The organism is Paraburkholderia phenoliruptrix (assembly GCF_047325075.1).
GTDB lineage: Bacteria > Pseudomonadota > Gammaproteobacteria > Burkholderiales > Burkholderiaceae > Paraburkholderia > Paraburkholderia phenoliruptrix.
The window spans coordinates 1,822,357-1,937,699 of the sequence record NZ_CP168531.1 but is presented as its reverse complement, the minus strand read 5'-3'; the positions used below and the strand labels follow the sequence as shown (position 1 = coordinate 1,937,699).

General features: G+C 64.4%; 94 protein-coding genes and 6 tRNA genes (2 of these 100 only partly in view). 39 read left to right on the top strand and 61 right to left on the bottom strand.

From position 1 onward, the window contains the following. The 9 genes from bamA to rpsB all read right to left on the bottom strand — a co-directional run. Positions 1–888 carry the 5' end (the start) of an outer membrane protein assembly factor BamA gene (gene bamA, locus ACEN8U_RS20845; RefSeq protein ID WP_013588791.1) on the bottom strand. Its footprint begins 1,425 nt before the window's first position, so only the first 888 of its 2,313 coding nucleotides appear in the window; it begins with the start codon at positions 886–888; its stop codon lies off the left edge, out of view. A gap of 66 nt (positions 889–954) precedes the next feature. Then, positions 955–2,412 carry an RIP metalloprotease RseP gene (gene rseP, locus ACEN8U_RS20840; protein WP_413658621.1) on the bottom strand — a complete coding sequence of 486 codons (1,458 nt, stop codon included), beginning with the start codon at positions 2,410–2,412 and terminating at the stop codon, positions 955–957. 7 nt (positions 2,413–2,419) lie between these two features. After that, a complete protein-coding gene (locus ACEN8U_RS20835; RefSeq protein ID WP_015003079.1) occupies positions 2,420–3,625 on the bottom strand; it encodes a 1-deoxy-D-xylulose-5-phosphate reductoisomerase in 1,206 nt (401 codons plus the stop codon). A 10-nt stretch (positions 3,626–3,635) separates the two neighbouring features. Beyond that, positions 3,636–4,457 carry a phosphatidate cytidylyltransferase gene (locus tag ACEN8U_RS20830; RefSeq protein WP_041745513.1) on the bottom strand — a complete coding sequence of 274 codons (822 nt, stop codon included), beginning with the start codon at positions 4,455–4,457 and terminating at the stop codon, positions 3,636–3,638. Beyond that, on the bottom strand, positions 4,451–5,233 hold the full coding sequence (uppS, locus tag ACEN8U_RS20825) for a polyprenyl diphosphate synthase (RefSeq protein ID WP_013588795.1): 783 nt from the start codon (positions 5,231–5,233) through the stop codon (positions 4,451–4,453). The genes ACEN8U_RS20830 and uppS overlap by 7 nt, the downstream gene beginning before the upstream one ends. Positions 5,234–5,386: 153 nt before the next feature. Next, entirely contained in the window at positions 5,387–5,947 is a 561-nt protein-coding gene (frr, locus tag ACEN8U_RS20820) for a ribosome recycling factor (protein ID WP_013588796.1), read from the bottom strand. Between the two features lie 97 nt (positions 5,948–6,044). Then, the gene (pyrH, locus tag ACEN8U_RS20815) at positions 6,045–6,758 is read right to left on the bottom strand and encodes a UMP kinase (protein WP_006048674.1); all 714 of its coding nucleotides are present in this window, start codon (positions 6,756–6,758) and stop codon (positions 6,045–6,047) included. A 216-nt stretch (positions 6,759–6,974) separates the two neighbouring features. Continuing rightward, positions 6,975–7,856, bottom strand: coding sequence for a translation elongation factor Ts (gene tsf / locus ACEN8U_RS20810; RefSeq protein WP_013588797.1), 882 nt, complete (start codon positions 7,854–7,856; stop codon positions 6,975–6,977). A gap of 213 nt (positions 7,857–8,069) precedes the next feature. Then, the gene (rpsB, locus tag ACEN8U_RS20805; protein WP_041745515.1) at positions 8,070–8,822 is read right to left on the bottom strand and encodes a 30S ribosomal protein S2; all 753 of its coding nucleotides are present in this window, start codon (positions 8,820–8,822) and stop codon (positions 8,070–8,072) included. Between the two features lie 544 nt (positions 8,823–9,366). On the opposite strand from rpsB, the gene map reads away from it, so the two are divergent. Genes map through ACEN8U_RS20790 form a run of 3 tightly spaced genes read left to right on the top strand, consistent with a single transcriptional unit; the run spans position 9,367 to position 14,595 of the window. Further along, positions 9,367–10,176, top strand: a complete 810-nt coding sequence (gene map, locus ACEN8U_RS20800; RefSeq protein WP_015003085.1) for a type I methionyl aminopeptidase — start codon at positions 9,367–9,369, stop codon at positions 10,174–10,176. Positions 10,177–10,206: 30 nt separating this feature from the next. Next, entirely contained in the window at positions 10,207–12,786 is a 2,580-nt protein-coding gene (locus tag ACEN8U_RS20795; RefSeq protein WP_041745517.1) for a [protein-PII] uridylyltransferase, read from the top strand. A gap of 6 nt (positions 12,787–12,792) precedes the next feature. Continuing rightward, a complete protein-coding gene (locus tag ACEN8U_RS20790; RefSeq protein ID WP_081588220.1) occupies positions 12,793–14,595 on the top strand; it encodes a pseudouridine synthase in 1,803 nt (600 codons plus the stop codon). A gap of 133 nt (positions 14,596–14,728) precedes the next feature. Here the strand turns inward: ACEN8U_RS20790 and def are convergent, their stop codons facing one another. The 5 genes from def to ACEN8U_RS20765 all read right to left on the bottom strand — a co-directional run bounded on the left by def (position 14,729) and on the right by ACEN8U_RS20765 (position 23,629). Then, positions 14,729–15,262, bottom strand: a complete 534-nt coding sequence (def, locus tag ACEN8U_RS20785; protein ID WP_015003089.1) for a peptide deformylase — start codon at positions 15,260–15,262, stop codon at positions 14,729–14,731. After that, positions 15,259–17,325 (bottom strand): NAD-dependent DNA ligase LigA, encoded by a 2,067-nt coding sequence (gene ligA / locus ACEN8U_RS20780; RefSeq protein WP_015003090.1) that lies wholly within the window; start codon positions 17,323–17,325, stop codon positions 15,259–15,261. Before ligA ends, def begins: the two co-directional genes overlap by 4 nt. Before the next feature lie 186 nt (positions 17,326–17,511). Then, positions 17,512–18,822, bottom strand: a complete 1,311-nt coding sequence (locus ACEN8U_RS20775) for a cell division protein ZipA C-terminal FtsZ-binding domain-containing protein (RefSeq protein ID WP_015003091.1) — start codon at positions 18,820–18,822, stop codon at positions 17,512–17,514. A 116-nt stretch (positions 18,823–18,938) separates the two neighbouring features. Continuing rightward, a complete protein-coding gene (gene smc, locus ACEN8U_RS20770) occupies positions 18,939–22,457 on the bottom strand; it encodes a chromosome segregation protein SMC (protein WP_015003092.1) in 3,519 nt (1,172 codons plus the stop codon). 158 nt (positions 22,458–22,615) lie between these two features. Further along, entirely contained in the window at positions 22,616–23,629 is a 1,014-nt protein-coding gene (locus ACEN8U_RS20765) for a DMT family transporter (protein WP_015003093.1), read from the bottom strand. Positions 23,630–24,095: 466 nt separating this feature from the next. Here ACEN8U_RS20765 and dapC point away from each other — a divergent pair, with 466 nt between their 5' ends. The 6 genes from dapC to ACEN8U_RS20735 all read left to right on the top strand — a co-directional run bounded on the left by dapC (position 24,096) and on the right by ACEN8U_RS20735 (position 30,531). Beyond that, complete coding sequence (gene dapC / locus ACEN8U_RS20760; protein ID WP_015003095.1) at positions 24,096–25,313, top strand: succinyldiaminopimelate transaminase; 1,218 nt, start codon at positions 24,096–24,098, stop codon at positions 25,311–25,313. Between the two features lie 80 nt (positions 25,314–25,393). Then, entirely contained in the window at positions 25,394–26,221 is an 828-nt protein-coding gene (gene dapD, locus ACEN8U_RS20755) for a 2,3,4,5-tetrahydropyridine-2,6-dicarboxylate N-succinyltransferase (protein WP_013588810.1), read from the top strand. Beyond that, the gene (locus ACEN8U_RS20750) at positions 26,221–26,586 is read left to right on the top strand and encodes an ArsC family reductase (RefSeq protein WP_013588811.1); all 366 of its coding nucleotides are present in this window, start codon (positions 26,221–26,223) and stop codon (positions 26,584–26,586) included. Before dapD ends, ACEN8U_RS20750 begins: the two co-directional genes overlap by 1 nt. 125 nt (positions 26,587–26,711) lie before the next feature. Next, positions 26,712–27,851, top strand: coding sequence for a succinyl-diaminopimelate desuccinylase (gene dapE / locus ACEN8U_RS20745; RefSeq protein WP_015003096.1), 1,140 nt, complete (start codon positions 26,712–26,714; stop codon positions 27,849–27,851). Positions 27,852–27,877: 26 nt separating this feature from the next. Next, positions 27,878–28,762, top strand: coding sequence for a 50S ribosomal protein L3 N(5)-glutamine methyltransferase (prmB, locus tag ACEN8U_RS20740; RefSeq protein WP_015003097.1), 885 nt, complete (start codon positions 27,878–27,880; stop codon positions 28,760–28,762). A 236-nt stretch (positions 28,763–28,998) separates the two neighbouring features. Beyond that, positions 28,999–30,531 (top strand): cardiolipin synthase, encoded by a 1,533-nt coding sequence (locus ACEN8U_RS20735; protein ID WP_015003098.1) that lies wholly within the window; start codon positions 28,999–29,001, stop codon positions 30,529–30,531. Between the two features lie 38 nt (positions 30,532–30,569). Here ACEN8U_RS20735 and ACEN8U_RS20730 read toward each other — a convergent pair whose 3' ends face one another. Further along, positions 30,570–31,049, bottom strand: coding sequence for a glutathione peroxidase (locus tag ACEN8U_RS20730; RefSeq protein ID WP_013588815.1), 480 nt, complete (start codon positions 31,047–31,049; stop codon positions 30,570–30,572). Between the two features lie 136 nt (positions 31,050–31,185). On the opposite strand from ACEN8U_RS20730, the gene ACEN8U_RS20725 reads away from it, so the two are divergent. Both ACEN8U_RS20725 and ACEN8U_RS20720 read left to right on the top strand, forming a co-directional pair. After that, positions 31,186–33,144 (top strand): ATP-binding cassette domain-containing protein, encoded by a 1,959-nt coding sequence (locus ACEN8U_RS20725; RefSeq protein WP_015003099.1) that lies wholly within the window; start codon positions 31,186–31,188, stop codon positions 33,142–33,144. 123 nt (positions 33,145–33,267) lie between these two features. Beyond that, complete coding sequence (locus tag ACEN8U_RS20720) at positions 33,268–34,410, top strand: CaiB/BaiF CoA transferase family protein (protein WP_238558562.1); 1,143 nt, start codon at positions 33,268–33,270, stop codon at positions 34,408–34,410. Positions 34,411–34,426: 16 nt separating this feature from the next. Here ACEN8U_RS20720 and ACEN8U_RS20715 read toward each other — a convergent pair whose 3' ends face one another. From ACEN8U_RS20715 to alr, 3 genes are all read right to left on the bottom strand, one after another. Further along, positions 34,427–34,705 (bottom strand): DUF2866 domain-containing protein, encoded by a 279-nt coding sequence (locus ACEN8U_RS20715; RefSeq protein WP_015003101.1) that lies wholly within the window; start codon positions 34,703–34,705, stop codon positions 34,427–34,429. 153 nt (positions 34,706–34,858) lie between these two features. After that, positions 34,859–36,235 (bottom strand): DNA repair protein RadA, encoded by a 1,377-nt coding sequence (gene radA, locus ACEN8U_RS20710; protein ID WP_015003102.1) that lies wholly within the window; start codon positions 36,233–36,235, stop codon positions 34,859–34,861. Between the two features lie 40 nt (positions 36,236–36,275). Next, positions 36,276–37,346 carry an alanine racemase gene (alr, locus tag ACEN8U_RS20705; RefSeq protein ID WP_015003103.1) on the bottom strand — a complete coding sequence of 357 codons (1,071 nt, stop codon included), beginning with the start codon at positions 37,344–37,346 and terminating at the stop codon, positions 36,276–36,278. Positions 37,347–37,564: 218 nt separating this feature from the next. On the opposite strand from alr, the gene lplT (ACEN8U_RS20700) reads away from it, so the two are divergent. After that, the gene (gene lplT, locus ACEN8U_RS20700) at positions 37,565–38,872 is read left to right on the top strand and encodes a lysophospholipid transporter LplT (protein ID WP_015003104.1); all 1,308 of its coding nucleotides are present in this window, start codon (positions 37,565–37,567) and stop codon (positions 38,870–38,872) included. 64 nt (positions 38,873–38,936) lie between these two features. Beyond that, on the top strand, positions 38,937–39,746 hold the full coding sequence (thiD, locus tag ACEN8U_RS20695) for a bifunctional hydroxymethylpyrimidine kinase/phosphomethylpyrimidine kinase (protein WP_015003105.1): 810 nt from the start codon (positions 38,937–38,939) through the stop codon (positions 39,744–39,746). Positions 39,747–39,755: 9 nt separating this feature from the next. On the opposite strand, the gene ACEN8U_RS20690 is transcribed toward thiD, so the two are convergent. From ACEN8U_RS20690 to tsaB, 4 genes are read right to left on the bottom strand one after another with little or no spacing between them, the layout of a single operon-like run. Next, positions 39,756–40,766 carry a DUF1853 family protein gene (locus ACEN8U_RS20690; protein ID WP_015003106.1) on the bottom strand — a complete coding sequence of 337 codons (1,011 nt, stop codon included), beginning with the start codon at positions 40,764–40,766 and terminating at the stop codon, positions 39,756–39,758. Further along, positions 40,763–41,899 carry a uracil-DNA glycosylase gene (locus ACEN8U_RS20685; RefSeq protein WP_015003107.1) on the bottom strand — a complete coding sequence of 379 codons (1,137 nt, stop codon included), beginning with the start codon at positions 41,897–41,899 and terminating at the stop codon, positions 40,763–40,765. Before ACEN8U_RS20685 ends, ACEN8U_RS20690 begins: the two co-directional genes overlap by 4 nt. Further along, positions 41,886–42,380: a ribosomal protein S18-alanine N-acetyltransferase gene (gene rimI / locus ACEN8U_RS20680; RefSeq protein WP_013588825.1), complete on the bottom strand. Its 495-nt coding sequence runs from the start codon at positions 42,378–42,380 to the stop codon at positions 41,886–41,888. The genes ACEN8U_RS20685 and rimI overlap by 14 nt, the downstream gene beginning before the upstream one ends. Then, on the bottom strand, positions 42,377–43,186 hold the full coding sequence (tsaB, locus tag ACEN8U_RS20675; RefSeq protein WP_041745521.1) for a tRNA (adenosine(37)-N6)-threonylcarbamoyltransferase complex dimerization subunit type 1 TsaB: 810 nt from the start codon (positions 43,184–43,186) through the stop codon (positions 42,377–42,379). The genes rimI and tsaB overlap by 4 nt, the downstream gene beginning before the upstream one ends. Before the next feature lie 145 nt (positions 43,187–43,331). Here tsaB and ACEN8U_RS20670 point away from each other — a divergent pair, with 145 nt between their 5' ends. The 3 genes from ACEN8U_RS20670 to aceA all read left to right on the top strand — a co-directional run bounded on the left by ACEN8U_RS20670 (position 43,332) and on the right by aceA (position 47,480). Further along, positions 43,332–43,601 (top strand): acyl-CoA-binding protein, encoded by a 270-nt coding sequence (locus ACEN8U_RS20670; protein ID WP_013588827.1) that lies wholly within the window; start codon positions 43,332–43,334, stop codon positions 43,599–43,601. A gap of 418 nt (positions 43,602–44,019) precedes the next feature. Then, positions 44,020–45,630 carry a DEAD/DEAH box helicase gene (locus ACEN8U_RS20665; RefSeq protein ID WP_041745523.1) on the top strand — a complete coding sequence of 537 codons (1,611 nt, stop codon included), beginning with the start codon at positions 44,020–44,022 and terminating at the stop codon, positions 45,628–45,630. Between the two features lie 542 nt (positions 45,631–46,172). Next, positions 46,173–47,480 (top strand): isocitrate lyase, encoded by a 1,308-nt coding sequence (gene aceA, locus ACEN8U_RS20660; protein ID WP_015003110.1) that lies wholly within the window; start codon positions 46,173–46,175, stop codon positions 47,478–47,480. Between the two features lie 295 nt (positions 47,481–47,775). On the opposite strand, the gene ACEN8U_RS20655 is transcribed toward aceA, so the two are convergent. Both ACEN8U_RS20655 and ACEN8U_RS20650 read right to left on the bottom strand, forming a co-directional pair. Continuing rightward, positions 47,776–48,210 carry a universal stress protein gene (locus ACEN8U_RS20655; RefSeq protein ID WP_013588830.1) on the bottom strand — a complete coding sequence of 145 codons (435 nt, stop codon included), beginning with the start codon at positions 48,208–48,210 and terminating at the stop codon, positions 47,776–47,778. A gap of 137 nt (positions 48,211–48,347) precedes the next feature. Beyond that, positions 48,348–49,250 carry a LysR family transcriptional regulator gene (locus tag ACEN8U_RS20650; RefSeq protein WP_015003111.1) on the bottom strand — a complete coding sequence of 301 codons (903 nt, stop codon included), beginning with the start codon at positions 49,248–49,250 and terminating at the stop codon, positions 48,348–48,350. Between the two features lie 148 nt (positions 49,251–49,398). Between ACEN8U_RS20650 and ACEN8U_RS20645 the strand changes: the two genes are divergently transcribed. After that, the gene (locus ACEN8U_RS20645; RefSeq protein ID WP_041745526.1) at positions 49,399–50,265 is read left to right on the top strand and encodes a (S)-2-haloacid dehalogenase; all 867 of its coding nucleotides are present in this window, start codon (positions 49,399–49,401) and stop codon (positions 50,263–50,265) included. A 94-nt stretch (positions 50,266–50,359) separates the two neighbouring features. Further along, the gene (aceB, locus tag ACEN8U_RS20640; protein WP_013588833.1) at positions 50,360–51,961 is read left to right on the top strand and encodes a malate synthase A; all 1,602 of its coding nucleotides are present in this window, start codon (positions 50,360–50,362) and stop codon (positions 51,959–51,961) included. Between the two features lie 139 nt (positions 51,962–52,100). On the opposite strand, the gene ACEN8U_RS20635 is transcribed toward aceB, so the two are convergent. Beyond that, on the bottom strand, positions 52,101–52,502 hold the full coding sequence (locus ACEN8U_RS20635) for a gamma-glutamylcyclotransferase (protein ID WP_015003114.1): 402 nt from the start codon (positions 52,500–52,502) through the stop codon (positions 52,101–52,103). A 180-nt stretch (positions 52,503–52,682) separates the two neighbouring features. Between ACEN8U_RS20635 and ACEN8U_RS20630 the strand changes: the two genes are divergently transcribed. Further along, on the top strand, positions 52,683–53,597 hold the full coding sequence (locus tag ACEN8U_RS20630; RefSeq protein WP_041745528.1) for an AraC family transcriptional regulator: 915 nt from the start codon (positions 52,683–52,685) through the stop codon (positions 53,595–53,597). A 15-nt stretch (positions 53,598–53,612) separates the two neighbouring features. Here the strand turns inward: ACEN8U_RS20630 and ACEN8U_RS20625 are convergent, their stop codons facing one another. The 7 genes from ACEN8U_RS20625 to gltX form a co-directional block, all read right to left on the bottom strand. Beyond that, complete coding sequence (locus ACEN8U_RS20625; protein WP_013588836.1) at positions 53,613–54,077, bottom strand: GNAT family N-acetyltransferase; 465 nt, start codon at positions 54,075–54,077, stop codon at positions 53,613–53,615. 142 nt (positions 54,078–54,219) lie between these two features. After that, a tRNA-Asp gene (locus tag ACEN8U_RS20620) sits at positions 54,220–54,296 on the bottom strand. A gap of 50 nt (positions 54,297–54,346) precedes the next feature. Beyond that, positions 54,347–54,422 (bottom strand) — tRNA-Glu (locus ACEN8U_RS20615). 61 nt (positions 54,423–54,483) lie between these two features. Further along, a tRNA-Asp gene (locus ACEN8U_RS20610) sits at positions 54,484–54,560 on the bottom strand. An 81-nt stretch (positions 54,561–54,641) separates the two neighbouring features. Then, positions 54,642–54,717: transfer RNA gene (locus tag ACEN8U_RS20605), tRNA-Glu, on the bottom strand. A gap of 179 nt (positions 54,718–54,896) precedes the next feature. Beyond that, a tRNA-Ala gene (locus ACEN8U_RS20600) sits at positions 54,897–54,972 on the bottom strand. Positions 54,973–55,117: 145 nt separating this feature from the next. After that, positions 55,118–56,527 carry a glutamate--tRNA ligase gene (gene gltX, locus ACEN8U_RS20595; RefSeq protein WP_015003116.1) on the bottom strand — a complete coding sequence of 470 codons (1,410 nt, stop codon included), beginning with the start codon at positions 56,525–56,527 and terminating at the stop codon, positions 55,118–55,120. Between the two features lie 438 nt (positions 56,528–56,965). Between gltX and ACEN8U_RS20590 the strand changes: the two genes are divergently transcribed. Beyond that, positions 56,966–57,922 (top strand): patatin-like phospholipase family protein, encoded by a 957-nt coding sequence (locus ACEN8U_RS20590; RefSeq protein WP_013588838.1) that lies wholly within the window; start codon positions 56,966–56,968, stop codon positions 57,920–57,922. Positions 57,923–58,072: 150 nt separating this feature from the next. Here the strand turns inward: ACEN8U_RS20590 and ACEN8U_RS20585 are convergent, their stop codons facing one another. The 6 genes from ACEN8U_RS20585 to ACEN8U_RS20560 all read right to left on the bottom strand — a co-directional run bounded on the left by ACEN8U_RS20585 (position 58,073) and on the right by ACEN8U_RS20560 (position 65,193). Then, positions 58,073–58,738, bottom strand: a complete 666-nt coding sequence (locus tag ACEN8U_RS20585; RefSeq protein ID WP_015003119.1) for a C40 family peptidase — start codon at positions 58,736–58,738, stop codon at positions 58,073–58,075. 137 nt (positions 58,739–58,875) lie between these two features. Further along, positions 58,876–60,522, bottom strand: coding sequence for an ABC transporter ATP-binding protein (locus ACEN8U_RS20580; RefSeq protein ID WP_015003120.1), 1,647 nt, complete (start codon positions 60,520–60,522; stop codon positions 58,876–58,878). A 2-nt stretch (positions 60,523–60,524) separates the two neighbouring features. Beyond that, a complete protein-coding gene (locus ACEN8U_RS20575) occupies positions 60,525–61,631 on the bottom strand; it encodes an ABC transporter permease (protein ID WP_015003121.1) in 1,107 nt (368 codons plus the stop codon). Further along, positions 61,631–62,668 carry a microcin C ABC transporter permease YejB gene (locus ACEN8U_RS20570; protein WP_015003122.1) on the bottom strand — a complete coding sequence of 346 codons (1,038 nt, stop codon included), beginning with the start codon at positions 62,666–62,668 and terminating at the stop codon, positions 61,631–61,633. Before ACEN8U_RS20570 ends, ACEN8U_RS20575 begins: the two co-directional genes overlap by 1 nt. 64 nt (positions 62,669–62,732) lie before the next feature. Further along, positions 62,733–64,604 (bottom strand): extracellular solute-binding protein, encoded by a 1,872-nt coding sequence (locus tag ACEN8U_RS20565; protein ID WP_015003123.1) that lies wholly within the window; start codon positions 64,602–64,604, stop codon positions 62,733–62,735. A gap of 241 nt (positions 64,605–64,845) precedes the next feature. Continuing rightward, positions 64,846–65,193, bottom strand: a complete 348-nt coding sequence (locus ACEN8U_RS20560; protein WP_015003124.1) for a hypothetical protein — start codon at positions 65,191–65,193, stop codon at positions 64,846–64,848. 565 nt (positions 65,194–65,758) lie between these two features. Here ACEN8U_RS20560 and ACEN8U_RS20555 point away from each other — a divergent pair. From ACEN8U_RS20555 to ACEN8U_RS20520, 8 genes are all read left to right on the top strand, one after another. Then, the gene (locus ACEN8U_RS20555) at positions 65,759–67,045 is read left to right on the top strand and encodes an MFS transporter (RefSeq protein ID WP_015003125.1); all 1,287 of its coding nucleotides are present in this window, start codon (positions 65,759–65,761) and stop codon (positions 67,043–67,045) included. 18 nt (positions 67,046–67,063) lie between these two features. Further along, positions 67,064–69,487 (top strand): TIM-barrel domain-containing protein, encoded by a 2,424-nt coding sequence (locus tag ACEN8U_RS20550; protein WP_015003126.1) that lies wholly within the window; start codon positions 67,064–67,066, stop codon positions 69,485–69,487. A gap of 59 nt (positions 69,488–69,546) precedes the next feature. Next, a complete protein-coding gene (locus tag ACEN8U_RS20545; RefSeq protein ID WP_015003127.1) occupies positions 69,547–70,734 on the top strand; it encodes a porin in 1,188 nt (395 codons plus the stop codon). A gap of 171 nt (positions 70,735–70,905) precedes the next feature. Then, complete coding sequence (locus ACEN8U_RS20540; RefSeq protein ID WP_015003128.1) at positions 70,906–71,715, top strand: GntR family transcriptional regulator; 810 nt, start codon at positions 70,906–70,908, stop codon at positions 71,713–71,715. Beyond that, positions 71,712–73,451: a fumarate reductase/succinate dehydrogenase flavoprotein subunit gene (locus tag ACEN8U_RS20535; protein WP_015003129.1), complete on the top strand. Its 1,740-nt coding sequence runs from the start codon at positions 71,712–71,714 to the stop codon at positions 73,449–73,451. The genes ACEN8U_RS20540 and ACEN8U_RS20535 overlap by 4 nt, the downstream gene beginning before the upstream one ends. 12 nt (positions 73,452–73,463) lie before the next feature. After that, positions 73,464–73,730, top strand: a complete 267-nt coding sequence (locus ACEN8U_RS20530; RefSeq protein WP_015003130.1) for a ferredoxin family protein — start codon at positions 73,464–73,466, stop codon at positions 73,728–73,730. 39 nt (positions 73,731–73,769) lie between these two features. Next, positions 73,770–74,774, top strand: a complete 1,005-nt coding sequence (locus ACEN8U_RS20525) for a HEAT repeat domain-containing protein (protein WP_015003131.1) — start codon at positions 73,770–73,772, stop codon at positions 74,772–74,774. Further along, complete coding sequence (locus tag ACEN8U_RS20520) at positions 74,771–75,064, top strand: DUF971 domain-containing protein (protein WP_015003132.1); 294 nt, start codon at positions 74,771–74,773, stop codon at positions 75,062–75,064. The genes ACEN8U_RS20525 and ACEN8U_RS20520 overlap by 4 nt, the downstream gene beginning before the upstream one ends. A gap of 109 nt (positions 75,065–75,173) precedes the next feature. Here the strand turns inward: ACEN8U_RS20520 and ACEN8U_RS20515 are convergent, their stop codons facing one another. The 7 genes from ACEN8U_RS20515 to cysS all read right to left on the bottom strand — a co-directional run bounded on the left by ACEN8U_RS20515 (position 75,174) and on the right by cysS (position 83,270). Next, on the bottom strand, positions 75,174–75,809 hold the full coding sequence (locus ACEN8U_RS20515; RefSeq protein WP_015003133.1) for a class I SAM-dependent methyltransferase: 636 nt from the start codon (positions 75,807–75,809) through the stop codon (positions 75,174–75,176). A gap of 358 nt (positions 75,810–76,167) precedes the next feature. Beyond that, positions 76,168–76,261: transfer RNA gene (locus ACEN8U_RS20510), tRNA-Ser, on the bottom strand. A 188-nt stretch (positions 76,262–76,449) separates the two neighbouring features. Beyond that, entirely contained in the window at positions 76,450–77,700 is a 1,251-nt protein-coding gene (locus tag ACEN8U_RS20505) for an aspartate kinase (RefSeq protein ID WP_013588854.1), read from the bottom strand. A gap of 395 nt (positions 77,701–78,095) precedes the next feature. Further along, on the bottom strand, positions 78,096–79,577 hold the full coding sequence (tilS, locus tag ACEN8U_RS20500) for a tRNA lysidine(34) synthetase TilS (RefSeq protein WP_015003134.1): 1,482 nt from the start codon (positions 79,575–79,577) through the stop codon (positions 78,096–78,098). Positions 79,578–79,635: 58 nt separating this feature from the next. Continuing rightward, positions 79,636–80,607 (bottom strand): acetyl-CoA carboxylase carboxyltransferase subunit alpha, encoded by a 972-nt coding sequence (locus ACEN8U_RS20495; protein ID WP_015003135.1) that lies wholly within the window; start codon positions 80,605–80,607, stop codon positions 79,636–79,638. Between the two features lie 123 nt (positions 80,608–80,730). Continuing rightward, entirely contained in the window at positions 80,731–81,825 is a 1,095-nt protein-coding gene (locus ACEN8U_RS20490; protein ID WP_015003136.1) for a DNA-3-methyladenine glycosylase family protein, read from the bottom strand. A gap of 47 nt (positions 81,826–81,872) precedes the next feature. Then, entirely contained in the window at positions 81,873–83,270 is a 1,398-nt protein-coding gene (cysS, locus tag ACEN8U_RS20485; protein ID WP_015003137.1) for a cysteine--tRNA ligase, read from the bottom strand. 284 nt (positions 83,271–83,554) lie between these two features. Between cysS and ACEN8U_RS20480 the strand changes: the two genes are divergently transcribed. The 4 genes from ACEN8U_RS20480 to ACEN8U_RS20465 all read left to right on the top strand — a co-directional run bounded on the left by ACEN8U_RS20480 (position 83,555) and on the right by ACEN8U_RS20465 (position 86,623). Beyond that, positions 83,555–84,463: a tetratricopeptide repeat protein gene (locus ACEN8U_RS20480; protein ID WP_041745531.1), complete on the top strand. Its 909-nt coding sequence runs from the start codon at positions 83,555–83,557 to the stop codon at positions 84,461–84,463. Between the two features lie 48 nt (positions 84,464–84,511). Then, on the top strand, positions 84,512–85,096 hold the full coding sequence (locus tag ACEN8U_RS20475; protein ID WP_015003139.1) for a peptidylprolyl isomerase: 585 nt from the start codon (positions 84,512–84,514) through the stop codon (positions 85,094–85,096). Between the two features lie 188 nt (positions 85,097–85,284). After that, the gene (locus ACEN8U_RS20470) at positions 85,285–85,779 is read left to right on the top strand and encodes a peptidylprolyl isomerase (RefSeq protein ID WP_013588861.1); all 495 of its coding nucleotides are present in this window, start codon (positions 85,285–85,287) and stop codon (positions 85,777–85,779) included. 46 nt (positions 85,780–85,825) lie between these two features. After that, a complete protein-coding gene (locus tag ACEN8U_RS20465) occupies positions 85,826–86,623 on the top strand; it encodes a UDP-2,3-diacylglucosamine diphosphatase (protein WP_015003140.1) in 798 nt (265 codons plus the stop codon). A 162-nt stretch (positions 86,624–86,785) separates the two neighbouring features. On the opposite strand, the gene cysE is transcribed toward ACEN8U_RS20465, so the two are convergent. Both cysE and ACEN8U_RS20455 read right to left on the bottom strand, forming a co-directional pair. After that, positions 86,786–87,688 (bottom strand): serine O-acetyltransferase, encoded by a 903-nt coding sequence (cysE, locus tag ACEN8U_RS20460; protein WP_015003141.1) that lies wholly within the window; start codon positions 87,686–87,688, stop codon positions 86,786–86,788. 240 nt (positions 87,689–87,928) lie between these two features. Next, positions 87,929–88,771 (bottom strand): RNA methyltransferase, encoded by an 843-nt coding sequence (locus ACEN8U_RS20455; RefSeq protein ID WP_028363391.1) that lies wholly within the window; start codon positions 88,769–88,771, stop codon positions 87,929–87,931. Positions 88,772–89,214: 443 nt separating this feature from the next. On the opposite strand from ACEN8U_RS20455, the gene ACEN8U_RS20450 reads away from it, so the two are divergent. From ACEN8U_RS20450 to ACEN8U_RS20435, 4 genes are all read left to right on the top strand, one after another. Further along, entirely contained in the window at positions 89,215–90,018 is an 804-nt protein-coding gene (locus ACEN8U_RS20450) for an inositol monophosphatase family protein (protein WP_013588865.1), read from the top strand. Positions 90,019–90,291: 273 nt separating this feature from the next. After that, positions 90,292–91,590, top strand: coding sequence for a lysophospholipid transporter LplT (gene lplT / locus ACEN8U_RS20445; protein ID WP_041746296.1), 1,299 nt, complete (start codon positions 90,292–90,294; stop codon positions 91,588–91,590). Positions 91,591–91,762: 172 nt separating this feature from the next. Continuing rightward, on the top strand, positions 91,763–94,438 hold the full coding sequence (mutS, locus tag ACEN8U_RS20440; RefSeq protein ID WP_041745534.1) for a DNA mismatch repair protein MutS: 2,676 nt from the start codon (positions 91,763–91,765) through the stop codon (positions 94,436–94,438). Further along, on the top strand, positions 94,425–95,831 hold the full coding sequence (locus tag ACEN8U_RS20435) for a hypothetical protein (RefSeq protein ID WP_015003145.1): 1,407 nt from the start codon (positions 94,425–94,427) through the stop codon (positions 95,829–95,831). The genes mutS and ACEN8U_RS20435 overlap by 14 nt, the downstream gene beginning before the upstream one ends. On the opposite strand, the gene ACEN8U_RS20430 is transcribed toward ACEN8U_RS20435, so the two are convergent. After that, a complete protein-coding gene (locus ACEN8U_RS20430) occupies positions 95,811–96,356 on the bottom strand; it encodes an FKBP-type peptidyl-prolyl cis-trans isomerase (protein ID WP_013588869.1) in 546 nt (181 codons plus the stop codon). The two genes, ACEN8U_RS20435 and ACEN8U_RS20430, sit on opposite strands and share 21 nt — an antisense overlap. A gap of 32 nt (positions 96,357–96,388) precedes the next feature. Here ACEN8U_RS20430 and ACEN8U_RS20425 point away from each other — a divergent pair, with 32 nt between their 5' ends. Continuing rightward, on the top strand, positions 96,389–97,663 hold the full coding sequence (locus tag ACEN8U_RS20425) for a cupin domain-containing protein (protein ID WP_015003146.1): 1,275 nt from the start codon (positions 96,389–96,391) through the stop codon (positions 97,661–97,663). A gap of 233 nt (positions 97,664–97,896) precedes the next feature. After that, positions 97,897–98,157 (top strand): hypothetical protein, encoded by a 261-nt coding sequence (locus tag ACEN8U_RS20420; RefSeq protein ID WP_081588221.1) that lies wholly within the window; start codon positions 97,897–97,899, stop codon positions 98,155–98,157. A 154-nt stretch (positions 98,158–98,311) separates the two neighbouring features. Here ACEN8U_RS20420 and ACEN8U_RS20415 read toward each other — a convergent pair whose 3' ends face one another. From ACEN8U_RS20415 to ACEN8U_RS20405, 3 genes are all read right to left on the bottom strand, one after another. Further along, positions 98,312–100,570, bottom strand: coding sequence for an ATP-dependent DNA helicase (locus ACEN8U_RS20415; protein WP_041746298.1), 2,259 nt, complete (start codon positions 100,568–100,570; stop codon positions 98,312–98,314). Between the two features lie 64 nt (positions 100,571–100,634). After that, a complete protein-coding gene (locus ACEN8U_RS20410) occupies positions 100,635–100,853 on the bottom strand; it encodes a DUF465 domain-containing protein (protein WP_013588872.1) in 219 nt (72 codons plus the stop codon). Between the two features lie 233 nt (positions 100,854–101,086). Beyond that, a complete protein-coding gene (locus ACEN8U_RS20405) occupies positions 101,087–102,175 on the bottom strand; it encodes a hypothetical protein (protein WP_015003149.1) in 1,089 nt (362 codons plus the stop codon). Between the two features lie 163 nt (positions 102,176–102,338). Here ACEN8U_RS20405 and ACEN8U_RS20400 point away from each other — a divergent pair, with 163 nt between their 5' ends. Then, on the top strand, positions 102,339–104,681 hold the full coding sequence (locus ACEN8U_RS20400) for a Tex family protein (protein WP_015003150.1): 2,343 nt from the start codon (positions 102,339–102,341) through the stop codon (positions 104,679–104,681). A 176-nt stretch (positions 104,682–104,857) separates the two neighbouring features. On the opposite strand, the gene ACEN8U_RS20395 is transcribed toward ACEN8U_RS20400, so the two are convergent. The 10 genes from ACEN8U_RS20395 to der form a co-directional block, all read right to left on the bottom strand. Continuing rightward, positions 104,858–106,744, bottom strand: a complete 1,887-nt coding sequence (locus ACEN8U_RS20395; protein ID WP_015003151.1) for a potassium transporter Kup — start codon at positions 106,742–106,744, stop codon at positions 104,858–104,860. A gap of 254 nt (positions 106,745–106,998) precedes the next feature. After that, entirely contained in the window at positions 106,999–107,589 is a 591-nt protein-coding gene (locus tag ACEN8U_RS20390; protein ID WP_013588876.1) for a phosphoribosyltransferase, read from the bottom strand. A 3-nt stretch (positions 107,590–107,592) separates the two neighbouring features. Continuing rightward, positions 107,593–108,939 (bottom strand): adenylosuccinate synthase, encoded by a 1,347-nt coding sequence (locus ACEN8U_RS20385; RefSeq protein ID WP_041745537.1) that lies wholly within the window; start codon positions 108,937–108,939, stop codon positions 107,593–107,595. Positions 108,940–109,165: 226 nt separating this feature from the next. Beyond that, positions 109,166–110,317: an ATP phosphoribosyltransferase regulatory subunit gene (locus ACEN8U_RS20380; protein ID WP_013588878.1), complete on the bottom strand. Its 1,152-nt coding sequence runs from the start codon at positions 110,315–110,317 to the stop codon at positions 109,166–109,168. A gap of 225 nt (positions 110,318–110,542) precedes the next feature. Further along, the gene (locus tag ACEN8U_RS20375; protein ID WP_013588879.1) at positions 110,543–110,734 is read right to left on the bottom strand and encodes a DUF2065 domain-containing protein; all 192 of its coding nucleotides are present in this window, start codon (positions 110,732–110,734) and stop codon (positions 110,543–110,545) included. Positions 110,735–110,779: 45 nt separating this feature from the next. Then, positions 110,780–111,682 (bottom strand): protease modulator HflC, encoded by a 903-nt coding sequence (gene hflC / locus ACEN8U_RS20370; protein WP_015003154.1) that lies wholly within the window; start codon positions 111,680–111,682, stop codon positions 110,780–110,782. Positions 111,683–111,694: 12 nt separating this feature from the next. Next, complete coding sequence (hflK, locus tag ACEN8U_RS20365; protein ID WP_015003155.1) at positions 111,695–113,071, bottom strand: FtsH protease activity modulator HflK; 1,377 nt, start codon at positions 113,069–113,071, stop codon at positions 111,695–111,697. Positions 113,072–113,130: 59 nt separating this feature from the next. Then, positions 113,131–114,318, bottom strand: coding sequence for a GTPase HflX (gene hflX / locus ACEN8U_RS20360; protein WP_175126356.1), 1,188 nt, complete (start codon positions 114,316–114,318; stop codon positions 113,131–113,133). Positions 114,319–114,373: 55 nt separating this feature from the next. Next, on the bottom strand, positions 114,374–114,610 hold the full coding sequence (hfq, locus tag ACEN8U_RS20355) for an RNA chaperone Hfq (protein WP_006051315.1): 237 nt from the start codon (positions 114,608–114,610) through the stop codon (positions 114,374–114,376). Between the two features lie 143 nt (positions 114,611–114,753). After that, positions 114,754–115,343, bottom strand: the end of a protein-coding gene (gene der / locus ACEN8U_RS20350; protein ID WP_013588883.1) for a ribosome biogenesis GTPase Der. 748 nt of this gene lie beyond the right edge of the window; 590 of the gene's 1,338 nt are visible here — the last part of the coding sequence; its start codon lies beyond the right edge, outside the window — the gene reads right to left on this strand; it ends in the stop codon at positions 114,754–114,756.

Genomic DNA, 115,343 nt, shown 5'->3' with positions numbered 1-115,343 from the left:
GATCTTGATGAGCTTGGCAAGCTCGGGCTCGCGGTCGAGCAGATTGCCGGCCAGCTTGATGCTCGAGATGGTGTACGGCTCGCCTTCATGCAGCGTGACCGTCAGATACATGTCCTTCTTGTCCGGCGTGATGGACACCTGGGTCGACTCGATATTGAATTCGAGGTAGCCGCGGTTCAGATAGTAGGAGCGAATATTTTCGAGGTCGCCGGTGAGCTTGTCTTTCGCGTACAGGTCGTTCTTCGTGTACCACGAGAACCAGTTCGGCGTGGACAGCTGCATTTCGTCGCGCAGCGTGCCCGTGCTGAACGCCTTGTTGCCGATAAAGTTGATCTGGCGAATCTTGGCGCTCGGGCCCTCCGCCACCGAGAACAGCACCGAGACGCGATTGCGGTCGATCGGCGTGATCGTGGTGGTGACTTCGGCCGCATAGTAGCCGCGCGTCAGGTACTGGCGCTTGAGTTCCTGCTCCGCCTTGTCGACGAGCGCCTTGTCGTAGTAACGGCCTTGCGACAAACCGACTGCGCGCAGCGCCTTGGTCAGGTTTTCCTTGTCGAACTCGTGAATGCCCGCGAAGTCGATCGTGCCGATGGCCGGACGCTCCAGCACCTGCACGATCACCACATTGCCTTCAGTGGCGATCTTGACGTCGTTGAAGAAGCCCGTTGCGTACAGCGCGCGAATGGCTTCGGACGCCTTGTCGTCGGTAAACGTATCGCCCTGCTTGATGGGCAGATAGGCGAACACGGTACCAGGTTCGACGCGTTGCAACCCCTCGATCCGGATGTCCTGCACCACGAACGGCGTCGTTGCGTGAGCAACCAGCCCATGCGCGGCGAGTGCCGCGGTTATAACCGTCTTCGGAACAAAGCGATGAGGTTTAAACAACGTGCTTCCCCAGTGTGTATAGCTGCATCAGGCCGGACGGCCGCCATGTGAGCGCCGCCGGACACTTTAAAAGTGGATTAAACGAGCGAGATCGTTAAACAGTGCAATCGCCGACAAAGCGACGATGCAGGCGAGACCCGCCCTCTGAAAAACGAGTTGCCAGCGATCGGAGACAACTTTACCGGTCACAGCTTCAACCAAATAATATAACAGATGCCCCCCGTCCAATACCGGAATTGGTAGCAGGTTCAGTACACCGAGGCTAATACTGACGAGGGCAAGAAACGACAAAAATGCAGAAGGACCCAGACGTGCGCTCTTTCCTGCGTAATCCGCGATGGTTACCGGACCCGACAGATTCTTGAGCGATGCGTCGCCTACAATCATGCGGCCGAACATGCGCACCGAGTACGCCGCGAGATCCCACGTACGACGCGCGCCCAGCCGAAGGCTTTCGACAGGTCCATAACGCACGTTGATGGACGGGACCTGGGTTGCGAGTTCGGCGCCGATGCGGCCGACCTGCTCTCCGGTTGCCGGGTCGCGCTGCGCCTGCGGCACGATGCGGATGTCTTCGAGCTTGCCCGGTGCCTGGCTCTGCGCTTGTCCCTGTGCTTGTCCCTGTGCTTGTCCCTGTGCTTGTCCCTGCGTTTGCGTCCGCCCAGCGTCCGCCCGCTCCACCTGCAGGGTCAGCGGCTGGCCGGCGTGCGATTTTACATACGCGATGAAGGCCGTGGCATTGTCAGTCGCGATACCGTTGATCGCGCGCAAACGGTCGCCCGGACGAAGCCCCGCCTTTTGCGCCGCACTGCCCGGCTGCACGCCCGCGACCGTCAGCTTGCCGCCGCCCGGCTCGAAACCGAGGCGCGACATGAAGTCGTCGTCGACGTCTTTTTCAGTGAGACCGCGCAGGTCCAGCTGGAAGTCCGACGTGCCGTCCGCGCCTTTTGCGCTCAGCACGACGCGCTTGTGATCGAACGCCGCGCCGAGCAGTTTCCAGCGCAAGTCGGACCAGGAGCGCACCGGCTCGGATTCGGCGGCATTCTCCGCGCGCACGGCCACCACCGTTTCGCCGCCTTCGAAACCGGCCACCGCAGCGGCCGTGTTGGGCGCTGGCGTGGCGAGGATCGCCGCCGGCTCGGTCACGCCAGTGGCGAACACGAGGCTGAACAGCACGATGGCCAGCAGGAAATTGGCGACCGGGCCGGCTGCGACGATCGCAATGCGGCGCCACACCGACTGCCGGTTGAACGCATGCGGCAACGCTTCGGCGGGAATCGGCGCCTGGCCGGTCTCGCGCTCGTCGAGCATCTTCACATAGCCGCCGAGCGGCAGCACGGCGATGGTCCATTCCGTGCCGCTTTTCGGGCTGACCCACTGGAAAAGCGGCTTGCCGAAGCCGATCGAAAAGCGCAGCACCTTGACGCCGCACAGCCGCGCCACGCTGTAATGCCCATATTCGTGGACGACCACCAGCACGCCAATCGCGACCGCGAAGGCGAGCACTTCGATCAGCAGATTCATAGTCGCCTCACTGGACGGCGCGTTCCGTGCGGCGGGCGGCGTCGGGCAGACGCGCGATGAATTCGGCAGCGGCGCGGCGCGCGGCGGCGTCCGCTTCGATCACGTCTTCGAGCGCGTGCGCGCTGCGATTCGGCAACGCGTTGAGCACCGAGTCGACCACCTGCGCGATGGCCATGAAGCCGATCTGGCGCGACAGGAACGCTTCAACAGCAATTTCGTTAGCGGCGTTCAGCGCCGCGCTGGCGACGCCGCCTTCGGCGAGCGCCTTCATGGCCAATGCGAGGCAAGGGAATCGCGCGTAATCCGGTTTTTCAAACGACAGCGACGCGATTTCCGCGAGGTCCAGCTGCGCGACCCCGGAATCCACGCGATCCGGGAACGCGAGCGCATGGGCGATCGGCGTGCGCATGTCCGGATTGCCGAGTTGCGCAAGCACCGAGCCATCGGCATAGGACACGAGCGAATGGATCACGCTTTGCGGATGAATCAGGACGTCGATTCGTTCGCCCGGCAGACCGAACAGCCAATGCGCCTCGATCACTTCGAGGCCCTTGTTCATCATGGTGGCGGAATCGACCGAAATCTTGCGGCCCATGACCCAGTTCGGATGCTTGCAGGCCTCTTCCGGCGTCACGTCGACGAGCGTGGCCGGTTCGCGCGTGCGAAACGGGCCGCCCGACGCGGTCAGAATGATCTTGGAGACGCCGCCATGCAGCGCGGCTTCGCGCGGCAGGCACTGGAAAATGGCGTTGTGTTCGCTGTCGACCGGCAGCAGAACCGCGCCGTTGTCGTGGACCGCGTCCATGAAGATCGCGCCCGACATGACGAGCGCTTCCTTGTTCGCGAGCAGGATGCGCTTGCCGGCGCGCGCGGCGGCGAGGCTCGGCGCGAGGCCGGCGGCGCCGACGATTGCCGCGACCACGGTGTCGCAGCCGTCGCTCTTCGAGACCTGAACGAGCGCCTCGGCGCCATGCGTCACCTCCGTCTTGCAGCCCGCGTCGCGCAGCTTTGCCGCGACCCGCGCGGCCGTGTCGGCGTCGCCGACCACCGCGACTTCGGGCCGGAAGCGCAGGCATTGCTCGACGAGCTTGTCGCCGTTGCGGTGCGCGGTGAGCGCATACACCGAAAAGCGCTCCGGATGACGCGCGACGACGTCGAGCGTGCTGTCTCCAATCGAGCCCGTGGAACCGAGCAATGTCAGACGTTTGTGCATATCTCTTTCTCTAGCCGAGGAGCAGCATGGCGAGCGGCAGCACCGGCAACAGTGCGTCGATGCGGTCGAGCACGCCGCCGTGCCCCGGCAACAGGCCGCTCGAATCCTTCACGCCGGCCTGGCGTTTCATCATCGATTCAAAAAGGTCGCCCACCACGCTGAACGCCACCAGCAGGGTCAGCGCAAGCAGCGCGCGCGGGGCGCCCCAGTGCGCCCACAACGCAGAATACAGGGTTGGCTCGAACGCATGCAGAAGGACGGCCGCGAGCGCGACGATAATGACCGCCGCCCAGCCGCCGATCGCGCCCTCCCATGTCTTGCCCGGGCTGATGGCGGGCGCGAGCTTGTGCTTGCCGAACGCCTTACCCGAGAAGTATGCGCCGATATCGGCGAGCCATACCAACAGCAGCAGCGACAGCACGAAAGGCACGCCCTGCAGGCGCGCGGCGACGAGAGCATGCCAGCACGCGACGAATATCACAATCCCGGCAAGAAACAGAAAGCTGCGCCACGCGCCTTGTGCGAGCGTAGGCTTGCGCAGCAGCACGAACGGGCCGGCGATCACCCAGAAAATGGCCGCCGCCTTGTAAAAGGGCCGCGCGTCGTCCACGCCGATGCCAAGCCGGGTGCTGGCGACGAGCGCAACCGCCGCCACGAGCGCATAGACCACCGGGCCGGCGCCGCCCAGCTTCAGCAGACGGGCCCACTCCCACGCGGCGAACACGACGACGAAAGCGATTAACGCGCCAAACGCGCCGACCGGTGCGAACAACGTGACGGGCAAAAACACCGCCAGGAGGACAACCGCCGTGATGACACGGGTTTTTAGCATGGAAGCGAATCGACGTTTTGCGATTGCGGCTCGAGCTGAGCACTGGTGCGGCCGAAACGGCGCTCACGCTCGCCATACGAAGCAATGGCGCGACCGAGCGCGTCGGCGTCGAAATCGGGCCAGAAGGTGTCGGTGAAATAGAACTCGGTGTAGGCGAGCTGCCAGAGCAGGAAATTGCTCACACGCCGCTCGCCGCCCGTGCGGATAAACAGGTCCGGTTCGGGTGCGTAGGCCATGGACAGATGCTCGGCGAACGATTCCTCGTTCACCTCGACCGCTTCGCCCGTCTGCGCCGCCTGTTCGACGAGCTTGCGGGTGGCCTGCATGATGTCCCAGCGGCCGCCGTAATTGGCCGCGATGGTCAGCGTAAGACGAGTATTGCGCGCGGTCTTGGTTTCCGCGCGCCTGATCAGGTCGCGGATGCGGGTGTCGAAACGTTCGAGATCGCCGACCACGCGCAAACGGATACCGTTGGCATGCAGCTTGCCGATTTCGCGCTCCAGCGCGGTGACGAACAGGCGCATCAGGAACGACACTTCGTCGTTTGGGCGGCGCCAGTTTTCGGAACTGAAAGCAAACAGCGTCAGATATTCGACGCCCTGCCGGGCGCAGGCCTCGACGGTCGCGCGCACCGCGTCGACGCCGCGCGTATGACCGGCCACGCGCGGCAAGCGGCGCTGGGTGGCCCAACGGCCGTTGCCGTCCATGATGATCGCGATATGTCGCGGCACCGCGGCGACATCAGGCACGCGCACGGTTGAGCTGGTATAGGTCATGGCCGTCGGGACAATAACTGCAAAAGAAGAAGAAAAAATCCTGAAAGTGGTGAGTGCTCCCAGACCTGGCGCTTCACGACTTGGACTTCAGGCGCGCCCCGGCTAAACAGTAACGCCGGAATACGCCGGCGTTCTGTTCGGAGCCTCGCAGCCTTATACCGTCATGATCTCTGCTTCTTTGGTCGCGACGAGTTTGTCGATTTCCGCGACGAACTTGTCCGTCAGCTTCTGCACGTCGTCGCCTGCACGGCGCTCGTCGTCTTCCGAAATTTCCTTGTCTTTCACGAGCTTCTTCAGTTGCTCGTTCGCGTCGCGGCGCAGGTTGCGCACGGCGACCTTGGCCGTTTCGGCTTCGCTCTTGACCACTTTCGTCAGTTCGCGGCGGCGCTCTTCGGTCAGCGCGGGCATCGGCACACGGATCACGTCGCCCTGCGTGGCGGGGTTCAGGCCGAGGTCCGACTCGCGAATCGCCTTTTCGACGACCTGCACCATTTTCTTTTCCCACGGCTGCACGCCGATCGTGCGTGCGTCGATCAGCGTGAGGTTGGCGACCTGGGAAATAGGCACCGGCGAGCCGTAGTAGTCGCACTGGATATGATCGAGCAGGCCCGTGTGCGCACGGCCCGTACGGATTTTCGACAGATCGTTCTTGAACGCGTCGATGGAACGCTGCATTTTTTGCTCAGCGCCCTTCCTGATATCAGCCACAGACATTTTCAAACCTCCGAACCTTCAAAACGGGCGAGCCAGCCGGCACGCGAGGTATGCGGCGGCCGGGCTCGCACAAAGCCCACGTTATGTGAACGAGAGTTTACACGTGGACGAGGGTGCCCTCGTCCTCGCCGAGCACGATACGCTTGAGCGCACCCGGCTTGACGATCGAAAACACGCGGATCGGCAGCTTCTGGTCGCGGCACAGCGCGAACGCGGTGGCGTCCATGACCTGCAGGTTGCGGCCGATTGCCTCGTCGAAGCTGATCGTGGTGTAGCGCGTCGCGCTCGGATCTTTCTTCGGGTCGGCGGAATAGACGCCGTCCACCTTGGTGGCTTTCAGCACGACTTCGGCGCCGATTTCGGAGCCGCGCAGCGCAGCGGCCGTGTCGGTCGTGAAGAACGGGTTGCCGGTGCCGGCCGCGAAAATCACGACTTTGCCTTCTTCGAGCTGGCGAATCGCGCGCGGGCGGATATACGGCTCGACCACCTGGTCCATGCGCAGCGCCGACTGCACGCGCGCCTCGATACCCGCATGGCGCATGGCGTCCTGCAGCGCCAGCGCGTTCATCATGGTGGCCAGCATGCCCATGTAGTCGGCCGTGGCGCGGTCCATGCCGGCCGCGCCGCCTGCCACGCCGCGAAAGATATTGCCGCCGCCGATCACCACGGCCAACTGCGTTCCGAGACGGACCACTTCGGCCACGTCCGCCACCATTCGTTCGATGGTCGCGCGATTGATGCCGAAGGCATCGTCGCCCATCAGAGCTTCACCGGAGAGTTTGAGCAGGACGCGTTTGTAGGCAGTGGGCATAGAGGTATCCAGATCGCGCAGAGGGCAACAACAAGGGACTAATGTAGGGGTGAAACGCTGATTCGGGCAAGCGCCGCCAAATTCCCGGACCCCGGAGGTCCGCCAACGGCGGCTGCACTGCGAGGATCGACCCGCGTGCAGCCTTGCGGCGCTGCCGACCGCGGCACAGTCTTGCCGTGCCGCGGGTACAACGGTACAGATTGAGACCGGCGATACTTATTGTTGCTTTGCAGCAGCCACTTGAGCGGCCACTTCAGCGGCGAAGTCGTCCTGCTTCTTCTCGATGCCTTCGCCCACCACGAACAGCGCGAACTTCTGGACGCTCGCATTGCCGGCCTTCAGCATCTGCTCGATGGTCTGCTTGTCGTTCTTAACGAACGGCTGGTTCAGCAGCGACACTTCCTTCAGGTACTTCTGCACGCTGCCGTCGACCATCTTGGCGACGATTTCAGCCGGCTTGCCCGATTCGGCCGCCTTCTGTTCGGCGATGCTGCGCTCTTTGGCGATCAGATCCGCCGGCACGTCTTCCGACGACAGCGAAACCGGCTTCATTGCGGCGATGTGCATGGCCACGTCCTTGCCGACCTGCTCGTCGGCGCCCGTGTATTCGACCAGCACGCCGATGCGCGTGCCGTGCAGGTACGCCGCCAGCTTGTTCGACGTTTCGAAGCGCACGAAACGGCGGATGGACAGGTTTTCGCCGATCTTGCCGACGAGCGCGAGACGCACTGCGTCGACGGTCTCGCCGTCGAGCGGCAGAGCCGACAGCGCCGCGACGTCAGCCGGATTCTGCTTCGCCACCAGCTCGGCGATCTTCTTCGAGAAAGCCAGGAAGTCGTCGTTCTTCGAAACGAAGTCGGTTTCGCAGTTCAGTTCGACGAGCGAACCTGCATTGCCGTCGATGAACGACGCGACCACGCCTTCAGCCGTGACGCGCGATGCCGCCTTGCTCGCCTTGTTGCCCAGCTTCACGCGCAGCAGCTCTTCGGCGCGCGCCATGTCGCCGTCGGCTTCCGTCAGCGCCTTCTTGCATTCCATCATGGGCGCGTCGGTCTTTGCGCGCAGTTCTGCAACCATGCTTGCGGTAATTGCCGCCATCATTTGCTCCTTGAGTTCCGTCTGTGTTCCGTCTGTCACACGCCGCCCGCACTTCGATGCCGGCGGCAAGAATTCGTTTCAACGTTACGCGAATTTTTTACGGATAACGCTGAGGGCACCGCTCCAGCCTTGGCCGGCGCCCCGCTACAACGTCGCGGCTTAAAAAAAGGGGGCCTGTAGAAAGCCCCCTTTTTTGCCGGACACGGGGCAGCTTTACGCCTCCGAGTTGACCTCGACGAACTCGTCGCCGTCGTCACCACGGGCAGCCTGCACCACTTCGTTGACCGCGTTCGCACGGCCTTCGAGGATGGCGTCGGCAACGCCAGCCGCGTACAGGGCGACAGCCTTGCTTGCGTCGTCGTTACCCGGGATCACGTAATCAATGCCTTCCGGCGAGTGGTTCGTGTCCACCACGGCGATAACCGGCACGCCGAGCTTGTTCGCTTCGGTCACGGCAATCTTGTGGTAGCCGACGTCGACCACGAAAATCGCGTCAGGAATACCGCCCATCTCCTTCACGCCGCCGATCGACTTTTGCAGCTTGAGCATTTCGCGTTCGAACAGCAGCGCTTCCTTCTTGCTCATGCGCTCGGTTTCGCCAGCTTCCAGCGCTGCTTCCATGTCCTTCAGGCGCTTGATCGACACCTTCAGCGTCTTGAAGTTGGTCAGCATGCCGCCGAGCCAGCGTGCGTTCACGTAAGGCATACCGGCGCGCTGCGCTTCCTGGGCGATCGTGTCGCGCGACTGGCGCTTCGTGCCGACGAACAGGATGGTGCCGCGATTCGCCGCCAGTTGACGCGCATACTTCAGCGCGTCGTTGTACATCGGCAGCGTCTTTTCGAGGTTGATGATGTGAATCTTGTTGCGATGACCGAAAATGAAGGGGGCCATCTTCGGGTTCCAGAAGCGCGTTTGGTGACCGAAGTGGACACCGGCTTCCAGCATCTGACGCATGGTAACTGCCATGAAAATCTCCGCGAGGGTTGGGTCCTAAGCCGGCTGCCGTATCCGAGGCGCTGCCCTGCACGTCTTGCGCGGTAAGGCTGAGCGCCGCGAACACCCTGGGTGCGCCGGCTTGCGAGTTTGCTGCCTGAATACTGCCGCCTGAATACTCCATTCGACCCGCGGCTCAGGCGACAGCGCCACGGGAAGCCTCGAACCGCCCCTGCCCTGACTGATGGTTGGACAACTCACCACAGCAAAGGCCAAAAGAGGGATCGACTTAGCCAAACATTATAGCATGGGACTATCGGTCGACTCAACCCGCCCGGTAGCTCCCATTGCGGGCCGCGGGTTGCACCCGGCGGTTCCAGGCGCAATTGAAGGCCTCGTCCACGGGCGGGCGCAGGCAAAGCAGGCCTTATCCGCGAAGGTCTCGCAAACTGGGGACAAACCGCGAGCAAGCGATCCGAAAAGCGCATCGCCACGGCACCCGAAACCGGGCAAAAGACTGCGGCACGGGGAATATGGTGCGATAATCCCGCAATAAATCGCATTTCAGGCCCGACTCATGGCTATCACGCTCAAAAACGAACACGATATCGCGCAGATGCGCGTCGCCTGCAGACTCGCGAGCGAAGTGCTCGACTACATCACCCCGTTCGTCACCGCCGGCGTCACGACCGGCGAACTCGACCGCCTGTGCCACGAATACATGCTGAAGGAACAGGGCACCGTGCCCGCGCCGCTGAACTATCAGCCGCCCGGCTACCCGCCCTACCCCAAGGCCACCTGCATCTCCGTGAACGACGTGATCTGCCACGGCATTCCGGGCGAGAAAACGCTCAAGAACGGCGACGCGCTCAATATCGACATCACCGTCATCAAGGACGGCTATTTCGGCGACACGAGCCGGATGTTCATTGTCGGCGAGGGCTCGATCCTTGCAAAACGCCTCGTGCAGACTACGTTCGAATGCATGTGGCTCGGCATCGACCAGGTGCGCCCGGGCGCGCATCTCGGCGACATCGGCCATGCCATCCAGAAACACGCTGAGGCGCAAGGCTACAGCGTGGTGCGCGAGTATTGCGGCCATGGCATCGGCACGGTGTTTCACGAAGACCCGCAGATTTTGCACTACGGCCGTCCCGGCACCGGCCTCGAACTGCAGGCGGGCATGATCTTCACCGTCGAGCCGATGATCAACGCCGGCCGCCGCGACATCCGCACCATGCCGGACCAGTGGACCGTCAAGACGAAAGACCGCAGCCTCTCCGCGCAATGGGAACACACGGTGCTCGTGACGGAAACCGGCTATGACGTGCTGACCGTCTCCGCCGGCACGCCCGCGCGCCCGCCGGTCGTCGCCGCCACGGCCTGAACGCATTCGTCTCTTTACCGCCCGCCGCTCATGAGTAGTGTTCCAGCCGTCGCCCCATCGCATGCCACGTCGCTCAAGGCGGCTTACAAAGTGGCCAAAGCCCAGTTGCTGGAACGCTTCAGGACCGCCACCAACGTCGAGGCGTTGATGGCGGCGCTTGCCCGCACCACCGACGACTCGCTGCGCGCCGCCTGGAACACCTGCGAACTTCCGGCCGACCTCGCGCTGCTCGCGGTCGGCGGCTATGGGCGCGGCGAACTGGCGCCGCATTCGGACATCGACATTCTGGTGCTGCTGCCGGACGCGCCGCTCGAGCATCTCGAAGCGCGCATCGAGCGGTTCATCAGCCTCGCGTGGGATCTTGGGCTCGAACTGGGCAGCAGCGTGCGCAGCGTCTCCCAGTGTCTCGAGGAAGCCGCCAACGACGTGACCGTGCGCACGTCGCTGCTCGAGGCGCGGCGCATTACGGGCAGCGCCGCCCTGTTCGACGACTTCGCGAGACGCTACCGCGAGGCGCTCGACCCGAAAGCGTTCTTCCAGGCGAAAGTGCTGGAAATGCGCCAGCGCCACGCCAAATTCCAGGACACGCCCTACGCGCTCGAGCCGAACATCAAGGAAAGCCCGGGCGGCTTGCGCGATCTGCAACTCATTCTCTGGGTCACGCAGGCTGCGGGTTTCGGCAGCAGCTGGCGCGAACTCGAAGCGCGCGGACTCATCACCGAGCGCGAAGCGCAGGAGCTGCGGCGCAACGAAGGCTTTCTGAAGTCGCTCCGCGCGCGCGTGCACGTCACTGCCGGCCGTCGGCAGGACATTCTGGTATTCGACCTGCAAACGCCGGTGGCCGAGAGCTTCGGCTACCAGCCGACCGCCACCAAGCGCGCCAGCGAACAGCTGATGCGCCGTTATTACTGGGCGGCGAAGGCCGTCACGCAGCTCGCGACGATCCTGATCCAGAACATCGAGGCGCAGCTCTTTCCCAACACGAGCGGCATCACGCGGGTGCTGTCGGACCGTTTCGTCGAAAAACAGGGCATGCTCGAAATTGCCAGCGACGACCTGTTCCAGCGCGAGCCGAACGCCATTCTCGAAGCCTTTCTGCTCTACGAGCAGACGCCCGGCGTGAAGGGTTTGTCGGCGCGCACGCTGCGCGCGATCTACAACGCCCGCGACGTGATGGACCAGCATTGGCGGCGCGATCCGGAAAACCGGCGCCTTTTCATGGACATCCTGAAGCAGCCGGCCGGCATCACGCACGCGCTGCGCCTCATGAACCAGACGAGCGTGCTCGGACGTTATCTGCTGAACTTCCGGCGCATTGTCGGCCAGATGCAGCACGACCTGTATCACGTCTACACGGTCGATCAGCACATTCTGATGGTGCTGCGCAATCTGCGGCGCTTCGCGGTCGCGGAACACGCGCACGAATATCCGTTCTGCAGCCAGTTGATCGTCGGCTTCGACCGGCCATGGGTGCTCTACGTCGCGGCGCTCTTCCACGATATCGCCAAGGGCCGCGGCGGCGACCACTCGACGCTCGGCATGGCCGACGCACGGCGCTTCTGCCGCAATCACGGCATCGAAGGCGAAGACGGCGAACTCGTGGTCTGGCTGGTGCAACAACATCTGACCATGAGCCAGGTTGCGCAAAAACAGGACACGAGCGATCCGGAGGTTATCAAGCGTTTCGCGGAACTGGTCGGCAGCGAGCGCCGCCTGACGGCGCTGTATCTGCTGACGGTGGCCGACATCCGCGGGACGAGCCCCAAAGTCTGGAACACGTGGAAAGGCAAGCTGCTGGAAGACCTGTACCGCGCGACGCTCGCCGTGCTCGGCGGCGCGCGGCCGGATGCGCACTCGGAACTCGAGTCGCGGCAGGAAGAAGCGCTCGCGCTGCTGCGCCTCGAAACCGTGCCGGAAGGCGCGCAGAAGGCGCTGTGGGACAAGCTCGACGTCGGCTATTTTCTGCGCCACGACGCCGCGGACATTGCGTGGCAGACGCGCGTGCTGTACCGCTATGTCGAAACGCCCGTGCCGATCGTGCGGGCCCGCCCCTCGCCTATCGGCGAGGCGCTTCAGGTGCTCGTGTATGTGAAAGATCAGCCGGATCTGTTTGCCGGCATTTGCGCGTACTTCGACCGCAACGGGTTGTCGGTGCTCGATGCACGCGTCAGCACCACGCGTCACGGCTATGCGCTGGACAACTTCCTCGTCGCGCATACCGAAGAGGACGTGCATTACCGCGACATCGCCAATCTCGTCGAACAGGAACTGACTGCACGCCTCACCGGCGACGGCACCTGGTTGCCGGGGCCGTCGAAGGGCCGCCTGTCGCGCCTCTCGCGCACCTTCCCCGTTACGCCGCGCGTCGATCTTCGGGCCGACGAGCGCGGCCAATACTACATCCTGTCCGTGTCGGCCAACGACCGGCCGGGCCTTCTTTATTCGATCGCGCGCGTGCTCGCCGAACACCGTGTCGGCGTCGCGTCGGCGCGGATCAACACGTTGGGGGAACGCGTCGAGGACGTGTTCCTGCTGGACGGGCACGGGCTGTCGGACAACCGCCTGCAAATTCAGGTCGAGACGGAACTGCTGCGCGCGATCGCAGTGTGAGATTTCATGCGAGTCAAATTAACAGCCAAGCATCCGCGGCCGGCTTCGTCCGAACGCGCCCCCGTCCGTAGCGGCAGCGCATCGGCACGCAAGCCGACACGGCCGGCGGGACCTCAACCGTCGACGTCCGGCCCCGCCAGGACGCGCGAAGGCGCGGGAGCATCGTCGGCCGGCGGCAAGCGCCCGGCGGGCGCGCGAGGAACCACGGAGCGTCGCAACGAAGGTACTTTTGCGCGTGGCGGCGATGCAGGCGCGGCACGGCGGGCGGCGTCGGATCGGCCGCCGCGCCGCGAAAGCACGAGCGGCGCGCCTCAACGCCGCCCGGAGGCGAGCAGTGAACGTGGGACGCGTCGGGACGGCGGTGAGCGAGCGGCGCGTGGCTTTGCCGGTGGCGGCGAGCGCGGCGAACGAGCGCCGCGCCGGAGTGGTGATGAACGCGGCCAGGGCGTTGAGCGGACAGCGGAACGCGGCGGTGAACGTGGACCGCGCCGCTTTGAAGATCGTTCTGGTGGTGGTGAGCGCGGAGCGCGACGGTTCGAGGATCGCGCAGGCGGCGAACGCCCGCCCCGCGGACCGGCCGGCGAGCGCGCCGAGCGTGGGCCGCGCCGCTTTGAAGATCGCGCAGGCGGTGGAGACCGCGGACCGCGACGCTTCGAGGATCGCGCTGGCGGTGAGCGCGCGCCCCGTGGCACGGCCGGCGAGCGCGCCGAGCGTGGACCGCGACGCTTTCAAGATCGCGCAGGCAGTGGCGAGCGTGGACCGCGACGGTTCGAGGATCGCGCTGGCGGTGAGCGCGCGCCTCGTGGCCCGGCCGGCGAGCGTGCCGAACGCGGCGAGCGAAGCTTTGCAAGGCCGGTGAAGAGCGGCTACGGCGAGCGCGCGGACCATCGGGCACGCGCGCCACGCGACGACAAGGCGCCTGCAGCCGCCCGGCGCCCGGCCAATGACAGCGCCCCGCGCGCGGGCAAGCCGCGCAGCACCGCCCCGGCCGGGCAGCACTCGCACGCGGATACGGCCCCGCGCACGCCGCGTCGCGACATCGAAGACGCGCCCGGCACGCTGCGCCTCTCGAAGCTCATGTCGGAGCTCGGCCTTTGCTCGCGTCGCGAGGCGGACGAGTGGATCGAAAAAGGCTGGGTGCTCGTCGACGGCGAGCGGATCGACACGCTCGGCACCAAAGTTCGCCCCGATCAGCGGATCGAGATCGACCCGGCGGCCGAAGCCGTGCAAGCGAGCCAGGTCACGGTGCTGATCCATAAGACAGTCGGTTACGTGTCGGGTCAGGCGGAAGACGGCTACCAGCCGGCCATCACGCTCGTCACGCCGGAAAACCGCTGGGAAGGCGACCGCTCGGACATCCGCTTTTCCGTCGCTCACTTGCGCCAGCTGGCGCCGGCCGGACGTCTCGACATCGATTCGACGGGCCTGCTGGTCCTCACACAGGACGGCCGCATCGCCAAACAGCTGATCGGCGGCCATTCGGAGATCGACAAGGAATACCTGGTGCGCGTCGCCTACGGCGAGCACACCGTCGACGTTGAAAGTCATTTCCCGCCGGAAAGCCTCGCGCTGTTGCGCCACGGCCTTTCGCTCGACGATGTTCCTCTCAAGCCGGCGCAAGTCAGCTGGCAAAACGGCGAGCAGTTGCGGTTCGTGCTGCGCGAAGGCAAGAAGCGCCAGATTCGTCGGATGTGCGAACTCGTCGGCCTTGAAGTCATCGGCCTGAAACGCGTGCGGATGGGCCGCGTGATGCTTGGCGCGCTGCCGCCGGGACAATGGCGCTATCTGGGTCCGGACGAGTCGTTCTGAGCAGTCTTTTCAGCCTGTCCGATAACCCGACAGCCCGGTTCAGGCCGACCATCTCATCAAACCCACGCGATCGCGTGGGTTTTTTATTGCGGCAGAATGCCCGCCGCCAATCTGCCGCCCGCAAGGCCCAGCATCAATCGTCGCTATTCGGATCCAGGTCCGGAAACAGCACTTCGGTGAAGCCGAACTTCGCGAAGTCAGTGATGCGCATGGGGTACAGCTTGCCGATCAGATGGTCGCACTCGTGCTGGACGACGCGCGCATGAAAACCTTCGGCGACACGGTCGATCGGCTTGCCGTACTGATCGAAGCCATGATATTTGATCATCGAAAAGCGGCTCACCGCGCCGCGCAAGCCCGGCACCGACAGGCAGCCTTCCCAGCCCTCTTCCATATCTAGCGAGACCGGCGTGATGGTCGGATTGATCAACACCGTTTCCGGCACGGGCGGCGCATCCGGATAGCGCTCGTTGCTGCCGAACCCGAAGATCACCACCTGCAAATTGACGCCGATCTGCGGCGCGGCGAGCCCCGCCCCGTTCGCGTCGTGCATGGTCTCGAACATGTCTTTAATGAGCTCATGCAGTTCCGGCGTATCGAAATGATCGACCGGATCGGCAATACGCAAGAGGCGGGGATCGCCCATCTTGAGAATTTCGCGGATCATGACTGCCCCTCCAGGAGCTTACGCATACCATCTTCGTCGAGTACCGGAATGCCGAGTTCCTCGGCCTTCGCCAACTTGCTGCCAGCTTCGGCTCCCGCCACCACATAATCTGTTTTCTTCGACACCGATCCGGCCACTTTGGCGCCCGCCGCTTCGAGCATTTCCTTGGCCTCTTCGCGAGCAAGAGTCGGCAAAGTGCCGGTCAGCACGATCGTCTTGCCGGCCAGCACACCTTGCGGCGCCTTGGGCGCGGGCGGACCTTCGGGCCACGTGACTTTGCCCGGCGCGCGCAACTGCTCGATCACCGTGCGGTTGTGCTCTTCGGCAAAAAACTGGTGGATCGATTCGGCCACGACGGGCCCCACGTCGTTGACCTCGAGCAGCGCCTCCACCGACGCATCCATGATCGGATTGAGCGAGCCGAAGTGTTTCGCCAGATCTTTCGCCGTGGATTCGCCGACATGCCGGATGCCGAGCGCGTAGATGAAACGGGCAAGCGTAGTGTGCTTGGCCTTTTCGAGCGAGTCGAGCAGGTTCTGCGCGGATTTGTCGGCGAAACGGTCCAACTCCGCAAGCGTCGAGAAGCCGAGGTTGAACAGGTCGGCGGGCGTGCGCACGAGGTGCTGTTCGACCAGTTGATCGATGATTTTTTCGCCCAGTCCGTCGATGTCCAAGGCCCGCCGCTGTGCGAAATGCCACAGCGCCTGTTTGCGCTGCGCCGGACAGAACAGGCCGCCCGTGCAACGCGCAATCGCCTCGTCAGGCAGACGCTCGATGCTCGAGCCGCACACCGGACAATGCGTGGGCATGACGAACTCGCGAGCGTCGTCAGGACGACGGTCGAGAAGCGCGCTCACCACCTCCGGGATCACGTCGCCGGCGCGCCGCACGATCACCGTGTCGCCGATCCGGATGTCTTTGCGCCGCACTTCGTCTTCGTTATGCAGCGTCGCATTGGTGACCGTGGCGCCGCCGACGAACACCGGCTCGAGCCGCGCGACCGGCGTAATCGCACCGGTGCGGCCCACCTGCACGTCGATGGCGACGAGCTTCGTGAGCGCTTCCTGCGCCGGAAACTTGTGAGCGAGCGCAAAACGCGGCGCACGCGATACAAAGCCGAGCGCGTCCTGTTCGTCGCGCCGGTTGACCTTGTACACCACGCCGTCGATGTCGTACGGCAGCTTGTCGCGCTTCTCGCCCACCGCGCGGAAAAACGCCAGCAAACCTTCCGCGCCCTTCACGACCGCGCGCTCCGAGTTGACCGGCAGGCCAAGTTCCTTGTACCAGTCGAGCAGTTCGCTATGCGTGGCCGGCATCTCCATACCGTCCAACACGCCGATGCCATACGCGAAGAACGACAGCGGCCGTTGCGCGGTGATCTTCGGGTCGAGCTGGCGCAGGCTGCCCGCGGCGGCATTGCGCGGATTGGCGAATTCCTTATGGCCCGCCGCACGCTGCCGTTCGTTCAGGCGCTCGAAGTCGCGCTTGAACATCAGCACTTCGCCTCGCACGTCGAGTATGTGCGGCACGCGCTTGCCCTTCAGTTTGAGCGGAATGGAGCGAACGGTGCGGATGTTTTCCGTCACGTTCTCGCCGGTCGTGCCGTCGCCGCGCGTGGCGGCCTGCACGAACACGCCGTCGACATAGCGCAGCGAAATGGCGAGGCCGTCGAATTTCAGCTCCGTCGCATAGTCGACCGGCACCGGCGGTTCCTTTGCATTGTTGCCGAGCGCGTCGCCCACGCGTTTGTCGAACGCGACGATGTCTTCGTCGGCGAAACCGTTGTTGAGCGACAGCATGGGCTGATCATGGACGACGGGCTCGAAGCCGCTCGCCGCCTCGCCGCCCACCCGCTGCGTGGGCGAATCCGGCACGATCAGATCCGGATGCTGCGCCTCGATACTTTCCAGTTCCTTGAACAGCTTGTCGTATTCCGCGTCGGGCAAGTCGGGTTGGTCCAGCACGTAGTACGCGTAGTTGGCGCGTTCAAGTTCCGCGCGCAGCCACGCGGCACGCTCGGCCGGAGCGCTGGTTGCTGGATTCGAGGCGGGAGTTCGAGCCATGCTGTGGAACGCTTCTTTGAGTGAAATCGGACAGTGGATTATCGCAGGAAGCGTGCCCCTTTACATCGGCCGAATGGCCAGGTTTCGGGCGGTGCGCGAGCGCGCTATAGTCGGTGCGTTGGCTTTTCCGAAACGACAACGGCCGCGCATCGCGCGGCCGTCGGGCACACGGATGACGCCGGTGAATTACTGGCTGAAGAGGCGTCGCGTGGCCGGCGAGCCTGCCGGAATGCCGGCCTGCTCGAGCTTCGCGTAGAGCGTCATCAACTGCTTTTCGATGGCGAGCAGTGCGGCCTCAGGCAACGGGCGGCGGCCGTCGTCCACCACCCGGCCGCCGATGCGCTCCGCCAGCGACTTCGCGTAGTCGCACATCAGGCGGAACGGCAGGATGTCTTCGTCGGCCACGGGCACGTCGAGCACCAGCGTGATCATCTGGCCGCCCTTGTAGGTGAGGTCGTCGCGCAAAAAATTGGTGTCGCCGAATTGCAGCATGAACACGGGGCTCTGCCGCGCGTCGAGCTTCACGAAGCGCGTGCCGTCGCGCGAGAGCAGCAGACCGTCTTGCGACGCGACGGCCTGCACGTAGTTGGCCGACCACGGCGCGCCGTCCGAAAGCACGTTGATCGACAACTGCGCGTCGCACTGTGCGGCGAAGCCGTCCAGCTCCCGCGCCATCGCCACGGTTTCGAGCATGTCCGGAAATTCCGGCGATGCGTCAAGCGCGTCGGCGAACTGCTGCACGCCAGTCACGAACTCGGAGAATTCCAGTTCGTTAAGCGCGCCGCTGCGGTTGGCGAGCTGCGCCGCCGCGCGCAGCTCTTCATAACGCGCGCCGTTTTGCAGCAGCTCCCACGCGCCGCCTTCGAGCTTGCCTTCGATGTGCACCGGCTTGCTGCCCGCGCGTCGCAGACGCTGCGCGAGCGGAATCACCTTGTCGCCCGCAACCGGTCCGTTCAGACGAATCGGCACGATGCAGTCGATGCGCCGGTCGACGATTGCGGGCGGCGCCGATGAGATCGTGGTGGCCGCGGGCATTATCGGTTCGATCTGCTCGTCCGGCCCGCGCGGCGCCTCGCCGGCGGGTCGGGCCGCCGTTGCGTCTTTGCCGGTTTCGTCCGGCGCGGCATGTTGCTCGTCATCTTCATTCGCACCCGCGACAAAGCCGTTCGGCGTGGTGGTTTCCGCCTGAATATCCGCGGGTGTGTCGAGCGGCGCCGCGCCCACCGGCGCGCCAAAAGTCGGCTCGACGCGCGCCGACGCCGTGTCGGCGGCCGCATCCGCACCGACCACCGGCTCGCGGCGCGTGGTCGGCCGGGCCGGTTCGATGAACGGGCTCTGTTCCTCGTGCTCGTCGCGCGCGAAGCTCTCCGCCGCGTCCGCCGGCATTGGCCGCGGCATCTTGCGGCGCACCTTGGCGCTCTGCCACGCGTTGTACACGACCACGCCCCCGACCACCACGGCACCCGCGCCGATCAAACCGAGTGTCAACTCGTCCATGCATGCTCCATCAGCAATTCTTTATGTGCGCGGCCTCTCGCCCGCCCCACGTTGTCGCGCGGCCCGCGGCCGCAGCGCTCGACGCGGGCGCCCGCGCTTCCATGATTCAACAAAACTTAAACGATATTCTGGGCGAAACCCGCAGCCGTTTCCATGTCGACGGCAACGATGCGCGACACGCCCTGCTCCTGCATCGTCACGCCGATCAGTTGCTGCGCCATTTCCATCGCAATCTTGTTGTGCGAGATGAAAAGGAACTGGGTTTTGTCCGACATCGCGCGCACGAGGTTCGCGAAACGTTCGGTGTTGGCGTCGTCGAGCGGCGCGTCCACTTCGTCGAGCAGACAGAACGGCGCGGGATTCAGCTGGAACATCGCGAACACCAGCGCCGTCGCGGTCAGCGCTTTTTCGCCGCCGGACAGCAGATGAATGGTCGAATTCTTCTTGCCCGGAGGCTGCGCCATGACCTGCACGCCCGCGTCGAGAATCTCGTCGCCGGTCATGATGAGCTTTGCCTGGCCGCCGCCGAAAAGACGCGGGAACAGTTCGCCGAAATGACGGTTCACTTCGTCGAACGTGCCTTGCAGCAGCGTGCGCGTTTCGGCGTCGATCTTGCGGATCGCGTCTTCGAGCGTTTCGATTGCGCTCGTCAGGTCGGCCGATTGCGAGTCGAGGAAGGTCTTGCGCTCGGTCGCCGCCTTCAGCTCGTCGAGCGCGGCCATGTTGACCGGGCCGAGCGCGATGATCGCGTTGTTGATGCGCGTGACCTCGCCCTGCAGGTACGAAGGCTTCATGTCCGGCGTGAGCTTGGCCTGCAGCTCCGCTTCGTCGACGCCGGCCGCGGCCAGCTGCTCGATGAACTGCTCGCCGTTCAGCCGTGCGGCCTGTTCCTTCAACTGCAATTCGTTGATGCGGTCGCGCAGCGGTTGCAACGCGCGTTCCGTCGACAGACGCGTTTCGTCGGCGGCGCGCAGCTTGGCGGTCAGATCGTCCAGTTCGAGACGCGCGGCGTGCAACGCCTCTTCCTTGACCGCGCGAATGTCGAGCGCGTCCTGCAAACCGGTGTGTGCGGTCTGCTCGTTGATCGTTTCGAGCTCGGCGCGCGCGTCTTCCAGCGACGCCGCCACACGTTCGCTCTGCTCATGCGCGACCTGAATGCTGCGCTTGAGTTCGTCGATGCGGTTCGCCATGTTGCGCGCGGCAAAGCGCGCGTCCGTGGCGGCGCGGTCGAGATCGCGCGACTCGCCGCGCGCCGTGGTCAGCGCTTCGTCGAGCGCCTCGAAAGCCAGTTGATGATCTTCGAAACGCGCCTGCAGCTCCGCGAGCTCGCCGTCGTAGCGCTCGAAGTTCGCTTCGGACTCGGCGCGCAGCGCGCGCTGTTCCTCGACCTGCGCGTGGATTTCCTCGAGCTCCTCGCGGATCTGCGTGCTGCGCTGCGTGTAGCGCTCGTGCGCCTGCGTGAGCTTCAGCACGTCGAGCTGCAGCGCATGCACGCGCTGGGTCGCGCGCTCGGCCTGCTGACGCACGTCGGTGAGGGCCTGCGCGGCCTGCGTGTGCGCAGCTTCGGCGCGAATCGCGGCGGCCTTCGCCTCGTCGGCGAGCAGCGCCTGCGCGCGCACCTGACGCGCGAGGTTTTCGATTTCCTGCTGACGGGCCAGCATGCCGGCCTGCTCCGAGTCCGCGGCATACAGCTGCACGCCGACGCGCGTCACCACATGCCCCGCCTTCACGACGAACGAACCGCCTTCGGGCAATTGCGAGCGCAGGCTGAGCGCCTGCTGCAGATCGTCGGCAATGAACGCAAGGCCGAGCCAGTCGTTGAGGACCGCGCGGATGCCCGCGTCGTCGATCCGCACGAGCGACAGCAGCGGCCGCAGCGCGGGCGGCGCCGCGACCGGCTGACCGGCGGCCGGCGGCGCGTAGAACGCGAGCTTGGCGGGCGGCGCGTCGGTGGCGAACGCCTTGACCCAGTCGAGGTTCGATACTTCCAGTGCGGCCAGGCGCTCGCGCAGCACCGCCTCCAGCGCGGTTTCCCAACCGGCCTCGACATGCAGCTTCTTCCACAGACGCGGCAAAGCACCGAGCTCGTGCTTTTCGAGCCACGGCTGGATCTTGCCCTCGGTCTGCACGTTCTCCTGCAACTGCTTGAGCGCGGCAAGGCGCGCGTCGAGCTGATGGATCTGCGCGCTTTCGGCCTGCACGCGCTCCTGCGCGGCGCGCCGCTCGGCATCGAGGCGCGGCAGCGTTTCCTGCGCGTCCGCGAGACGCGCCTGGGCGTCGTGCAGAATCTCTTCGTGTTCGGCGAGCTGCATGCGCAGCTCTTCGAGCTGGGCTTCGTCCGGCGCGTCGAGGCCGCCGGCCTCCGCCTTCAGGCGCTCCTGACGCTGCTGCAACTGCTGCAATTGCTGGTCGGCATTGCGCTGATGCGCGGCTTCCAGCTTGAGCGCCTGCTCAGTCTGTGCGATGCCGCCGCGCTCCGTGTTCAGCTCCGCCTGCGCGTCGCGCCAGCGCGCTTCGAGCGCGGGCATCGCGTCGTGTTTCGCGGCGGCTTCCTCTTCGGCGAGGGCCGCTTTTTCCTCGGCGACGGCGAGTTGTTCCTCGGCGTCTTCAAGGTCGCCTTGCGCCTTTTCAGCCTGTGCCAGCCACTGCTCGCGCTGCGCGGTCAGCGCGGCGATCTGCGCCTGCACGCGATTGCGCGATTCGACGATGAACTTGATCTCGGCTTCGAGCCGGCTCACCTCGGCATTCGCTTCGTACAGCGCGCCTTGTGCGCCCTGCATCGCGTCGCTCGCGGAATAGTGCGCGACGCGCAGCGTTTCCAGCTGCGCTTCAACCTCGCGCAGCCGGGCGGTTTGCGCTTCGAGATCGATCTGCGCCTGTTCGATGGCGCGCTTCTGACGCTCCTGCTCGCTGCCCGCTTCGTTCTTGCGCAGCAGCCACAAAAGACGCTGCTTTTCCTCGCCGTCCGTCTGCAGTTCCTTGTAGCGCGTGGCGACGACCGCCTGGCCTTCGAGCTTCTCGAGATTCGTGCCCAGTTCGCGGATGATGTCTTCCACCCGCGTTAGATTTTCCCGCGTGTCATGCAGACGATTCTCGGTTTCGCGACGGCGTTCCTTGTACTTCGAAACGCCCGCGGCTTCCTCGAGGAACACCCGCAACTCTTCCGGCTTCGCTTCGATCAGGCGCGCGATCATGCCCTGCCCGATGATCGCGTAGGCGCGCGGCCCGAGGCCCGTGCCGAGGAAAATGTCCTGAATGTCGCGCCGGCGCGCCGGCAGATTATTGATGTAGTAGCTCGACGTGCCGTCGCGCGTCAGCACGCGCTTGACGGCGATTTCCGCGTATTGGCCCCACTGCCCGGCGGCGCGGCCGTCCCCGTTGTCGAACACGAGTTCGACGCTCGCGCGGCTGCCCGGCTTGCGCGCGGTCGACCCGTTGAAGATCACGTCCTGCATCGACTCGCCGCGCAGCTCGGAAGCACGCGATTCGCCGAGCACCCAGCGCACGGCGTCGATGATGTTGGACTTGCCGCATCCATTCGGTCCCACCACGCCGACGAGCTGGCCCGGAACCTGGAAATGCGTGGGATCGACGAATGACTTGAATCCAGCGAGTTTGATCGAGGTCAGACGCACGGCGATTTCGCTGTTTAAGAAGGAAAAATAATAGGTGGCTCACGAAGGCCGCGTGTGCCGTTCGCCGTTGCGGCGATACGGCCCGCGGTCCTTGCCAGCCCTCGGGAATTGGGTCGCCGGCTGCAAGCGTGTCGCAGGCGCCGGCTAATGAGGGGCAATCATACCATCGCGCGTGGGCGGTTCTTGCGGTCCCGCTTGTTGCCGTCACTCGTGTTGCCAGCGTCGCCGCGCGTGCCTGCGTCCGCGTCGCTCGTGTCCTGATTGGCGGGATCGGGCGGCATGGCCTTCGGCCGATGCATCCAGCTCGACAGCGCCGAGGCGAGCACGATGCATGCGCCGCCGGCCCACTCGCGCGCGCCGGGCATCTCGCCCGCGAAGAGCCAGGCGGAAAGCGCCGTGACCACGAGTTCGAACAGCATGATGATCGAGGCCCGGTTGGCCGGCACGCGCGCGAGGCCGTATTGCACCAGCATGTTGTTCGAGGCCAGCAGGAAGCCGAGGCCGAGCACGAGCCACGCGGCCGTGGCGAGATGCGCGCCGGTGGGCGGCGCGGGCATCGCTTCGAACAGCGACGCGCAGGCGCCGAAAATCGCCGCGCCGCCGAAGATGGTCGCCGTGCGCATCTCGGGTTTCATCTGCGGCAAGACGCGGCTCGTCTTCAGGATCAGCACGTTGCTCATGGCGAAGCCCATGCCGCCTGCGAGACCGGCCCATTCGGCGAGGTTGCCCGGCAGCGGAATGCCGAGCTGCGGCGACCACAGCATGGTCATGGCCCCCGCGAGCGACAGTGCGGCGAGGCCCGCGCCCGGCCACGTCAGCCGCTCATGGAGAATGAAATGCGCGAAAAGCGCAGTCCATGCGGGCGTCAGATAGAAGAGCAACAGCACGCGCATCACCTGCCCGTGGATCGAACCCCACACGAAACCAAGGTTCGTGATGCCGGCCGCCAGCGCAAGCGCCGGCAGCAGCCAGTGCCAGCGCACCGTGCTGATGGCGCGGCGACGCACGAGCAGCACGAAGAGGCACCCGGCGCCGCTCGTCAGCGCGCTCGCGGCCGTGCCGGTGACGCCGAGCGACGCCAGCATCCGCAACGGATACCAGATCACGCCCCACACCGACGCCCCCAGCATGATGGCAAGCGTCGGCCAGCCTGTGCGAAGCCAGTTGGTCATGGCGACGGGCTCCGCGAGCGTGCGGCGCTACCGCTGGCGCTGCGGTTCGCGCTGCCATTTCCTGCGTGGTTGCCCTCGTCGTCTGCTCCGCCGATTTCTGCTGAGATCGCGGTGTATGTTCTACCGCGCCTCGGTGTCTCCTCGACCACTGCGTACATTGCTGCTCCTGCTTGTGTTGCCGCGCGAACCGGCGAGGGCCCGCATTGTTCCCATTGTTCCTTTAGCGCGCACTGCCTGCGCCGCCCGCGGCGTTCTCGCCGAGCCCGAGCCCGAGCCCGAGCCCGAGCCCGAGCCCGAGCCGCGGCGCGTCACGCTATAATCCCCTGCTCGCCTCCGTGCCGTCGCGCGCGCCACTTTGCGCGGCCCGGCGACACGGCAGGGCAGACCACTGCATAGACCGACGCGGACGGCGCACGCGCCGCCGTACATCGTTCCGCGCCCTCTTCGATCAGGCTCGATCCGCCCCGTGAATCCGCTACTCGACTCCCTCCAGCCCTATCCCTTCGAAAAGCTGCGTGCACTCTTCAAGGACGTCACGCCGGCTGCCGGCCTCGCGCACATCAGCTTCGGCATCGGCGAGCCGAAACATCCGACGCCCGCCCTGATCCGCGACGCCGTGATCGCCTCGCTTGGCGGCCTGTCCGCGTATCCGGCCACCGTCGGCGCCTTGCCGTTGCGCGAGTCGATTGCGAACTGGGTCACGCAGCGCTACAGCCTGCCGCCCGTGGATCCGGCCACCCAGGTGCTGCCGGTGTCGGGCTCGCGCGAGGCTCTGTTCGCGCTCGCGCAAACGGTGATCGACCCGCGGCGCAACGAAAAGGGCGAGCCTGCGATCGTACTCTGTCCGAACCCGTTCTACCAAATCTACGAAGGCGCGGCGATCCTCGCGGGCGCCGAGCCGTATTTCGTGAACAGCGACCCGGCGCGCAACTTCGCCTGCGACTATTCGGCGGTGCCGGCCGAGATCTGGGCGCGCACGCAGCTGCTCTACGTCTGCTCGCCGGGCAATCCGACGGGCGCCGTGCTGACGCTCGAAGACTGGCGCGAACTGTTCGCCCTGTCGGACCGTCACGGCTTCGTGATCGCCTCCGACGAATGCTATTCCGAAATCTATTTCGACGAAGCGAACCCACCGCTCGGCGGCCTCGAAGCGGCGCACAAGCTCGGCCGCGGCTACGAGCGGCTCGTCATGCTGTCGAGCCTGTCGAAGCGCTCGAACGTGCCGGGCATGCGCTCGGGCTTCGTGGCCGGCGACGCCGCCATCCTCAAGGACTTCCTGCTGTACCGGACCTACCACGGCGCGGCGTTGTCGACCGTGTATCAAAGCGCGAGCATCGCGGCCTGGAACGACGAAGCACACGTGCGCGAGAACCGCGCGAAATACGTGCAGAAATTTTCGACCGTCACGCCGATGCTCGCCGAGGTGCTCGACGTGCGCCTGCCGGACGCCGCGTTCTATCTGTGGGCGGACGTCTCGCGTACCGGCCTCACGGATACCGGGTTCGCCCAGCGTCTTTACGCCGACTATAATGTGACGGTTCTGCCGGGTTCGTACCTCGCGCGCACCGCGCACGGCGTGAACCCCGGCCGCAATTTCGTGCGCATGGCGCTCGTCGCAGACGTCGACGAATGCAAGCAGGGCGCGCAACGAATCGTCGATTTTTGCCGCGGGCTCGCGGGCTGACATGGATCGGCCGGATCAGGCCCTAACGTTCCGCGCGCCGCCGCCCTTCTTCAGACTTCAACTCTTCTAAAAGCACGCATATGTCGCAACAACTTCAGCAGATCATCGACACCGCCTGGGAAAACCGCGCCGAGCTGTCGCCCAAGGCCGCTCCGTCAGACGTGCGCGAAGCCGTCGCCCACGCCATCGAGCAACTGGACAAGGGCCTGTTGCGCGTCGCCGAGAAGAAGGACGGCGACTGGGTCGTCAATCAATGGCTGAAGAAAGCCGTGCTGCTGTCGTTCCGCCTGGAAGACAACGCGCCGATGTCCGCGGGCGGCTACAGCCAGTTCTACGACAAGGTGCCGTCCAAGTTCGCCAGCTACACCGCTGAAGACTTCGCGGCCGGCGGCTTCCGCGTGGTGCCGCCCGCCATCGCACGCCGCGGTTCGTTCATTGCGAAGAACGTCGTGCTGATGCCGTCGTACACCAACATTGGCGCCTACGTCGACGAAGGCACCATGGTCGACACGTGGGCAACCGTCGGTTCCTGCGCGCAGATCGGCAAGAACGTGCACCTGTCCGGCGGCGTGGGCATCGGCGGCGTGCTGGAGCCGCTGCAGGCCAACCCCGTCATCATCGAGGACAACTGCTTCATCGGCGCGCGTTCGGAAGTGGTGGAAGGCGTGATCGTCGAAGAAAACTCCGTCATTTCGATGGGCGTTTATCTCGGTCAGAGCACGAAAATCTACGACCGCGAAACCGGCGAAGTCACGTACGGCCGCATTCCGGCGGGCTCGGTCGTGGTGGCGGGCAACCTGCCGTCGAAGGACGGCTCGCACAGCCTCTACTGCGCGGTGATCGTCAAGAAGGTCGACGCAAAGACGCGCGCGAAGGTCGGCCTGAACGAGCTGCTGCGAGGCGACTGATGGCGCGCGGCACCAAGACTGTCGTCTACGGCATTCCGAACTGCGATACGGTGAAAAAGGCGCGCGTGTGGCTCGAGGAACACGGCGTCGAGTTCGAGTTTCACGACTTCAAGAAGGCCGGCGTGACCGAGCCGCTCGTCCAGGACTGGCTGAAGGACGTGAAGCTCGACGCGCTGCTGAACCGTCGCGGCACCACGTGGCGCGGCCTGTCGGACGACATGAAGGCCGCCGCCGATACGCAGCCGGGCGCGATCGCGTTAATGATTCACAAGCCCTCGGTCATCAAGCGGCCGGTGCTGGTGGTGAACGGGCGCGTCAAATCGCTCGGTTTTTCGCCCGACGAATATGCGGCGCTCTTTGCCTGAGCACGGCGATGTGTGAATGAGCGCAGCGCCTCGCGTTGCGCTGCGCTGCGTCAAAGCTGTTGCCGGCTGCGGTGTTGCACCGCGAGCCGGCATTTTTTCATTTCCCAGTGGCTTGTACTGAATCCATGTCCGGCACCCTTGCCCTTACCGAACAACTGATCGCGCGCGCTTCCGTCACGCCCGACGACCAGCATTGCCAGCGCCTTCTGATCGAACGTCTGTCCGCGCTCGGCTTCGAGCACGAAACCATCGAATCGAACGGCGTGACGAACCTGTGGGCCGTGAAACGCGGCGTGGACGGCCAGGCGGGCAAGCTGCTCGCGTTTGCCGGCCATACAGACGTGGTGCCGACCGGCCCGCTCGACCAATGGCATTCGGCGCCGTTCGAACCGACGCATCGCGACGGCAAGCTGTACGGCCGCGGCGCGGCCGACATGAAAAGCTCGATCGCCGGCTTCGTGGTCGCGAGCGAGGAGTTCGTCGCGGCGCACCCGCAGCATCGCGGCTCGATTGCGTTCCTGATCACGAGCGACGAAGAAGGCCCCGCCACCGACGGCACCGTCAAGGTGGTCGAGGCTTTGCAGACGCGCGGCGAGCGCATGGACTACTGCATTGTCGGTGAGCCGACTTCGAGTGCGCAGTTCGGCGATACGGTGAAAAATGGCCGGCGCGGCTCGATGTCCGGCAAGCTCGTCGTGAAGGGCGTGCAAGGCCACATTGCGTATCCGCATCTGGCGAAAAATCCGGTGCATCTGCTCGCGCCCGCCCTCGCGGATCTCGTCGCCGAACGTTGGGACGACGGCAACGAATACTTCCCGCCCACCACGTGGCAGGTGTCAAACATCCATAGCGGCACGGGCGCGACCAACGTGATTCCCGGCCACGCCGAGGTCATGTTCAACTTCCGTTTCTCGACGGCCAGCACGGTGGAGGGCTTGCAGCAGCGCGTCCACGCGATACTCGACCGGCACGGCCTTGAATACGATCTGCATTGGACCGTGAGCGGCCTGCCGTTCCTCACGCCGCACGGTGAACTGTCGAACGCGCTCGCCAGAGCGATCAAGGACGAAACCGGCGTTACGACCGAACTATCCACCACCGGCGGCACGTCGGACGGGCGCTTCATCGCGCGCATCTGCCAACAGGTGGTCGAGTTCGGCCCGCTGAACGCCAGCATCCACAAGATCGACGAACATATCGAAGTCGCACACATCGAGCCGCTGAAAAACGTGTACCGCCGCGTGCTCGAACAACTGATCGCCTGATTGAGGCCTACCTGAGGACGACTGCGATGACGCTGCCCTTTTCCACTGTCCGCGACCTGCTGCGTTTCGCCGTGTCGCGCTTTAACCAGGCTGGGCTCTCGTTCGGCCACGGCTCGGCCAACGCTTACGACGAAGCTGCCTATCTGGTGCTGCACACGCTGCATCTGCCGCTCGATCTGCTCGATCCGTTCATGGACGCGCGCCTTTCCGCAGCCGAAATCGACGCGGTGCTGAACGTCATCGAGCGCCGCGCCACCGAGCGCGTGCCGGCGGCCTACATCACCCAGGAAGCGTGGATGCACGGCTTTCGCTTTTACGTCGACGAACGCACCATCGTGCCGCGCTCGTTTATCGGCGAGCTGCTGCAGGACGGGCTGCAGCCGTATGTCGAGGACCCTGAGCAGGTCAGCGCCGTGCTCGAACTGTGCACGGGCTCGGGCTGTCTCGCGATTCTCGCGGCGCACGCCTTTCCTAATGCGGACATCGACGCGGTGGATCTTTCCGCGCCCGCTCTCCAGGTTGCCGCGCGCAACGTGGCCGACTACAAGCTCGACGACCGAATCGCGCTCTTCGAAGGCGATCTGTATGCGCCGCTCGCCCAACGCCGCTACGACGTAATCATCAGCAATCCGCCGTACGTGAATGCTGCGTCGATGCAGGACTTGCCCGCCGAGTACCGGCACGAGCCGGAAATGGCGCTGGCCGGCGGCGCGGACGGCATGGACATCGTGCGGCGAATCATTGCGGACGCACGCAACTGGCTGACCGAAGACGGCGTGCTCGTGATCGAGATCGGCAACGAGCGCCAGCACGTCGAAGCGGCCTTCGGCGGGCTCGACCTCGTCTGGCTGTCGACGAGCGCCGGCGACGACAACGTGTTCCTTATCCAGGCCGCTGATCTGCCTGTCTGATCGGGTGACGATGGTTTAAGCCCGGGCGCGGCGGCGCCGGCGTCCGCCAGGCGCGTGCCGTGCCTGCCGTGCGCGTTTCCAGCGCCTTCGCCGTCCCGGCCGCCCTCCCCGGTGGCCGAAGCCTCACATCGCCCCCAATGCCCGCGCCTTCGGTAAGATGAGCGCCGTTAGCTCGTCGGCTGTCCGCGTGGGTCCAGCGCGCCGGCACGGCCTCTCGTCCAACCCTTCGCTCGCCTATGCAATTCGACCTGCTTCACGTCGGCACGCTGGTGGCCCTCGCCCATATCCTCGGCGTGGCCGCCGCATGCCACGCGATTCTCAACACCCGCACGTCGCAAGGCGCGATCGCGTGGGCTGTGTCGCTGGTCGCGATGCCCTATCTCACGCTCGTCCCTTATCTTTTTCTCGGCCGCAGCAAGTTCGCCGGCTATGCCGACGCCCGCCGCGTCGAGAACGAATTGCTGCGCACCCACGCGCACCCGCCGCAGTGGGACGAGCTGGCTTCGTCGGCGCAACTGCCCGCGCATGCGCTGGGCGGCAGGCTCGTGCACTCGCTCACGCGGCTTGGCGGCATGCCGTTCCTGCCGGGCAATTCCGTGCGCACGCTGGTGAACGGCACGGCGACCTTCGAGGCGATTTTCGAGGCCATCGAGCACGCGCGCCATTACATCATCGTGCAGTTTTTTATCGTACGCGACGATGCGCTCGGCGAAATGTTCAAGGAGGCGTTGATCGCGAAAGCGCGGCAAGGCGTGCGAGTGTATTTCCTGTACGACAGCATCGGCAGCTTCGACCTGCCGCACCGCTACGTCGCGTCGCTGCGCGCGGGCGGCGTGGAGACGCATCCGTTCGCCACCAATCGCCTGTTCGTCAACCGGCTGCAGCTGAACTTCCGCAATCACCGCAAAATCGTTTCCGTCGACGGCGAACGGGCATTTGTCGGCGGACACAATATCGGTGTCGAATATCTGGGCGGCAAGCCGCCGCTTTCCCCCTGGCGCGACACGCATATCGAAGTGCGCGGGCCGGCAGTCGCGAGCATCCAGTTCGTGTTCACCGAAGACTGGTACTGGGCGACCCAGCAGCTACCGAAACTGGATCTGCCGGCCACGCCGCCGGCCGCCCCGGCGGACTCGCAGGACTCGCCAGCCTCGGTGCACGCCGTGAACGCCGCAGGCTCGATGGACGCTGCCGGCTCCGCGAATCCGACGAGGAGCCACGACATGCATTGCCTTGTCGTGCCGAGCGGCCCCGCGGACAAACAGGAGACCTGCTCGCTCTTCTTCGTCGAAGCGATCAACGCGGCGCGCGAGCGCATCTGGATCACGACGCCCTACCTGGTGCCCGACGAAGCCGTGTTCTCCGCGTTGCGGCTCGCGGCGCTGCGGGGCGTCGACGTGCGCATTCTGATTCCGAGCCGGCGCGATCACGTGGTGGTCTTCGAAGCCTCGAAACTGTATGCGTATGATTCGCTGCGCGCCGGCCTGCGCATTTTTCGCTATCAGCCGGGCTTTCTGCACCAGAAGGTCGTGCTGATCGACAGCGTGGCCGCGGCGGTGGGCAGCGCCAATCTCGACAACCGCTCGTTCCGGCTCAACTTCGAGATCATGGTCATGACTGTCGATCCGGGATTCGCGAAAGAAGTCGAAACCATGCTGCTTGCCGACTTCGCTCAATCGCGCGAGATCGACCGCAACGAGTACCGCCAGGCGAGCGCTTTGCGGCGCGTGCTGATGCACGTGGCCCGCCTCTTCTCACCGATTCTCTGAAGCGCGCGCCGCCGCGCGGGACCGCTCGGCGCTCCGTTTCACAGCAGCTTTTCGATGTCCTCCGTGATCGCCTCCGGTTTGGTCAGCGGCGCATAGCGCTTGACCACGTTGCCGTCGCGGCCGATCAGAAACTTAGTGAAATTCCACTTGATCGCTTCGAGGCCGAGAAGGCCCGGCGCCTCGCCCGTCAGATAACGGAACAGCGGATGCGCGTTCGCGCCGTTCACGTCCACCTTGTCGAACATCGGGAAGGTCACGCCGTAGTTCTTCTCGCAAAAGCTGCCGATCTGCGCGGCGTCGCCCGGTTCCTGCTTGCCGAACTGGTTGCACGGAAAGCCGAGCACCGCGAGCCCGCGCGCCGCGTAGCTGTCGTAGAGCTTCTGCAAGCCCGCGTACTGCGGCGTGAACCCGCATTCGCTCGCGGTGTTGACGATCAGCAGCACCTTGCCCTCGTACTGCGCGAGACTCACTTCCTCGCCGCCCAGCGTGCGGGCCGAAAAAGAATAAATCGATGTCATGTGCTCTCCCCACGAAAGCCGTCAGTCTATGTCAAAAGCGCGGCCGCGACAGTCGGCCGAACGGCCGATGCGGCTTAAGGCGCCGGTTGGCGCCCCGGCGGTCTAAAATAGGCGTTTTTCTCCAGCCGGCCTCTTTGTGATCCGCTTTAACCAGTTCAGCCTCGCGCGCGGCACCAAGCCGCTCTTCGACAACACCACGTTCACGCTGAATCCGGGCGAAAAGGCCGGCCTCGTGGGCGCGAACGGCGCGGGCAAGTCCACGCTGTTTGCCGTGCTGCTCGGCGAACTGCACGCGGACGGCGGCGACTTCTCGATCCCGCCCACGTGGCAGATCGCGCACGTCGCGCAGGAAACGCCCGCCGTCGACAAAACGGCGCTCGCCTACACGCTCGACGGCGACGCCGCGTTGCGCGCAATCGAAGCGCGCATCGCCGCCGCCTCGGCTGCGCACGACGGCGCAGCGGAAGGCGAAGCCCACGCAGCTTTCGCAGACGCCGACGGCTACACAGCGCCGGCCCGCGCCGAAGCATTGTTGCTCGGCCTCGGCTTCACGCTGGAGCAAACCCGCGAGCCGGTCACGAGCTTCTCGGGCGGCTGGCGCATGCGCCTGAATCTCGCGCAGGCGCTAATGTGCCGTTCGGATCTCCTGCTGCTCGACGAGCCGACCAACCACCTGGACCTCGACGCGATCGTCTGGCTCGAAGAGTGGCTGCACCGTTATCCGGGCACGCTCATTGTGATCTCGCACGACCGCGAATTTCTGGATTCGGTGTGCAACGTCACGCTGCATCTCGAACAGCAGCAGATCAAGCGTTACGGCGGCAACTATTCGCAATTCGAAGTGCTGCGCGCACAGCAGATCGCGCTGCAACAGAGCGCGTACGAAAAGCAGCAGCGCACGGTCGCGCATCTGCAGAGCTACATCAACCGTTTCAAGGCGCAGGCCACCAAGGCGCGTCAGGCGCAAAGCCGCGTGAAGGCGCTCGAAAAGATGGAACTGATCGCGCCGGCGCACGCTGCGTCGCCGTTCACCTTCGAATTCCGCACGCCGGATTCGGCGCCGAACCCGATGATGGTCATGGAAGACGTGCGCTGCGGCTACCATGGCGAAGACGGCGCGGAGATTCCGATTGTCGAGCGCGTCATGCTGTCTATCCAGAACGGCCAGCGCATTGGTCTGCTCGGCGCAAACGGCCAGGGCAAGTCCACGTTGATCAAAACGCTGGCCGGCACGCTCGCGCCGCTCGGCGGCCACGTGCGCGAAGGCAAGGGGCTACGCATCGGCTATTTCGCGCAGCACCAGCTGGAAACCCTGCGCGCGGACGACACGCCGTTGCAACACCTCGCGCGCCTCGCGCCGGACACGCGCGAACAGGAATTGCGCGACTTCCTCGGCAGCTTCAATTTTTCCGGCGACATGGCGACGTCGAAGATCGCACCGTTCTCCGGCGGCGAAAAGGCCCGGCTCGCACTCGCGCTGATCATCTGGCAGAAGCCGAACCTGCTGCTGCTCGACGAGCCGACTAACCACCTGGATCTGGAAACGCGGCACGCGCTCACCATGGCGCTTGCGCAGTTCGAAGGCACGCTCATTCTCGTCTCGCACGACCGGCATTTGCTGCGCGCCACGACCGATCAGTTCATGCTGGTCGCGAAGCATCGCCTGCACGAATTCGACGGCGATCTCGACGATTACCGCGACTGGCTGCTGCAACACGCGGCGGAGCAGCGCGCGGCCTTGAAGGCGGGCAATGCGTCGAACGGCGCTGACGGTGGCGCGGGCGGCGCGGCAGGTGCCGACGGCGGCGTGAATCGCAAGGAGCAGCGCCGGCTCGAGGCGGAAACGCGTCAGAAGCTCGCGCATCTGAAGAAGCCGCTGCAAAGCCGCATCACGAAGATCGAGAAGGAAATGGACGCGCTCCATGCGGAGAAGGTGACGCTCGACGCATTCGTCGCCGATCCGGCCAGTTACGAGCCCGCTCAAAAAAACAAACTGACGGACGCGATTCGCCGTCAGGCAGACGTGAACGCGCGCCTCGAAACACTCGAAGCCGAATGGCTCGAGACACACGAGGAACTCGAACAAATCGGCTAGCGGAACGCCACGTGCGATCCGCGCCGGCATCACGAGAGGTTGGCCTTGTCATCTGCAACGTCTTCCGCTGCACCGGCTGCATCTTTTGGCGAATCCGCCGGGACTGACGCCGCGCCGCCGCCTTTGAAGGGCCTGCGCGTGCTCGACCTCACGCGGCTGCTGCCCGGCCCGGTAGCCGCGCTGCGGCTCGCGGAACTCGGCGCGGAAGTGCTCAAGATCGAAGCGCCCGGCGCGGGCGACCCGACGCGCACGATGCTGCAGTCGTCCAGCGACCGCGTGGCCGGGCGGCCCGGCGCGTTCTACCGGCTGGTGAATCGCGGCAAGCGCGAGACGCGTCTCGATCTCAAGTCAGAAGCCGGACGCCATGTGCTGCGCGCGCTCGCCACCGAGGCGGACGTTCTGATCGAGAGCTTCCGGCCTGGCGTGATGGACCGGCTCGGGGTCGGCTACGCGACGCTGCGCGCCGCCAATCCGCGGCTCGTGTACTGCGCGATCAGCGGCTATGGCGCCCACGGCCCCTTCGCCGATCACGCGGGCCACGACCTCAACTACATCGGCTATGCGGGCGTGCTCGATCAGCTCACGAGCCGCGACGGCACGCCGATCGTGCCCAACTTCCAGATCGCCGATCTGCTCGGCGGCGCGCTCAGCGCGGTCACGCAGATTCTCGCCGCGCTGTGGCACGTGTCGCGCGGCGGCGAAGGCCGTTTCGTCGACGTTTCCATGACGCACGCCACCTACGCGCACAACGTAGTCGCACAGGTCGCGCTTGCGAATGAGAACGCCGCCGCAGACGCCGCCCGGCACGCCACGGAAGCATCCGGCGCGGGCTCAGGCCTGCTGAACGGCGGCGTGCCCTGCTACAACCTGTACCGCACGCTCGACGGCCGCTGGCTCGCGGTGGGCGCGCTCGAACTGAAATTCTGGGAGAGCCTGTGCATGGCGCTGGACCGCCCGGAGTGGGCCACGCGTCACTGGAGTCTCGGCCAGGCGATCGGCGGACCGGACGCCGCCTCGCTCACCCAGGAGCTTGCCGAGGTGATCGGCACGCGGGTACTCGACGAATGGGTCGCGCTGCTCGAGCCGCTGGATTGCTGCGTCTCGCCGGTGCTGAGCGCGGCAGAAGCGGCGCGGCACCCGCTCTTCAACCGCGCGGCGCACGATGCCGACGAAACCCGGGAACCGAACCCCGCGCCCGATGGCGGCCAGACAGGGGAAGGCGAAAGCCTAGGCAGCCTGCGGCGCCATCCTGGCCGTCAGACCTAGAACTGCGCGCGGACAATTACCGCCGCGTGGCCGACTGCCGCGGCAACGTCTGACGCGGCGTCTTTTCGTCGTCGTAAAGCAGATGCTTGCGGCCTTCCACGTGGCGGCTGATGGTGGCGCGCACGTCGGCGGCGGTCGCGTCGCCTGCCACCACACGGCGCGAAATCTGCCCGGTCCGGTCGATCCACTCCACAATCCGGCAAGCGCCGCCCCAAGGTTGATGGATGGGCGCGGAGACCCGGCAACCGCGCACCTGGATCGGCGGCTCGGCTGCGGTTTCATGTGTCTGTTTCAAGGTGCGATCCTTTTTCCGGCATCAAGGGATGCAATAGCTGTGCAGCTTAGGAAAAAGGAAGGGCTTGTTGGTTACAGCCAACCTGGAGATATTTACCGCGCATTACGAGAGGCCGAGCATACCGCGCCTGCACCGCAGGGGCAAAACGGCCGTTCAGTCGAGCGTGCGGACCCGGTCGATAGCCTGCTCGATCCGCTCGACCGCAACGACCTGTAAGCCTTCTATCGGCTGCTTGGGCGCGTTGGCCTTGGGAATCACGGCAACCGAAAAGCCGAGCTTGGCGGCTTCCTTCAAGCGTTCCTGACCGCGCGGCGACGGCCGGATCTCGCCCGCGAGCCCCACTTCGCCGAATACGACGAGCCCTTTAGGCAGCGGTTTGTTGCGCATCGACGAATGAATGGCGAGCAGCACCGCCAGGTCCGCAGCCGGCTCCGTGATCTTCACGCCGCCCACGGCATTGAGAAACACGTCCTGATCGAAACAGGCGATGCCCGCATGCCGGTGCAGCACGGCGAGCAGCATGGCGAGACGATTCTGTTCGAGGCCGACGGCAAGACGCCGCGGATTCGGCGCATTGGCGGAATCGACGAGCGCCTGCACTTCCACGAGCAGCGGCCGCGTGCCCTCCTGCGTCACCAGCACGCAGGAGCCCGGCACCGACTGCTCGTGCTGCGACAGGAACAGCGCCGACGGATTCGCCACGCCGCGCAGGCCGCGCTCCGTCATGGCGAACACGCCGAGTTCGTTGACCGCGCCGAAGCGGTTCTTGATCGCGCGCACGAGGCGAAACGACGAATGCGTGTCGCCTTCGAAGTACAGCACCGTATCGACGATATGCTCCAGCACGCGCGGCCCGGCGAGCGCGCCCTCTTTCGTCACGTGGCCGACCATGATGATCGTGGTGCCCGACTGCTTCGCGATACGCGTCAATTGGGCCGCGCACTCGCGCACCTGGGCGACCGAGCCCGGCGCCGACGTGAGCGCGTCCGAATAGACGGTCTGAATCGAGTCGATGACGGCCACGTCGGGCCGCTGGTCGGCAATGGTCGCCTGAATTTTTTCGAGCTGGATTTCGGCGAGCAATTGCAGTTCGCTCGCTTTCGAACCCGGCTCGAGCAGCGACAGTCGTTGCGCGCGCAACGCGATTTGCGCGGCCGACTCTTCGCCGCTGATATAGAGCGCGCGCTTTTCCGCTGCGATTTCCGCGAGCGACTGCAGCAGCAGCGTCGATTTGCCGATACCGGGATCGCCGCCGATCAACACCACGCCGCCGGGCACGAGGCCGCCGCCGAGCACGCGGTCGAATTCGCTGACGCCGGTGGAAAAGCGCGGCACGTCCGACGCTTCGATGTCGGCGAGACGCCGCACCGGCGCGCTTTTTGCGAGCGACTGGAAACGATGCGCGGAAGGTGCTTCGGCCACCGACTCCACCAACGTGTTCCAGGCCTGGCAGGACGGGCACTGTCCCGTCCATTTCGGCGACTGGCCGCCGCATTCACTGCATACGTACAACGTTTTTGCTTTTGCCACGCGTTCTGCCCGGGTTGCGGTTGTTCTGGTTATTGCGACGTCACTCCGCCCGCACGGGCACGCGCGGCGCGACCGCGCACATCAGCTCGTAGCCGATCGTGCCGCACGCGCGCGCGACGTCGTCGATGGGCAGCGAGGTGCCCCACAGCTCGACGCGCGAGCCGACGCTCGCCGTGGGAATCGGCGTGAGGTCGACCGTCAGCATGTCCATCGACACGCGTCCGACGATGCGGGTACGCACGCCGTCGACGATGATCGGCGTGCCCTCGGGCGCCACGCGCGGATAGCCGTCCGCGTAACCGCACGCCACGACGCCGATGCGCATCGGCGCGCGCGCCTTGAAGAGCGAACCGTAGCCGACGGTGTCGCCTTCCGCGACAGACTGCACGGCGATCAGCTCCGAGGCGAGCGTCATGGCCGGCTGCAGGCCGGTGCCCTCGATCGCGGCCGACACGCCCGAAGGCGAGGCGCCGTACATGATGATGCCAGGCCGGACCCAGTCGAAATGCGACTCGGGATGCCACAGCGTGGCAGCCGAATTGGCGAGGCTGCGCACGCCGGCAATGCCTTGCGCGCCGCGCTCGAACGCTTCCATCTGGTGGGCGATGCCGCGCTCGCCGTCGGCGTCGGAGAAATGGGTCATCAGCGTGATCTGGCCCACGCCCTGACAGGCGCGCGCGCGCTCCCACGCGGCGCGGAACTTCTCCGGCGTGTAACCAAGCCGGTTCATGCCGCTGTTCATCTTCAGCTGGATGTTGACGGGCTTCGACAGCCGCGCCATTTCGAGCATGCGCAACTGTTCGTCGGAATGCAGCGCCGTGGTGAGGCTGTAGCGGTCGATGACGTCGATATCCGTCGGACGAAAAAAGCCCTCGAGCAAAAGAATCGGGCCGGCCCAGCCCAATTCACGCAACTTCACGGCTTCTTCGAGGTCCAGCAACCCGAAGCCGTCCGTTGCGCGCAGCCCCGGAAATGCGCGCGCGAGGCCGTGCCCGTAGGCGTTGGCCTTGACGACCGCCCAGATTTTCGAGCGGGGCGCATAGCGGCGCGCGACGGCGAGGTTATTGGCAAGGGCGGACGTGTGAATCGTGGCGGAGAGGGGGCGCGGCATGGAATATTTTCGTAAAGACGCTTGCGAATCAGCGGCTTACAGAGCGTTTTCAACGCGCGGCAGCCCGCTGGGCGGTGCGATCAAGGATTTTGCTAGTCTGAACGCACCTATTTTCATGATATAAAGCCGTGCGCACAACCCATTTCGAACGGCATAAGCCCGGACGCATAACAAACGGCCGGGGCGGACAGACCGCAGCGAGGATAGCATCGCATCAGATGAAAAAAGGTTTTTACACCATCATGGCCGCGCAATTTTTTTCGTCGCTGGCCGACAATGCGCTCCTGATCGCTGCTATCGCACTGCTGAAAGATCTACACGCCCCGAACTGGATGACGCCGCTGCTCAAGCTGTTCTTTGTGCTGTCGTACGTCGTGCTCGCCGCTTTCGTGGGCGCCTTCGCCGATTCCCGTCCGAAAGGACGCGTCATGTTCATCACGAACACCATCAAGGTGCTCGGCTGCATCACGATGCTAGCCGGCGCGCATCCGCTTGTTGCCTACGGCATTGTCGGTTTCGGCGCGGCAGCGTATTCGCCCGCCAAATACGGCATTCTCACGGAACTGCTGCCGCCTGACCGGCTCGTCGCCGCTAACGGCTGGATCGAAGGCACCACCGTCGGCTCGATCATTCTCGGCACCGTGCTCGGCGGCGCGCTGATCAGCCCGCATATCGCCGCGCCCATTCTGCGCCACCACATTCCCACGGTGAACACGCCCGCCGAAGCCGCCATGCTCGTCATCATGGTGATCTACGTGCTCGCCGCGCTTTTTAATCTGCGCATTCCCGACACCGGCGCGCGTTATCCGAGGCAGGAGCACGGCCCAATCAGACTCGTCACCGATTTCGCCGACTGTTTCGTCGTGCTGTGGCGCGACAAGCTCGGACAGATTTCGCTTGCCGTCACGACGCTCTTCTGGGGCGCAGGCGCGACGCTGCAATTCATCGTGCTGAAGTGGGCGGAAGTGTCGCTCGGCATGTCGCTTTCCGAGGCGGCGATTCTGCAGGCGGTGGTCGCCGTCGGCGTCGCCGGCGGGGCGATTTTCGCGGCCTCCCGCGTGCCGCTGAAGAAGTCGCTCTCGGTGCTGCCGGTCGGCATCATGATGGGCATTGCCGTCATGCTGATGGCGTTCTACACGCGCCACCTGTTCCCCGCTCACTGGGGCGTCTATTTCGGGCGCATGCATGTGCCGGGCTACCTGATCTTCGCATACATTTTTTTGATGATCGTCGGCGGCCTGTCGGGCTTCTTCGTCGTACCGATGAATGCGCTGCTCCAGCATCGCGGCCACGTGCTGCTGTCGGCCGGCCACTCCATCGCCGTGCAGAACTTCAACGAGAACCTCTCCGTGCTCGTCATGCTGTGCCTGTATGCCGTGCTCGTCTGGCTCGACGTGCCGGTCGCCGCGGTGATCGTGCTGTTCGGCACCTTCGTCTGCCTGATGATGTGGCTCGTCATGCGGCGCCATCAGGCGAACCAGCGCGCGTTCGACTCGGTCGCGCTGATCGGCGAAGTCAAGCACTGAACCGTGTGCCCGGCGGCCGCCGGCCGCTCGCGCCGCTAACCCGCTTCGCCTGCCCGCTTTTGCCATGACCCGACCCATTCCCAACGTGCTGACCATCGCCGGTTCCGACTCCGGCGGCGGCGCCGGCATTCAGGCCGATCTGAAGGCTTTCTCCGCGCTCGGCGCCTACGGCGCGAGCGTGATCACCGCGCTGACCGCGCAGAACACGTGCGGCGTCACCGCGATTCACGCGCCGGACGCGGCCTTCGTTACCGCGCAGCTCGACGCTGTTTTCGACGACATCCGCATCGACGCCGTCAAGATCGGCATGCTGGCGAACGCTTCGATCGTGCGCGCCGTGGCCGACGCGCTGCGCCGGCACAGACCCCGGCACATTGTGCTCGACACGGTGATGATCTCGAAGAGCAATCATGCGCTGCTGCTGCCGGATGCAGTCGCGGCCGTGCGTGACGAGCTGCTACCGCTGGCGCATCTGCTGACGCCGAACCTGCCCGAGGCGGCCGCGCTGCTGGGCGGCATTCAACCCGCTGGCGACGAAGCCGCCATGATCGAGCAAGGCGAAGCGCTGCGCGCGCTCGGCGCCCGCGCGGTGCTGATGAAGGGCGGCCATCTGAGCGCCGCCGACAGTCCCGACTGGCTCGTGCAGGCAAGCGGCACGCTGCGCCTCGGCGGCCCGCGCGTGCCGGTGAAGAATACGCATGGCACGGGCTGCACGCTGTCGTCGGCGATTGCGGCGCTGATTCCGCAACGCGACGATCTCGCCAGCGCCGTCGCGGATGCCAAGCAATATCTGACCGGCGCATTGCAGGCAAGCGAGCGCCTCGACGTCGGCAGCGGCGTCGGGCCCGTGCATCATTTCTATCGATGGTGGTAACGCGGCGCCCTACTGCCGCGCGTAGTCTTGCGCCCGCAGAGGCCAGTCGTTGGGGACGATGAAACCGCGCGCATGTTCGAGCAGATTGCCCGCGCTGTCTTCGGCGAACGAAGCGACCATCGTCGGCACAGGTTGACGTGAGGTTTGCAGCGCAAGCGTTTCGGCGTCGGCGAAATGCGTGTTCAGCGCGTCGCGTTCGTGGGCCGTATGGCGCCGCGGCGCCAACCATTCCAGACGCGGCAGCACGCGCCAATGCCCGCCTTGCGCCGACGCGAACTGCGGCCAGTCGCTATGGGTCACCCACCAGCCGCGGCCATGCCCGGGATCGAGCTCGACGGGATCCACGGTTGTCCCGCCGTGCCGATAGAACAGCCACCCTTTGACGAACATTTGCGGCGTCCACGTTCCCGCGTAGCCGGTCGACGCGAACTCCTCGCGCGCGCTCAACGGCAACTGATGGCCAAGCAGATGCGCGAGTTTCAGGTCGAAGCGGTCCTTCAGATTCGGGCCGACGTAGTCCGATAGCCTGGACGCGTCGTGTGCGTCTGCGTGACCGGCATGCAGATAGCACTTCACCGCGAGCTCCCAGTGGAGCTGAGCGCCCTCTGGCGTCGTCAGCAGGAAATCGCATTCGCCGAGCGTGATGCCAGCGCGACGCAGCGGCACGCCCGCCGCGACGAGCCGCGCGGCCGGCCCATGTTGCAGGAACCAGCCCAGCAGGCGTTCGGCGTAGCGGCCGAGCCGCGTGATGCGCGTCGCCGCGAGCTCGCGATGCAAGGGCTCGGGCGCCGTATCCAGCAGGCGCAAGAAGCGCAACGTCCCGGCGAGTTGATCCGAAGTATGAAAAAGCGTGGCCAGCTCGCCGACCGGCGGTTGCGCACGCAACAAATCGGCGCTGAAGAGCAGCCACGCGAGATCGCGCACGGCGGGGTCGTGCAGCGTATCGAGCAGATCGCGAAGCGTCGCGGGCTCGGCGCGCGGCAGGTCAGCGCTGCTTGCCGGCGTTGGCTCGGCGCTCACCGCGGCGCCGCGCCGGACGCCGCGCCGCCTTCGCGCCCCGCTTCACCCCCCGCCTCGCGCCAGGTGTCGCGCGCAAGGCACAGATCGGCCCACGCCTTGGCCTTGTCGGGCAAGCTGCGCAACAGATAAGCCGGGTGATAGGTAACGATCACCGGCACGCCCTCGTATTGGTGGACGCGCCCGCGCAGCGACGAAATACTCGCGTCGGTCTTGAGCAGACTTTGCGCGGCGAAGCGGCCGAGCGCGACGATCAGCTTCGGCTTGACGAGCTCCACCTGGCGTTGCAGATAGGGTTCGCAGCGCGCGACTTCGTCCGGTTCGGGATTGCGGTTCCCCGGCGGCCGGCACTTGATGACGTTGGCGATATACACATTCGCGCCGCGCGCGAGCGTGAGCGAACGCAGCATGTTGTCGAGCAGCTTGCCGGCCTGGCCGACGAAAGGCTCGCCCACGCGGTCCTCGTTTTCGCCGGGCGCTTCGCCGATCAGCATCCAGTCGGCGTTGCGATCGCCGACGCCGAATACGGCTTGGGTGCGCTTTTCGCACAGCCGGCAACGCTCGCAGTTCGCGACGCGCTCCGAGAGCGCGTCCCAGTCGAGCGTATGGATGGCCGGCAGCGCGGGCACAGCGGCGTGGGCTTCGCCCGGCGGATGCAGCGGCAGATCGTCGAACCATGCGAAGCCGTCGTCGGGCGGGGCGTCGAAGGAGGACGGCTCGGACATGGCCGGCGGCTCGGCCACGTGCGGAGCGCGGCTTGCGACAGCCGGCGACGACGCCCGCTGCGGCTCAGGCGTGAACGACGGCAGAGCAGTTCGCGCATCGCTGTCGCCGACTGCGGGCTGCGGAAGTTGCCGCTCCGTTGGCGACGCGGGCCGTGCACCGCGTCCGGACCGCTCCATGCGTTGTTCCGTGCCGTCCTCCGCGCTCGGGGCCGGGCGCACCGAATCGCCGGCGCGCCCGGCCCGCTCTCCGTTCTGCAAGCGCTCCGGCGGCAAGCCGGCTGCGGAAGTCCCGGGCGCGCCGCCCTGCTCCACACTCAGCGTGCCGGCCGCTTCCTGCGCCGCGGCCATCCCACGACGCACCCAGCGCGGCGCGAGTCCGAACTCTTCCAGTACCGATTCATTGAGCGCCATCCGCGCCCTCCCTCACAAACGATAAACGCATCACGATGGCGTCCTCCCGGCTGCGATGCCGCGCCGGATAATAGTTCTTGCGCCGGCCAATCGACGTGAAGCCGAACCGCTCGTAAAGCCGGATCGCCCGATGGTTGGACGGACGCACTTCGAGCAAGAGTCCGTCGAGTTTTTCAGCGCGCGTAATGCGCACCGCCTCACGCAGCAGCGCGAGCCCGGCGCCGGCGCCTTGCGCGGCAGGCGCGACGCAAAGATTGAGCAGATGCATTTCGTCGACGACGGGCATCAGCACGCAATACCCGATCAGCGTGCCGGTGACGTGCCGCAGACACACGCCGAAATAGCCGTTGCGCAGCGAGTCGCCGAAATTGCCGCGGCTCCAGGGGAACTCATAGGCAAGCTTTTCGATGGCGGCCACTTCGTCCAGGTCGCCTTCCGTCATCGGCGACATGTAGCGGTCCGCCAGCAGCACGCCGCTCATGGCCGTCCCTCGCGCGACGCGGGGTCGTGGGCGGCATTGGCCAGCGCCGCCGCCTGCCCTGCTTTGGCCGCTTTCTCCGCGACGCGCTCGGCCGTGGTCTGCGCGACCTTGTTGCGCACGTACTCGGGCGCGGCCTGGTCGGCGGGCACCGTGCGGCCGGCATGGAAGGCCCTCAGCGCGGCGTAGGCGAGCGGCAGCGCGTGCGGTAAAGCCTCGGGATCGACGGTTCGGGCGGCGGCGGCCGCCGGCAGCCGCGCGCCGAAAGCCGCGGCCGCATTGCCCCCGAGCGTAAACGGCGCGTCGGGCAGGACGAGCCGCTCCGGCGTATCCAGCGATGCGCCGTGCACGACGCGCCATTCGCCTTGGGCGTCGTCCCATGCGTAGTCGGCCCAGTAGATCTCGTCCATGCGGGCGTCGAGCGCCGCCAGCACACGCGTCGCCGCCGGATCGCGGCGCCGCGCGCTCTCGGCGCAGACGAGCAGCGTGCTGACCGGCACGACCGGCAGATCGAGGCCGAACGCGAGCCCTTGCGCGACGCCCGTGGCGGTGCGCAGTCCGGTGAACGAGCCCGGCCCCGAACCGAACGCGACTGCGTTGCAGTCGGCGAGCGCGAGGCCGGCTTCGTCGAAAAGTTCGCGGATGGCGGGCAAGAGGCGCGTGCTGGACACGGCGCCCGTGTGTTCGTGGCGGACCCACGCGCGCGGCTCGGCGCGAGCCAGGTCCGCGGTGTCGACGGCGGCGGACAACAGCGCGACCGAGCAGAATTCGGTGGAGGTATCGAGGGCAAGAAGCACGGTCTGAGTCATGGACCGTATTGTAATCGGCGCCGCGCGCGCGGATGCGGTTTGGTCGCGCTCGCACCCGGCGGCGTTTGGAATGAGCCCTCGGCCACGCGGCGGCATCGGGTTGTTATGATCGCAGACCCTGACCATCCCGCCGGAGAGCATCAAGATGACGGATCTCGACACCCAGTTCACGCAAGCGCAGGAAGACGTCAAGCAACTGCCCGAGCGCCCGGGCAACCTCACGCTGCTGCGCCTTTACGCGCTCTTCAAGCAGGCGAGCGAAGGCGACGTGCATGGCGACAAGCCGGGCTTCACCGACATCGTCGGCAAGTACAAGTACGACGCGTGGGCCGCCCTGAAAGGCACTTCGCAGGATGCGGCGAAGCAGCAATACGTGGAACTCGTCGAATCGCTGAAGAGCGGCGCGTCTGCCTGAAACTGCGGGCGGCCTGGGGGCGCCTGCTGGCGCCGCCATGCCGCCCGTTTTGCCCTAAGAAATCTCCTAATAGTGGCGCACTGCAACAAAACCCTATACAATGCCGTCTGCGCTTCACTGCTTTGCCCGGCTTTCACCAGCGGCCGTTGCGGCGCAGCGCCTCGTAGCGTTTAGCTCCAATCCAGTTTAGAACCTGTCCCCTCCTGCCTAGCCCTCTACGGGCGATCATGTCCCAGGCTGGCGGCAAGCCATGTTGGCGTGTCGCATCCGATACAGCTTCTAACGAAAAACTCGCCTTCATTGTTGCGGGTTGCCCCCGTTTTTCGATTTGCTCGCTGCTTCTTTGCTCGCTGAATCCGACGACTTGGGTATGCCGATTGGCGCCGACGTTTTAACTCCCTGTGTTTTAAGGATTCTCATGACTTCGAGCAATACCTCCAGCAGCCCGTTGAACGCCATCGCCGATCAGGCCCTCGGTTTCGCCGACACTCCCGCCCAAGCCGCAGCCGCTGCTGCCGCGCCGGCCGTCGCCGCTGAAACCGCCGCGCCCGCCGGCCCGACGTTCGCGTCGCTCGGTCTGTCCGCGGATGTCGTCTCCGCCCTGACCGCCGCTGGCTACCAGAACCCGACGCCGGTTCAGCAGCGCGCGGTTCCCGCCGGCATCGCCGGCCGCGACCTGCTGGTCTCGAGCCCGACCGGTTCGGGCAAGACCGCCGCGTTCATGCTGCCCGCCATCGAACGTTTCGCGCAATTGCAAAAGGCGCAGGCCAGCCAGCCGCGCGAGCCGCGTCCGGCCGACGGCGGCCGTGGCCGCCGCCCGCAACCGGTTGCCCGTCCGACCATGCTCGTGCTGACGCCGACCCGCGAACTCGCCATGCAGGTCACGACCGCCGCGGCCACGTACGGCAAGCACCTGAAGCGCCTGCGCACCGTCAGCATTCTCGGCGGCGTCGCTTACGGCCAGCAATTGATGCTGCTCGCGAAGAACCCCGAAATCCTCGTTGCCACGCCGGGCCGTCTGATCGACCACCTGGAGCGCGGCCGCATCGACCTGTCGCAACTGCAGATTCTCGTGCTCGACGAAGCCGACCGCATGCTCGACATGGGCTTCATCGACGACATCGACACGATCGTCGCGGCCACGCCGGCCACGCGTCAGACCATGCTGTTCTCGGCCACGCTCGACGGCAAGATCGGTTCGCTGACCGGCCGTCTGCTGAAGGATCCGGAGCGTATCGAGATCGTTCAGCGCATGGAACAGCGCACCAACATCGCGCAAACCGTTCATTACGTCGACGACCGCGATCACAAGGACCGTCTGCTCGACCACCTGTTGCGCGACGCGGGCCTCGACCAGGCCATCGTCTTCACGGCCACCAAGATGGACGCCGACCAACTGGCCGGCCGTCTTGCCGACGCGGGCTTCGAATCGGCGGCGCTGCACGGCGACCTGCCGCAAGGCGCGCGTAACCGCACCATTCGCGCACTGCGCGAGCGCCGCGTGCGCGTGCTGGTCGCAACGGACGTCGCGGCTCGCGGCATCGACATTCCGGGCATCACGCACGTGTTCAACTACGACCTGCCGAAGTTCGCCGAAGACTACGTGCACCGCATCGGCCGTACGGGCCGCGCGGGCCGCTCGGGTATCGCGGTGAGCCTCGTGCATCACGCCGAACAGGGCGCGCTGAAGCGTATTGAGCGCTTCGTGCGCACGCCGCTGCCGGTGAACGTCGTCGAAGGTTTCGAGCCGCGCAAGTCGGCGCCGTCGGGTAACGGCCGGCCTGGCTTTGGCGGCCGCGGCCGTCCGGGCGGCAATGGCGGCGGACGCCGCTTCGGCAGCGGCTCGGGCAAGCCGGGTGGCAACGGCGGCGGTTCGCGCAGCGGCAGCGGCGGCTGGGCCGGCAAGTCGTCGAGCGGCGGTTCGCGTGACGGCTACGGCGGTTCGCGTGACGGCTACGGCGGCTCGCGTGACGGCGGCTACGGCGCGCGCCGCAGCGACGGTCCGCGTACGGCGCGTCGCGGCAGCTAAGCCTGGCAGCTAAGCCTTATTGTTAGCGCAGCGCCCACGCGCGCTGAAGGCGCCGGCCGGCGGCAGTTTGCCGACCTTGCCGGCCTCGCGGCGGCAGCTGTCATCCGGCTGGCGCTGGCAGCACAGTAACCAACGCAACAGTGAGTTGAACGACCCGACCGCGCTCCCAAGCCGGCGCGGTCGACATGAAAAACCGGTGCTCTGCACCGGTTTTTTTTCGCCTGCGATTTATCGCTGCCAATATTTCATGATGTGAAAAAATTTTTTGCGTCGTAAAAAATCGTGCTGCAAGGCACAAAGACGCCTATTGCAAGATGGAAAAAATCGTTTCTCTATATGAAACGCCGATCGCAACACATTGATTTTAAATCAATATAATTATTAAAAAATCGTTCGTCGACGACTATTGCGCGCCTACTGATTTGCCTAGACTCTTATATAAGACTTCACGAAACGAATCGCCTTGCTGCTGAACTCAAGGCGGATCGCTACGGCGAAGACAGAGTCCACCATCCGTTTCTTAGGCAACCAAGGAGAACATCATGACGACGCGCGAAGAACAAGCCCGCCAACTTCAACAGCAATGGGAAACCGATCCGCGCTGGAAAGGCGTCAAGCGCAGCTACACGGCAGAAGACGTGATCCGTCTGCGCGGCTCGCTGCAGGTCGAGCACACGCTCGCGAAGCGCGGCGCCGAAAAACTCTGGCACAGCGTGAACACCGAGCCGTTCGTCAACTCGCTCGGCGCGCTCACCGGTAACCAGGCGATGCAACAGGTCAAGGCCGGGCTGAAGGCGATCTACCTGTCGGGCTGGCAGGTGGCGGGCGACGCGAATGTGGCGGGCGAAATGTATCCCGACCAGTCGTTGTACCCGGCGAATTCGGTGCCGCTCGTCGTCAAGCGCATCAACAATACGCTCACGCGCGCCGACCAGATCCAGTGGTCGGAAGGCAAGAATCCGGGCGACGAAGGCTATATCGACTACTTTGCACCGATCGTCGCCGATGCGGAAGCCGGTTTCGGCGGCGTGCTGAACGCGTTCGAACTGATGAAGGCCATGATCGAAGCCGGCGCCGCAGGCGTGCACTTCGAAGACCAGCTCGCCTCGGTGAAGAAGTGCGGCCACATGGGCGGCAAGGTGCTCGTGCCGACGCGCGAAAACATTGCCAAGCTGACGGCCGCGCGTCTCGCCGCCGACGTCTCCGGCGTGCCGACCGTGCTGCTTGCCCGCACCGATGCCGAAGCCGCCGACCTGATCACCTCGGACGTGGACGAAAACGACAAGCCGTTCCTGACCGGCGAGCGCACCGTCGAAGGCTTCTACCGCACGAAGCCGGGTCTCGAACAGGCGATTTCGCGCGGCCTCGCCTATGCGCCGTACGCCGACATGATCTGGTGCGAAACCGGCAAGCCGGACCTCGAGTTTGCGAAGAAGTTCGCCGACGCGATCCACAAGGAGTACCCGGATCAACTGCTGTCGTACAACTGCTCGCCGTCGTTCAACTGGAAGAAGAATCTCGACGACGCGACCATCGCCAAGTTCCAGCGCGAACTCGGCGCGATGGGCTACAAGTTCCAGTTCATCACGCTCGCCGGCTTCCACGCGCTGAACTACTCGATGTTCAACCTCGCGCACGGCTACGCGCGCAATCAGATGACCGCGTTCGTCGAAATGCAGCAGGCCGAATTCGCGGCGGCGGAAAAGGGCTTCACCGCCGTCAAGCACCAGCGCGAAGTGGGCACGGGCTATTTCGACGCGGTCACGCAGACGGTGGAGCGCGAAGCGTCGACGACCGCGCTGCACGGCTCGACGGAAGACGAACAGTTCTTCGACAAGAAAGTCGCGTAACGGCCTCTCGCGGCCTGATCGCGAAAACACAAGGCAGACGACGGTTGCTGACGGCGCAGTGGTCGCGCCGGCCAGCCGCCGTCAACAGGGAGGAGCCTCGGCATCGGCGGCTGGCCGCATCTTTGCTGGAAGCGGCCGGCGCCGGTGGCGAGGATTCGATATAAGGCGGGGGCTGCATAAAGCCAGCACAACCGGACCCAGGCGGATGGTGGGATTGTGCGGCGAACGGACGACGCGCCGGAAAAGTTGCCGGCGCGTTTTTCGCTGGGAAACGACCGAGGCGCTTGGCGGGGATTCAGCGATACACAAGCACCGGAATTTTCGTATGCGTGAGCACGCGCTGCGTTTCGCTGCCGATCAGCAGACTGCCGAGACCGCGCCGCCCGTGCGAGGCCATGAAGATGACGTCGCAGCCGCTCTGCTCCGCCGCTTCGATGATGCCGAGATACGGCGCCGGGTGCACGCTCGTGCGTCGATCGACCACCACCCCGACGCGGCTCGCGGCAAATTCCACTTCGCGCAGATGCTCCTGCGCTTCGCGTTCGCTGCGGTCGAGAAATTCGGACGGCGGCTCGACGGCGATATCGGAGAACGGCGCGTACGGATATTGGGGCAGACAGGCATACGCGGTGATGCGCGCGCCGACTGCCTGCGCAAGGTCGATGGCGCCGGCGATCGCCTTGCGCGAGAGGTCCGAGCCGTCGGTCGGAACGAGAATGTGCTTGAACATGAGCCCTCCGTATCCGTGTCCGGTTGCCGTGCGCGCAGCCCGTCTGCTGCCGCCCTTAAAGCGATTGTAGGTCGCGGAAACCGGACCCTGACCACCATCGAGGGTCTGTCCGAATATCGAAAACCCGTTGCGTGGCGTCAGCCCCAGTAGTCCGGAAGGCCATACGTATGCTTGAGAAAGTCCAGGAAAAGTCGCACTCGCAGCGGCAAATGGCGGCGCTGCGGAAACACCGCATGAATGCCGATGGGCGGTGCGGCGAATTCGTCGAGCACGCTCACGAGCCGCCCTGCCGCAATGTCCGCGCCGACTTCCCACCACGAGCGCCACGCGAGGCCGTGACCTTCGAGACACCATTCGTGCAGCACCGCGCCGTCGGAACATTCCATCGTGCCCGACACTTTGATGGACACGACTTTGCCATCCTGCTGGAACATCCAGCCGCGCTGCTGATTGGCGCTCGCGCCGAGCGCGAGACAGTTGTGCTGCGCGAGGTCGGCGAGACTGTGCGGCGCGCCGCGCCGGCTCAGATACGACGGCGACGCCACGCACACGCGCCGGTTTTCGCCGAGCCTGAGCGACACGAGCGACGAATCGGGCAACTCGCCGAGCCGTACCGCGCAATCAAAGCCTTCATTGACGAGATCCACGAGCCGGTCCGACAGGTCGAGCGTGATGGACACGTCCGGATGCGCGACCGTGAAAGCCGGCACCAGCGGCGCGACGTGGCGGCGCCCGAAACCGGCCGGCGCGGAGAGCCGCAAATGGCCGCTCGCCTTGACGCCGCCCGCCGACACGCTCGCCTCGGCGTTCTGCATGTCGTGAATGATGCGCTGACAGTCTTCGAGGAACGCCGAGCCTTCGAACGTCAGCGTGATCTTGCGGGTGGTGCGCACCAGCAGTTTGACGCCGAGGCGCTCCTCCAGCGCGTCGATACGCCGGCCGATGATCGCCGGCGCGACACCCTCGGCGAGCGCCGCGGCCGACAGGCTGCCTTTGGCCGCGACGGTGACAAAAGTCTCGATCTGCTTGAAACGGTCCATGAAAGGAGCGCCGCTCGGGCGGCAAAGTTGGCCGGTGCGCGCCAGATTAGGTGGATGAAAGTAAAAGATCAAGTGATCTTTAGCCTCTTTTTTAGCGCAGAGCAGCGCTAATACAATCTGTCCCGACCTCTGACAGGAGCGCACGGCAATGTCGGCCACAACGACACTCTCCCCACAAGCAGTGATTTTCGACGCCTACGGCACGCTCTTCGACGTGCACTCGGTGATCGCTGCCGCGGAGCAGATCTTCCCGGGGCGCGGCGACGCGCTCTCCCAGTTGTGGCGGCAAAAGCAGATCGAATATACGCAGTTGCGCACGCTCGCCGATACCAGCACCGGCGACGGCGAGGGCGCCGCGCACTATCGGCCGTTCTGGGACATCACGCTCGACGCGCTCCGTTTCTCGGCAAAAAAACTGCAACTGACGCTCGGCCGCACCGCTGAAAAACGTCTGATGGACGAGTACGCGTGCCTGTCCGCCTTTCCCGATGCGGTGCCCGCGCTGCGCGCGCTGCGCGCTTCCGGCGACGGCGGCGCGCCTTTGACCGCTGCGCTTAGAGGCGCCTCGTCCGCAAGAGACAACGCGGCGGCTCACGGGCCCGGCCTTGCGATTCTTTCGAACGGCAATCCGCAGATGCTCGACGTCGCGGTCAAGAGCGCCGGCATGAGCGGCCTCTTCGACCACGTGCTGTCCGTCGACGCCGTGCGCGCGTACAAACCCGCGCCCGCCGCCTACGCGCTCGGCACGCGAGCCTTCGGCGCGGCGGCCCGCGAGATCGTTTTCGTTTCATCGAATGGCTGGGACGTGGCCGGCGCGACCTGGTTCGGCTTCACCACGTTCTGGCTCAACCGTCAGAACGCGCCGCTCGAGGAACTGGGCGTGACGCCGCATGGCACGGGTGCGGGCATGAGCGATCTGCTGGCCTTTCTGAGCACGCTTGCCCCGGCAGGACGACCGGCGCGGGCAGGACGCACTGTCGCGGCAAGCCGCGCGCGTGCAGGTAAAGACGCATGAGCCTCTGCGACGCGAACCGGCTCGACAACTCACTTAACGACCTCACCGCATTTCAACTTTGCATTTTCGCAATCTGACCGACCAAGGAGAAAACATGGCGAATTCGCAGTCATCGCTGTCGCTGCCGCAGGGCGTGGCAATCACCGGCGAAATCAAACCGGGTTATGAAGCAATTCTGACCCGCGAGGCGCTCGAACTCGTCGCCGCGCTGCATCGCACCTTCGAGCCGCGCCGTCAGCAGCTGCTGCAGGCGCGCGCGGAACGCACGAAGCGTCTCGACGCGGGCGAGCGCCCCGACTTCCTCGCCGAGACGAAGAGCGTGCGCGAGAGCGACTGGACCATCGCACCGCTGCCGCACGACCTGCAACGCCGCCGCGTCGAAATCACGGGGCCGGTAGAACGCAAGATGATCATCAACGCGCTGAACTCCGGCGCGGATTCGTACATGACCGACTTCGAGGATTCGAATGCGCCGAGCTGGGACAACCAGATCACCGGCCATATCAACCTGAAGGACGCCGTGCGCCGCACGATTTCGCTGGAGCAGAACGGCAAGCACTACAAGCTGAACGACACCATCGCCACGCTGATCGTGCGCCCGCGCGGCTGGCATCTCGACGAGAAGCACGTGAGCGTGGACGGCAAGCGCGTGTCGGGCGGCATCTTCGACTTCGCGCTCTTCATGGTGCATAACGCGAAGGAACTGATCGCGCGCGGCTCCGGCCCCTACTTCTATCTGCCGAAGATGGAAAGCCACCTCGAGGCGCGTCTGTGGAACGACATCTTCGTCGCCGCGCAGGAAGCGGTCGGCGTGCCGCGCGGCACGATTCGCGCGACGGTGCTGATCGAAACCATTCTCGCCGCGTTCGAAATGGACGAAATCCTGTACGAGCTGCGTGAACACAGCTCGGGCCTGAACGCGGGCCGCTGGGACTACATCTTCTCGGCGATCAAGAAGTTCAAGGCCGACCGCGACTTCTGCCTCGCAGACCGCTCGCAGATCACGATGACCTCGCCCTTCATGCGCGCCTATGCGCTGTTGCTGCTGAAGACTTGCCACCGCCGCAATGCGCCGGCTATCGGCGGCATGAGCGCGCTGATTCCGATCAAGAACGACCCGGCCGCGAACGACAAGGCGATGGCCGGCGTGCGCTCGGACAAGGCGCGCGATGCGGGCGACGGCTACGACGGCGGCTGGGTCGCGCACCCGGGGCTCGTGCCTATCGCAATGGAAGAATTCGTCAAGGTGCTGGGGGACAAGCCGAACCAGATCGGCAAGCAACGCGACGACGTGCTCGTCACCGCGACGGATCTGCTCGACTTCCGCCCGGAGACGCCGATTACCGAAGCCGGTTTGCGCAACAACATCAACGTCGGCATTCACTACCTGGGTTCGTGGCTCGCGGGCAATGGCTGCGTGCCGATCCACAACCTGATGGAAGACGCCGCGACCGCCGAGATTTCGCGCTCGCAGGTGTGGCAATGGATCCGCTCGCCGAAGGGCACGCTCGACGACGGCCGCAAGGTGACCGCTGAACTGGTGCGCGAGCTGGCCGTGCAGGAACTCGACAAGGTGAAGCAGGCGGTGGGCGGCGATACCGCGCCGTACGAGCGCGCTGCGCAAATCTTCGAGCAGATGTCGACGTCCGCGCAGTTCACTGACTTCCTGACGCTGCCGCTCTACGAAGAAATTTGAACGTGAATGTGCGGCTCGTCACGGCGAGCTGGCGAGAAGATTGACCGGCCTGACGGCCCGCCAGGCCTCGTTGCCTCGCGGGCCGTTTTTTTGTGCCGCGGGTCGGTGCCCGTGGGTGCGCTTGCGCTGCGGCGTTGGATCAGCGCGTCGTGCGGTGTTTGACCCAATCGCCGGATCGGATTTCGGGCAGCCCTTTCACCGCGTGAGGCGCGACCGGATAGAAGCGGCAATTCACCACATTGCCGTCCACTTTCACCATGACTTCGCGCGCCAGAAAGCGATCTTCGACGCCGGGGTACACCGCCTCGATTTCGTCGAGCACGGCAACGAGTTCATCGTCGATCTCGTAGACGTCGCCGATCACTTCCACGCCCTCTTCGTCGACGACGAGGCCCGGGTACGAGCCGAAGTCGAACAGATGGCCGCGAACCGTGGCCGTTCCGAGCAGCGTCGGCTCGGCGATCTCGTTGCGCGCCGCGGCATCGCGGATGTCGTTCACTTCGCCCGCTCGCAGCGTGCCGTAGACAAAGACGGTTTGCATCGTCGTTCGTGCTCCTCGAGTAGGGGTCGACAATCCCGCCATTATGCAACGGCGCAAAGCGCACACGCTCTACAATGGAAACCCGCCCGCGATCGCGCTTCATATCGCCGCGTTTCATATCGCCGCGTTTCGTTTGTGGCGTTACGTTTGTGGCGTTTCGTTTTTGGATCGACCTTTGTCATGACTCCGTACGCCGGTTCGGACCGGTCGAGCTTCGTCAGCCTGACCGACACGCCGCCAGAATTCCAGCCGAACGAAGCGCACCCCATTCGCGTGCGCTCGCGGCCCATGCCCATGGGTTCGCATTTCGCGCGTCATCAGCATGCGTGGGCGCAGGTCGCGTACGCGCCGCGCGGCGTGCTGCGGGTGGCCACGACCGGCACCACGTGGATGGTACCGCCCTCGCGCGCCATCTGGGTGCCGCCGCATGTCACACATGAGGTCGTCGCCGTGGAGGACGCGTTTCTGCGCACGCTGTACATCACCGAAAACGCTGTGCCTGCGGGGCTCGACGCGCCGCGCGTGGTCGAAGTCTCGAACCTGCTGCGCGAGGTGATTGCCGCGCTGGATACGCCCGGCATCTCGCCCGAGCGCGAACGCCTGCTGGGCGCACTCGCGCTCGACGAGCTGACGCGCTCCGAACCGCTGCCCCTTTCCGTGCCGATGCCGAACGAAAAGCGCCTGCGTGCGCTGTGCGAGGCGGTGATCGCCGATCCGACGCCCGCCGAGTCGCTCGAACAATGGGCGGCGAGCGTCGGCGCCAGTACGCGCACCATCGCGCGGCTCTTCCGCCAGGAACTCGGCGTGAGTTTTTCGCAGTGGCGGCAACAGGCGATTCTGGCGCGCGCGATCCCTTTGCTGAGCCAGGGGCGGCCGCTCTCCCATGTCGCGCAGGAGTTGGGCTATCAGAGTCAGAGCGCGTTTTCCGCGATGTTTCGCCGGGCCTTTGGCGAAAGTCCGCGCGCGTTTATCGAACGTGGCTCGGAACATCGGCTGGACAATGGCGAAAGCGTCGACGACGCCGTTTCTGCCGATGCACGCGTTGAAGAGACGGCGTCGAACCACGCGGACGCGCCCGGCGGCGTGCACCGCTAAACGCGAATCGTCACCTCAAACCCGCCGCGCCAGATGACGGATCGCGCCAAGCTGCGCGAGCCGCGGCCCGGCGAGCTTGTAGCCCTTGCGCTGATAGAGCCGTGCCGCGGGGTTGTCGACGAACACGCGCAACTGCAGTTCGCGCAGACCGCGCTCGCGCGCCCATTGGTGCGACATGTCGAGCAGATAGGTGCCGGCGCCGAGGCGCCGGTAGCCTTCCGCGATCTGGACGTCGCGAATATGCAGCGAATCGCCCTCCTGCGTGATGCGCAGCACGCCGATCGCCTTGCCGTCCATTTCGAGGATGAAGTTTTCCGACTCGCGCCAGCTGCCGAGAAAGAGATCGCCGCGCCAGACAAGATGATGCCGCTGATAGTAGCCGCCCATGTTGCCGTGAGTCAGCGCCTCGGCAAACTCGAAATCGTCCATGCTGGCTTTGCGCAGATGGAACGGTGACGGAGCTTCGGTTGGATCGAACATGGCGGCACGACGAAGAGAAGTCGGGATAAACGGTAAAACAGGCCGCGCGCGCTGGCAATGGCTGTTTGTCCCGAGCATAGCCAGGCTGGCAGGCAGCGGAAATAAAAAAAGCCCACTCCTTTCGAAGTGGGCTTTTCAAATCTGGCGGAGCGGACGGGACTCGAACCCGCGACCCCCGGCGTGACAGGCCGGTATTCTAACCAACTGAACTACCGCTCCAGATTTTCACACTGCACCGTTCAACTTCCTACCGAACGACGCCGATGTTCTGGCGTCCCCTAGGGGATTCGAACCCCTGTACTCACCGTGAAAGGGTGATGTCCTAGGCCTCTAGACGAAGGGGACAACGTACTGCTTACACCTTTAATGAAAAAGCCCGTTCAAGTTTGTATGAACGGGCTTTGTCTGGCGGAGTGGACGGGACTCGAACCCGCGACCCCCGGCGTGACAGGCCGGTATTCTAACCGACTGAACTACCACTCCAGTCTTTACACCCTGGCTTGCGAGCGTCGGTTATTTCTCTGCAAGCTGCGCTGCTTTACTTCATAAAGCGACGCCGATGTTTGGCGTCCCCTAGGGGATTCGAACCCCTGTACTCACCGTGAAAGGGTGATGTCCTAGGCCTCTAGACGAAGGGGACATAATCTTTTCAGATCTGTCTTTTACTCACCGCTGACCTTGAATTAACTAACATGAAGCTGCTTGCCAGTTATTCGTTTCGTCAACTGCGAAGACCGCTATTTTAACTACGATACTGCTGTTTGGGAAGTCTTTTTTGCTACAAGTTCCAGACTTCGGAACGACTTCACTCTGCTCTGATGGTGGAGGTAAGCGGGATCGAACCGCTGACCTCTTGCATGCCATGCAAGCGCTCTCCCAGCTGAGCTATACCCCCCTTGCAGAACAGAAACGAGATTCTAGAGGCCAATTTGCGCTTTGTAAATACCCTTTGAGCAATTGCATGCGACTTTTTTCCGAAGACGCATGCAATCCCTCTCAACGCACGCGCGAACGCTCTGGCCAGGCGTGCCGCGATCGCGTTATGCCAACGCTTTCTCGATACGGCTCACCACCACATCGCGGCCGAACAGCATCAGCACCGTATCGATAGACGGCGTATGCGTCGTGCCCGCCACCAGCAGCCGAACCGGCATGGCGAGTTGCGGCATCTTCAGTTTGTGTGCGGAAAGCGTGGCCTTGAGCGCGGCGGCGATCGCCTCCTTGGTCCACTCGACGGTCTTCAATGCGGCAGCCAGCTCGCCGAGCGCCGGGCGCACTGCGTCGGTCACATGTTGCGCGAGGGCTTCCGCATCCGGGGCGGGCGTGCGATAGAACATCGCCGCGCTCTCTGCAATCTCCTTGACCGTGGACGCGCGGTCCTTCAGCAAGCCCACCACGGCGCTCAGGTCGGCGCCTCGCGCGATGGCCGCCTCGTCGATACCCAGTTCAGCGAGGAACGGCCGCGCGAGGCCGGCAAGGCGCGCGTTGTCCGCTTCCTTGATGTAATGCGCGTTGAGCCAGTTGAGCTTGTCGTGGTCGTATTGCGCCGGCGACTTGCCGAGATGTTCCAGATCGAACCATTCGACAAACTGCTCGCGCGAGAAAATCTCCGCGTCGCCATGCGACCAGCCGAGGCGCGCGAGATAGTTCACCACGGCTTCGGGCAGGTAGCCGGCGTCGCGATAACCCATTACGCTCATCGCGCCGTGACGCTTGCTCATCTTTTCGCCCTGCTCGTTGAGCACGGTCGGCAAGTGCGCGTACACCGGCGGCTCGCCGCCGAGTGCGCGCAGAATATTGATCTGCCGCGGCGTGTTGTTCACGTGATCGTCGCCGCGAATCACGTGCGTGATGCGCATGTCCAGATCGTCCACCACCACGCAGAAGTTATAGGTCGGCGTGCCGTCGGGCCGCGCGATCACGAGGTCGTCCAGCTCCTCGTTCGAGATTTCGATGCGCCCTTTTACCGCGTCGTCCCAGGCCACCGTGCCGGTGAGCGGATTACGGAAGCGCAGCACGGGCTGCACGCCCGCCGGCGGTTCGGGCAACACCTTGCCCGGCTCGGGACGCCACGTGCCGTCGTAGCGCGGTTTTTCACCGGCTTCGCGCTGGCGCTCGCGCAGCGCGTCGAGTTCTTCGGTCGACATGTAGCACGGATACACGAGCCCCGCGTCGCGCATCTGCTGAAGCACCTCGCGGTAGCGGTCCATGCGCTGCATCTGGTAGAACGGGCCTTCGTCGAAATCGAGGCCGAGCCATTCCATGCCTTCCAGAATCGCGTCGACGGATTCAGTGGTGGAACGCTCGACGTCGGTGTCCTCGATCCGCAGCACGAAGGTCCCTTTCATCTTGCGCGCGAACGCCCACGGATAAAGCGCGGAGCGGATGTTGCCGAGGTGAATGAAGCCGGTGGGACTCGGTGCGAAACGGGTGCGAACGGAGGTGGTCATTAGCGTTACTCGAAGACGGGCGCCGGCGCCGGACAGATATAGCCAGTCAGGCGCGGCAGCGAACCGCGTCCATGCAGCAGGACGACAGCCGTGCATGGACACGAAGGAATCAAAGCAAGAGCCGAATTATACCTTTCGAGAGCGGCGCGCCGCCCTCGTCCGAACGGCCAGGCGAGCGCGTCCCGGTGGCGTCGTGATTGCGTCCCGATGGTGCCCTGAAGGCGTCCTGATCGCGTGCTGTCGCCGAGAGGCGGTGTCTCTGCAACGTTTCATTACAGGCCCGCGCGCCCGCGCCGCTTTGCTTTATGATGTGCGCGCGCCAGGGCACACACGCCGCCCGCGCGCATGAAACCGCTTATCGCGGTCGCCTCGACCTTTGCCTGATCGCGGCACGAGGCGGCGCCCGTCACGCCGCCTGTGCCGTTGCTGGAGAATTCGTTGAAACCTTCGTCACCTCGTTTCGGCCGTCGCAACTTTTCGCTCGCCGCCGCCTCGGCGGTGCTGGCCGCCTGCACCACGGCCGGCAGCAAAATCGACGGAATGTCGACGTCGAATGGCACCGCCACGCCAGGCACGAGCACCCCGCCGCTCGACAAGCCGCAGCGCCCGCTTCGGGTCGCGCTCGCGCTTGGCGGCGGCGCGGCGCGCGGTTTCGCGCACATCGGCGTGATCAAGGCGCTGGAGGCGCGCAATATTCAGGTGGACCTCGTCGCCGGCACGAGCGCCGGGTCGGTGGTCGGCGCGCTCTATGCGTCGGGCATGAACGGCTTCGCGCTGAACAAGCTCGCGCTGACCATGGACGAAGCGTCGATCAGCGACTGGGCGATGCCGTTTCGCACGCGCGGCCTGCTGCAAGGCATCGCGCTGCAGAATTATCTGAACACGACGCTCAACAATCGGCCGATCGAGAAAATGGTGAAGCCGCTCGGCGTCGTCGCCACCGACCTGAAAACCGGCCAGCCCATTCTCTTTCAGCGCGGCAATACCGGCGTGGCGGTGCGGGCGTCGTGCAGCGTGCCGTCCATTTTCGAGCCGGTGAAAATCGGCGGGCATGAATATGTGGACGGCGGTCTCGTGAGTCCGGTGCCCGCATCGTTCGCACGCAAGATGGGCGCGGACTTCGTGATCGCGGTGGATATCTCGCAGCGCCCGGAAAGCGGCCTCACAGCCAGCTCGTTCGATGTGCTCATGCAGACTTTCACGATCATGGGCCAGACCATCAAGGCCTATGAACTCGACAAATATGCCGACGTCGTGATCCGGCCGAATCTCGCGGCCATGAGCGGCAGCGACTTCTCGCAGCGCAACGCCGCGATTCTCGCCGGCGAAGAAGCCGTCGCGAAGATCATGCCGGAGCTGCAACGCAAGCTGACGGCGAGCCGCGCGGCGGTTTAGCGAGGTCAGGGATCGCGGCCGCCAGTCGCGGCTGCGCACGGCCTCACCCGTAGACGGGCCGTCAACGAAAAAGCCTGCTTCTTTCGAAGCAGGCTTTTTTACTGTGGCTTCGGCTCCAGGCGGTGCGCCTGCACCGCCTGGCGGCAAAAATCAGTTGTTTCCGCCGATCGTCGCATTCACGCGCTTGCGCAGATCTTCGCCGCTCTGGTACGACGTCTCGATCCGGCGCGCGCCGGTGAAGCGCTTTTCCCAGTAGCCGTCATCCATGTCGTCGACGCGGATCGTGCTGCCGGTGGACGGCGAATGCACGAACTTGTTGTCGCCGATATAGATGCCCACGTGCGAGAACGTGCGGCGCATGGTGTTGAAGAACACCAGGTCTCCCGGCTTCAGATCGCTCACGCGGACCTTTTCGCCGACGCGGCTCATTTCCTCGGCGCGGCGCGGCAGCGCCATGCCCAGCGTGTCCTGGAACACGTAGCGCACGAAGCCGCTGCAATCGAGCCCCGAATCCGGCGTATTGCCGCCCCAGCGGTAGCGCACGCCGATCATGTTCAGCGCGCCGACCACGACGTCGCCCGCTTTGCCGGCCATGCCCGACAGGAACGATTTCGCGCTGCCGTCGGTGTTTCCGCCGACGGACTGGGAGCTGGAAGAGGACGGGGAATTCGCCGACGTGCTCGGCGAAAATGAGGCATTCTGATTGAAACTGCTTACTTCGTCGGCGAAAACGCCGGGAGCTGCTGCGATCAAGACGCCAATGAACATCCCGGCGACGGCGCGCGTGCAAGCCTGGGTCAGATTTCTGTGCTGCATTGGTCGGTAGTTTTTGCTAAAGAATCAGGGGTCTACGGAAAAAAGTTTGGTCGATACTAGCCAGTAAGTATTCATGTGTCAAAACAAATAGAAAAATACAATCGAGAGGCGCACCCAATTGGTGAAAGGGTGAAAAATCAACGGTCCAGCGCGGCTTTCAGGAGCTTTCGAGTGTAGGGGTGCGAAGGGGTCGCAAAGATTTTCTCAACGTCTCCACTTTCGACGATAGAACCGTTTTGCATGACCGCCACGCGGTGCGCCATCGCCCCGATCACAGCCAGGTCGTGGCTGATGAAAACGAAGCCGAGGTTGTACTTCTGTTGCAACCCGGCCAGCAATTTCAGCACTTGCTGCTGAATGGAGACGTCGAGCGCGCTGGTGGGCTCATCGAGGATCAGAATGCGCGGCTCGACCACCAGCGCGCGCGCGATGGCGATGCGCTGCCGCTGGCCGCCCGAGAACTCATGCGGGTAGCGCAGCAACGCGGTGCGGTCGATGCCGACCTCGCGCAAGACCGCCAGCACCTTGTCGCGGCGCGCTTGCGGCGACATTTGCGGCCGGTGCAGGGCCAGTCCCTCGCCGACGATCCGCTCGATGGTCTGGCGCGGCGAAAGCGAGCTGAAAGGGTCCTGAAACACCACCTGCATGTTCGAGCGCAACGCCGTCTGTTCCGTGCCGCGGTAGCTGCCCAGCGCCCTGCCCTGGAATTCGATCTCGCCGTGCGCCGTGCGCTGCAGGCCGAGCAAGGCCATGGCGAGCGTCGACTTGCCCGAACCGGATTCGCCGACGATCCCGAGCGTCTCACCTTGCCGCAGCGAAACGCTCGCATCGGCGACGGCGCGAAAGCGCCCCGAGCGGAACCAGCCGGCAAACCCCGGCAACTTCGTTTTGAAATCGACGGACACATCGCGGGCTTCCAGCAGCACCGGCGCAATGGGCAGCACCGGCACCACGGTCCGCTGCGGCCGGCTCGCGAGCAGCCGCTGCGTGTAGGGATGCTGCGGCGAGCCGAACACCTGCTCGACCGGCCCGCTCTCGACGAGCACGCCCTTTTCCATTACCGCGATACGCTCGGCGAAGTTGCGCACGAGGTTCAGGTCATGCGTGATCAGCAGCACGGCCATGCCGCGCTTTTCGGCTTCGTCGCGCTGCAGTTCCAGCAGCAAATCGACGATCTGCGCGCGAATCGTCACGTCAAGCGCGGTGGTCGGCTCGTCGGCGAGCAATAGACGCGGACGGCACGCGAGCGCCATGGCGATCATTGCGCGCTGCCGCTGGCCGCCCGAGAGTTCGTGCGGATAGCTGTTCACGCGCTTGCCCGGCTCGGGAATGCCCGTGCGTCCGAGCAATGCGACCGCGCGCTTGCGGGCCTCCGCTGCCGAAACGCCGTCGTGCACCACAATCGTCTCCGCGATCTGATCGCCCACCGTGTAGAGCGGATTGAGCGCCGTCATCGGCTCCTGAAAGATCATCGCGATGTCAGAGCCGCGCAGCCCGCGCATCTCACGCTCGCTTTTGGCAAGCAGGTCCTCGCCGTCGAAACGGATCGATCCGCTCACCTGCGCGTCGCTCAACAGACGCAAGACCGACAGCGCCGTCACGCTCTTGCCCGACCCCGATTCGCCGACGAGCGCGAGGCGTTCGCCGCGCCGGATCGTCAACGTGACGTCGTTCACGGCCACCGTTTCGCCGAAGCTCACATGAAGGCGATCCAGATCCAGCAGCGGCACACCGCTCCCGCCGTTGCCGCTGTCGTGCTGCTGTGCATGGGTTTGCCGTTGCATGCTCACTGATTACCTCCGGCGCGCATCGCATCGGAGATGCGGGTGTCGAGCGCGTTGCGCAGCGCGTCGCCCATGAACGTCAGCAGCAATAGCATCGTGACCAGCACACCGAAGGTCGACAGCGAGATCCACCAAGCGTCCAGATTCGCCTTGCCCTGTGCGAGCAGTTCGCCGAGGCTCGGTGTCGGCGAAGGCACGCCGAGGCCGAGAAAATCGAGACTCGTCAGCGCGAGAATCGCGCCGCTCATGCGAAACGGCAGGAACGTGATGACCGGCGTGAGACTGTTGGGCAGCACGTGCCGCCACATGATCTGCCAGTTCGACAGCCCCATGGCCTTCGCCGCGCGCACGTAATCCTGCTGGCGATTGCGCAGAAACTCCGCGCGCACATAGTCCGACAAGCCGATCCAGCCGAACAGCGAAAGCAGCACGATCAGCAGAACGAAACCCGGTTCGAAGATGGACGAGAAAATGATCAGCAGATAAAGCTCGGGCATCGCGCTCCAGATCTCGATCAGGCGCTGCCCGATGATATCCGTACGTCCTCCGAAATAACCCTGGACGGCGCCGGCCGCGATGCCGAGTATCGTGCCGATGAATGTCAGCACGAGACCGAATTCCACCGACACGCGAAAGCCGTATAGCAGGCGCGCAAACAGATCGCGGCCGCGATCGTCGGTGCCGAGCCAGTTTTCGCGCGACGGCGGCGCGGGGTTCGGTGCTTTCGAAAAATAGTTGAGCGTGTCGTAGTAGTAATGGTTCGGCGGGTACACGGCGAAATTGCCCGGCGCATCGAAACGCTGCTTGATATACGGGTCGAGATAATCCGCGGGCGTCGGGAAATCGCCGCCGAACGTGGTTTCCGCGTAAGTGTGAAAGAGCGGGAAATACAAGTGGCCGTCATAGCGCACCACGAGCGGCTTGTCGTTGGACCACAGCGGACCGGCGAGGCTCGCCGCGAAGGCCGCGACAAACACGATCAGGCTCCAGTAGCCAAGCCGTTGCTGGCGAAACCGCTGCCATACGCGGCGCGCGGGCGAAGGCGAGACGAACGCGCGCGCGGGCTCCGTGCGGGCCGCTGCATCGGCTGAAAGGCGGGCTCGATTCATCAGCGTTCCAGTTGTTCGAATTGAATGCGGGGATCGACCCACACATAGCAAAGATCGGAAACGAGCTTGGTCGCAAGGCCGATCAGCGTGAAGAGATACAGCGTGCCGAGCACGACCGGATAGTCGCGCCGCACGACGGACTCATACGACAGCAAGCCGAGACCGTCGAGCGAAAAAAGCGTTTCGATCAGCAGACTGCCTGTGAAAAAAGCGCCGATAAACGCAGCCGGAAAGCCGACGATCAACGGCAACATCGCATTGCGAAACACGTGCTTCCACAACACGCGTTTCTCGGAAAGACCTTTTGCGCGTGCGGTCAATACGTACTGCTTGCGAATCTCGTCGAGAAAGGCGTTCTTGGTGAGCATCGTCACGACCGCGAAACTGCCGACCACCGAAGCCGTAATCGGCAACGCGATATGCCACAGATAATCGAGCACCTTGCCCACCAGGCTCAGTTGCGACCAGTTATCCGATGTGAGATTGCGCAGCGGAAAGAGCTGCAAAAACGTGCCGCCGCCGAATAACACGAGTAGCAGCACGCCGAGCACGAAGCCCGGAATCGCGTAACCGATCAGCACGACAAGGCTCGTCGCGATGTCGAAGCGCGAGCCGTTGCGCACCGCTTTCGCAATGCCGAGCGGCACCGAGATCAGATACGTGAGAAAAAACGTCCACAAGCCGATGCTGATCGACACCGGCAGCTTCGAAACGATGAGCGACCACACGCTCTGATGCCGGAAATAGCTCTGACCCAGATCGAAGGTGGAGAAGCGCTTGAGCATCAACATGTAGCGCTCGAGCGGCGGCTTGTCGAAACCGTACAGCGCCTTCAGTTGCGCGATCTGCTGCGCGTCGACGCCGTTGTGCGCGCGCAGGCCGAACGGCACTGCGCCCTCGGCGCCCTTGCGCAGCTCATGCTGCATCTGTTCGACCGGGCCGCCCGGCACGAACTGGATCACGATGAAGGTCAGCGTCAGCACGCCGAGCAACGTCGGGATCATCAGCAGCAGACGTTTGAGAATGTAGCTCCACATGACGTGCTTTCCATTGCGAGGGCGGTGATTGAACGACTATAACGCGCGAGCGTGATACAGCGGGTCATTGCGCAGCGGCCTGCGTGCCTTGCGGCGGCTTCGCGAACCACCACGTCGACGTGATCCAGCCTTCGGCGCCGTAGTACAGCGGCAGCCTCGCCGGCCATGCAAGCCCGCGCTTGAACGCCACGCGATGCGTTGCGCTGTACCAGTGCGGCACGACGTAGTAGCCATGCATCAGCACGCGATCGAGCGCATGCGTCGCGTCGAGCAGCTGCTCGCGCGTCTGCGCCTGCACGAGTGCGCGCAGAATCGAATCGACAGCCGGCGACTTCAGTCCGATCACATTGTCCGAGCCGTTCGTATCGGCTGCCTTGCTGCCGAAGCGCTCGATCTGCTCGGAACCCGGCACCTGCACGTCCGGCATGCGGATCGTCGTGGTGTCGAAGTCGAAGGCGTCGAGCCGCTTCTGATAGACCGCGAAATCGGCTACGCGAAACGTGGCTCGTATTCCGAGCTTCTGCAGGTTTCGAATGAAAGTAGCGACGATCGGCTCCATTTGCGCGGCCGATCCCGAGTCGTCGAGTATCTCGAACTCGAACGGCTCCCCTTTTGCATTGCGCAAAGCGCCGTCGCGATAGCGCCAGCCGGCCTCGTGCAACAGCGCGCGCGCCTGCAGCAGGTTCGCGCGCAGCGAGCCCGGCGGGTCGGTGTCGGGCTGCTTCGGCGGCGGCCCGAAAACCGCGGGATCGAGCTTCGCACGCCACGGCTCGAGCAGCGCGAGTTCGCCCGGCGACGGCAGCCCCTTCGCCTGCAGATCGGTGTTGGCAAAGAAACTGTCGATGCGCGCGTACTGATTGAAGAACAACTGCCGGTTGAGCCACTGGAAATCGAGCGCGAGATCGAGCGCCTTGCGCACGCGCACGTCCTGAAACAGGGGCCGCCGCGTGTTCAGCATGAAGCCCTGCATACCCGTGCCGTTGTGCTGCGGGAACACCTTCTTGATGAGCTCGCCGCTGTCGAATTTCTTGCCGACGTCGCGCCGCACCCAGTTACGCGCGACATACTCCACAAGCGCGTCGTATTCACCAGCCTTGAAGGCCTCGAGCCGCGCGACGCTATCCGAATACAGCTTGTAGACGATGCGCTCGAAGTTGTACATGCCGACGCGCACCGGCAGCGCCGCGCCCCAATAATCCGGGTTGCGCCGGTACGTGATGGTGCGGCCGTTGTCGTACCGCTCGATCAGATAAGGACCGCTGCCAATCGGCTTTTCAAACGCCAGTTGATCGAACGGGATATGGCTGCCGTCGGGCTTCATTCCCCACTTGTGCGAAAACACCGGCATGCCGCCCGCGAGCAACGGCAACTCACGATTGCGCTGCTGAAATTCGAAACGTACGGTGTGCGCATCCACGACGACCGCGCGCACGATCTGGCCGAAAATCGACATGAATTGCGGCGCGGCCTGCGGGCTCTTCAGGGTGTCGAGCGAATACTTCACATCCTCCGCGGTAACGGGATCGCCGTTCGAAAAACGCGCGTGCGGGTTGATATGGAAGGTAGTCGAGAGGCCGTCCGGCGCGATCCTGATGTCGTCGGCGAGCAGTCCATACGCGGAGGCCACTTCGTCGCTGCTGCCGGTCGTGAGGCTCTCGAACAGCAGGTCGACGCCGGGCGCGGTGTTGCCGCGCAAAGTGAACGGGTTGAATTTATCGAAGCTCGTCAGGCGGCTCGGATTGGCCAGCACCAGTGTGCCGCCCTTCGGCGCATCTGGGTTCACGTAGTCGAAATGCTTGAAGTCCGCCGGATATTTCGGCTCTCCGTACTGGGCAATGGCATACGCCGCATGCGCTTGCGTCGCCGCGAAAAGACCGGCCGCGGCCAGCGCGGCGCACAGCAGCGCGACGCAGGCATTGCGCGATGAACGCCACATGAGCGCGGGACCGACACGCGGGGGCCTGGAAACTACGCATTGAGGTGCACGAGGCGATGGAACCCGTCGCGAGCCAGTTGTCATAAGCGCCTTGGTGGTCATTGGGCAATTGCGTGGTGAGGGAATTCTACCCAATAAACCCGCGCAAACCGTAAGTCCGCCGCGCGCCCCGGCAAGGCGCGAAGGCATGAAAAAACCGCCCATTCGGGCGGTTCAGGATCGCTGCGGTTGCCGCTGCGGCTCAGTGCCAGCCGCGACCGTGATCGTAGTGATCGCGCCGGTAGTCATAGCGCCCCGGCGGATGATGACGATACCAGTCGTCGCGCGCCCAATAGCGGTGGCCGTCCCAGTAGCGGTCGCCATGCCAGCCGATCACGATAGCCGGTCCGCCGTAATACACGGGTGCGGGCTGATACACGACGGGCGGCGGAGGCGGCGGCGGTGGTGCATAGACCGGAGCCGGCGCCACGTAGACCGGCGCGGGAATGCCGATATTGACCCCGATGTTGACCCCGCCGGCCATGGCTGCACCCGACGCGGCCAACGTCAGAACCCCGAGCAGAAGCGGAACAAAACGAGCGGACTTCATCGATCACCCTTGGAAGAATGTGTTGTTGGCGGAAATATAGCGCAAGGCCGCCCGCGGCGTATTTCAACTTTGTAATAACTGATGCATAAGATCGCACGCGAAGCGGCAGGTAATTTCTGGTTACATCGCTCCGAAGTTGAGCTTGCCCAGTGGGGAATGGATGACTGCCTGGAGCCCCCCCAAGCGGGGTATTTCTGGGCTGCTCAAACTGTTAATCAGGATACCGAATTATTATTCCAATCTGAAGCTGACGCTTCGCCACGTAGTCGGACACGCGACGAGTAGTCAGCCGGGTTGCTCATTAATGAAAACGACATGTTCGAAAGAACATTTTACTGAAGCATTTGCACAAAACAGTCGTCTGATCTCAAGCAGCCTCGACACGCCCCATGGACAGGAAATCCGCGCTACATCAGGCGTTTCTTGTCATTGCACATGGTTTTCCCTTAGTATCAAACTCATCTTTCAGTGATACGATGACTGACACTAAACATCGAAAAATGTTCGAATTCGCGCATAACTGCACCAGACCCTGCGGTCGGATACGCGAACACGGAGACACACTGTGAAGACAATCATTGGTTTGCGCTGGTGGATCATCGGCCTCGTATGTCTCGGGACCATCGTTAATTACCTGTCGCGCAACGCGCTCGGCGTGATGGCTCCGGAGTTGATGAAGCTCATGCACATGAGCACCCAGCAGTACTCGTACGTGGTCGGCGCCTTCCAGGTCGGTTACACCGTCATGCAACCGGTCTGCGGTCTTATCATCGATCTGATCGGTCTGCGCCTCGGCTTCGCCCTCTTTGCCTGCCTGTGGTCGCTGACAGGCGTATTGCACGGCTTTGCAAGCGGCTGGTTCTCGCTTGCCGCGCTGCGTGGCCTGATGGGCCTGACCGAGGCGGTCGCCATCCCGGCCGGCATGAAGGTCGTCGCCGAGTGGTTTCCGAATCGCGAGAAATCCGTCGCGGTGGGCTACTTCAACGCGGGTACGTCGCTCGGATCGCTGCTCGCGCCGCCGCTCGTCGTGTTCCTGTCGCTTCGCTATGGATGGCAAAGCGCCTTCGCCGTGACAGGCGCTCTCGGCTTCGTCTGGGCGGCGGCGTGGTACGCGCTGTACCGTTCGCCGTCCGAGCATGCGCGGATCAGCGAGGCCGAGCGCAAAACGATCATGGGCGGTCAGACCCCGCCGGCGCCGCGCCGCAGCCGCATCCGCGAAGTGCTGCGCACGCGCCGCTTCTGGGCCATCGCGCAAGCCCGCTTTTTCGCGGAGCCCGCATGGCAGACGTTCAGCTTCTGGATTCCGCTCTATCTCGCCACGCAGCGCCATATGGATCTGAAGCAGATCGCGCTGTTTGCATGGCTGCCGTTTCTCGCAGCCGACCTGGGCGGCCTGTTCGGCGGCTACCTGTCCCCCTTCCTGATGAAGCGTCTGCGTGTGCCGCTCATCGGGTCGCGCATCGCGGGCGTCGTACTCGGCGCATTGATGATGCTCGGGCCGGCATGCATCGGTCTCGTTGCTTCGCCCTACGAAGCAATCGCACTCTTCTGCGTGGGCGGCTTCGCACATCAGATGATCTCGGCACTCGTCAATACGCTCGCCGCCGACGTCTTCGACCCGGGCGAAGTCGGCACCGTTGCCGGCTTTGCGGGCATGTCCGCGTGGATCGGCGGTCTCGGCTTTTCGCTAATGGTCGGCGCGCTCGCGGACAAAATCGGCTACACGCCGCTCTTCGGCGCGCTGGGCGCTTTCGACATCATCGGCGCGACGCTGCTGATCCTCCTCATGCGCGGCGTTTCGCGCGACGCACGTCCGCGCGAGGCCGATGCGGCCTCGAACGCGGCTGCATGATTTCAAAGACTACCCATCATGCGTTCAATCACGAATCTGAAGCACCCGCCGCGCTTCGCGCTCGCGTCGCACGAAGGCAATCACCTGGTTCTTACCTCGCCCGAGCAGTGCCGGATCGAACTCTTCGTTCTCGCGGAAGACATCGTCCGCGTGCTGGTGTTGCCCGACGGAGAACTGCATGGCCCGCGCACCTGGGCCATCGCCCCCGGCGCGGAGGACGTTCCGCTCGAAGGCCGCGAGCGCCGCGATATGAGCGGTTTCACGCCGTCGGCGTTCGAGGTGTCGAACGACGGCGCGCAACTCGTCGTGCAGACAGCATGTATCCGCCTTGCCGTTACGCTCGACGGCGGCTTCTGCGCCTGGGACATTCTGCGCGACGCGGTCTGGCACCGCGTGATGAACGACCGCAAGACGCAGTCGTACAACTTCGGCTGGTGGGACGAGCGCGTCTATCACTACATCGAGCGGCGCAAGGACGAGATATATGTCGGGCTCGGCGAGCGCGCGGGGTCGCTTGATCGCGCGGCGCAGTCGTACGAGATGCGCAACATCGACGCGATGGGTTACAACGCGCGGACCACCGACCCGCTCTACAAGCACATACCGTTTTACGTCACCTGGCAGCCGCAAACACGCACGGGCTTCGGGCTCTTTTACGACACGCTCGCGGATTGCCGTTTCGACATGGGCCGCGAGCTCGATAACTATCACGGTCACTATCGCCATTTCGTCGCCGCGCATGGCGACCTCGACTACTACTTCATCGCCTCCGCCGACACGCCCTTGCATGCCGTGCGCCGCTTCACGTGGCTCACCGGGCGCCCCGCATGGATGCCCAGGTGGGGACTCGGCTATTCCGGCTCGACCATGAGCTACACGGACGCGCCAGACGCACAGCAACGCATGGGCGAATTCATCGAACGATGCAGCGAGCACGATGTGCTGTGCGATTCGTTTCACCTGTCCTCGGGCTATACGTCGATTGACGCCAAGCGCTATGTCTTCAACTGGAACCACGAGAAGTTTCCCGACATCGACGGTTTCGTCAATGGCTACCTCGAACATGGCGTGCGCCTGTGCGCGAATATCAAGCCGTGCCTGCTGCAGGATCACCCCGCATTCGAGGAAGCCGCGAGCGCCGGCTTGCTGATCGAGGCGCGCAACGGCGAACCCGCGTGGGTGCAGTTCTGGGACGAAGTCGGCGCGTATCTCGACTTCACGAATCCCGACACGATCGACTGGTGGAAGTCGCGCGTCAAGGAAAGCCTCTTGAAACACGGCATTGCCGCGACCTGGAACGACAACAACGAGTTCGAAATCTGGACACGCGACGCCATCGCGCACGGCTTCGGCAGCGCCTTTCCCGCACATGAGGCCAAGGTGTTGCAAACGCAGCTGATGATGCGCGCCTCGCGCGACGCGCAGCGCGAATTTGCCCCGCGCCGCCGGCCGTTTCTCGTCTCGCGTTCCGGCGGCGTCGGCATGCATCGCTATGTGCAGACCTGGTCGGGCGACAATTACACGTCGTGGGAAACGCTGCGTTTCAATCTGAAGATGGGTCTTGGCCTCGCAATGTCCGGCGTGTCGAACAGCGGCCACGACATCGGCGGATTTTCGGGCCCCGCCCCGGGTCCGGAACTGTTCGCGCGCTGGGTCGCCTTCGGCATCTTCCTGCCGCGCTTTAGCATCCACTCATGGAACGACGACGGTACCGTCAACGAACCGTGGATGTATCCGGAAGTCACGCAGCAGATTGCCGCACTCATCAAACTGCGCTACCGCTTGATTCCGTATCTGTACGAACTGCTGTGGCAATCGCACAGCGCATACGAACCGGTTTTGCGTCCCATGTTTGCGGAGTTTCCGCACGACCCGCGCTGCCTTGTGGACGGAGACGACATGATGCTTGGTTCCTCGATGCTCGTCGCGCCCGTGGTCGACGCGGGCCAAACGGCGCGCGAAGTGTATCTACCTGCGGGAACACGCTGGGTGTCGTACTGGAGCGGCGAATCGTTTAACGGCGGCCAGACCGTGAGCCTGCCCGCGCCGTTCGAGCAGCCTGTCATGCTGTTGCGCGAGGGCAGCGTGATTGCGTTGAACGTCGCGCAACAGCACTTCGGCCGCCCGGCGGACGAACGGGCGTTCATCGCCGTACCGCACGCGGGCGCAGGCACGGCGCGCGGCGGTTCGATCGAGGACGACGGCGAAAGCGAAGCCTGGCGCTCGGGCACCCAAGGCCGCTGGAACGTGACGATTGCGAGCGACGTCAATGCCTTGCGGATCGCTGTGGAACGCGCGGGTTCGACGCCGCACACACAAGACGAGTTGCGCGTATTCGTGCCGATGCACGAGACGAGGCCGGTCACGTGCGAGCGCGGCGCGCTGCTGAACGACGAATCCGCCAATGGCTGGCGATGCCTGACCATTTCCACCGCGCCCTGACACGCGCTTCATTCCGTAGTACTGACAACACCGAAAGACTGGATCGGAGACTCCCCATCATGTTCACATCGAAACGCGCGCGGAGCCGCGCGGTCGTCATGTTCTGCCTGCCGCTCGCGGGCGCACTGTTCTGCACAGGCGCGTCGGCGCAAAGCAGCGTCACGCTTTACGGCGTCGTGGACAACGCGTTCACGTACGTTAGCAATCAGCGTGGCCATGCGAACTTCTATATGAGCCAGGGTAACCTCCAGGCAAGCAAGTTCGGCCTGCTCGGCGCGGAAGATCTCGGCGACGGCACAAAAGCGATTTTCCGCCTTGAAAGCGGCTTCAATTCGTTGACGGGCGCGCAGAGCAGCTCAGGCTTCATCTTCAACCGGCAGGCGTACGTCGGGCTCAGCAATGACCGCTACGGCACCGTCACGCTAGGCCGCCAGTACACGCCCTACTTCCAGATGGTCGGCGCACTCGGGCCGACCGGCGTGCTGACGGGCGCAACCGGCGCACATCCCGGCGACATCGACGCGCTGGACACGACCCTGCGCCTGAATAATTCGGTAACCTATCTATCGCCTACACTCGCAGGTCTGCAATTCAGCACGCAGTATGGACTGGGCGGCGTGCCGGGCAGCGTCGCGAACGGCAGTCATTTCAGCGCGGCATTCCGCTACGACTACAAACCGTTTGCCGTCGCGGCAGGCTACGTCAAGCTGAAAGACATTGCGACGAGCGCCGCGCTCGGCACTTACGCGATCAACTCGCCGGTGAATAGCGGCTACGCGAGCGCGCGCAGCGCACAACTGTTCGCGGCGGCGGCGCGCTACACCGCACAGGATCTGATGGTCGGCATCAACTATTCGAACGTGCAATATGCGCCGGGCCACGGTTCGCTCTTCGCCAGCGAAGGCGTATTCAATACTTATGGCGTGATTTCGACTTACCGGATCACGCCCGCCGTGATCGTCGGCGCCGGCTATAGCTACACGCGCGCGAGCAAGGCCAACGGTGTCAGCGATCCCGCGCGCTATCACCAGATTTCGCTGGAACAGACGTACAGCCTCTCCACGCGCACCACCCTTTATGCTCTGGAAGCCTATCAACTCGCGTGGGGCAAGACGCTCGCCGCCGCGGGCAGCAGCGCGACGAGCATCATCGACGCAGTGGCGGTAGTCGGCGACTCGCAGAACGCGACGCCTTCGTCGGGACCCTCGCAATTCGTCGGCATGGTGGGCTTGCGGCACGCGTTTTAGCTCTGCGCTCGGCAGCCGGCAAGATGCGCTGCACGCCGTTGCGGCGCATCTTCCATACATTCCCCCACTCATCTAACTCCGCCACGAGAAATACAAAGCAGAAAAACTTGGTTTGAACCGGGACCACGTCTTACTAGACTCCTCATCATCTTGTCATAACAAGTTTGAGCGATGTCGAAAACGACTCCAGTACCGGCGGCCGCGGCAATTTCAGGCGCCTCGGTCACCTCTCTCCCGCTGTACGCCCAGATCAAGGACACACTGCGCGAACGCATTCTCGACGGCACGTATGCGCCTCTTTCGCGGATGCCGTCCGAGCACGAACTCTGCGGCTTGTTCGACGTGAGCCGCATCACCGTGCGCCAGGCGCTCGGCGATCTGCAGAAGGAGGGGCTGCTCTTCAAGCTGCATGGCAAGGGCACGTTCGTCTCGAAGCCCAAGGCCTTTCAGAATGTGACGTCGTTGCAGGGCTTCGCGGAAGCCATGGCGTCGATGGGCTATGAAATCGTCAACCAGTTGCGCAGTTTCCGAACGGTCGAAGCGACACGTCACGTTGCCGCGCGCCTGAACATTGCGGAGGGCGCGCCCGTGACCGAGATTCATCGCGTACGGCTCCTCAATCGCGAGCCGGTATCGCTCGAACTGACCTGGCTGCCTGAAGCGCTCGGCAAGCGCCTCGCCCACGCCGACCTGGCGACGCGCGACATCTTCCTGATTCTCGAAAACGACTGTGGCGTGCCGCTAGGTCACGCCGATGTTTCCATTGACGCGATTCTCGCCGACGACGACATCGTCGAAGCCTTGCGCGTCGAGGAAGGCAGCCCTGTGTTGCGCATCGAGCGTCTCACGCACGATGCGTCGGGGCAGCCGGTCGATTTCGAATATCTGTACTTTCGCGGCGACGCTTTTCAATACCGGCTGCGTGTGGATCGCGAAAAAGACCTGCAAAAAGGCACCCCAAACGCAACGGAGGCACGATGAATACCCATGTACTCGACTACGACGTCGTCGTGGTCGGCGGTGGCACGGCGGGACCGATGGCCGCCGTCAAGGCGAAGGAACGCGATCCCTCTCTGAAGGTATTGCTGCTCGAGAAGGCCAACGTGAAGCGCAGCGGCGCAATCTCGATGGGCATGGACGGCCTGAACAACGCGGTGATTCCGGGCCACGCAACGCCCGAACAATATACACGCGAGATCACGATCGCGAACGACGGCATCGTGGATCAGGCAGCCGTGTATGCATATGCACGCCATAGCTTTACGACGATCGAGGAGTTGGACCGCTGGGGCGTGAAGTTCGAGAAGGACGGCAACGGCGACTACGCAGTCAAGAAGGTGCATCACATGGGTTCGTATGTGCTGCCCATGCCCGAAGGCCACGACATCAAGAAAGTGCTGTACAGGCAGTTGAAACGCGCGCGCGTGGCGATCACGAACCGCATTGTGGCCACGCGCCTGTTGACCGATGCGCAGGGCCGCGTGAGCGGCGTGCTCGGCTTCGACTGCCGCACGGCCGACTTCTACGTGGTGCGCGCGAAGGCGGTCGTGCTGAGTTGCGGCGCGGCCGGCAGGCTCGGCCTGCCGGCGTCCGGCTATCTGATGGGCACTTACGAAAACCCGACGAATGCCGGAGACGGCTACGCAATGGCGTATCACGCGGGCGCCGCGCTCGCGAACCTCGAATGCTTCCAGATCAATCCGCTCATCAAGGACTACAACGGCCCCGCATGTGCGTATGTGACCGGCCCGCTCGGCGGCTTTACTGCGAACGGCAAGGGCGAACGCTTCATCGAATGCGATTACTGGAGCGGCCAGATGATGTGGGAGTTCTACCAGGAACTGCAAAGCGGCAACGGCCCCGTGTTCCTCAAGCTCGACCATCTTGCGGAAGAAACCATTCAGACAATCGAGCAGATTCTGCACACGAACGAGCGCCCTAGCCGCGGACGCTTTCACGAGGGACGCGGCACCGATTACCGCAACCAGATGATCGAGATGCACATCTCCGAGATCGGCTTTTGCAGCGGGCACAGCGCGTCGGGCGTCTACGTGAACGCGCGCGCCGAGACCACCGTGCCGGGCCTCTATGCCGCCGGCGACATGGCGGCCGTGCCGCACAATTACATGCTCGGTGCGTTCACGTACGGATGGTTCGCCGGACACCATGCGGCGGAATATGTGGCGGGCCGCGAGCATGCCACCGTCGACGACGAACAGGTCGAGGCCGAGCGCGCGCGCATTTATGCGCCGCTTGCGCGCGACAACGGGCTGGCGCCAGCGCAGGTCGAATACAAGCTGCGCCGCATGGTGAACGACTACCTGCAACCGCCGAAGGTCACACGAAAAATGGAAATCGGTCTACAGCGCTTTGCCGAAATCAGTGAGGATATCGAATCGATCGCAGCGGCGAATCCACACGAACTGATGCGCGCCGCCGAGGTTCGCGCGATACGCGATTGCGCGGAAATGGCCGCACGTGCGTCGCTTTTCCGCACCGAGAGCCGTTGGGGCCTCTATCACCATCGCGTGGATTACCCGGCGCGCGACGACGCGCAGTGGTTCTGCCACACGCATTTGCGCAAGGACGCCAACGGCCGCATGACCAGCGAAAAGCGTGCGGTCGAACCGTATATCGTCGCGCTCGACGACAAAGACCGCGATGCCTATCGCAACCTGCGAATCGGCGAGCCCGCGCTCGCCGCCGCCACAGCCTGACGGAGCATGCCTATGTCCTCGCCGACACCCGTTGCGGTTTTCACTCCGCACGATATCTATCAGCGCAGTTCGGCTGCGGTCACCATCGACGAAAGCAGGTGCATTGCCGACAAAGGCTGCACGGTATGCGTCGACGCGTGCCCGCTCGACCTGCTCGCCATCGACATGAAGAAAGGCAAGGCCTACATGCAGTTCGACGAGTGCTGGTACTGCATGCCTTGCGAGCAGGATTGCCCGACCGGCGCAGTGAAAGTGTCCATTCCGTATCTTCTGCGTTAAGCGATGCGCGGAACCTGCTCTCTCCATTCACGCCCGCCCATGTCCGATTCGATTGATCCGAGCGCCTCGCTCGATGCCGTGCCAGCCGAAGCCGCCGCCCTTCTGTCTCGCCTCGCGTCCGACGACGCCGCGGTGCGCCGGATCGCCCTGATCGATCTGGCTGATCTCGAGGATGCCTGCGTCATCGAGCCCATCGTCAATGCGCTGCGGCGCGATGCATCGCCTGAGGTGCGTAGCGAGGCCGCGCGGCTGCTTGCGTCGTGGGAACGCGATGACGTCGTGGAGGCACTATGCGGCGCGTTGCTCGATCCGCACGATGTGGTGCGCGCGAGTGCGGCGCAGAGCCTGTCGGAACTGAAGCAGTCGTCTTCCGGCGCGATACTGCTGGAGTGGCTGAAGCAGCCGGATTCGTTCGTGCGCGCGGCACTGCTGCGCGCGCTGCGCGAACTACGCGTGGCCGAGGCGCTCGCGCCTGCATTGCAAGCGCTCTCCGACGACGACCCGACCGTGCGCAGCGAAGCCGTCGGCGTGTTGGGATGGCTAAAGAATGCGGTCGCGCTCGCCCCGCTGGCTTTGCTGGCGACGCACGACCCCGATGCATCGATCCGGCGGGCCGCAACCGCTTCGCTCGGCTTTGCGCCGCGCACGCATCGCGCGACCACCGAAGCGCTGCTCGGCGCATTGCATGACGATGCGTGGCAAGTACGCGAAGAGGCCGCGACGACGCTCGGCAAGCTGCGTGTGGCCGAATCGCGCGATGCGCTCGTCAACGCGCTCGACGACGCCTACTGGCAAGTGCGCTTACGTGCGCTGCGCGCGCTTGGACAGATCGGCGACGCGGCCAGCGCGACGCCCGTCGCCGCGTTGCTCTCGCATACGATCAGCAACGTGCGCAAGGAGGCCGCGCTGGCGCTCGGCGAAATCGGCAGTAGCGACGATGCGGGGACGCTCGCCGCGCTGGAAGCGGCGGAAGCCGACGGCGATCCCGAGGTTCGCAAGGCCGTGCGAATCGCGCTGCGTCAAATTGCGGAGCGTTCGCGATGAACGTTCCTGACTCCGTAGCAATCGACGCAGTGAGCGGGACCTTGTCGATGCGCTGGCCCGACGGTTCAGCCGCGCAATTGCCGTCTGCCGGGCTGCGCGCCGCCTGCCTGTGCGCAGGGTGCCGCAAGCTCAAGCTCGATGGGCTTTGGTCGCTTTCGCGAGCCGATGTGAAGCTGCTGGACGCGCGGCCCACGGGCTATGGCCTGCAACTGGTGTTCGACGATGGACACGAGCGCGGGATCTTCCCTTGGGTTTATCTGGAGCGGATGGCAAAGGGAGAGTTGGATTGACGCAGATCACCTGGTTATCCGAACGGTTCTGCAGATGCAATTCAACAGGAAGCAGCAAGCAACGCTTGCTAATCGCAGCGCGGCCCTGCAGCAATCCGTTTTCCGGCATTTAGCCACCCAAAGTGGATTGCGGAAGGCGCTTCTCGAAGGCAAGCCGTGTCCACATCACGCCGGCGCTTTTATTGCCCGGCTGAACCGAAGGCACGACCAATTGAAGCGCGGTTTCGAGACCGCACATACGCGCAAGCTGGATGGTCTCTTGCGCAGAGACGTCGAACATGCGGCGCCCTTCCGGAACCGGTCCATGGCGTAGCGAGACGACCAGCAACCCATGGTCTTTGATCAGAGCACTCACGTGCGTCATGGCTCGACGACGCTCTTCCTCATCGAGGTGCATCCACACGGCGGTGAGCATCACCACGTCGAATGTTTCCTGCCTCGCGCGAAGAGTCCGGAGATCGGGCAGGCTGTCATCGATCCACTCCACACGTGAGCACCGATGCATGTTGATGGCCGCGGTGCGCAGTTCGTCGACCGGTTCCACCGCGACGACCGTGTGTCCCATCGCGGCGAAAGCTGCCGCATCTGTGCCGATTCCCGAGCCCACATCGAGGATGCGCGACGGCCCCCGCGGCAACAGGTGCAAAACCGGCGCGTGGCGCTCGGCAAATGACATGCCCCGCCACTGACGAATCAGCGCCTCGGCTTCTTCCGCGTAGCCTTCAGTGCCGCTTACCTTGATCAAGATGGATGGCGCCTTGTGTTCACCAGTTAGCCAGTCAGACCAGTTCACTTTCTTTATGGGAAGACGAGCCGCACAGGTGTCGGGCCACGCGCGGCTCCGAAGCAGCCACGGGCGGCCGGGCGTTACTCCGGCTGCTATGTGCGGGCCACTGTGTCGGGCGATTTCTCCGACCATACGCTGGCGAGTGACGCACACCTTCACACGTGCAAGGCAAGCGCCCGTGGGTTGTCTATTGTGCGCCGATTGGCGGAGGTGCGCGGATCAGTTGTTGATCATTCAACGTTGACCGTGCGATTGTTTGCGGCAAAAAACAAAAACCCCGTAAGTCCTTAAACTTACGGGGTTTCGCCACCATTTCTGGCGGAGACGGAGGGATTCGAACCCTCGATCCAGGTTTTGGCCCAGATGCTCCCTTAGCAGGGGAGTGCCTTCGACCTCTCGGCCACGTCTCCCAAACTTTCGCTCGCGCAGGGAGTCAGCGCGACGAAGCCAAGATAATAGCGGGCCGAACCGCCAAGGTCAATGTCTGACGTACATTTTTTGTGCCAATTTCGTCATTCAGGGAGAATTTTTTCACCCGGCCGCACTGACACTCACCCACGAACGGGACGCTCCTGTACGCCCCGCCCTTTACATCGAATTACGCCTGATCCAGTTCGAAAGCCTTATGCAGCGCGCGCACGGCGAGCTCCATATACTTCTCGTCGATCAGCACCGAAATCTTGATTTCGGAGGTCGAGATCATCTGAATGTTGATGCCCTCTTCCGACAGCGTGCGGAACATCGTGCTCGCAATGCCCACGTGCGAGCGCATACCGACGCCCACCACCGACACCTTCGACACCTTCGGATCGCCCAGCACCTGCTCGGCCTGCACGTGACCCTTCACCTGATTCGTGAGAATGTCCATGGCGCGCTGGTAATCGCCGCGGCCCACGGTAAACGTGAACGCGGTTTTGCCCTCGACGCTCTGGTTCTGGATGATCATGTCGACGTCGATATTCGCGTCCGCCACCGGGCCGAGAATCTGATACGCGATGCCCGGCTTGTCGGGCACACCCATCACGGCAATGCGAGCTTCGTCGCGCTGAAACGCGATGCCCGAGATGACTGCTTTTTCCATGGTCTCGTCTTCTTCAAAAGTAATCAGGGTGCCCGACTTCATTTCAGCGTCGAGCGGGATGAGCGGATCGGTCAGGCTCGACAGCACGCGCGTCTTGACCTGATATTTGCCGGCGAACTCCACCGAGCGGATCTGCAGCACCTTGGAACCCAGGCTTGCCATTTCCAGCATTTCTTCGAACGTCACGCGATCGAGCCGGCGCGCTTCTTCCACCACGCGCGGGTCGGTGGTGTACACGCCGTCGACGTCCGTGTAGATCAGGCACTCGTCGGCCTTCAACGCAGCCGCGACCGCGACCGCCGACGTGTCCGAACCGCCGCGGCCGAGCGTCGTGATGTTGCCCTCGGGATCGATACCCTGGAAGCCCGTGATCACCACGACCTTGCCCGCTTCGAGATCGCGCAGCACGCGCTCGCCGTCGATTTCGCTGATGCGCGCTTTCGTGAATGCGCTATCCGTTTTGACCGGCACTTGCCAGCCGGCGTAGCTGACCGCGTCGACGCCGGCTTCCTGCAGCGCGATGGCGAGGAGGCCCGAGCTGACCTGCTCGCCGGTCGCGGCGATCATGTCGAGTTCGCGCGGGCTCGGCTGGGTCGTGATCTCTTTCGCGAGGCCGAGCAGGCGGTTTGTTTCGCCGGACATTGCCGACGGCACGACCACCATCTTGTGACCGGCCTTATGCCATTTCGCGACGCGCTTGGCGACGTTCTTGATGCGCTCGACCGAGCCCATCGAAGTGCCGCCGTATTTATGTACGATGAGTGCCATTGTCGTTCTGAACTGAAGGAGAAACCGCGCTGGCGCTTGCGACGACCGCACAAAAGCACAGGGGCGCAACGTCTCGTGAACGGCGGCAAAGTGTGTGGCGGCGTAGATGCAGCGCGTGCAGCACGCGCGGATTTGCCCGTGATTGATCGCTAATGGCTTACCGGAAAACTCGGATCACGATCGGAAAACCGACAAAAGCGACGGCAAAAGCGGGTCGGGCAAACAAGTTAACGTACCTGAAGAGGCGCAAAAAGACAAGCCGCAAAGGCCTCGGCGCCGCTCGCGGACAACGCTCGGAACGCCTGTCGGAGCTGGGCGGAAGGCGTTATTTGCAGGCACAATCGCACCCTATTTCGTATGCGGCCAGGTCGCCGCAACGGTAGCCGACCGGCCGGTCAGGCGATCAGCAGGTCCTCGCGCCACACAATCGTCACACGTGCTTCGTCAGGCGCCACTGGTCTCGGCAACAGCGCGCGATTCACGCCAAGCAAAGGCACGAACAGCAGCTCATCGCCGAGAAAAAGCAACGGCACGTCGCGCTTCCACGCGGGAATGCCGCGTTCCTGAAAAAGGTTCTTCAGCGTTCGACTGCGCGCGCCCGGCGCGGCGCTCGTACGCATGCGCTCGCCGCCCGTGCGCGAACGCGCACTCAGCACTGCTCGTCGAAGCAGGCTCGCGGGAATCGCGTCGTCAGCCGCGGGGTTGGGCGTGTTGGCCGTGTCGGCCGTGTTTGCGCGGTCCGTGATCGAGGCGTCGACCGGCTGGAAAATGAACGTGCCGCGCCATTGCGGCAAGCGCCAGATCGCTTGGCCTTGCCAGGCCAGTTCGCCGATCTCGCGCTCGGTGAATGTGCTTTCGTCGGCGGGATCGCGGCTGTCGCCCGCTTCCCAATACACGAGTCCGCGATAGCTGCGCAACGCATGCCCCGCATGGTCGATGCGCAGTCGATGTCCGTCGCCGTCCGCGCTGACTTCACGCAGTTGACGCAGCGCATCGCCAAGACGCGCGCTCGACGCTGCGATAAAGCCTTGCTGGCGCATCCAGTAGCGCAGCAGATTGAGCGCCCGGTCGTCATCGAGCGCGATCAGCGCGTCGTGCGCGAGCGCGCGGCCACCGTCGCGCGAGACCGCCTCCAGGTCGATGCGCGCGAGCGCGTCGAGCAAGCGCTGCGCCGCCGCCGCATGCGCCGCCGTACGCGCCAGCGCATCGCGAAAGCCCGGGAAGTGGACCGTCAACGCGGGCGTGACTTCGTGGCGCAGCGCGTTGCGCGCATAGCGTGTGTCCGCGTTCGATTCGTCGTCGATCCAGCGCAGATGCCGGGCGCTCGCGTAATGCTCGATCTGCCCGCGCAGCACATGAAGCAAGGGCCGCACGCGCTTTGCCGCGGCGCCCTCGGGCGAGAGCTCCGGCGCCATTGCCGCGAGGCCCGCCAGGCCCGCGCCGCGCAACAGTTGCAGCAGCACCGTTTCGGCCTGATCGTCCGCGTGCTGTGCGAGCCATAGAGAATGAATGCCGCGCTCCGCGCACAGCGCGTCCAGCGCGCGATAACGCGCGTCGCGGGCGGCGGCCTCCACGCTCACGCCGGCATCGCGCGACACGTCGACGCGACGCGCCGCGAACTCGACGCCACGCTCGCGCGCGAACGCCTCGCAATGGGCAAGCCACGCGTCGGCGTTCGGACTCAGGCCGTGATGCACATGAAGCGCCACGCAACGCGACACCCCGGCGACGCGCACGGCGGCATCCAGCAATACGCTCGAATCGACACCGCCGCTCAACGCAATGCCGATGCGCGCATCCGCGGAAAGCGCGCCAAGCGCTGCGCCGACCGCCTCGAGAACGAGGTGGTCGGCAGGCGATTTCGCAGTGGAAGTCACGTCGCTAGCGCAGTAGGAACGCGTGTGCGCCGATGGACGAAAGAAAAGGCGCGCGGGCTCAGGCGCCCGGCGTCGTTTCCTTGAACTTGCCGTACGCCATGAGCCGTTCGAAACGGCGCTGACGCAGGTCGTTGATGCTCATGCCCTGGAACTGGCGCAGCGAATCGGCGAGCGCGCGGCGCAGCAGCGCAGCCATGCCCTTCGGGTCGCGATGCGCGCCGCCGAGCGGCTCGTTGACGATCTTGTCGATGAGACCGAGCGCTTTCAGCCGATGCGCGGTGAGGCCCAGCGCCTCGGCCGCTTCCGGCGCCTTGGCCGCGCTCTTCCACAGAATCGACGCGCAGCCTTCCGGCGAAATTACCGAATAGGTCGAGAATTGCAGCATCAGCACGCTGTCGCCGACCGCAATGGCCAGCGCGCCGCCCGAACCGCCCTCGCCGATGATCGTCGCGATGAGCGGCGTCTTCAGTTCGGCCATCACATACAGATTGCGGCCGATGGCTTCCGACTGCCCGCGCTCTTCCGCGCCGATGCCCGGGTAGGCGCCCGGCGTGTCGATGAACGTGAAGATCGGCAAGCTGAATTTTTCGGCGAGGCGCATCAGCCGTTCGGCCTTGCGATAGCCTTCGGGACGCGGCATGCCGAAGTTGCGCAGCGCGCGCTCCTTCGTGTCGCGGCCTTTCTGATGACCGATCACCATGCAGGCCTGGCCATTGAATCGCGCCAGACCGCCGACGATGGACAGGTCGTCCGCATAGCTGCGGTCGCCGTGCAATTCGTGGAAGTCGGTGAAGAGCTCGTTCACGTAGTCGAACGTGTACGGGCGCTGCGGATGACGGGCAATTTGCGAAACCTGCCAGGGCGTGAGGTTCGCGTACAGATCTTTCGTGAGCTGCTGGCTTTTCTTCGACAGCCGCTCGATCTCTTCCGAAATATCGACGGCCGAATCGTCCTGCACGAAGCGCAATTCTTCGATCTTCGCTTCGAGTTCAGCGATCGGCTGTTCGAAATCCAGAAAGGTGGTCTTCATTGGTTTTAATCCTTGGACTTACCGGCAGCGCGTATTCTAACCGCGCTCGCCGATGTCTAAACCACTTCGCAACTATCAAAACCTAACGTTTGATAGCCTTGAAAGCGGCAACACTTCTCTTTTTCAGTAGTCGACCGGCAGCGGGTCGAGGCTACGCCACATATACCAGGTGGCGACGGTACGCCACGGCTCCCAGTTCGCGGCGACCTCGCGCGCTTCGCTACGCGTGACCGGCTCGCCGCTGAAGTAATTGACGCTGATGGCGCGAATCAGACCCAGGTCGTCGAGCGGCAGCACGTCCGGACGCGACAGGTTGAAGATGAGGAACATCTCCGCCGTCCAGCGGCCGATGCCGCGAATCTGCGTGAGCTCGGCGATCACCGCCTCGTCTTCCATGGACTGCCACTTGCCGACGTGCAGCGCACCCGACACGAAATGCTGGGCGAGGTCGAGCACATATTCCGCCTTGCGCTTCGAGAGACCGCACGCCGTCAGTTTTTCCTGGCCCAGCTTGATGAACTGCTGCGGCACGAGCTTCGGGCAGGCCGCCGCGACTTTCGTCCACACGGCCTGCGCGGACGCGACCGAAATCTGCTGACCGACCACCGAGCGCGCGAGCGTGACGAACGGATCGCCGCGGCTCAGCAGATGCACGGGCCCGAACTTCGGAATCAGCTTCTTCAGAATGCGGTCGCGCTTGACGAGGTCGGCGCATGCCTTGTCCCAGTAATCGGGACGCGTGGCCTCAGGCGCGAGGCCGGCGATCTGCACCGGCACCGCGACCTCGGTCGCGCTCGCCGCTTCCCCGCCCGCCGCCGACGACGCGCGCGTCTTGCGCACGATTTCGCCTTCCTGGCCTTCTTGCGTCTTTGCAACGCGCGCGAGTTCCTGCACGTCGCCTGCGAGTTCGGGAGGCAACGCGCCGTTGCCGCTCGTCGCCTTTGCACGCGCAGCCGTGGCTGACGACGCTTTCGCGCGCTTCGTGGCCGCCGCGCGAGGCGCGGGCACAGGCACGGATGCGCCGTTCAGCGCGCGCTTGACGGTGCTCTTCTTCGACGCGCCAGCCGCGCTCTTCGCCGCCGCCCCCGCGCCTTTCGACGATGCTGCCTTTACCGCGCCGCTTGCCGTGCGCGCCGACGTTCGAGTCGGTTTTGCCGCGGCTGCCGCGCCTGTTTGAGACGCGGCCCGTTTAGCCGGCGTCTTCGTGGCCGTTGCCATCCTGCCTCCTGCCTGGCGAGTCGTTCAGAGGGAAGTACGAGGTGCGCTCACACGCGCCGCCACTCGGTTAACCCGCCGGGTTTGTCTTCAAGTGCAACGCCGGCCTCGAGCAATTCGGCCCGGATCCGGTCTGCTGCCGCATAGTCCTTCGCCTGCTTGGCGGCGACCCGCTCGGCGATCTTTGCTTCGATCGCGGCGGGGTCGAGCGCGCCTTCTACCGCCGCGCCCGCTGCCTGCTGCAGGTATGCACGCGGCTCGCGCCCGAGCAGCCCGAGCACCGCGCCCAGCGAGCGCAACTGACGGGCCAGCGCGGGGTCGCGCGTGCGGTTCACTTCTGTTGCCAACTCGAACAACACCGACACTGCAACCGGCGTGTTGAAGTCGTCATTCATGGCGGCCTGGAAACGCTGCGCATGCGCTTCGTTCCAGTCAAGCGCGGCGCCGTCCGGCGCGACGTCCGTGAGCGCCGTATAGAGGCGGCCGAGGGCGTTGCGGGCGTCGTCGATATGCACGTCGCTATAGTTCAGCGGCGAACGGTAATGTGCGCGTGCGATGAAGAACCGCACGACCTCGGCATCGTACTGCGCCAAAACCTCGCGAATCGTAAAGAAATTATTCAACGACTTCGACATCTTCTCATTGTCGATCTGCACATAGCCGTTGTGCATCCAATAATTCACGAAGGGTTGACCGGTCGCAGCTTCGCTTTGCGCGATTTCGTTTTCATGGTGCGGGAACTGCAGATCCTGGCCGCCGCCATGAATGTCGAAATGTTCGCCGAGCAAACTGCAGCCCATGGCCGAGCATTCGATATGCCAACCCGGACGGCCGCGGCCGTACTTCGAATCCCAGCCGGTGTCGGCGGGTTCGCCGGCTTTCGACTGCTTCCACAGCACGAAGTCGAGCGGGTCTTCTTTAGCGTCGTTCGCGGCGACGCGTTCGCCCGCGCGCAGATCTTCGAGCGACTTGCCGGAGAGCTTGCCGTATCCCGCAAACTTGCGCACCGCGTAGTTCACGTCGCCGTCTTTCGCCTGATACGCGTAGCCGTTCGCCTCGAGCGTCTCGATCATGCCGAGCATCTGCGGGATGAAGTCGGTGGCGCGCGGCTCGATGTCGGGCCGCGCGATGCCGAGCGCGTCCGCGTCTTCGTGCAGCGCCGCGATGAAGCGATCGGTCAGCGACTTGATCGTCTCGCCGTTTTCAACGGCACGACGAATGATCTTGTCGTCGATGTCCGTGATATTGCGCACGTACGTCACGTCGTAGCCGAGCGTGCGCAGCCACCGCTGCACGATGTCGAACACGACCATGACACGCGCGTGACCCACGTGACAATAGTCGTACACGGTCATCCCGCAGACGTACATCCGCACGACGCCTGCTTGCAGCGGCACGAAAGTTTGCTTGTCACGCGCGAGCGTGTTGTAAATGCGCAGTGATTCCATAGAGAGCGGTGCGTGGGCCGAAAGAAATCCGCAATGTGTTGCGTGCGTGCCGCCCGCGAAGCAAACGGCGCAGACGGACTGTTGCCTGACTCTGCCCGGCTCTGAGCAGACTATTGCCCGGCTGTTGGGACACGCACAGCAGCAAACCGGTGCACCTGGTGCGGCGGTCAGGCTGCTATCAAGGCGGAGACGACCACGAGTGGCGAAAAGACAGCCGGCGGTTCGACGGAACGCGCAGACCTTTTGTTAGAATGGCTCGGAGTATAACATCCAGACCCGAGCCTATGAAACCTTCCAGCGGCCGCGCGCGCAGCGCTGCGACCCTCGGCGCAACGGCGCTTGATGCCACGTTTGGTGCCCCGTTTGGCGCCACGTTTGGCGCCGCATTGAGTGGCGCGTTTGCAGGCACGTTTGCAGCGTTGTCTGGTGCCTCGCGTGCCACCTCGACGCACGACGTCCCGCAAGGCGCTCGCGGCAACGTGGCACGCGGCTTCGCGCGCGCGTTCACGCTGCGTGTCACGGTGGCCCTCGCACTCGGCATGCTGCCGGGCGCCGCCGCCTTCGCGCAGAAAACGCCCACCATGCCGCAAGGTCCGGCCGTGCGCGACAACACGCCGGAAATCGACGCGTCCATCGCGCAGAAAGACTGGCAGGCCTCGCTGACGCAACTCGATGCGCGCATCGCCTCGAATCCGCGCGACGCCCAGGCCAAATTCAAACGCGCCACCGTACTCGCGCACCTCAATCGCGACGACGAAGCGATCACCGCGTTCACCGAGCTCACGCAGCTGTACCCCGAGCTGCCCGAGCCGTACAACAATCTCGCAGCGCTGTACGCGAAGCATGGCCGCTACGTCGAAGCACGCGCCGCGCTCGAAACGGCGACCAAGGTCAATCCGGGCTACGGTCTTGCTTATGAGAACCTCGGCGACCTGTATCTGCGCATGGCCAACGAAGCGTACCGGCGCGCGCAAAGCCTCGGCAAGACCAGCGCCACGACCGCGCAGCGCTTGGCCGACATCCAGAAAATCGTGTCGCCGCCCACGTCGGTCAAAGCGCCTAAACGGGCCGCTGCAGCACCGGCAAACGCCACGGCCGGCGCCACCGCGGACATGACGCAAACGCCGAACTTCCAGTACGGCGGCGCACCCGGCTCGCTCGCCATGCCGCCTTACATGGCGCCCTCGCACTAACGCCGCCGAACTCGCGGTCACACGTTTTTTCCAACCCTGAGGATCTTCATGAAATGGTTGATGTTGGCGCTCGGCAGCGCCGCCCTGATCGCAAACGCCTCCGCGTTTGCCCAGTCCGGTTCGCAAGCCGCGCATCCGTCCGTCCTCCTCAAGACGTCGGAAGGCGATATTCGCGTCGAGTTGTATCCTGAGAAAGCGCCGAAAACCGTCGCGAACTTTCTCGACTATGTGAAGTCCGGTCAGTACAGCGGCACGATCTTTCATCGCGTGATTCGCGGCTTCATGATTCAGGGCGGCGGCTACACGCAGAGCTTCGCCGAGAAGCCCACGCGCGCGCCGATTCCGCTCGAAAGCCGCAACGGTCTGAAGAACACGGCGGGCACGCTCGCCATGGCGCGCACCAGCGACCCGAATTCGGCCACCGCGCAGTTCTTCATCAACACCGTGGACAACGCCGGCCTCGACTATCCGAACCCGGACGGCAACGGCTACGCCGTGTTCGGCAAGGTCACGAGCGGCATGGACGTCGTGAAGAAGATCGAAGCCACGCCGACCACCACGCGCGGGCCGATGGGCGACGTGCCGCAAAAGCCGATCGTGATCGAATCGGCCACGGTCGTCGGCAGCAAGTAACACGTAAGCAGCGGCAGTCAACAACGCAGTAACTAGCGCAACAGGTTACGCAAGGATAGACGCGTCGAACTCACGCCACCGCGGCCCGCCGTCAATGCATGACAAGCATCGAAGCGCAGCAAGATCGAAAAGCGCACGACGGCGCGCCGCGTCCTCTCCACCCAAACCGTTCATCAAAGGATTCCATCATGGTTGAACTGCATACGAACCACGGCGTCATCAAACTCGAACTGGACGCCGAGAAGGCACCGAAGTCGGTTGAGAACTTCCTCAACTACGTGAAGGCCGGCCACTACGACAACACGGTGTTTCACCGCGTGATCGACGGCTTCATGATCCAGGGCGGCGGCTTCGAACCGGGCATGAAGCAGAAGCCGACGGCCGAGCCGATCAACAACGAAGCGAACAACGGCCTGAAGAACGTGAACGGCTCGATCGCGATGGCTCGCACGAACGACCCGCATTCGGCCACCGCGCAATTCTTCATCAACGTGAACGACAACGACTTCCTGAACCACTCGTCGCCCACGCCGCAAGGCTGGGGCTATGCGGTCTTCGGCAAGGTGGTCGAAGGCATGGACATCGTCGAGAAAATCAAGAAGGTCAAGACGGGTTCGAAGGGCTTTCATCAGGACGTGCCGGTCGACGACGTCGTGATCGAAAAGGCCGTGATCGTCGACTGATCGCGCACGCGCCTCGACTGGAAAAACTGAAAGACAGGCACCTTCAATGCTGCAAGAAACGCCGCTGCGAAGCGTCGCCGCGGGCGTGCCTGGCGAGGGCCGACGCCCGCACGCCGCACGCCCGTTCCTGTTCCTCTCCGACATTCATTTGAGCGAGGCGATCCCGCATACGGTCGCCGCGTTCGAACACTTCATTCGCGTCACCGCCGATCAGGCGGATTCGGTTTTCATTCTCGGCGATCTGTTCGAGTACTGGATCGGCGACGACATGCTCGGCGAGCCGTTCGCCGCGCGTATGGCGGCGCTGCTGCACACGCTCACCGAGCGCGGCATCGCGCTCTACATCATGCACGGCAACCGCGATTTTCTGCTGGGCAAGCGCTTCATGAAAGCGGCCGGCGCGATCTGGCTGCCGGATCCCATCGCGATCACCGCATTCGGCACGCGCATCGCGCTCGCGCACGGCGACCGCTTGTGCACGGCGGACCGCGGCTATCAGATCTTCCGGCGATTCGCGCGCAATCGTCTCGCGCAGATGCTGTTTCTCGCGTCGCCGTTTTCCTGGCGTCAGGCGCTCGCGGAAAACATGCGGGCCAAGAGCGAGGATGGCCGCATGCGCCCCGTTTCGCTGAAGTACGACGTGACGCCGAAAGGCGTCGCCCGATTATTCAAGTGGTCGAAAGCCGCCACGATGATCCACGGACACACGCACCGCCCCGCGCGTCACCGGGAACCGGGCGGCATACGCTGGGTGCTGCCCGATTGGGATCTCGATCACGGTGAACGACGCGGCGGCTATCTGCGCATCGACTCTGAAGGAATCCGAGCGTTACCGCTCGATTGAGCTAAAGGATAGGGCCAACTACGGCGCGAGCCACACGAGTCACGCGAGCCACACCAGCCGGCGCGAGCACGACACGACGGCGACTGGCAGCGCGGCCCGTTGCGCCTCACCGCTTTCCCCCGCCACGCACGGCGCACACGGCGCACGCGCCGCTTCACGCATTCAACGCGCCGCCACGGCCCCGTCCACCTTGCCGGCGATCGCTGCAGACAGGCGGCGCAAATCGAGCAACGCCGCGTCGGCGCCTTGCAGCCCTTCGAGACTCGTGCCGAGATGCTCGAGCGCCATGACGATTTCGTCGATGCGTTTGGCCTGCGTCGCCGCGTGATCGATCAGCCCATGAATGGCGAGCGACACGGGATCGTCTGCATTCGGCGTAATGCCGTATGCGCAGAAGGCGCTGCGCTCGCCCGCAAGCTTGCTGGCTTCGCTCTCCCGCGCTCCATGGTTTGCCGCAGCGCGCTCGGCAGTGGCGACGTCCAGAGCGACACCTGCGCGGCCGTTGGCAACCGCGGCCTTCGCCACGACGGATGCTGCAGCACCCGAAGCCGCCGGCACGATGATCCGGGCCGGATTGCCGACCGCCGTGCCGCCGGCCGGCACGGGCTTTGTCACGACTGCATTCGAGCCGATCTTCGCATCCGCGCCGACCGTGAACCCGCCGAGCACTTTCGCGCCCGCGCCGACGATCACGCCGCGCTCGAGCGTCGGATGCCGTTTTGCGCCGCGCGTGAGCGACGTGCCGCCGAGCGTGACGCCCTGGTAGATCGTGCAATCGTCGCCGATCTGCGCGGTCTCGCCGATCACGACGCCCATGCCGTGATCGATGAACACGCGGCGCCCCACCGTCGCGCCCGGATGTATTTCGATGCCGGTCATGAAGCGCGCCATCTGCGAAACGAAGCGCGCGAGCCAGCGGCGCCGCGCCTGCCAGCATGCATGCGCGAACCGGTGCAGCACCAACGCGTGCAAGCCCGGATAACACGTGAGCACTTCCCAGGCACTGCGGGCGGCGGGATCGCGCTCGCGGATCGTGGCAATGTCTTCGCGAAGTCTCGTGAACATGGCAGGGACTATGAGATGTGGGGAAAGGCCGCATGCGGGAAGGCCATGCGCGCATGCACGGCTGCCGTATAGCAGGTCGGCAGCTTTGCTTAGAACGTTTCGAGGATTGTAGGACGGTTCCCGAAAACCTGCCGGAAGTCCATGTAGCACAAAAGGTCGTCAGGCTAGTCGGCGCCCGCCAGTCCGCCGACAGATGGCCTCGCGACGCGTGCGCGGCTATGCGCTCTGTTGTACGCGCGGTTAGGCCCCGTCGTCCTTGCGGCCGGTCTTCAGCAAGATATGCTTGGCGATGCCGCGCACGATGTTCACCTCCTCGCGCTCGAGCCCCGAACGCGCGAAGAGCCGGCGCAAGCGCGACATCAGCTTCTTCGGATTCGCGGGATCGAGAAATTCGAGCGCGACGAGCGCGCGCTCGAGATGCGAGAACATGCTTTCGATCTCATCGCTCGCGGCGCGCGGGCCCGACGGCTCGGCCGACGCCTCCGGCGCCGCCGCCTGGCGCGCAGGGTTTGCCGGCGCATCGGCCTTTGCGCCGCTCGTCAAATAGATCATGCGCAGCTCGTACGCCAGAACCTGAACCGCCTGGGCGAGATTCAGCGAACTGTAGGCGGGATTGGCCGGAATATGCGCGAGCGCGCTGCACCGCTCCACGTCTTCGTTCGACAGGCCCGTGCGCTCGTTGCCGAAGACGAGCGCGATTTCGCCGTGCAACGCTTCGTCGCGCGCGAGGCTGGCGGCCGCGCGCGGCGTCCATTGCGGCGGACCGTATTCGCGTTGCCGCGCGGTGAGCGCGATCGACCAGTGCACGCCGGAGAGCGCATCGGCGAGCGTGGGCACGATATGCGCGGAGGCGAGGACGTCGTCGGCGCCGCTTGCCATGGCGATCGCTTCGGGATCGCTCTGCACATGCGGCACGCGCGGCGAAACCAGCACGAGCCGCGAAAAACCCATGGTTTTGAGCGCGCGCGCCGCGGCCCCGACGTTGCCCGGATGGCTCGGCTCGACGAGTACGAAGCGCGTCGAGGTGAAGCCGCCGCGCAAGTCCGCCACGGCGGGATCGGAAGAATGGTGGGTGTGGTCCACGGGAGAAGCTCTGCAAGTCGGAGAACGCGTATGGTAGCGCCAACGCGCGAAGCCGCCGAACTGCGCGCGGTTTTACGCAGATGCGGTGGCACATAAGTGGGCACGAAGAGACGCGCCCGCAGGCGCATGCAAAACCTCAACAGACGCCCTGCCCGGCCCAAACGCTGCCGCGCCCCGCGGACTCGGGTAAAATAGCGTAATTCGCGTCCGGCCCGCGCCGCACTGCCCTGCACTCCGAGCCCGTTCGGTGCCATGCAGGCAATGAGGCCAGGCCGGGCGCCTCGTTCTTATTCAATTCGTCTCCGTTGGCGGAATGCGCGCCGGTCCCGTACCGGGCGAGCGTTCCGTGCTGTTTCCGCGCCTCACCGAGGGCGCCCATCAGCGCGCGCGTCGCGCTCATTTACCGGCAGGCAGCCGTGCTGCCCCGGCACAAGGATCAGTCCATGCATCCCATGCTCAATATCGCTGTGAAGGCCGCGCGCCGCGCAGCCCAGATCATCAACCGCGCTTCGCTCGACCTCGATCTGATCCAGGTCAGCAAGAAACAGCACAACGATTTCGTCACGGAGATCGACAAAGCGTCTGAAGCGGCCATCATCGACACGCTGAAGACCGCCTATCCCGACCACGCGATCCTCGCCGAAGAGTCCGGCAAATCGGACAACGAGTCCGAGTACCAGTGGATCATCGATCCGCTCGACGGCACGACCAACTTTATTCACGGCTTTCCGTACTACTGCGTGTCGATCGCGCTGGCGCACAAAGGCGTCGTGACGCAGGCCGTGGTGTACGACCCGACCCGCAACGACCTCTACACGGCTTCGCGCGGCCGCGGCGCGTTCCTGAACGATCGCCGCATTCGCGTCGCGAAGCGCGACCGTCTCGCCGACGGCCTGATCGGCACCGGCTTTCCGTTCCGCGAGACGGACGGTCTGGAAGCCTACGGCCGCCAGTTCGCCGAAATGACGCAAGCCTGCGCCGGCCTGCGCCGCCCGGGCGCCGCCGCGCTGGATCTGGCCAATGTTGCCGCCGGCCGCATGGACGGCTTCTTCGAGCAGGGCCTGAACCCGTGGGACGTCGCCGCAGGCAGCCTGCTGATCACGGAAGCCGGCGGTCTCGTCGGCAACTACACCGGCGACTCGGACTTCCTGCACGTCGGCGAAGTGGTCGCCGGCAATCCGAAAATCTATGCGCAGATGGTGCCGATCCTCTCGCGTTACAGCCGCACGCGTCAGCAAGCGGCTTGAGAAGGCGTGCGTCACCTGCACGCCACCGCGCTCGGCAACGGCGAGCAGAACCGACACATTCGACACAAGCGGCTTCGGCCGCTTTTTCGTTGGCGCGCCAGCATCATGCGAGCGTTCGTGCTACAAAGCCGGAAGCCGCGCCGGCGCATTCTCTTTGCCGGCTGCATTTCGCGTTCCACGCTGCGCCCGCCTGCATGCCTTGCGCAAGTCGGCACAGGCGCCGGCCTCTGCGCTCTGCGCACCTCGTCCCGCGCGCAGCTTCCACTCCGCTTCATGAAAAAAGGCTTCTACACCATCATCGCGGCGCAGTTCATTTCGTCGCTCGCGGACAATGCCCTGCTGATCGCCGCCATTGCGTTGCTATCCGTGATCCGTTCCGCCGCCTGGGTCACGCCCTTGCTGCAGATATTCTTCACGGTCTCGTACGTGCTGCTCGCGCCTTTCGTGGGCGCCTTCGCGGACGCCTTGCAAAAGCGCCATGTGATGTTCATCTCCAACGCGCTGAAGGCAAGCGGCTGCATGATGATGATCGCAGGCGTGCATCCGATGATCGCCTACGGCGTGGTCGGCTTCGGCGCGGCCGCGTATTCGCCGGCGAAATACGGCATTCTCACGGAGCTCCTGCCCGCCGAAAAACTCGTCAAGGCGAATGCATGGCTGGAATCGGCGACCGTGCTGTCGACGATCGTCGGCACCATGGTGGGCGGCGCGCTCATCAGCACATTCGCCGACAGGTTCGTCGCGCACGCGCATCTGCCGCTGATCCGCTCGTCGGCCGATCTGGCGATGTTCGCGGTCATGCTCACCTACGCGATCGCGGCCGCCATCAACATCTTCATTCCCGATACCGGCGCGCGCTATCCGAACCGGCTGTCGGAACCGACGAAGCTCGTCAGCGACTTCTATCACTGCTTTAACGTGCTATGGGCCGACAAGCTCGCGCAGATTGCGTTATGGGTCACGACGCTCATGTGGGGCGGCGCCGTCACGATGCAATTGCTGGTGTTGAAATGGGCCAACGTGAACCTCGGCCTGTCGCTCTCGAAGGCGGCCGTCATGCAAGGCGTGACCGGCCTCGGCATCGCCGTCGGCGCGGCTGCCGCGGCGGCGCTGATTCCGCTGCGCCGCTCGCTCAGCGTGCTGCCCGTCGGCATTCTGACCGGCGCAGTGGCGATTGCCATGGCCTTTTACAACAAGAACCTCTTTCCGGCAGGCGCCGGCCTTCATTTCGGTTCCTATGTCGCGCCGGTCTACATCGTGCTCGCTTATCCGCTGATGATCCTGCTCGGCGGCCTGTCGGGTTTCTTCATCGTTCCGATGAACGCAATTCTTCAGCATCGCGGCGCGACGCTGTTGTCGGCCGGACATTCGATCGCGGTGCAGAATTTCAACCAGAATCTCGCCGTGCTGCTGATGCTGGGCGCGTACGCGCTCCTGCTCACGGCGAAGATGCCGGCGCAGTGGATCATCGTCGTGTTCGGCGTGTTCATCACGTTCATGATGTGGCTCGCAAAACGGCGCAGCGCGGCGAACGAACGCACGTCCAATATGCACACGCTTCTGGAGGAATGACGGCGGTGAAAGCGCTGCGCAGCGGCTTCACCACGGACACGCGGAGCGCAGCGACGCACGGCGGACGGCGACATGACGGCGCGGCGCACATTGGCCATCCGGCCAGGGTCCGCTCACCGCGCCGGCGGGTTAAACTCACGCCCTGAACAGCTAAAGCAGAAAGACACCGAGGATGGGCACTCAAACCGCAGCGGCCAGCGACGTCGCACAACATACTCCCATGATGCAGCAGTACCTGCGCATCAAAGCTGAGCATCCGGGCACGCTGGTGTTCTACCGGATGGGCGACTTCTACGAACTCTTTTTCGACGACGCGGAAAAAGCCGCGCGTCTGCTCGATCTCACGCTCACGCAGCGCGGCGCGTCGGCGGGCAACCCGATCAAGATGGCGGGCGTGCCGCATCACGCGGTCGAGCAGTATCTGGCCAAGCTCGTGAAGCTCGGGGAATCCGTCGCGATTTGCGAACAGATCGGCGACCCGGCCACGTCGAAGGGTCCGGTCGAGCGCAAAGTGGTACGCGTCGTCACGCCGGGCACGCTCACGGACGCCGCGCTGCTCTCCGACAAGAGCGACGTGTTTCTGCTGGCCATGTGCGTCGCGCACAACCGCCGCGGCATCGCGACGAGCGTCGGGCTCGCATGGCTGAATCTCGCAAGCGGCGCCTTGCGGCTCGCCGAAGTCGCGCCCGATCAGGTCGCCGCCGCGCTCGAACGGATCGATCCCGCGGAAATTCTGGTCGCCGACACGGCCGCCGACTCCGCAAGCTGGACGCCGCCCACCGGCGCGCGCGCGCTGACCCGGGTGCCTGCATGGCATTTCGACGTCGCCTCGGGTACGCAGCGCCTGTGCGATCAACTGGAAGTCGCGGGCCTCGACGGCTTCGGCGCGCACTCGCTCACCTGCGCATGCGGCGCGGCGGGCGCGTTGCTGCTGTATGCGGCCGCCACGCAAGGCCAGCAACTGCGACACGTGCGCAGCCTCAAGGTCGAATACGAATCCGAATATATCGGCCTCGACCCCGCCACGCGGCGCAACCTCGAAATCACGCAGACGCTGCGCGGCACGGAGTCGCCCACGCTGTGCTCGTTGCTCGACACCTGCTGCACGACCATGGGCAGCCGTTTGCTGCGTCACTGGCTGCATCATCCGCCGCGCGAATCGGCGGTCGCGCAGTCGCGCCAGCAGGCTATCGGCGCGTTGCTGGAGGCGCCCGCTAGCGCCGATCTCGACTCGCTGCGCGGCGCGTTGCGGCATATCTCGGACATCGAGCGGATCACCGGCCGCCTTGCGCTGCTGTCGGCGCGACCGCGCGATCTGTCGAGCTTGCGCGATACCTTCATCGCGTTGCCGGAACTGCGCGCGAGGCTCGCCGCGGTTTCGTCGAATGCGGAATCGCTCGCACGCATCGACGCGTCGCTCGAGCCGCCGCAAGCTTGCGTCGAACTGCTCACGCGCGCCATTGCGCCCGAGCCGGCCGCCATGGTGCGCGACGGCGGCGTGATTGCACGCGGCTACGACGCCGAACTCGACGAACTGCGGGATATGTCGGAGAACTGCGGGCAGTTCCTGATTGACCTGGAAACGCGGGAACGCGCGCGCACCGGCATCGGCAATCTGCGGGTCGAGTACAACAAGGTGCACGGCTTCTATATCGAGGTCACGCGCGGCCAGACCGACAAGGTGCCGGACGATTATCGCCGCCGTCAAACCTTGAAGAACGCCGAGCGTTACATCACGCCGGAATTGAAGACGTTCGAAGACAAGGCGTTGTCCGCGCAGGAACGCGCGCTCGCCCGCGAGCGCTCGCTCTACGACGCGCTGCTGCAGGCGCTGTTGCCAGTCATTCCGGACTGCCAGCGCGTCGCGTCGGCGCTCGCGGAGCTTGACCTGCTGGCTGCTTTCGCCGAACGCGCTCGCGCGCTCGACTGGGTCGCACCGAGCTTCTCGCTGGAGGCGGGCATCGAGATCGAGCAGGGCCGGCATCCGGTGGTCGAAGCGCAGGTCGAGCAATTCATCGCTAACGACTGCACGCTCACCGCCGAGCGCAAACTGCTGCTCATCACCGGGCCGAACATGGGCGGTAAATCGACGTTCATGCGCCAGACCGCGCTGATCGCGCTGCTTGCCTACGTGGGCAGCTACGTGCCGGCACGGCGCGCGGCATTCGGCCCGATCGACCGCATTTTCACGCGCATCGGCGCCGCCGACGATCTCGCCGGCGGCCGTTCGACCTTCATGGTCGAGATGACCGAGGCCGCGGCCATTCTGAACGACGCCACGCCGCAAAGCCTCGTGCTGATGGATGAAATCGGCCGGGGCACCTCTACCTTCGACGGCCTCGCGCTCGCATGGGCCATCGCGCGGCATCTGCTCGCGCACAACGGCTGCCACACGCTCTTCGCGACGCACTACTTCGAACTTACGCAGTTGCCGGCGGAATTTCCGCAAGCGGCCAACGTGCATCTGTCGGCGGTCGAACATGGACACGGCATCGTGTTCCTGCATGCCGTCAACGAAGGACCGGCGAATCAGAGCTACGGTTTGCAGGTCGCCCAGCTCGCCGGCGTGCCCAACGCGGTGATCCGCGCGGCGCGCAAGCACCTTGCCTATCTCGAACAGCAGTCGGCGGGGCAACCGGCGCCGCAGCTGGATCTGTTCGCCGCGCCGCCTCCCCTGCTGCTCGAAGACGCGGACGACGAACCGCACACCGCAAAGGAGTCGCCGGCCATGCAAGCGCTTGTCGAGCGTCTGCGCGGCATCGATCCGAACGATCTGCGACCGCGCGAAGCGCTCGATCTGCTGTATGAACTGCACGAGCTGGCCGCGGCGCCGGATGCCGATCATTGACGCACGCGGTCTCGTCAAGCGCCCGCGCGGACTCCGCGCGGCACGCATTACTGCCTTCACGCTAGCGCTCGGCCGCAAGGCGCGCCTCATGGCCTTGGATTCGGCCTTCGGCTCGGCCCTTGCTTTGGCCTCATGGTGGGCGGCATTGCCGGCTCATGCGGAAGCGCCCGCCTTCAGCTTCGCCGTCATCGCGAACACGATGCAAAGTCCCGCCGACGAAGCGTCCACGCAGCGGCTCATCGACGCAATCGGCCGCGAGCGAGGCGTGTCCTTCATCGTGTACGACGGCAATCTCAAAGGCGCGAAAGAAGCCTGCCGCGATGCGCTCTATGAACGGCGGCATGCGGTACTCGAGACTTCGCGGCCGGCGCTTTTTTTTGTTCCGGGCCAGCATGACTGGGTGGATTGCGCGAGTGCCCAAGCCGGCGGCTTCGATCCGGTCGAGCGGCTCGACCAGTTGCGCCAGACGCTGCTTGGCGACGCCGATTCGATGGGTCAGAACCCGATTCCGCTGACGCGCGAAAGCGAGGTCTCGCGGTTTCGTCCTTATCGCGAAAACGTGCGCTGGCAGGTGGGCGACACGGTGTTCGTCGGGCTGAACGCGCCGAGCCCGAACAATCACTACCTGACGGCGGGCGGCCGCAACGGTGAATTCGAAGACCGCGTCATCGCCAACGCATTCTGGCTCGAGCATGCCGGCGAATATGCGAAGCGCCGCGGCGCACGCGCGATTGTCGTATTCATTCAGGGCGATCCCGATCCCGAGCGCTATGAACGGCCGGAGCGTTTTGCGTGGCTGCGCTTCGGGCGCAATCCGCGCCGCGACGGCTTTCTGGAATTCAAGCGCAGCCTCGTAAAGCTCGCGCAGATCTTCCATGGCCCCGTGCTCGTGATCCATTCCGACGACGAGCGCGCAAGCGCCGGCTTCCTGATCGATCAGCCGTTACGCAATGACAAGGGGAATCTGGTGACGAACCTCACGCGTATCGCGCTTGCGCCGCATGATCGTCTTAACCAGTGGATTCAGATAGATGTGGACTTCGACAGAAGGCCGCCGTTGCGCGTGACTCTGCGCGATGTGCCGCGACAAATGCCGATGCCGGCAACGCCGCCTCCATTACAAAGAGACGAGCCGGCCGCCTCGATGCCGGCGGTGCCGTCGCTCGGGCCGGCCTCCGAGTTGCCGCCGCTGCTACAGCCGCCCGGTCAGCCGCAACCCGACTCGCAGCCGCTCGAACAATTGCCGCGCATACCGGCCGACCAGGGCGGCGGCGGATACGGGCCGGCGACCGCCATCCCGCCTGCACAGCGGAATGTGCAGGGGGCACCGGGAGCCTGGGGGACTTCCGGCGTACCCGGCGCACCCGCAAGCTCAGTGCAGCGTGGGCCCTGACTTGCCGCCTTCGTCGTCCGCGTCGTCGTCTTCGTCGAGCACTTCGAGACCGTCGGCGCCATGCGCGTGCTCGTGCTGGATTTCGTCTTCGGTCGCGGGGCGCACGTCTTTCACCGTCAGCGCGAAACGCAGCGCCATGCCGGCGAGCGGGTGGTTGCCGTCGAGCACCACCTTGTCTTCCGCAACGTCGGTGACCACGTAGACGAGCGAATCGAGATCCTCGTCGCCTTCTTCCGGCGTGCCTTCGAACTGCATGCCGACTTCGAGCGGTTCCGGAAAGCGATTGCGCGGCTCGATCTTCACGAGTTCCGGATCGTACTCGCCGAATGCGTCTTGCGGCTCGAGCTGGATCTGGGTCTCGAAGCCGGCCTCGTGGCCGTCGAGCTCTTCCTCGATCTTGGGGAACGTGCCATCATAGCCGCCGTGCAGATAGACCATCGGCTCGTCGCTCTCTTCAATCAGATTGCCCTGCGCATCCGACAGCTTGTAGGCGACCGACACGACGGTGTTCTTTGCGATTTTCATTCGATTCTCCAGAATACAACTCACATTATACGATGCCCAGGCGGCCCACTGACCACCCGGCCGAAGCAGCTTCGGCGGGCCCTTCGACGGGCCATTCGGCAAACCATTCGTCATCGGCTGAAAAGCCGGCTTGCCCGATTCTCCCGCCCTCGCCCGACACGCCCACGCCGCTCCTAGGCAACCTCACGCCGTCGCAATTCATGCGCCGGTATTGGCAGAAAAAGCCCCTGCTGATCCGCCAGGCCATTCCGGACGTCGAGGCGCCGCTCTCGCGCGACGAACTGTTCGAACTGGCGGATCAGGACGACGTCGAGGCGCGCCTCATCACGCACTTTCGCAACAGGTGGCAATTGGAGCACGGCCCGTTCGCGCCGGACGAACTGCCCTCGCTGAAGCAACGCGCGTGGACGCTCCTCGTGCAGGGCGTCGACCTGCACGACGACCGCGCGCGCGCCCTGCTCGAGCGCTTTCGCTTCGTGCCCGACGCACGTCTGGACGACCTGATGATCTCCTACGCGACCGACGGCGGCGGCGTAGGACCTCACTTCGATTCCTACGATGTGTTTCTTTTGCAAGTAAAAGGCAAGCGGCGCTGGCGGATTAGCGCGCAGAAAGATCTGACGCTGCAAGCAGGCCTGCCGTTGAAAGTTTTACAGAACTTTGCGGCAGAACAAGAGTGGGTACTGGAGCCCGGCGACATGTTGTATCTGCCGCCGCATATCGCCCATGACGGTGTCGCGGAAGGCGAATGCATGACGTGTTCGATCGGCTTTCGTGCGCCGTCGGCGGGTGAGCTCACAGCCCACTTCCTCTACCATCTCGCCGAACGCGGCGAAGCAAGCGGCCAGGCGGGCGCGCTTTACCGCGACCCTCAGCAACCCGCTGTGGAGCGCCCGGCTGAACTGCCGCCGGCGCTCGTCGAGTGCGTTGGCGCAATCCTTGCTGGAATAACGTGGAATGAGCAGGACATTGCGTCGTTCCTTGGCACGTACCTCAGCGAACCCAAGCCGAGCGTCGTCTTCGATCCGCCGCAAAGGCCGCTCAACGAAGCCCGTTTTATCAGTCAGGCATCGAAATCCGGTGTGCGATTGGATCGCAAGACCAATCTGTTGTACAACCGCCGCTTTTTCTTCCTAAACGGAGAGAAAACCTCATTCGATGGTTCGAAAAAGTGGTTGTTTGACCTCGCCGATCACCGGTGTCTGAGTGCGAAACGCTTTGTAACACTCTCGCACGATTCGTCGGTGACAGCACGGCTGCACGAGTGGTATCGTGCGGGCTGGATACGGATAGGCGAGCTTGCCTAGCATCGCGTGTCTGTTATACACAGTACATTGAAATTTTGTATGAGAAAGACAACGTATTGACCCCGGATTTATGGATTGTCAGTACGAAAGTGCATATAATTTCCGCCCAAGCCGTAGGGAAGATTCCTGCTCGTCAAAAGAGCGTCTCCACCAGCGGCCCAGGTCGGTGTTGGAGCACATTACCGGTATTATTTTGCGCTGTTGCTTACCTTTAACCATAAAAGGACGTGATCATGAAGAAATCCCTCCTCGTAGCATCCCTGTTGGCAGCTGTGGCACTGGCTGCATGCAACAAGAGCAACGACCAAGCCGCTGCACCGGCTAGCGACGCAGCTGCCGCTTCGGCACCGGCTGCCGCTGCTTCGGATTCGGCTGCTGCTGCTTCGGGTGCGGCTGCTGCTGCGAGCGACGCTGCTGCTTCGGCTTCGGCCGCTGCTTCGGACGCAGGCGCTGCTGCTTCGGCTGCTGCTCCGGCTTCGGGCGCAAGCCAGTAAGCTGTCGCGTAGGGTTAGCCTTCGGGCGAAAACTGCACCGGGAGATTTTTGCGATTTCCCGGGCGGTAAAGCAAAACGCCACGGACTCACATCCGTGGCGTTTTGCTATTCAGGCGTCGCTTTTTGCGATCCAGTTGGCGCGATGCCACGGCGGCTATGGAGCCGCGCGCTCTTCAAAAAACTCGCGCACCACCTCGATTTCACGCGTGCGCTTGAACGGCGGCAGGCTTTGCCAGATCCGGCGACCATACGGTTTATCGACGAGACGCGTATCGCAGATCATCAGCACGCCGCGGTCGGTCTCGGCGCGAATCAGTCGCCCTGCACCCTGCTTTAGCGTGATCACAGCCTGCGGCAGCTGATGAACCGCGAACGGGCTCAGACCTTTCTTCGTCAGCGCATCGAGCCGCGCTGACAGAACCGGATCGTCAGGCGGCGCAAACGGCAGCTTGTCGATCACGACGAGCGACAGTGCATCGCCTCGCACGTCGACACCTTCCCAGAAACTCTGACTGCCGACGAGGATCGCGTTACCGTACGCGCGAAATCGATCGAGCAGCTCGGTGCGGCTCGCATCGCCCTGAACGAGCAGCGGATAGTTCCAGCCGCGCGCCTCGATCACGTCGCGCAATTTCGCGGAGATGCGGTCCACGGCGCGCAACGTGGTGCACAACATGAAGACGCCGCCGCCCGATGCTTCGATCGCCGGCAAGGCGGCGTCGAACACCGCGTCGGTAAACATCGGCGACGAGGGCTGCGGCAAATTGCGCGGCACATACAAAAGCCCTTGCGACGGATAGTCGAACGGGCTCGGCAGGGTCATCGAACGTTTGGCGTTCAGGCCCATTTGCGCGGCGTAGTGCGTGAAGTCGCCGCGCACGGACAACGTGGCCGACGTGAAGATCCACGCGCGCGGCACGCCGGCGCGCTGCTTGGCGAAGATCGGCGCGACGGAAAGCGGCGTCTCGTGCAACTGCACGGTATGCGCGAAGACTTCGATCCAGCGCACCTTTTCGTTCGGGTCGGCGCGCTCGCTCTGGCTCTGCGCCCCGCCGCTTTCAGCCGCGTTCACGGTCTCACGCTCGAGCTCGGTAGGCGGCGTCGTCCAGCCGGCCAGCACCGTTTGCAATTCGCGTGCGCGCCGTAGACAGGCGCCGATCGACTCGGCACGCTCAGCCTGCCCAGAGAGTGCGGACGCGAGCGCGTCCAGCTCGGTTTCGAGTGCTTCGAGCGCCGGGAACAACGGGTGATCGTCGGGCAACTGGCCGATGGACAGGCGCACCGAATCTTCCTTGAACGCGAGCCGCACGTCGCGCGCGGCACGTTCCAGCGTGGCGCCAAGCTTGACCCAATCGACGGCGTCGCGCGCATGGCCCAAACCCTCGGCCACCGAATCGCGCGCGAGCTCGAGAAACTGCGCGGTGGAAAGCGTCTCGCCGAAAAACAGCGTGGCCGTCTCAGGAAGCTGATGTGCTTCGTCGAAGATGATCGTATTGGCAGTAGGCAGCAGCTCGGCCATGCCGGTGTCGCGCAGCATGATGTCGGCAAAAAAGAGATGGTGATTCACCACCACGATGTCCGCCTGCTGCGCCTCGCGACGCGCCTGCATCACGAAGCAGTCCTTGTAATGCGGACACTCCTGGCCAAGACAGTTATCGCGCGTCGACGTGACCATCGACCACACCGCCGCCGTTTCGGGCACGCTTGCCAGCTCGGCCTTGTCGCCGGTGCGCGTGATCTTCGCGAAGCGGACGATGTCCTGCAGATACGAGGTTTCCTGGCGCGAAGGCAAGCGGCCGTTATCGGCCGTGCGTTGCAGATAGTAATGACAGAGATAGTTCGCGCGGCCCTTGAGCATGGCCACCGACACAGGCACGGCGAGCGCGTCGCGCACGGTCGGAATATCACGCTGAAAGAGCTGGTCCTGCAGATGCTTCGTGCCTGTCGACACGATCACCTTGCCGCCCCACAGCATGGCCGGCACGAGGTACGCATAGGTCTTGCCGGTGCCGGTGCCGGCCTCGACGATCAGCGTGTTCTCGCCGCCGTCGAGCGCCTGTGCTTCGTCGGCCTCGGGCGGCTGCGCGGCGGCGTCGGCGCCGCCCGTTGGCAGTCGCCGTGCGGGACGCTTTTGCGCCTCGAACATCGCAGGCTCGGGCATCGCGCGGCCCGATGCTTCCATGGCGGCGGCGACGGCGCGCGACATTTCGATTTGCGACGCCCGCGAGCGATAGCCGTCGATCTGCCGCGCGAGCAAGCCGTTGTCGGCGAAAATCTCGTTCAGCTCGGCGGCGCGGCGAGGATCGAGCGACGCACTGAGCGCAGACGCGGCAGCACGCGGCGCCGGAGCGCCGGTGTCTGAAGCGTCGTCGGCGCTACGCGCGCGTCGTGGAGTTTCAAGCGGTGAGTTCAAGGCAAGCGTTTCCTGCAAAGTCCGGTCCGCGCGGCGCGCGCCCGGCGCCTGCCAGGCCGCGAACTCAGGCGCGTACGTCCGGTTCAAGCTGCAACTGCAGCAAGATGATGGTGTCCTTGACTTTGAGTTTGCGCTTTTTCAGGCGCCGCAACTCGAAGTCATCGATGCCGGGCTCGTCCGACATTCGGTCGATCAAACGGTCGAGCCCACTGTGTTCCGATTCCAGTTGCAGAATCCGGTCGCGAAGCGTGTCCGCGTTGATGACCTGATGTTGATCCCGCATGCTCGCCTCCGCTCGACTGTAGCGTGGGCTGCATGGTTGCCATGTTCAGCCCGTTGCCTGAGGTTGCTGTCCGGCTCAAAACGCGTTACGGCGACTGTCTCCAATACGGCGTACATTCGCTACGACCTGCACTACCGCGATATTACAACCGCGTACAACCGCGCGCCGCCCTGCGGACGTACCACGTGAGCGCAGCGACAGCCCGACATGAGCACGGCAGCGCGCGCGGCTGACTACTGTTGCTGCTGTTGCTGCTGTCTCTGCTGCTCTTCCAGCTGCTTCTGCTGCTTCAACTGTTCCTGACGTTTCTGCTCGGCCTTTTCGGCAGCCTGCTTCTGGCGTGCTTCGACGTCCGCTTTGTGTTGAGCCGCTTCGGCCTGTTTCTTTGCGAAGCTCTGCTGTTTCTCGACGCGCTCCTGCGCTTTCTGTGCGCCCTGCCGCCGGGCCTCCTCGAGCTTGCGCTGGAAGTCGCCCTGCTTCTGATCGTACGCCCGCTGATTGGCCGCCGCCTGTGACGGGCTGATGCCGCGCTGCGCCTGATCGATTGCGTGCTGACGCTGCTTTTCCTCGTAGGCCTCGGCGTTGGCACTGCGCTGCGGCGCCTCGGCATTGCGCTGGGCCTGGTCGAGTTCGTGCTGGCGCTGCTTCTCTTCGTATGCCTGTGCGTTACGCGCGTCTTCGGCGGCACGCTGCGGCGCACTCGCCTCGTCCTGGGCGCGCTTGAGCGCCGCCTGTTCGTCGCGCTTGCGGGCGCGCTCCGCGCGCTCCTCGCCGTCGAGCGCAAGCTGCTCCTTGCGAATCTGCGCCTGCACCGTGCGCATTTCGTCGCGCGCCTTGTTCAGACAGTGATTGACGAAAAAATTGCTGTAACAGTTATGCTCGGCGACGCCATAGCGATAATTGTTTTCCTCGGTGCGTTGATCCAGCGCTTTCTGGCGCGCGTCGAATTCGCTGTCGAGGGTTGCCGTGCTTGCAGTCGCATCCGAGGCGGCCTTCGCCTCGGCGCTCGCGCCCTGCGTGCCAGGCTGGGTTGACGCCGCGGACTGCGCCGCAGCAGGCGCCGGCATGACCAGCACCGCCGCCACGACAAATGCCGCGCAACATGCCAGAAACGTGCGGCCCGCCAAAAGCGCGCCAATATCAATACGAGTCGGCTCAGCTCGCCGCGAAGCGGACGGCCGGCGCACCGCGAACGGCGGCAAATGTGGCGAGCAGGAGACCGGGCGCGAGCCCTGGCGATTGAACAGAAAGGAGGTTCGCAACGGAATTGGCAACGTGATTAGCAACCGGATGGGCAACGTCAAAGAGGGTCGACGGAACATGCCCGAAATTCTATCACCCCGGCGCGGTTGAGCCCTTTGGCATTTGTGGCAAAATGCCCGGCTCCAGCAATCGGGTCGCAGCGCGCACGCACTGCATGCGGGGCGCCGCAAGGCGCCGCCGGCGCACGGCCCTTGACCGAGTCCGCAGGAAACCCAACAGCTTATGACGGAAACCGTAGCACTCAAGATCGTCCAGCGCATCGCCGCCGAACTGTCCGTCCAGCCGCGCCAGGTCGCGGCCGCGGTGGAACTCCTCGACGAAGGAGCGACTGTTCCGTTCATCGCGCGCTACCGTAAGGAAGTGACCGGCAATCTCGACGACACGCAGTTGCGCAACCTCGAAGAGCGCCTGCTGTATCTGCGCGAGCTGGAAGACCGCCGCGCGGCGATCATCGCGAGCATCGACGAACAGGGCAAGCTCACCGACGAACTGCGCGCCGCGATCGAAGGCGCCGACAGCAAGCAGGTGCTCGAAGACCTGTATCTCCCGTACAAGCCGAAGCGCCGCACGCGCGCGCAGATCGCCCGCGAAGCCGGCCTGCAGCCGCTCGCCGACGCGCTGCTCGGCAATCCGCTGCTCGACCCGCAAACCGAAGCGGCGGCCTACGTGGACGCCGAGAAAGGCGTTGCCGACGTCAAGGCCGCGCTCGACGGCGCGCGCGACATTCTCTCCGAGCAGTTCGGCGAAACGGCAGAGCTGCTCGGCAAGCTGCGCGATTACCTGTTCAATCAGGGCGTGGTGTCATCGAAAGTGGTCGAAGGCAAGGAAACCGCTGAAGAAGAAAAATTCCGCGACTACTACGACTACGCGGAAACGCTGCGCACCGTGCCGTCGCATCGCGCGCTCGCGCTGTTCCGCGGCCGCAATGCCGGCGTGCTGGTGATCAAGCTGGGCCTCGGCGAAGAACTGGACGCACAGGTGCCGCATCCGGGCGAGGCGCTGATCGCACGTCATTTCGGCATTGCCAATCAGAACCGTCCTGCCGACAAATGGCTCTCGGACGTGTGCCGCTGGTGCTGGCGCGTGAAGGTGCAACCGCACCTCGAAAACGAGTTGCTGACCAACTTGCGCGACGAAGCCGAGCACGAAGCGATTCGCGTGTTCGCGCGCAATCTGAAGGACCTGTTGCTGGCCGCGCCGGCGGGACCGAAGGCCGTGATCGGCCTCGATCCGGGCTTGCGTACCGGCGTGAAGGTGGCCGTGGTCGACCGTACCGGCAAAGTGCTCGCCACCGACACCATCTATCCGCACGAGCCGCGCCGCGACTGGGACGGCTCCCTCGCCAAACTCGCGCGGCTGTGCGCGCAAACGCAGGCCGAACTGATCAGCATCGGCAACGGCACGGCCTCGCGTGAGACGGACAAGCTCGCGAGCGAACTGATCGCGCGTCATCCGGAACTGAAGCTGCAGAAGATAGTCGTCTCCGAGGCGGGCGCGTCCGTGTACTCGGCGTCGGAACTGGCGGCCAAGGAGTTTCCGGACATGGACGTGTCGCTGCGCGGCGCGGTGTCCATCGCGCGTCGCCTGCAAGACCCGCTCGCGGAACTCGTGAAGATCGAGCCGAAGGCGATCGGCGTGGGCCAATATCAGCACGACGTGAACCAGCGCGAACTGGCGCGCTCGCTCGACGCCGTGGTCGAAGACTGCGTGAACGCGGTCGGCGTGGATGCGAATACCGCGTCGGTCGCGCTGCTCGCGCGCGTGTCGGGACTCAACGCCACGCTGGCGCGCAACATCGTCGACTATCGCGACGCGAACGGCCCGTTCCCGTCGCGCGAGCATCTGCGCAAGGTGCCGCGTCTCGGCGACAAGACATTCGAACAGGCGGCGGGCTTTTTGCGGATCAACAACGGCGAAAATCCGCTCGACCGCTCGTCGGTGCACCCGGAAGCGTATCCGGTCGTCCAGCGGATTCTTGCAAAGATCAACAAGCAGGCCGGCGAGGTGCTCGGCAACCGCGACGCGCTGCGCGGCCTGTCGCCCGCCGAATTCGTCGACGATCGTTTCGGTCTGCCGACGGTGCGCGATATTCTGCTCGAACTGGAAAAGCCGGGCCGCGATCCGCGTCCGGAATTCAAGACCGCGACGTTCCGCGAAGGCGTCGAAAAGGTCAGCGACCTGACGCCCGGCATGGTGCTCGAAGGCGTGGTGACGAACGTGGCCGCATTCGGCGCGTTCATCGACGTGGGCGTGCACCAGGACGGTCTCGTGCACGTGTCGGCCATGTCGACGAAATTCATCAAGGATCCGCACGAGGTCGTGAAGGCCGGGCAGATCGTGAAGGTCAAGGTGCTCGAAGTCGACGTGAAGCGGCAACGTATTGCGCTCACCATGCGTCTTGACGACGAGTTCGGCGCGGCCGCGGCTCGCAGCGGCGGCAGCCAGCAGGATCGCGGCAGCTTCGGCCGTTCGGGCGGCACCGGACGCGGCGCGCCGCAACGCGCGCGCGAACCCGAACCGGGCGGCGCAATGGCCGCGGCGTTTGCCAAGCTCAAGCAGAAGTAAGCAACCTGTGCGTTCGGTGTGTGCAGCAACGCCTGCGTATCACCGAACGCACGCCGTCTCTCATCCATGTGGGAGGAGGCAATAAAAAACCCACGCAACGGCGTGGGTTTTTTTACTTGCGGCAGAGACGTCGCGATGTCTGCATGCGGCGCACTCGCGGTGCACAAGCGGCGCCGTCAGATTTCGATCTTGGTTCCCAACTCCACCACGCGATTGGCCGGAATGCTGAAGAAGTCGGTCGGCTTCGCGGCGTTCTGATGCATCCACGCGAACACGCGCTCACGCCATACCGACATGCCGGGCAATTGCGTAGGCACGACCGTTTCGCGCGCGAGGAAGAACGACGTGTCCATCAGCTCGAACGTCATGTCGTGCGTGCGCGCGATTTCCGTGAGCACGGCCTTCACGTCCGGCGTCTCGTTGAACCCGTAGGCGGCCTTCACCAGATACAGACCGCCGTCGATATTCCTCACCGTCACGCGCTCTGCGTCGTTCACATACGGAATGTCGCGCGTGATGAAGGTCAGGAAAATCGTGCGCTCATGCAGCACCTTGTTGTGCTTGAGGTTGTGCAGCAGGCTGACCGGCACGAGCGAGTCGCTGCCGGTCAGGTAGATCGCAGTGCCGGACACCCGATGCGGCGGATGCGCGAGCAGACCCTGCAGGAACGGCATCAGCGGAATACCGTCCGCGGCCGTGCGCTCCTTCACGATCATCCTGCCCTTGAACCACGTCATCAGCAGGAAGAACAGCAGCGCGCCGATACCGAGCGGCAGCCAGCCGCCCTCTTCGACCTTCAGCAGATTCGCGCCGAAAAAGCCGAGATCGATCGTCATGAACACGCCGATGATCAGCGCGACGAGAATCTTGTTCCAGTTCCACACCTTCACCATCACGACGCAAGCGAGGATCGTGGTGATGACCATGGTCGCGGTCACGGCAATGCCGTAGGCCGCCGCGAGGTTATCCGAGCTCTTGAACGCAATCACGATGCACAGAATGATGAACAGCAGCATCCAGTTCACCACGGGCACATAGATCTGACCGATAGCCAGCTCGGACGTATGCAGAATCTTCATGCGCGGCACGTAGCCGAGCTGGATGGCCTGGCTCGTCAGCGAATACGCGCCCGAGATCACCGCTTGCGAAGCGATCACGGTGGCGACCGTCGACAGCACCACGAGCGGCAGCAACGCCCATTGCGGCGCAAGCAGGAAGAAGGGATTTTCGATCGCCTTCGCGTCGTGCATCAGCAGCGCGCCCTGGCCGAAATAATTCAGCACGAGCGACGGCATGACCAGCACATACCAACCCATGCGAATAGGCTTTGCGCCGAAGTGCCCCATGTCGGCGTACAGCGCCTCGGCGCCCGTCAGCACCAGCACCACGGAGCCCAGCACCACGTAGGCTTGCAGCACGTGCGCCGCCATAAACGTGTACGCGTAATACGGGTTCAGCGCGCGGATCACATTCGGCGATTGCACGATATGCCAGAGCCCGAGCGCGGCCAGCACGACGAACCACAACACCATGATGGGACCGAACAGCCGGCCGACCATCGCCGTGCCGTGCCGTTGAATCCAGAACAACAGCACGAGAATGACGATGGTGAGCGGCAACACCAGATGGGACAGATGAGGCGCGGCGATTTCGAGACCCTCGACCGCCGAAATCACCGAAATGGCGGGAGTAATCACCGCGTCGCCGTAAAACATGCAGGCGCCGAAGATGCCGAGCATCATCAGCAAGCCAGCCATTTTCGATTTTTCGTCCAGCGAACGCAGCGCCAGCGCCATCAGCGCGAGCACGCCGCCCTCGCCGTTGTTGTCCGCACGCATGACGAACAGCACATACTTGATGCCGACCACGATCACGATCGCCCAGAAAAGCAGCGAAATCACGCCCAGGATGGATTGCTCGGTGAGCGGAATGCCGTGCGACGGGCTGAACGCTTCCTTGAGCGCATACAGCGGGCTCGTGCCGATGTCGCCGAACACCACTCCGATCGCGGCCAGCGCGAGGGAAGGCAGTGGCTGCTTGTGCACGTGATTGTTATCTGTCATAAACGCGAGGAAATCCGTTTCCAGGGCGGAAAAAACGACCGCTATTCTAAACCGCCCGTCTGAAGCCGCCCGGCTTGTTGTGGATACACCACGTGGACGGTCCGCGCAGTGTAGCACTGCGACCTGGGCGCGTCTGCTGCGCAAATTGCTGTTCGGCCAATGTCACCGCGCGCCGACGAAGCGCCGCGCAAGGCGGCTTGCGCATAAAAAAACGGAGCCCAATCGGGCTCCGCTCGGCATGCGCGTACAACGCATCACTTTTCCGAGGACTCCTGCGCTTGCGCCATGCCGCGCTTGATCCACGCGCCCAGGTTGTGCGGGCGAACCGTGTCCCACTCCTCGAACGGTTGATGAATCCACGGATTGGTCGGCAGGTACTGCACGTGATAATCGGGCTTGACCTTGGAACAGCCCTTGTACCAGAGCACCGCCGAACGAACCGCCGTGATGGCCGGATAGCGTTCCTTCAGATGCTGCTGAACACGCGCGAGCGTCACACCCGAATCGACGAGGTCGTCGACCAGCAGCACATTGCCGTGCAGCTCGCCGCGCGTCATCGTAATGTATTGCGCGATGTCGAGCTCGCCCTGCTCCGTGCCGGCTGCTTCGCGATACGAACTCGTGGCGAGTATGGCAAGCGGCAGATCGTAGATGCGCGAAAGCTGGTCGCCCACGCGCAAACCGCCGCGCGCGAGGCACAGGATCTTGTCGAACTTCCAGCCAGACTCATGCACGGCGAGGGCCAGCAATTCGATCAGCCGGTGATATTCGTCCCAGCCGACCCACAGGTTTTTGTCGTCGTTGCGCGGATCTTTCATCGCAATCATGGGTACACCTTGCACCATCGCTTAAGCCTTGAACGGATGACGTAGCAGAATGGTCTCGTCGCGATCCGGACCGGTCGACACCATGTCGATCGGAATGCCCGCCACTTCCTGCACGCGCGACAGATACGCACGCGCGTTCGCCGGCAGCTTGTCCCATTCCTTGATGCCCACGGTGCTTTCCTTCCAGCCCGCGAACGTTTCGTAGACCGGCTCGCAGCGCGCGACTTCCGACGCGCCGCGCGGCAGCAGATCGACGTTCTGGCCGTCGACGGTATAGCCCACGCACAGCTTGACTTCGTCGAGGCCGTCGAGCACGTCCAGCTTGGTCATGCATAGGCCCGACACGCCGTTGATCTGGATCGAGCGGCGCAGCGCGGCGACGTCGAGCCAGCCGGTGCGGCGCGGGCGGCCGGTGACCGAACCGAATTCCTTGCCCACGGTGGCAAGTTCCAGACCGATGGCTTCCTGGCGCGCGGCGTTGTCCGCGTCGTACAGCTCGCTCGGGAACGGGCCCGAACCGACGCGCGTGCAATACGCCTTGGTGATGCCGAGAATGTAGTTGAGCTTTTGCGGACCGACGCCCGCGCCCGCCGTTGCGGCACCCGCGACGCAGTTGCTCGACGTGACGAACGGATAGGTGCCGTGGTCGATGTCGAGCAGCGTGCCTTGCGCGCCTTCGAACAGCAGGTTGCTGCCCGCGGCATTCGCATCGTAGAGACGGCGCGACACGTCCGTGACCATCGGCTTCAGACGGTCGGCGTAGCCCAGCATCGTGTCGAGCGTCTGCTGGAAGTCGACAGCCTCGACGCCCAGGTACTGCGTCAGCACGAAGTTGTGATAGTCGAGGTTTTCGCGCAGGCGTTCGGCAAACGTGGCCGGCTCGAACAGGTCCTGCACGCGCAGACCGCGGCGCGCCACCTTGTCTTCGTAAGCCGGGCCGATGCCGCGGCCGGTCGTGCCGATCTTGCTCGCGCCACGGCGCGCTTCGCGGCCCTGGTCGATGGCAATGTGGTACGGCAGTATGAGCGTGGTGGCTTCGGAAATGAAGAGGCGCTTCTGGACATCGACGCCGGCGGCTTCGAGTTCGCCGATTTCCTTGAACAGCGCTTCCGGCGACAACACGACGCCATTGCCGATGTAGCACGCGACGCCGGGATGCATGATGCCCGACGGAATCAGACGCAAGATGGTTTTCTTGCCGCCGATGATAAGCGTGTGTCCGGCATTGTGACCGCCCTGGAAGCGAACGACGCCTTGAGCGTGGTCCGTCAGCCAGTCGACGATCTTGCCCTTGCCTTCATCACCCCACTGGGTTCCCACGACGACGACGTTACGCCCGGGGTTCACATTCACTGCGCTGGCAGACATGTTGTTTCGTAAGCTGGTTAAAAACGTATTTTACCTATGTTCGCGGACGCTTCCGGAATTTTTCCGTTTCCGCTCAACGGTATGCACGTTATGGTGGGTATGGCAAAAGGCGCGCGGCCGGTCATGGCCGACGGCCGCGCGATGGTCGGCGACGCATACAGGACCGGTACGGCGCCCCTTTAAAGTGCCCGCACAAAAGCCCGCGGGCGGCGCGATCGAGGCACGCTCACGCGCGCGGTTCGACGGTCCATGCGCCGTTGCGCTCGACCAACACGCGGTCGAACGCGAATTCATCCAGATCATGCTCGTGCCCGGGCAACGCCTGGATCACGACTTCGCCGGCATCGCGCAATGCGGCGACGCTCACGCGCAGCGAGTCGTCGTGCTGCCAGGGCGCGAGGATCGCGCTGCTGCGCGCCTCCACCGGCGAAATGCGCGCGACTTCGCGAAGGTCGAGCGAGAAGCCCGTTGCCGCCCGTGCGCGGCCGTACGCCTGCCCCACGTGGTCATAACGGCCGCCGCGCGCCACCGCGTTCGGCACGCCGTCGACATACGCGGAGAACATCACGCCGCTGTGATACGCGTAGCCGCGCAGATCGGCCAGGTCGATCATGACTTCGGCGCCTTCCACCTGGCTCGCGAGAAACGCGAGGTCGTCGAGCGCACGGGCGATGGCCGGCGCGTTCGGCAGGCGCGCGCGCGCCTCGTCGAGCACCGAGGCGTCGCCGTAAAGCGAAGGCAGCGCGCGCAGGGCATCGCGCGTGACGGCCGTGAGGTTCGCGGTCAGTTCGACGAGCCGAGGCACATCCTTGCCGGCCAGCGCGTCGTACAGCGATTGCCCGAGTTCCGCGGCCGCCGGTTCCGCTTCGATCAGTGCCGCGAGCACGCCCGCGTGGCACAAGTCGAGGCGCACTTTGCCGAGTCCGGCGAGGTGCAGCGCATCGAGCATCAGTTGCTGGATTTCGAGGTCGGCTTCGAGACCCGCATGGCCGTAGATTTCCGCGCCGATCTGGATCTGCTCGCGCGTGGCGTGCAGACCGCGCGGGCGCGTATGCGCGACGTTCCCCGCGTAGCAAAGCCGCGTGACGCCCTGGCGGTTCAGCAAATGCGCGTCGATGCGCGCGACCTGCGGCGTGATGTCGGCGCGCAAACCGAGCGTGCGCCCGGACAACTGGTCGACGAGCTTGAAGGTGCGCAGATTCAGATCGTGCCCGCCGCCCGTGAGCAGCGACTCGATGTACTCGAGCAGCGGCGGCATGACCATCTCGTAGCCGTACGAACGAAAGCGGTCGAGCAGGCGACGCCGCAATTCTTCGATCTTGCGGGCCTCCGACGGCAGCACGTCGGCAATGTTCTCGGGAAGTAACCAGGTCGACATCGATACAGTCCTACGACGTTGAACGCGGCGGCAGAATGCGCCGGTAATGAGTGTGAATGGCAAGCCAAGGCCTGATTCTGGCGGCTTCGGCAGACGGCGGCCGCCCAACCAGCGGCTCACCGGAATCGCCGGCAATCCGCAGCGGTTCCTGTCAAGCCGCGCAGTCGCGGACGCGGGAACAGTCGGCCTTGCGGTTCGCGCCTTGCGTCGCCGGGGCGCTCTGCGTCAGGTCACGAAAAACAGCAGAACAAGTCCGAGCAGCATGACGATCAGGCCGCCTATGCGGATCTGATGCGCCGGCCGTTCCGCTATTTTACGGAACGTGTCGCGCCAGGCGCTCGGAAAAACGAATGGGAACATCCCCTCGATAACCAGCATCAACGCGATCGCGAGCAGTAACGAGCCGACTATATCCATGCGAAAGAAGGGGCCGCGATGCGAATGCCGCGGCGTGCCCGGTTGTTAGTGTTTGCGCGAGGCCGCGGAAGCGTCCGGGGCTGCGCCGCCGGTCGGACTACGCATGAAGCGGAAGAACTCGCTGCTCGGATCGACCACGATCACGTCGCCGGGCTTGAAGGTGTTCCGGTACGCCTGCATGCTTTGATAAAACTGATAGAACTCCGGATCGCTGCCGTATGCCTGCGCGGCGATCTCCGCTGCCTTTGCATCGCCCTCGCCCTTGATGGTTTGCGCCTCGCGGTAACCGTCCGCGAGGATGGCCTGCTGCTGGGCGAGCGCGTCCGCCTTGATCTTGTCCGCCTCGGCGGTGCCCTTCGCGCGTTCGTCGGCGGCGATCTGTTCGCGCTCCGCGATCATCCGCTTGTAGACCGAGTCCGCCATGGAGGCCGGGAAATCGACGCGCGTCAATTGAACGTCCACCACCGAGACGCCGAGCGATGCCGCCGTCCTGTCCATCGCGCCGCGCGCCTCGTCGGCGAGTGCCTGCTGTTTGGCGAGCGCGTCGGCGAGCGTGTACTTGCCGAACGCGTCGGTCAACGCGCCGCGCGCGACGAGCGCGAGACGCTCCGGCAGGCTTTGAACGTCGCCCTTCGTTTCAGCGAGCAGCTTGAGCGGATCGGTCACGCGGTACTTGACGACCGGGTTTGCCAGCAATTCGTTTTTGTCCGCGGTGACGTAGCGGTCCTCGTCCGGCGCGTCGAGCGACTGGATGCGGTTGTCGACGAGCGTCACGGTTTGCAAAGGCGGCGGCAACTTCACGTGCAGCCCGGGGCCGAGCAAGGCAGGCGCCGCGTCGCCGCGCGAGGACAGCACGGCCATATGACGCTGGTCGACTACGAATACCATCGACGAAGCGGCGAACAGCAGAATGACAACTGCAATGACGAGCGCAATGATCTTGTTCATGTTGTGCGCTCCTTATTGAACGTCGTCTTCGCGCATACGGCTGCGGAAGGATTCGCGCGAACGCAGCGGATCGCTGCTCGCCGCCGGGCGGCTCGCAGGCGTGGCGGCTGCGGCCGAAGCAGCACCCGACGCCGCCGCACCTGCGGTGGCAGCCGCCGATCCAGCCGCGCCGGATGCCGCGGTCGCAGCCGATGCAGCCGCCGCGGCCGCGGTGGCATCGGCCACGCGCTGACGCGTTTGCTCGACGAGCTTGTCGAGCGGCAGATACAGCACGTTGTTGCCGCCGCGGTTGTCCACAAACACCTTGGTCGTATTCGAATAGATCTGCTGCATGGTTTCCAGATACATGCGCTCGCGAATCACCGCCGGCGCCTTCGAGTACTGCGCATAGACTTCCTTGAAGCGGTCCGCGTCGCCTTGCGCCTGAGCAACCGTCTTGTCGCTGTACTTTTTCGCGTCGTCGATCTGGCGCGCCACATCGGCTTGCGCGCGGGGCAGCAGGTCCTGGGCGTAGGCCTGCGCATCTCGCTTCGCACGCTCGTTTTCCTGACGCACCTTGGCGGCCTCGTCGAACGCGGTCTGCACCTGGTCGGGCACCTGCACCGCCTGGATCGTCACGCCGGTGACGGCGAGACCCGACTGATACTGATCGAGCGACTTCTGGATGGCCGCCATCAACTGCTGCCGGATTGCTTCGCGGTCCTGATCAAGAATCTCCTCGCCGCTGCGGGCCCCGACGATGCCGCGCACCGCCGCCTGAGCAGCCTGCATCACGCTCTGGTCGGGATCGACGCTGCGAAAAAGGTAATCGGTCGGCTTGCGGATCTGGTACTGCACGGCAAAACGCACGTCGACGATGTCCGCGTCGTGCGTCAGCATGGACGCGTCTTTCACATTCGCCACGCGCACCACGTTGTTGCGGCCGATTTCCACCTGACGAACCTGGCCGATATTGACGAGCTCGTGGGTCTGGAACGGATACGGCAAGCGCCAGTGCACGCCGTGCGCGGCCGTGTAACGATACTGGCCGAACTGCATGACGACGCCGGCCTGGCCGTCCTGCACGACGAACACCCCGCTGCCGAGATAGATGGCGACCAGCACGCCGATCACGATGCCGACGCCGATGCGCGCGCCACGGCCGTTGTCAGGGCGCCCGCCGCCGACGCCGCCGCCCTTGCGGCCGAACATCCGGCTCAAACGACGGTTGAAATCCCGCCACATCTCGTCGAGATCGGGCGGACCTTCACCGTCCTTGGTCTGCGGGCGCTTCGGCTCGACCGGCCGCTGGCGCTCGCCATTGCCGTCGCCACGGCCCCAACGCGGATCGTTCAGTGAAAGCATGGCGCGCATGCGCGGCCAGATACTCCGCTCGTTGTAATCGTTCACCTGTGTTCGTTCACCAGAGTAGACAGCGGGTCAGTGCAGGTCAGTGCAATCGGAACGGGTCAGTGCCCGAGTTCGGGAACCTTGCGGTGCTCGCGTGGTGTTGCCGAGCGGTCTTCTTCCGAGGAGTCCAGCAGCGTGTCGGGAAGAGGTTCGGCAGTCGCGATCTCAGCGATGGCAGCGCGCAATGTATCCAGCCCTTGCCCCGTGCGCGCGCTCAAAAAGACGCGCGAAATATTACCATACTCGTCCCGCTCGACCGCTTCGCCCCGGGCCGCCAATTCGGGCACCGCGTCGATCTTGTTGAATACGAGCACCTGCCGGATCGTGTCCGCACCGATTGCGTGCAATACCTCGTTCACCTGATCGATCTGGTCGAGCCGCACCGCGCTCGACGCATCCACTACATGCAGCAGCAGATCGGCGTGAATGGTTTCCTCGAGCGTGGCGCGAAACGCCGCGACCAGTTGGTGCGGCAACTCGCGGATGAAGCCGACCGTGTCGGACACCACCACCTGCCCCGCTTCGTCGCCGAGATACACGCGCCGCGAAGTGGTGTCGAGGGTCGCGAATAGCTGGTCGGCCGCGTACGCCTGCGCCTTCGTGAGCGCATTGAAGAGCGTGGACTTGCCCGCGTTCGTATAGCCGACGAGCGACACTGACATGGTCTGATTGCGCGAGCGCTGGCGGCGCTGCGTGCCATGCTGGCGGCGCAGCTTGTCAAGGCGCGACTTGAGCGCCTTGATGCGCTCGCCGATCAGCCGGCGGTCGGTTTCGAGCTGCGTTTCACCCGGGCCGCGCAGGCCGATACCGCCTTTTTGCCGCTCCAGGTGAGTCCATGCGCGGATCAGCCGCGTGGACAGATACTGCAATTGCGCGAGCTCCACCTGCAGCTTGCCTTCGTGGCTGCGGGCGCGCTGCGCAAAAATATCGAGAATGAGACTCGTGCGGTCGACCACGCGCCGATTAAGCGCCTGCTCCAGATTGCGCTGCTGGGCCGGCGCAAGAGCGTGATTGAAGATGACGAGTTCGATGTCGTTCGCCTCACACGCAAGACGCAGTTCTTCGGCCTTGCCGCTGCCGACGAACATTTTCGCGTCGGGGCTGGCGCGGCGCCCGGTGAGGGTGACTAGAGGATTCGCACCCGCGCTTTGCGCGAGCAGACTGAGTTCTTCGAGACTGGCTTCGAAATCGATCTTACCGAAGTCGATGCCGACAAGCGCTGCATTGATCAAATTGGAGGGTATCAAAATGAGGCGGCCGGAATGATCGCCGACGGGCGACGCTACGCCGGCCGCGGCGGGGTTAGGACTGTTCGGAATCCGGGTGGAAATTCACCGGACGGGCTGGCACGACAGTCGAGATTGCGTGCTTGTAGACCATCTGGGTGACCGTATTCCTGAGCAACACGACGTACTGGTCGAACGATTCGATGTTCCCTTGAAGCTTGATGCCGTTGACCAGGTAGATCGACACCGGCACATGCTCTTTACGCAGTGCGTTCAAAAACGGGTCTTGTAACAATTGCCCTTTGTTGCTCATAGCAAACTCCGTATTTTTTTGCAGGTTGACTGAATTGACGACAGAAGAAAAAGATATCTGCCGTCAACCGCTACACTATAGCCGATTTTCGTTTTCGCGCGGGGCCCCTGCCGAAGCGGCCAAACCCAACGCACACGCGGGTTTCAGCCTTTGTCCGCGTAAGGGTTCGTCGACGATCTGAACTCTATTCGCAATGGAGTCCCCGTCAGCTTGAAAGTTTCCCGGAAGCGGTTTTCAAGGTAGCGTTTGTACGTTTCGGTGATGGCGTCGAGTGCGTTGCCGTGAATCACGATGATCGGCGGATTCTGTCCACCCTGGTGCGCGTAACGCAATTTCGGCCGCACCGGTCCGCGGCGGCGCGGCTGCTGGAACTCCACCGCCTCGATCAGCGCACGCGTGAGCTTCGGCGTGGGCAGCTTCGACATGGCGGCCGCGTAGGCGTCGTCCACGGAGCGCATCAGCGGGCCAATGCCAGTCTTTTCCGCAGCGGAAATGAAATGGAATTTGGCGAAGTCGAGAAATTTTAGTTTGCGCTCCAGATCTGCTTTCGTGCGCTCGCGCACATGCGAATCCAGCCCGTCCCACTTGTTCACGCCGACCACCAGCGCACGGCCCTGCTCGACCACAAAGCCGGCGATATGCGCGTCCTGGTCTGAAATGTCCTGGCGCGCGTCGAGCAGCAGAATCACGACATTGGCGTCCGAAATCGACTGCAGCGTTTTCACCACCGAGA

Coding starts and splice junctions, on each gene's coding strand:
- rseP (WP_413658621.1), bottom strand. CDS start 2,412: ATGAATCTGCTGATCGAAGTGCTCGCCTTCGCGGTCGCGATTGGCGTG.
- ACEN8U_RS20835 (WP_015003079.1), bottom strand. CDS start 3,625: ATGCACAAACGTCTGACATTGCTCGGTTCCACGGGCTCGATTGGAGAC.
- ACEN8U_RS20830 (WP_041745513.1), bottom strand. CDS start 4,457: ATGCTAAAAACCCGTGTCATCACGGCGGTTGTCCTCCTGGCGGTGTTT.
- uppS (WP_013588795.1), bottom strand. CDS start 5,233: ATGACCTATACCAGCTCAACCGTGCGCGTGCCTGATGTCGCCGCGGTG.
- frr (WP_013588796.1), bottom strand. CDS start 5,947: ATGTCTGTGGCTGATATCAGGAAGGGCGCTGAGCAAAAAATGCAGCGT.
- pyrH (WP_006048674.1), bottom strand. CDS start 6,758: ATGCCCACTGCCTACAAACGCGTCCTGCTCAAACTCTCCGGTGAAGCT.
- tsf (WP_013588797.1), bottom strand. CDS start 7,856: ATGGCGGCAATTACCGCAAGCATGGTTGCAGAACTGCGCGCAAAGACC.
- rpsB (WP_041745515.1), bottom strand. CDS start 8,822: ATGGCAGTTACCATGCGTCAGATGCTGGAAGCCGGTGTCCACTTCGGT.
- map (WP_015003085.1), top strand. CDS start 9,367: ATGGCTATCACGCTCAAAAACGAACACGATATCGCGCAGATGCGCGTC.
- ACEN8U_RS20795 (WP_041745517.1), top strand. CDS start 10,207: ATGAGTAGTGTTCCAGCCGTCGCCCCATCGCATGCCACGTCGCTCAAG.
- ACEN8U_RS20790 (WP_081588220.1), top strand. CDS start 12,793: ATGCGAGTCAAATTAACAGCCAAGCATCCGCGGCCGGCTTCGTCCGAA.
- def (WP_015003089.1), bottom strand. CDS start 15,262: ATGATCCGCGAAATTCTCAAGATGGGCGATCCCCGCCTCTTGCGTATT.
- ligA (WP_015003090.1), bottom strand. CDS start 17,325: ATGGCTCGAACTCCCGCCTCGAATCCAGCAACCAGCGCTCCGGCCGAG.
- ACEN8U_RS20775 (WP_015003091.1), bottom strand. CDS start 18,822: ATGGACGAGTTGACACTCGGTTTGATCGGCGCGGGTGCCGTGGTGGTC.
- ACEN8U_RS20765 (WP_015003093.1), bottom strand. CDS start 23,629: ATGACCAACTGGCTTCGCACAGGCTGGCCGACGCTTGCCATCATGCTG.
- dapD (WP_013588810.1), top strand. CDS start 25,394: ATGTCGCAACAACTTCAGCAGATCATCGACACCGCCTGGGAAAACCGC.
- ACEN8U_RS20750 (WP_013588811.1), top strand. CDS start 26,221: ATGGCGCGCGGCACCAAGACTGTCGTCTACGGCATTCCGAACTGCGAT.
- dapE (WP_015003096.1), top strand. CDS start 26,712: ATGTCCGGCACCCTTGCCCTTACCGAACAACTGATCGCGCGCGCTTCC.
- prmB (WP_015003097.1), top strand. CDS start 27,878: ATGACGCTGCCCTTTTCCACTGTCCGCGACCTGCTGCGTTTCGCCGTG.
- ACEN8U_RS20735 (WP_015003098.1), top strand. CDS start 28,999: ATGCAATTCGACCTGCTTCACGTCGGCACGCTGGTGGCCCTCGCCCAT.
- ACEN8U_RS20730 (WP_013588815.1), bottom strand. CDS start 31,049: ATGACATCGATTTATTCTTTTTCGGCCCGCACGCTGGGCGGCGAGGAA.
- alr (WP_015003103.1), bottom strand. CDS start 37,346: ATGCCGCGCCCCCTCTCCGCCACGATTCACACGTCCGCCCTTGCCAAT.
- lplT (WP_015003104.1), top strand. CDS start 37,565: ATGAAAAAAGGTTTTTACACCATCATGGCCGCGCAATTTTTTTCGTCG.
- thiD (WP_015003105.1), top strand. CDS start 38,937: ATGACCCGACCCATTCCCAACGTGCTGACCATCGCCGGTTCCGACTCC.
- ACEN8U_RS20685 (WP_015003107.1), bottom strand. CDS start 41,899: ATGGCGCTCAATGAATCGGTACTGGAAGAGTTCGGACTCGCGCCGCGC.
- rimI (WP_013588825.1), bottom strand. CDS start 42,380: ATGAGCGGCGTGCTGCTGGCGGACCGCTACATGTCGCCGATGACGGAA.
- tsaB (WP_041745521.1), bottom strand. CDS start 43,186: ATGACTCAGACCGTGCTTCTTGCCCTCGATACCTCCACCGAATTCTGC.
- ACEN8U_RS20670 (WP_013588827.1), top strand. CDS start 43,332: ATGACGGATCTCGACACCCAGTTCACGCAAGCGCAGGAAGACGTCAAG.
- ACEN8U_RS20665 (WP_041745523.1), top strand. CDS start 44,020: ATGACTTCGAGCAATACCTCCAGCAGCCCGTTGAACGCCATCGCCGAT.
- aceA (WP_015003110.1), top strand. CDS start 46,173: ATGACGACGCGCGAAGAACAAGCCCGCCAACTTCAACAGCAATGGGAA.
- ACEN8U_RS20655 (WP_013588830.1), bottom strand. CDS start 48,210: ATGTTCAAGCACATTCTCGTTCCGACCGACGGCTCGGACCTCTCGCGC.
- ACEN8U_RS20650 (WP_015003111.1), bottom strand. CDS start 49,250: ATGGACCGTTTCAAGCAGATCGAGACTTTTGTCACCGTCGCGGCCAAA.
- ACEN8U_RS20645 (WP_041745526.1), top strand. CDS start 49,399: ATGTCGGCCACAACGACACTCTCCCCACAAGCAGTGATTTTCGACGCC.
- aceB (WP_013588833.1), top strand. CDS start 50,360: ATGGCGAATTCGCAGTCATCGCTGTCGCTGCCGCAGGGCGTGGCAATC.
- ACEN8U_RS20635 (WP_015003114.1), bottom strand. CDS start 52,502: ATGCAAACCGTCTTTGTCTACGGCACGCTGCGAGCGGGCGAAGTGAAC.
- ACEN8U_RS20630 (WP_041745528.1), top strand. CDS start 52,683: ATGACTCCGTACGCCGGTTCGGACCGGTCGAGCTTCGTCAGCCTGACC.
- ACEN8U_RS20625 (WP_013588836.1), bottom strand. CDS start 54,077: ATGTTCGATCCAACCGAAGCTCCGTCACCGTTCCATCTGCGCAAAGCC.
- gltX (WP_015003116.1), bottom strand. CDS start 56,527: ATGACCACCTCCGTTCGCACCCGTTTCGCACCGAGTCCCACCGGCTTC.
- ACEN8U_RS20585 (WP_015003119.1), bottom strand. CDS start 58,738: ATGCAGCACAGAAATCTGACCCAGGCTTGCACGCGCGCCGTCGCCGGG.
- ACEN8U_RS20580 (WP_015003120.1), bottom strand. CDS start 60,522: ATGCAACGGCAAACCCATGCACAGCAGCACGACAGCGGCAACGGCGGG.
- ACEN8U_RS20575 (WP_015003121.1), bottom strand. CDS start 61,631: ATGAATCGAGCCCGCCTTTCAGCCGATGCAGCGGCCCGCACGGAGCCC.
- ACEN8U_RS20570 (WP_015003122.1), bottom strand. CDS start 62,668: ATGTGGAGCTACATTCTCAAACGTCTGCTGCTGATGATCCCGACGTTG.
- ACEN8U_RS20565 (WP_015003123.1), bottom strand. CDS start 64,604: ATGTGGCGTTCATCGCGCAATGCCTGCGTCGCGCTGCTGTGCGCCGCG.
- ACEN8U_RS20560 (WP_015003124.1), bottom strand. CDS start 65,193: ATGAAGTCCGCTCGTTTTGTTCCGCTTCTGCTCGGGGTTCTGACGTTG.
- ACEN8U_RS20550 (WP_015003126.1), top strand. CDS start 67,064: ATGCGTTCAATCACGAATCTGAAGCACCCGCCGCGCTTCGCGCTCGCG.
- ACEN8U_RS20545 (WP_015003127.1), top strand. CDS start 69,547: ATGTTCACATCGAAACGCGCGCGGAGCCGCGCGGTCGTCATGTTCTGC.
- ACEN8U_RS20540 (WP_015003128.1), top strand. CDS start 70,906: ATGTCGAAAACGACTCCAGTACCGGCGGCCGCGGCAATTTCAGGCGCC.
- ACEN8U_RS20535 (WP_015003129.1), top strand. CDS start 71,712: ATGAATACCCATGTACTCGACTACGACGTCGTCGTGGTCGGCGGTGGC.
- ACEN8U_RS20530 (WP_015003130.1), top strand. CDS start 73,464: ATGTCCTCGCCGACACCCGTTGCGGTTTTCACTCCGCACGATATCTAT.
- ACEN8U_RS20525 (WP_015003131.1), top strand. CDS start 73,770: ATGTCCGATTCGATTGATCCGAGCGCCTCGCTCGATGCCGTGCCAGCC.
- ACEN8U_RS20520 (WP_015003132.1), top strand. CDS start 74,771: ATGAACGTTCCTGACTCCGTAGCAATCGACGCAGTGAGCGGGACCTTG.
- ACEN8U_RS20505 (WP_013588854.1), bottom strand. CDS start 77,700: ATGGCACTCATCGTACATAAATACGGCGGCACTTCGATGGGCTCGGTC.
- ACEN8U_RS20495 (WP_015003135.1), bottom strand. CDS start 80,607: ATGAAGACCACCTTTCTGGATTTCGAACAGCCGATCGCTGAACTCGAA.
- ACEN8U_RS20490 (WP_015003136.1), bottom strand. CDS start 81,825: ATGGCAACGGCCACGAAGACGCCGGCTAAACGGGCCGCGTCTCAAACA.
- cysS (WP_015003137.1), bottom strand. CDS start 83,270: ATGGAATCACTGCGCATTTACAACACGCTCGCGCGTGACAAGCAAACT.
- ACEN8U_RS20480 (WP_041745531.1), top strand. CDS start 83,555: ATGAAACCTTCCAGCGGCCGCGCGCGCAGCGCTGCGACCCTCGGCGCA.
- ACEN8U_RS20475 (WP_015003139.1), top strand. CDS start 84,512: ATGAAATGGTTGATGTTGGCGCTCGGCAGCGCCGCCCTGATCGCAAAC.
- ACEN8U_RS20470 (WP_013588861.1), top strand. CDS start 85,285: ATGGTTGAACTGCATACGAACCACGGCGTCATCAAACTCGAACTGGAC.
- ACEN8U_RS20465 (WP_015003140.1), top strand. CDS start 85,826: ATGCTGCAAGAAACGCCGCTGCGAAGCGTCGCCGCGGGCGTGCCTGGC.
- cysE (WP_015003141.1), bottom strand. CDS start 87,688: ATGTTCACGAGACTTCGCGAAGACATTGCCACGATCCGCGAGCGCGAT.
- ACEN8U_RS20450 (WP_013588865.1), top strand. CDS start 89,215: ATGCATCCCATGCTCAATATCGCTGTGAAGGCCGCGCGCCGCGCAGCC.
- lplT (WP_041746296.1), top strand. CDS start 90,292: ATGAAAAAAGGCTTCTACACCATCATCGCGGCGCAGTTCATTTCGTCG.
- mutS (WP_041745534.1), top strand. CDS start 91,763: ATGGGCACTCAAACCGCAGCGGCCAGCGACGTCGCACAACATACTCCC.
- ACEN8U_RS20435 (WP_015003145.1), top strand. CDS start 94,425: ATGCCGATCATTGACGCACGCGGTCTCGTCAAGCGCCCGCGCGGACTC.
- ACEN8U_RS20430 (WP_013588869.1), bottom strand. CDS start 96,356: ATGAAAATCGCAAAGAACACCGTCGTGTCGGTCGCCTACAAGCTGTCG.
- ACEN8U_RS20425 (WP_015003146.1), top strand. CDS start 96,389: ATGCCCAGGCGGCCCACTGACCACCCGGCCGAAGCAGCTTCGGCGGGC.
- ACEN8U_RS20420 (WP_081588221.1), top strand. CDS start 97,897: ATGAAGAAATCCCTCCTCGTAGCATCCCTGTTGGCAGCTGTGGCACTG.
- ACEN8U_RS20410 (WP_013588872.1), bottom strand. CDS start 100,853: ATGCGGGATCAACATCAGGTCATCAACGCGGACACGCTTCGCGACCGG.
- ACEN8U_RS20405 (WP_015003149.1), bottom strand. CDS start 102,175: ATGTTCCGTCGACCCTCTTTGACGTTGCCCATCCGGTTGCTAATCACG.
- ACEN8U_RS20400 (WP_015003150.1), top strand. CDS start 102,339: ATGACGGAAACCGTAGCACTCAAGATCGTCCAGCGCATCGCCGCCGAA.
- ACEN8U_RS20395 (WP_015003151.1), bottom strand. CDS start 106,744: ATGACAGATAACAATCACGTGCACAAGCAGCCACTGCCTTCCCTCGCG.
- ACEN8U_RS20390 (WP_013588876.1), bottom strand. CDS start 107,589: ATGGTGCAAGGTGTACCCATGATTGCGATGAAAGATCCGCGCAACGAC.
- ACEN8U_RS20385 (WP_041745537.1), bottom strand. CDS start 108,939: ATGTCTGCCAGCGCAGTGAATGTGAACCCCGGGCGTAACGTCGTCGTC.
- ACEN8U_RS20380 (WP_013588878.1), bottom strand. CDS start 110,317: ATGTCGACCTGGTTACTTCCCGAGAACATTGCCGACGTGCTGCCGTCG.
- ACEN8U_RS20375 (WP_013588879.1), bottom strand. CDS start 110,734: ATGGATATAGTCGGCTCGTTACTGCTCGCGATCGCGTTGATGCTGGTT.
- hflC (WP_015003154.1), bottom strand. CDS start 111,682: ATGAACAAGATCATTGCGCTCGTCATTGCAGTTGTCATTCTGCTGTTC.
- hfq (WP_006051315.1), bottom strand. CDS start 114,610: ATGAGCAACAAAGGGCAATTGTTACAAGACCCGTTTTTGAACGCACTG.